Origin of the sequence: Aquimarina atlantica, from assembly GCF_000626715.1 — a bacterium.
GTDB lineage: Bacteria > Bacteroidota > Bacteroidia > Flavobacteriales > Flavobacteriaceae > Aquimarina > Aquimarina atlantica.
The window spans coordinates 461,372-576,714 of record NZ_AQRA01000001.1 but is presented as its reverse complement, the minus strand read 5'-3'; the positions used below and the strand labels follow the sequence as shown (position 1 = coordinate 576,714).

At 32.1% G+C, this 115,343-nt stretch carries 97 protein-coding genes (2 of these 97 running past the window's edge); 35 read left to right on the top strand and 62 right to left on the bottom strand.

Translation table 11 applies throughout. The features are described from left to right. The 7 genes from ATO12_RS02535 to ATO12_RS02505 form a co-directional block, all read left to right on the top strand. On the top strand, positions 1-177 hold the 3' end of the coding sequence (locus ATO12_RS02535; RefSeq protein ID WP_165583314.1) for a serine hydrolase domain-containing protein. Its footprint begins 1,656 nt before the window's first position; only the last 177 of its 1,833 coding nucleotides appear in the window; its start codon lies beyond the left edge, outside the window; its stop codon occupies positions 175-177. Between the two features lie 64 nt (positions 178-241). Beyond that, a complete protein-coding gene (locus tag ATO12_RS02530) occupies positions 242-1,435 on the top strand; it encodes a serine hydrolase domain-containing protein (RefSeq protein ID WP_034238335.1) in 1,194 nt (397 codons plus the stop codon). A 26-nt stretch (positions 1,436-1,461) separates the two neighbouring features. Beyond that, complete coding sequence (locus ATO12_RS02525; RefSeq protein WP_034238333.1) at positions 1,462-2,376, top strand: hypothetical protein; 915 nt, start codon at positions 1,462-1,464, stop codon at positions 2,374-2,376. 291 nt (positions 2,377-2,667) lie between these two features. Beyond that, on the top strand, positions 2,668-3,669 hold the full coding sequence (locus tag ATO12_RS02520; RefSeq protein ID WP_034238331.1) for a helix-turn-helix domain-containing protein: 1,002 nt from the start codon (positions 2,668-2,670) through the stop codon (positions 3,667-3,669). A gap of 86 nt (positions 3,670-3,755) precedes the next feature. Beyond that, a complete protein-coding gene (locus tag ATO12_RS02515; RefSeq protein WP_051575551.1) occupies positions 3,756-4,280 on the top strand; it encodes a hypothetical protein in 525 nt (174 codons plus the stop codon). A 7-nt stretch (positions 4,281-4,287) separates the two neighbouring features. Then, positions 4,288-4,887 carry a DinB family protein gene (locus ATO12_RS02510; RefSeq protein ID WP_034238329.1) on the top strand — a complete coding sequence of 200 codons (600 nt, stop codon included), beginning with the start codon at positions 4,288-4,290 and terminating at the stop codon, positions 4,885-4,887. A gap of 10 nt (positions 4,888-4,897) precedes the next feature. Further along, entirely contained in the window at positions 4,898-5,326 is a 429-nt protein-coding gene (locus ATO12_RS02505; protein ID WP_034238327.1) for a hypothetical protein, read from the top strand. Positions 5,327-5,468: 142 nt separating this feature from the next. Here the strand turns inward: ATO12_RS02505 and ATO12_RS02500 are convergent, their stop codons facing one another. The 3 genes from ATO12_RS02500 to ATO12_RS02490 form a co-directional block, all read right to left on the bottom strand. Then, positions 5,469-6,788 carry a serine hydrolase domain-containing protein gene (locus tag ATO12_RS02500; RefSeq protein WP_034238325.1) on the bottom strand — a complete coding sequence of 440 codons (1,320 nt, stop codon included), beginning with the start codon at positions 6,786-6,788 and terminating at the stop codon, positions 5,469-5,471. Positions 6,789-7,110: 322 nt separating this feature from the next. Continuing rightward, the gene (locus ATO12_RS02495) at positions 7,111-7,791 is read right to left on the bottom strand and encodes a M23 family metallopeptidase (RefSeq protein ID WP_081801944.1); all 681 of its coding nucleotides are present in this window, start codon (positions 7,789-7,791) and stop codon (positions 7,111-7,113) included. A 5-nt stretch (positions 7,792-7,796) separates the two neighbouring features. Next, on the bottom strand, positions 7,797-8,510 hold the full coding sequence (locus tag ATO12_RS02490) for a hypothetical protein (RefSeq protein WP_034238321.1): 714 nt from the start codon (positions 8,508-8,510) through the stop codon (positions 7,797-7,799). 138 nt (positions 8,511-8,648) lie between these two features. Here ATO12_RS02490 and ATO12_RS02485 point away from each other — a divergent pair, with 138 nt between their 5' ends. The 12 genes from ATO12_RS02485 (at position 8,649) to ATO12_RS02425 (ending at position 24,260) form a co-directional block, all read left to right on the top strand. Further along, entirely contained in the window at positions 8,649-9,671 is a 1,023-nt protein-coding gene (locus ATO12_RS02485; RefSeq protein WP_034238320.1) for a sensor histidine kinase, read from the top strand. A 9-nt stretch (positions 9,672-9,680) separates the two neighbouring features. Continuing rightward, on the top strand, positions 9,681-10,364 hold the full coding sequence (locus tag ATO12_RS02480; protein WP_034238318.1) for a LytR/AlgR family response regulator transcription factor: 684 nt from the start codon (positions 9,681-9,683) through the stop codon (positions 10,362-10,364). A gap of 257 nt (positions 10,365-10,621) precedes the next feature. Then, the gene (locus ATO12_RS02475) at positions 10,622-11,716 is read left to right on the top strand and encodes a sensor histidine kinase (RefSeq protein ID WP_034238316.1); all 1,095 of its coding nucleotides are present in this window, start codon (positions 10,622-10,624) and stop codon (positions 11,714-11,716) included. Further along, positions 11,697-12,452 carry a LytR/AlgR family response regulator transcription factor gene (locus ATO12_RS02470; RefSeq protein WP_034238315.1) on the top strand — a complete coding sequence of 252 codons (756 nt, stop codon included), beginning with the start codon at positions 11,697-11,699 and terminating at the stop codon, positions 12,450-12,452. Before ATO12_RS02475 ends, ATO12_RS02470 begins: the two co-directional genes overlap by 20 nt. A 106-nt stretch (positions 12,453-12,558) precedes the next feature. Beyond that, positions 12,559-13,845, top strand: a complete 1,287-nt coding sequence (locus tag ATO12_RS02465) for a M20 metallopeptidase family protein (protein WP_034238313.1) — start codon at positions 12,559-12,561, stop codon at positions 13,843-13,845. A 72-nt stretch (positions 13,846-13,917) separates the two neighbouring features. Continuing rightward, a complete protein-coding gene (locus ATO12_RS02460; RefSeq protein WP_034238312.1) occupies positions 13,918-15,570 on the top strand; it encodes a S41 family peptidase in 1,653 nt (550 codons plus the stop codon). Positions 15,571-15,956: 386 nt separating this feature from the next. Continuing rightward, positions 15,957-17,132 carry a BspA family leucine-rich repeat surface protein gene (locus ATO12_RS24555; protein ID WP_051575549.1) on the top strand — a complete coding sequence of 392 codons (1,176 nt, stop codon included), beginning with the start codon at positions 15,957-15,959 and terminating at the stop codon, positions 17,130-17,132. Positions 17,133-17,915: 783 nt separating this feature from the next. Beyond that, positions 17,916-18,542: a helix-turn-helix domain-containing protein gene (locus tag ATO12_RS02445; RefSeq protein ID WP_034238309.1), complete on the top strand. Its 627-nt coding sequence runs from the start codon at positions 17,916-17,918 to the stop codon at positions 18,540-18,542. 104 nt (positions 18,543-18,646) lie between these two features. Further along, entirely contained in the window at positions 18,647-20,116 is a 1,470-nt protein-coding gene (locus ATO12_RS02440) for a serine hydrolase domain-containing protein (protein ID WP_051575548.1), read from the top strand. A 9-nt stretch (positions 20,117-20,125) separates the two neighbouring features. After that, positions 20,126-21,232, top strand: a complete 1,107-nt coding sequence (locus ATO12_RS02435) for a serine hydrolase domain-containing protein (protein WP_034238307.1) — start codon at positions 20,126-20,128, stop codon at positions 21,230-21,232. 1,059 nt (positions 21,233-22,291) lie between these two features. Next, positions 22,292-23,635, top strand: coding sequence for an AAA family ATPase (locus ATO12_RS02430; RefSeq protein WP_034238306.1), 1,344 nt, complete (start codon positions 22,292-22,294; stop codon positions 23,633-23,635). Continuing rightward, on the top strand, positions 23,622-24,260 hold the full coding sequence (locus tag ATO12_RS02425) for an RloB family protein (protein ID WP_034238305.1): 639 nt from the start codon (positions 23,622-23,624) through the stop codon (positions 24,258-24,260). Before ATO12_RS02430 ends, ATO12_RS02425 begins: the two co-directional genes overlap by 14 nt. Before the next feature lie 733 nt (positions 24,261-24,993). Here ATO12_RS02425 and ATO12_RS02420 read toward each other — a convergent pair. After that, complete coding sequence (locus tag ATO12_RS02420; RefSeq protein ID WP_034238303.1) at positions 24,994-25,569, bottom strand: DUF4251 domain-containing protein; 576 nt, start codon at positions 25,567-25,569, stop codon at positions 24,994-24,996. Between the two features lie 235 nt (positions 25,570-25,804). Here ATO12_RS02420 and ATO12_RS02415 point away from each other — a divergent pair, with 235 nt between their 5' ends. Continuing rightward, positions 25,805-27,013, top strand: a complete 1,209-nt coding sequence (locus tag ATO12_RS02415; protein WP_034238301.1) for a multidrug effflux MFS transporter — start codon at positions 25,805-25,807, stop codon at positions 27,011-27,013. Positions 27,014-27,028: 15 nt separating this feature from the next. Here the strand turns inward: ATO12_RS02415 and ATO12_RS25850 are convergent, their stop codons facing one another. The 3 genes from ATO12_RS25850 to ATO12_RS25630 form a co-directional block, all read right to left on the bottom strand. After that, positions 27,029-27,187: a hypothetical protein gene (locus ATO12_RS25850; protein ID WP_165583313.1), complete on the bottom strand. Its 159-nt coding sequence runs from the start codon at positions 27,185-27,187 to the stop codon at positions 27,029-27,031. 136 nt (positions 27,188-27,323) lie between these two features. Next, positions 27,324-27,587 carry a carboxypeptidase regulatory-like domain-containing protein gene (locus ATO12_RS02410; RefSeq protein WP_034238299.1) on the bottom strand — a complete coding sequence of 88 codons (264 nt, stop codon included), beginning with the start codon at positions 27,585-27,587 and terminating at the stop codon, positions 27,324-27,326. Between the two features lie 72 nt (positions 27,588-27,659). Continuing rightward, positions 27,660-28,751 carry a trypsin-like serine peptidase gene (locus tag ATO12_RS25630; RefSeq protein ID WP_117589993.1) on the bottom strand — a complete coding sequence of 364 codons (1,092 nt, stop codon included), beginning with the start codon at positions 28,749-28,751 and terminating at the stop codon, positions 27,660-27,662. A 253-nt stretch (positions 28,752-29,004) separates the two neighbouring features. Between ATO12_RS25630 and ATO12_RS24550 the strand changes: the two genes are divergently transcribed. Continuing rightward, positions 29,005-29,592 (top strand): YceI family protein, encoded by a 588-nt coding sequence (locus ATO12_RS24550; protein WP_051575547.1) that lies wholly within the window; start codon positions 29,005-29,007, stop codon positions 29,590-29,592. A gap of 46 nt (positions 29,593-29,638) precedes the next feature. Here ATO12_RS24550 and ATO12_RS02395 read toward each other — a convergent pair whose 3' ends face one another. The 25 genes from ATO12_RS02395 to ATO12_RS02275 form a co-directional block, all read right to left on the bottom strand. Further along, positions 29,639-30,181 carry a 4'-phosphopantetheinyl transferase family protein gene (locus tag ATO12_RS02395; protein WP_034238297.1) on the bottom strand — a complete coding sequence of 181 codons (543 nt, stop codon included), beginning with the start codon at positions 30,179-30,181 and terminating at the stop codon, positions 29,639-29,641. Beyond that, complete coding sequence (locus tag ATO12_RS02390; protein ID WP_034238296.1) at positions 30,178-30,432, bottom strand: acyl carrier protein; 255 nt, start codon at positions 30,430-30,432, stop codon at positions 30,178-30,180. Before ATO12_RS02390 ends, ATO12_RS02395 begins: the two co-directional genes overlap by 4 nt. Before the next feature lie 42 nt (positions 30,433-30,474). Beyond that, a complete protein-coding gene (locus ATO12_RS02385; RefSeq protein WP_034238294.1) occupies positions 30,475-31,749 on the bottom strand; it encodes a beta-ketoacyl-[acyl-carrier-protein] synthase family protein in 1,275 nt (424 codons plus the stop codon). Continuing rightward, on the bottom strand, positions 31,742-32,644 hold the full coding sequence (locus ATO12_RS02380; RefSeq protein ID WP_034238293.1) for an alpha/beta hydrolase: 903 nt from the start codon (positions 32,642-32,644) through the stop codon (positions 31,742-31,744). Before ATO12_RS02380 ends, ATO12_RS02385 begins: the two co-directional genes overlap by 8 nt. A gap of 4 nt (positions 32,645-32,648) precedes the next feature. Then, the gene (locus tag ATO12_RS02375; protein WP_034238292.1) at positions 32,649-33,086 is read right to left on the bottom strand and encodes a 3-hydroxyacyl-ACP dehydratase FabZ family protein; all 438 of its coding nucleotides are present in this window, start codon (positions 33,084-33,086) and stop codon (positions 32,649-32,651) included. Between the two features lie 12 nt (positions 33,087-33,098). Further along, a complete protein-coding gene (locus ATO12_RS02370) occupies positions 33,099-33,581 on the bottom strand; it encodes a hypothetical protein (protein ID WP_034238290.1) in 483 nt (160 codons plus the stop codon). A 10-nt stretch (positions 33,582-33,591) separates the two neighbouring features. Then, entirely contained in the window at positions 33,592-34,383 is a 792-nt protein-coding gene (locus tag ATO12_RS02365; protein ID WP_034238288.1) for an SDR family oxidoreductase, read from the bottom strand. 66 nt (positions 34,384-34,449) lie between these two features. Further along, positions 34,450-35,502 (bottom strand): type III polyketide synthase, encoded by a 1,053-nt coding sequence (locus tag ATO12_RS02360; protein ID WP_034238286.1) that lies wholly within the window; start codon positions 35,500-35,502, stop codon positions 34,450-34,452. A 20-nt stretch (positions 35,503-35,522) separates the two neighbouring features. Then, complete coding sequence (locus ATO12_RS02355) at positions 35,523-36,242, bottom strand: methyltransferase domain-containing protein (RefSeq protein WP_034238284.1); 720 nt, start codon at positions 36,240-36,242, stop codon at positions 35,523-35,525. Further along, positions 36,236-37,366 (bottom strand): NAD(P)/FAD-dependent oxidoreductase, encoded by a 1,131-nt coding sequence (locus ATO12_RS02350; RefSeq protein WP_117590001.1) that lies wholly within the window; start codon positions 37,364-37,366, stop codon positions 36,236-36,238. The genes ATO12_RS02355 and ATO12_RS02350 overlap by 7 nt, the downstream gene beginning before the upstream one ends. A gap of 80 nt (positions 37,367-37,446) precedes the next feature. Beyond that, positions 37,447-38,139: an OmpA family protein gene (locus ATO12_RS02345; protein WP_034238281.1), complete on the bottom strand. Its 693-nt coding sequence runs from the start codon at positions 38,137-38,139 to the stop codon at positions 37,447-37,449. Between the two features lie 17 nt (positions 38,140-38,156). Continuing rightward, positions 38,157-38,636 carry a lipocalin family protein gene (locus ATO12_RS02340; protein WP_025663919.1) on the bottom strand — a complete coding sequence of 160 codons (480 nt, stop codon included), beginning with the start codon at positions 38,634-38,636 and terminating at the stop codon, positions 38,157-38,159. 200 nt (positions 38,637-38,836) lie between these two features. After that, entirely contained in the window at positions 38,837-40,156 is a 1,320-nt protein-coding gene (locus tag ATO12_RS02335; protein WP_034238279.1) for an MFS transporter, read from the bottom strand. Between the two features lie 149 nt (positions 40,157-40,305). Continuing rightward, complete coding sequence (locus ATO12_RS02330; protein WP_034238277.1) at positions 40,306-41,127, bottom strand: M48 family metallopeptidase; 822 nt, start codon at positions 41,125-41,127, stop codon at positions 40,306-40,308. 127 nt (positions 41,128-41,254) lie between these two features. Next, positions 41,255-43,660 carry a glycoside hydrolase family 31 protein gene (locus ATO12_RS02325; RefSeq protein WP_034238275.1) on the bottom strand — a complete coding sequence of 802 codons (2,406 nt, stop codon included), beginning with the start codon at positions 43,658-43,660 and terminating at the stop codon, positions 41,255-41,257. A gap of 50 nt (positions 43,661-43,710) precedes the next feature. Then, positions 43,711-45,621, bottom strand: a complete 1,911-nt coding sequence (gene glgB / locus ATO12_RS02320; RefSeq protein ID WP_034238274.1) for a 1,4-alpha-glucan branching protein GlgB — start codon at positions 45,619-45,621, stop codon at positions 43,711-43,713. Positions 45,622-45,629: 8 nt separating this feature from the next. Then, positions 45,630-46,901, bottom strand: a complete 1,272-nt coding sequence (locus tag ATO12_RS02315; RefSeq protein WP_034238272.1) for a glucose-1-phosphate adenylyltransferase — start codon at positions 46,899-46,901, stop codon at positions 45,630-45,632. 1 nt (position 46,902) lies between these two features. Next, complete coding sequence (locus ATO12_RS02310; RefSeq protein ID WP_034238271.1) at positions 46,903-48,312, bottom strand: glycogen synthase; 1,410 nt, start codon at positions 48,310-48,312, stop codon at positions 46,903-46,905. 275 nt (positions 48,313-48,587) lie between these two features. After that, a complete protein-coding gene (locus tag ATO12_RS02305) occupies positions 48,588-49,388 on the bottom strand; it encodes a DNA alkylation repair protein (RefSeq protein WP_034238270.1) in 801 nt (266 codons plus the stop codon). Positions 49,389-49,508: 120 nt separating this feature from the next. Then, positions 49,509-49,877: a hypothetical protein gene (locus ATO12_RS24545; protein ID WP_131248752.1), complete on the bottom strand. Its 369-nt coding sequence runs from the start codon at positions 49,875-49,877 to the stop codon at positions 49,509-49,511. A gap of 71 nt (positions 49,878-49,948) precedes the next feature. Then, complete coding sequence (locus tag ATO12_RS02295) at positions 49,949-50,665, bottom strand: helix-turn-helix transcriptional regulator (protein ID WP_051575545.1); 717 nt, start codon at positions 50,663-50,665, stop codon at positions 49,949-49,951. Beyond that, entirely contained in the window at positions 50,665-51,981 is a 1,317-nt protein-coding gene (locus ATO12_RS02290) for a cation:proton antiporter domain-containing protein (RefSeq protein WP_034238269.1), read from the bottom strand. The genes ATO12_RS02295 and ATO12_RS02290 overlap by 1 nt, the downstream gene beginning before the upstream one ends. A 197-nt stretch (positions 51,982-52,178) precedes the next feature. Beyond that, positions 52,179-53,072: a phospholipase A gene (locus ATO12_RS02285; protein WP_165583312.1), complete on the bottom strand. Its 894-nt coding sequence runs from the start codon at positions 53,070-53,072 to the stop codon at positions 52,179-52,181. A gap of 292 nt (positions 53,073-53,364) precedes the next feature. Then, a complete protein-coding gene (locus tag ATO12_RS02280) occupies positions 53,365-55,527 on the bottom strand; it encodes a DUF5916 domain-containing protein (protein WP_034238268.1) in 2,163 nt (720 codons plus the stop codon). A 16-nt stretch (positions 55,528-55,543) separates the two neighbouring features. Continuing rightward, positions 55,544-56,050, bottom strand: a complete 507-nt coding sequence (locus ATO12_RS02275; RefSeq protein ID WP_051575543.1) for a nuclear transport factor 2 family protein — start codon at positions 56,048-56,050, stop codon at positions 55,544-55,546. Between the two features lie 202 nt (positions 56,051-56,252). Here ATO12_RS02275 and ATO12_RS02270 point away from each other — a divergent pair, with 202 nt between their 5' ends. Both ATO12_RS02270 and ATO12_RS02265 read left to right on the top strand, forming a co-directional pair. Then, entirely contained in the window at positions 56,253-57,317 is a 1,065-nt protein-coding gene (locus tag ATO12_RS02270; RefSeq protein ID WP_034238265.1) for a sensor histidine kinase, read from the top strand. Next, positions 57,317-58,012, top strand: coding sequence for a LytR/AlgR family response regulator transcription factor (locus ATO12_RS02265; RefSeq protein ID WP_034238264.1), 696 nt, complete (start codon positions 57,317-57,319; stop codon positions 58,010-58,012). The genes ATO12_RS02270 and ATO12_RS02265 overlap by 1 nt, the downstream gene beginning before the upstream one ends. Before the next feature lie 94 nt (positions 58,013-58,106). Here the strand turns inward: ATO12_RS02265 and ATO12_RS02260 are convergent, their stop codons facing one another. The 9 genes from ATO12_RS02260 to ATO12_RS24540 form a co-directional block, all read right to left on the bottom strand. Next, positions 58,107-60,239: a S9 family peptidase gene (locus tag ATO12_RS02260; protein ID WP_051575615.1), complete on the bottom strand. Its 2,133-nt coding sequence runs from the start codon at positions 60,237-60,239 to the stop codon at positions 58,107-58,109. A gap of 246 nt (positions 60,240-60,485) precedes the next feature. Beyond that, complete coding sequence (locus ATO12_RS02255) at positions 60,486-60,848, bottom strand: hypothetical protein (protein ID WP_034238261.1); 363 nt, start codon at positions 60,846-60,848, stop codon at positions 60,486-60,488. Positions 60,849-60,916: 68 nt separating this feature from the next. Then, positions 60,917-62,053 carry a hypothetical protein gene (locus ATO12_RS02250; RefSeq protein WP_131248751.1) on the bottom strand — a complete coding sequence of 379 codons (1,137 nt, stop codon included), beginning with the start codon at positions 62,051-62,053 and terminating at the stop codon, positions 60,917-60,919. A 4-nt stretch (positions 62,054-62,057) separates the two neighbouring features. Continuing rightward, positions 62,058-62,408 (bottom strand): hypothetical protein, encoded by a 351-nt coding sequence (locus ATO12_RS02245; RefSeq protein WP_034238256.1) that lies wholly within the window; start codon positions 62,406-62,408, stop codon positions 62,058-62,060. 135 nt (positions 62,409-62,543) lie between these two features. Beyond that, a complete protein-coding gene (locus ATO12_RS02240) occupies positions 62,544-63,083 on the bottom strand; it encodes a hypothetical protein (RefSeq protein ID WP_034238255.1) in 540 nt (179 codons plus the stop codon). After that, entirely contained in the window at positions 63,083-64,639 is a 1,557-nt protein-coding gene (locus ATO12_RS02235; RefSeq protein ID WP_165583311.1) for a patatin-like phospholipase family protein, read from the bottom strand. The genes ATO12_RS02240 and ATO12_RS02235 overlap by 1 nt, the downstream gene beginning before the upstream one ends. A 347-nt stretch (positions 64,640-64,986) precedes the next feature. Beyond that, the gene (locus tag ATO12_RS02230) at positions 64,987-68,619 is read right to left on the bottom strand and encodes an ABC transporter permease/M1 family aminopeptidase (protein WP_034238251.1); all 3,633 of its coding nucleotides are present in this window, start codon (positions 68,617-68,619) and stop codon (positions 64,987-64,989) included. A gap of 50 nt (positions 68,620-68,669) precedes the next feature. Beyond that, positions 68,670-69,563, bottom strand: a complete 894-nt coding sequence (locus ATO12_RS02225; RefSeq protein WP_034238249.1) for an ABC transporter ATP-binding protein — start codon at positions 69,561-69,563, stop codon at positions 68,670-68,672. A gap of 61 nt (positions 69,564-69,624) precedes the next feature. Beyond that, the gene (locus tag ATO12_RS24540; RefSeq protein ID WP_051575542.1) at positions 69,625-71,529 is read right to left on the bottom strand and encodes an ankyrin repeat domain-containing protein; all 1,905 of its coding nucleotides are present in this window, start codon (positions 71,527-71,529) and stop codon (positions 69,625-69,627) included. A gap of 251 nt (positions 71,530-71,780) precedes the next feature. Between ATO12_RS24540 and ATO12_RS02215 the strand changes: the two genes are divergently transcribed. Both ATO12_RS02215 and ATO12_RS02210 read left to right on the top strand, forming a co-directional pair. Beyond that, positions 71,781-72,944: a sensor histidine kinase gene (locus ATO12_RS02215; protein ID WP_240486089.1), complete on the top strand. Its 1,164-nt coding sequence runs from the start codon at positions 71,781-71,783 to the stop codon at positions 72,942-72,944. Next, entirely contained in the window at positions 72,941-73,642 is a 702-nt protein-coding gene (locus ATO12_RS02210; RefSeq protein ID WP_034238247.1) for a LytR/AlgR family response regulator transcription factor, read from the top strand. Before ATO12_RS02215 ends, ATO12_RS02210 begins: the two co-directional genes overlap by 4 nt. 17 nt (positions 73,643-73,659) lie before the next feature. Here the strand turns inward: ATO12_RS02210 and ATO12_RS02205 are convergent, their stop codons facing one another. Next, positions 73,660-74,040, bottom strand: a complete 381-nt coding sequence (locus tag ATO12_RS02205) for a hypothetical protein (RefSeq protein ID WP_131248750.1) — start codon at positions 74,038-74,040, stop codon at positions 73,660-73,662. 472 nt (positions 74,041-74,512) lie between these two features. After that, complete coding sequence (locus ATO12_RS02200; RefSeq protein WP_034238244.1) at positions 74,513-76,912, bottom strand: outer membrane beta-barrel family protein; 2,400 nt, start codon at positions 76,910-76,912, stop codon at positions 74,513-74,515. A gap of 236 nt (positions 76,913-77,148) precedes the next feature. On the opposite strand from ATO12_RS02200, the gene ATO12_RS02195 reads away from it, so the two are divergent. Both ATO12_RS02195 and ATO12_RS02190 read left to right on the top strand, forming a co-directional pair. Next, complete coding sequence (locus tag ATO12_RS02195; RefSeq protein ID WP_051575541.1) at positions 77,149-78,828, top strand: histidine kinase; 1,680 nt, start codon at positions 77,149-77,151, stop codon at positions 78,826-78,828. A 4-nt stretch (positions 78,829-78,832) separates the two neighbouring features. Continuing rightward, positions 78,833-79,531 (top strand): LytR/AlgR family response regulator transcription factor, encoded by a 699-nt coding sequence (locus ATO12_RS02190; RefSeq protein ID WP_034238239.1) that lies wholly within the window; start codon positions 78,833-78,835, stop codon positions 79,529-79,531. 5 nt (positions 79,532-79,536) lie between these two features. On the opposite strand, the gene ATO12_RS02185 is transcribed toward ATO12_RS02190, so the two are convergent. Then, positions 79,537-80,703, bottom strand: coding sequence for an MFS transporter (locus ATO12_RS02185; RefSeq protein WP_034238235.1), 1,167 nt, complete (start codon positions 80,701-80,703; stop codon positions 79,537-79,539). After that, positions 80,696-81,283, bottom strand: a complete 588-nt coding sequence (locus ATO12_RS02180) for an HD domain-containing protein (RefSeq protein ID WP_034238232.1) — start codon at positions 81,281-81,283, stop codon at positions 80,696-80,698. Before ATO12_RS02180 ends, ATO12_RS02185 begins: the two co-directional genes overlap by 8 nt. Positions 81,284-81,358: 75 nt before the next feature. On the opposite strand from ATO12_RS02180, the gene ATO12_RS02175 reads away from it, so the two are divergent. Beyond that, positions 81,359-81,955 carry a Crp/Fnr family transcriptional regulator gene (locus ATO12_RS02175; RefSeq protein ID WP_051575540.1) on the top strand — a complete coding sequence of 199 codons (597 nt, stop codon included), beginning with the start codon at positions 81,359-81,361 and terminating at the stop codon, positions 81,953-81,955. A 6-nt stretch (positions 81,956-81,961) separates the two neighbouring features. Next, on the top strand, positions 81,962-82,816 hold the full coding sequence (gene rlmF / locus ATO12_RS02170) for a 23S rRNA (adenine(1618)-N(6))-methyltransferase RlmF (RefSeq protein WP_034238231.1): 855 nt from the start codon (positions 81,962-81,964) through the stop codon (positions 82,814-82,816). A gap of 3 nt (positions 82,817-82,819) precedes the next feature. On the opposite strand, the gene ATO12_RS02165 is transcribed toward rlmF, so the two are convergent. The 4 genes from ATO12_RS02165 to ATO12_RS02150 form a co-directional block, all read right to left on the bottom strand. Then, positions 82,820-84,373 carry a DEAD/DEAH box helicase gene (locus ATO12_RS02165; RefSeq protein ID WP_034238229.1) on the bottom strand — a complete coding sequence of 518 codons (1,554 nt, stop codon included), beginning with the start codon at positions 84,371-84,373 and terminating at the stop codon, positions 82,820-82,822. 168 nt (positions 84,374-84,541) lie between these two features. Continuing rightward, the gene (locus tag ATO12_RS02160) at positions 84,542-84,733 is read right to left on the bottom strand and encodes a cold-shock protein (protein WP_025663869.1); all 192 of its coding nucleotides are present in this window, start codon (positions 84,731-84,733) and stop codon (positions 84,542-84,544) included. Between the two features lie 111 nt (positions 84,734-84,844). After that, positions 84,845-88,438: a M1 family aminopeptidase gene (locus tag ATO12_RS02155; RefSeq protein WP_034238228.1), complete on the bottom strand. Its 3,594-nt coding sequence runs from the start codon at positions 88,436-88,438 to the stop codon at positions 84,845-84,847. Between the two features lie 30 nt (positions 88,439-88,468). Continuing rightward, complete coding sequence (locus ATO12_RS02150) at positions 88,469-89,350, bottom strand: ABC transporter ATP-binding protein (RefSeq protein ID WP_034238226.1); 882 nt, start codon at positions 89,348-89,350, stop codon at positions 88,469-88,471. A 225-nt stretch (positions 89,351-89,575) separates the two neighbouring features. Here ATO12_RS02150 and ATO12_RS24535 point away from each other — a divergent pair, with 225 nt between their 5' ends. Together ATO12_RS24535 and ATO12_RS02140 are read left to right on the top strand one after the other, a co-directional pair. Continuing rightward, positions 89,576-90,616, top strand: coding sequence for a sensor histidine kinase (locus ATO12_RS24535; protein WP_051575539.1), 1,041 nt, complete (start codon positions 89,576-89,578; stop codon positions 90,614-90,616). After that, positions 90,613-91,341 carry a LytR/AlgR family response regulator transcription factor gene (locus ATO12_RS02140; RefSeq protein WP_034238224.1) on the top strand — a complete coding sequence of 243 codons (729 nt, stop codon included), beginning with the start codon at positions 90,613-90,615 and terminating at the stop codon, positions 91,339-91,341. The genes ATO12_RS24535 and ATO12_RS02140 overlap by 4 nt, the downstream gene beginning before the upstream one ends. Positions 91,342-91,378: 37 nt before the next feature. Here ATO12_RS02140 and ATO12_RS02135 read toward each other — a convergent pair whose 3' ends face one another. The 12 genes from ATO12_RS02135 to ATO12_RS02080 form a co-directional block, all read right to left on the bottom strand. Then, positions 91,379-93,097: an efflux RND transporter periplasmic adaptor subunit gene (locus ATO12_RS02135; protein WP_034238223.1), complete on the bottom strand. Its 1,719-nt coding sequence runs from the start codon at positions 93,095-93,097 to the stop codon at positions 91,379-91,381. Further along, complete coding sequence (locus ATO12_RS02130; protein WP_034238221.1) at positions 93,090-93,803, bottom strand: PepSY domain-containing protein; 714 nt, start codon at positions 93,801-93,803, stop codon at positions 93,090-93,092. The genes ATO12_RS02135 and ATO12_RS02130 overlap by 8 nt, the downstream gene beginning before the upstream one ends. Before the next feature lie 2 nt (positions 93,804-93,805). Then, entirely contained in the window at positions 93,806-96,307 is a 2,502-nt protein-coding gene (locus ATO12_RS02125) for a heavy metal translocating P-type ATPase (protein WP_034238218.1), read from the bottom strand. A gap of 77 nt (positions 96,308-96,384) precedes the next feature. After that, a complete protein-coding gene (locus tag ATO12_RS02120) occupies positions 96,385-96,945 on the bottom strand; it encodes a helix-turn-helix domain-containing protein (protein WP_034238215.1) in 561 nt (186 codons plus the stop codon). A gap of 46 nt (positions 96,946-96,991) precedes the next feature. Next, on the bottom strand, positions 96,992-97,555 hold the full coding sequence (locus tag ATO12_RS02115; protein WP_051575538.1) for a DUF3347 domain-containing protein: 564 nt from the start codon (positions 97,553-97,555) through the stop codon (positions 96,992-96,994). Between the two features lie 27 nt (positions 97,556-97,582). Then, entirely contained in the window at positions 97,583-98,800 is a 1,218-nt protein-coding gene (locus tag ATO12_RS02110; RefSeq protein WP_034238212.1) for a TolC family protein, read from the bottom strand. Beyond that, positions 98,797-102,531, bottom strand: coding sequence for an efflux RND transporter permease subunit (locus tag ATO12_RS02105; RefSeq protein WP_034238208.1), 3,735 nt, complete (start codon positions 102,529-102,531; stop codon positions 98,797-98,799). Before ATO12_RS02105 ends, ATO12_RS02110 begins: the two co-directional genes overlap by 4 nt. A 107-nt stretch (positions 102,532-102,638) precedes the next feature. Continuing rightward, positions 102,639-103,055, bottom strand: coding sequence for an HYC_CC_PP family protein (locus ATO12_RS02100; RefSeq protein ID WP_034238206.1), 417 nt, complete (start codon positions 103,053-103,055; stop codon positions 102,639-102,641). Positions 103,056-103,480: 425 nt separating this feature from the next. Next, positions 103,481-104,314: a DUF4249 family protein gene (locus ATO12_RS02095; protein WP_034238202.1), complete on the bottom strand. Its 834-nt coding sequence runs from the start codon at positions 104,312-104,314 to the stop codon at positions 103,481-103,483. A gap of 4 nt (positions 104,315-104,318) precedes the next feature. Next, positions 104,319-106,964 (bottom strand): TonB-dependent receptor, encoded by a 2,646-nt coding sequence (locus tag ATO12_RS02090; protein ID WP_165583310.1) that lies wholly within the window; start codon positions 106,962-106,964, stop codon positions 104,319-104,321. Between the two features lie 158 nt (positions 106,965-107,122). Then, entirely contained in the window at positions 107,123-108,100 is a 978-nt protein-coding gene (locus ATO12_RS02085) for a FecR family protein (protein WP_034238201.1), read from the bottom strand. A 53-nt stretch (positions 108,101-108,153) separates the two neighbouring features. Beyond that, entirely contained in the window at positions 108,154-108,654 is a 501-nt protein-coding gene (locus ATO12_RS02080) for an RNA polymerase sigma factor (protein ID WP_034238200.1), read from the bottom strand. Positions 108,655-108,956: 302 nt separating this feature from the next. Between ATO12_RS02080 and ATO12_RS02075 the strand changes: the two genes are divergently transcribed. Genes ATO12_RS02075 through ATO12_RS02060 form a run of 4 tightly spaced genes read left to right on the top strand, consistent with a single transcriptional unit; the run spans position 108,957 to position 115,087 of the window. Further along, positions 108,957-109,826: an ABC transporter ATP-binding protein gene (locus tag ATO12_RS02075; RefSeq protein WP_034238198.1), complete on the top strand. Its 870-nt coding sequence runs from the start codon at positions 108,957-108,959 to the stop codon at positions 109,824-109,826. 12 nt (positions 109,827-109,838) lie between these two features. Then, positions 109,839-113,402, top strand: a complete 3,564-nt coding sequence (locus ATO12_RS02070) for an ABC transporter permease/M1 family aminopeptidase (RefSeq protein WP_051575536.1) — start codon at positions 109,839-109,841, stop codon at positions 113,400-113,402. A gap of 12 nt (positions 113,403-113,414) precedes the next feature. Then, entirely contained in the window at positions 113,415-114,401 is a 987-nt protein-coding gene (locus ATO12_RS02065; RefSeq protein WP_051575535.1) for a sensor histidine kinase, read from the top strand. Continuing rightward, a complete protein-coding gene (locus ATO12_RS02060) occupies positions 114,398-115,087 on the top strand; it encodes a LytR/AlgR family response regulator transcription factor (protein ID WP_034238195.1) in 690 nt (229 codons plus the stop codon). Before ATO12_RS02065 ends, ATO12_RS02060 begins: the two co-directional genes overlap by 4 nt. 74 nt (positions 115,088-115,161) lie before the next feature. On the opposite strand, the gene ATO12_RS02055 is transcribed toward ATO12_RS02060, so the two are convergent. Further along, positions 115,162-115,343: the 3' portion of a hypothetical protein gene (locus ATO12_RS02055; RefSeq protein ID WP_034238192.1), read on the bottom strand. 925 nt of this gene lie beyond the right edge of the window; only the last 182 of its 1,107 coding nucleotides appear in the window; its start codon lies beyond the right edge, outside the window — the gene reads right to left on this strand; its stop codon occupies positions 115,162-115,164.

The following is a 115,343-nucleotide window of genomic DNA, read 5'->3' as shown; positions in this document are numbered from 1 at the left end:
AAAGTGAATATGATACTCTATCCAGATAGTTATAAAGTATACGATAGTTATGCCGAAGCCTGCGCAAAAATTGGAGAAATTGATATGGCAATTTTAAATTATACTAAATCACTTGAATTAAATCCTCAAAATAACCGTACCAGACAGAAGCTTATGGAATTACAAAAAAGTGAATAAGAGGAATTTTCATTAAGCTTAATAGTGGTAACTGCTATCAAACATTTATAAATAATAAAAAATTATGAAAAACAAAACAGGATTACTACTTCTAATTTTTCTTGTACTAACACATAGTAGCTTTGCTCAACAAATTGACAGTCAAGCGCCAGAGGCTACAGCTACCGAAGCCGAGCTCTCATTTAGAGATATTCCTTATCTTGAAAAAGCCTTTATCGATGTAGCGCCAACCGATAGAAAAGACGGCATCCTTGTGGGGAAATTAGGCGTCGATGGTGGCAATAAAGCAATGATTCTTGCCCTGACGCAAGAGATCGCAGACAATAAATATGGTAATTTCGATAGCTTTCTTATTGCTCATAAAGGTAAGCTCTTATTTGAATCCTATTATAGGAGAGGACGTATCGATCTACCCCACCCACAAGCATCTGCGACTAAAGCCTACACCAGTTTGGCGCTCGGGCGTGCTATCCAGTTGGGGTATCTGTCTATGGCTGATTTAGACAAACCGTTGGTTGACTTTCTAAAAAACCTGGATCCAACAAAATTTGTTGATGGTGTAGAAAAAATCACGTTACACAAGGCGTTGACTATGCGTTCTGGTATTCGCATCAGTAAAGAAAATAGAGAGGAATTCGAGAAAACCCCTGCTCTGTTAAAAGGTCAAAAGCAAGTTCAAGTTTACCTCGAGCATAGTATACCTATTACTTCAGATTCTCAGAGGTTTAAATATCAATTTGATCCAATATTGGTGATGCAAGTCATTGACGCCGTAGTGCCAGGCACTGCTAAAGATTTTATCAAAAATGAACTTCTTGATAAAATGGGTATCACGAATTATGGCTGGGAGACTGATGTTAGCGGTCTGCCAAGTTCGGGAAGTCGCTCGAGCATGACATCACGTAATATGGTCAAATGGGGCACTCTGGTCATCAATAAAGGTAAATGGAATGGTGAACAGTTGATTCCAGAAGCCTTTATCACTAAAGCAACCAGCAGGCTCCTCTATACTGGCGATGATGAAGTTCACTACGGTGGCAAAGATGTCTCTAATCAAGGATACGGATATTTCTGGTGGAGTGCAGATTTGAAAGTTGGTAATAAAAATTATTTCGGTGTATCTGCTCAGGGAGGTTATGGTCAGATTATCACTCTGATAGAGGAACTTAACCTAATGGTTGTAACTACTGGTCATGATAACAATATTCCTTACTTACAAATAATCGCAGAGCGAATCTTACCTGCTTTTATTAAGTAATAACAAGCATGGTAAAAATCTAAACAATGAAAAATTACAACTTTATACTATTAATACTTGTATTGGCAATATTCTTAAATGCTTGCAATACTAAAAATCAGAAAGCAAAAGACTTTGATTTTCCAGCCTTGGAAAATCGCTATTTTGGACAAAAGCCACCAGGCGTAATTCCTGAACTTTTTGCTCCTGATATTCTTTCTCCAGAAGGGAGTTTTGAAGGTGGTAAGTTTTCACAAGATATGAAGGAATTCTATTTCACTAGGAAAAATGGAAAGTATAAAAACCGTGCATTTTTTGTTATTCGGTATGAAAATAATAGTTGGGGTCAGGAATCTGAGACCGATATAAAATGGCCAAGATTCTCTGAGGATGGCAATACGATGTACGTTGGTAAAGAGTATAGAAAACGGACAGACACTGGTTGGTCAGAGCCCAAAAGTATAGGCGAATTTTTAAAAGACCAAGCACATGGTTGGTCTATTTCATCCAATGGAACTTATTATTATGCTGTTTATAAAAAAGAAGACATGAACATAAACGGCTCTCTTTATTATTGTCCATTTGTAAACGACAAGTATGAAAATCCAGTAAGAATGAATGCTGATATTAATACAGGGGAATACATAGCTCATCCCTTTATTGCGCCAGATGAATCTTATTTAATTTGGGATGTTAGACGAGAAGGAGGATATGGGCAAGCAGATCTCTATATCAGTTTTAAACAAAAAGATAAAGAGAACTCTTGGTCACCTTCAATGAATATGGGACAAGCGATTAATAGTGAAATGCAAGAAAGCTCACCCATGGTGACTCAAGATGGGAAATACTTATTTTTTACTAGAGGAGAATGGATAGAAAAGGAAGATGGAAAAACTTATTATGTGGGTAAAAGACATTGGGTAGATGCTCAGGTTATTGAGAATCTTAGACCCAAAGAGTAATGTATAAAACGGAATGAGGTTACAAGCTATCAAATGGTTTGTTACTGAAAGTTAGGTTAAAATAGGAGTTATGATGATGATTACAGCGGGGGAATTAGTATAGTTGCGAAATGAATTACCGATAATATCAAATAATGTGCTAATATTAGAAATACTAAATCTTTTATTACTATTAGGTAACAGATAAAAGTTATTTTTACTAAAACAAACATGTTCTTAAAAGGATTTTAGCAAAGAAATATTGATTTTTATCAATTCAATAAGGTAATTATATAAAGTATACATTATACAATGCTGACAACTGGCCTCATTTTAATTCTTGCCTCCCTTGGTTTAGCACAAGGCTTATTCTTAAGTTTTTATGTTTTCAGTCTTAAAAACGGAAATAGAGAAAAGCACTTTTTTCTTGGTCTTTTTATATTTGGGTTGACTATTAGAATTGGTAAATCGGTACTGAATTATTATGTGCCATTAGAAAATTGGCAAAATAATATTGGTATTTCGGGGATTTTAATAGCCTCTCCTGCTTTATGGTTGTACGGAATTTCACTTTTTGAAAAGAATAAAACAATTACACCAAAAACGTATTTACACTTCCTACCATTTATTCTATTTCTAGTATTAATTCCGTTTGTGCCTAGAGATGGAAATTTTGAATCATTTTGGAACTATGGTATCGTAGTATTTCATTTGTTTTTTTACCTAATCGTATCTTGGAACTATCTGTATAAAAATAAATTAAAAGTTAGTAAAAATCTATTTAGTTGGTATCGAAAAATTTTAATCGGAACAACACTTATTTGGGTTCATTACATTGGAAATCTATTAGATTTTACCTACTACTATATTAGAGGTCCTATCTTTTATTCTTTATTAATTTATGCATTTAGCTACCTTTTTTTACACCAGCATCGTTTGCAAATGCAAAAATATAGTAGTTCTCAATTAGATAAAAAAGATTCAAAAACATTATATCGACAAATTAAAGCGCTTTTTGAAAGTGAAAAGGTGTATCTAGATGACAAGGTTAACCTCAATATGATTGCAGAAAAACTGAATGTTAAATCACGAGAAATTTCACAAGCCATAAATGAAAATACCGAGCAAAATTTTTATGATTTTGTCAACCAGTATCGCATAGAAAAAGCCGAAACTCTTTTAAAGGATTCTTCATACAAGAATGAGAAAATTGCTACTATCGCCTATGAATCTGGTTTTGGTAATGTAACCTCATTTAATTTAGCATTTAAGAAAAAAACAGGAGTAACGCCTTCAGTATACAAGAAACATTAATGTATATTTTCGTTAAAGCCTGCATGTTTTTTAAAGTATTTTAATTCGATTTTACTGAATATTGTGACATCAAACAGTATTCAGTTATGAACAGAAAAAAATTTATTTATGGCTCGCTTATAGGTTTAAGTGCAGGTATCGCGTTGCCAACCTATTTTATTTCAACTTCAAAAAACGAACAATTTGATTCCGCAAGCGGCAAGCCCGATCAGTTAGATATAAAACTCATAAAAGATTTTATAATTGCGGGTCATTCAAAATTAGAATTGGTTAAAGAGATGCTTAATGAGCATCCAAATCTAATCTACACTTCATATGATTGGGGAAATGGGGACTATGAACAAGCTATAGAAGGTGCTGCTCATTTAGGGAACAAAGAGATTGTAACCTATTTTATTTCGAAGGGAGCAAGACCAAATCTTTTTACCCTTGCTATGTTGGGGCAAACCAATTTGGTGAAAGCAACTATAGAAACGTATCCAGAATTACTTTTTGCAAAAGGAGCACACGGTCTTTCGTTATTACATCATGCACAAGTTGGAGAGTCTAAAGAACTCGAAGACTATTTAATACAAAAAGGCTTAACTAAACGAGTAATAAAAATTAGATAAAAGAATTATGAAAAAAAAATTATATCTCTTAATTGCATTAGTATTCATTCAATGCTCAAATGATACAAGTACATTGTCTGAAAAAGAGCGAAATTTTGCTATTACCCAATTAAATACTTCAAAAGAGACGCTATTAAGTACGATAGATGGTTTAAGTGATGCACAACTTCATTTTAAAGAGGATGATACATCCTGGTCTATTGCAGAATGTACAGAACACATTACCATTTTTGTAGATAAGGTCTTTGAAATATTAGAAGAATCACTAGAGTTACCTGCTAACCCTGAAAGACGTAAAGATGTAAAGTTTTCGGATAAAGAATTAATCGCACATGTACAAGACAGGACCAACAAAACCAAAACAGACGAGGACAATGAACCCAACAACATTTATGGAGATCATGATGCAACCATTAAAGCGTACAAACAAAAATTAGATGAGCATATTAACTACTTAAGAACCACTAATGATGATTTAAGAAATCATTACGTGAATTTTGGATCTGTAGATACTTATCAAATCTTCTTATATATGGCTGCGCATACCAACCGCCATATAGCACAAATAATAGAAATAAAAAGCAGTGTAAATTTTCCTAAAGATTAAATAAATTCATATGAAAAAAGTAACATTTTTAGTGGTTTTAGTTTTTTTACTAATAGCCTGTAAGAACAAATCAGAAATCAATGAAGATAGTGCGCAAAACTATTCTAACCTAACGCCATTAGAAGTGGTTAATAAAAGAATGAACTATTTTAATGAACATAATTATGATGAGTTTATAAAACTCTATAATACCAAAGTTGAAGTCTATACTTACCCAGATAAATTAATGGGTACTGGATCAGATAGACTGGCTTCTATTTTTAAAAAAGATTTCGAAAACAAATCAGTATCGGTACAAATTGTAAATCAAATGAATAACGGTCCCTATGTTATCAATCATGAAATAGTTACTAATGAGGGTAAAGAAACCAAATATATCTCTATTTATAAAGTAGAAAAAGGGCTTATAAATAGTGTGAGTTTTGTACGAGAATTCTAGATACAATAAAAATATATAGAATGCAGAGCACACTGGTTATTATTAGATTGTTGACAACGCATTAATGATGTTGTCAACAATCTAATAATATAAAACACTTGATATGAGTTGATTATAGTGTATTAAAACATCATATTTAAGACTATGGAGTAGTAATTTTACTTATAGTTGTTGTAAATCCATTTTGACTAAATGTTAGACTATTAGTATTGCCTTTAATTTTGGTTAAAGTGGCTCCGACAGCCATGTCATAAAGTGTGGTTTTATTTTTTTGAGTCAATTCACTTTTTACTCCTTGAGCTTCAACAATTAAATATAATTTGCCTTTTTCTTGTTTAATTTCTAAGGTTAAGTTCGCTTCTTTTAATAAATATTTACCTGTTATCTCCTTAAAATCAGCAATGTTTATAGATTTAAAGTCTTCAATTTTTTCATCATTTAGGTATGCAAACAAGTCATTTTTTATAGACTTTCCTATTGGTATTCTACGAGAGTTTGTAAATAATAAAAATAGATTTTTAGTTTTAGGGTTGTATGCATTTGCAAAAGAGTAACCTATATTATTTCCTCCATGATTAAAATACTTAATATTTTTATAATTAGACTTAAATATACCTAATCCATATACTTCATTTCCAGATTCTATCATTTGTTTAACAGTTTCTTTTTTAAGGAGTATTTCGGTTTCAAAAAGTGATCTGTAAAAAATTTCCATATCAGATAAAGTAGAGGCAATACTACCTGCAGCATAAGCAATATTTGCAAAGTATCTGTAGTCTAAATATTTAGTTACATCTTTATTTTGGTGGTAAGGCGTTGCCAAATTTGGTAAGTTTTTATGAACATAAGGATATGTGTTTTTCATTTTTAAAGGCTCGATAATTCGCTCTCTAACCAAATCAAAATAGCTTTGATCTGTTACCTTTTCAAGTATTCTTCCTAATAAAAAATAGTTTGTGTTACAGTAATCGAATTTTCCAATCATTTTGGGATTGTTCTTTTCTACCTGATCTAAAAGGTTATCATTGTACAATGAATCTTTCTTTGCATAAAATATTTTTTCAATATTTTTGCCAATGATTTCATCTAAACCGCTTTCGTGTGTTAATAATTGACTAATTGTTAAAGAGGCGTCTACATTTTGTATTGGCATTACGTATTTTCCAATAGTATCTGTTAGTTTTAAGTTTCCTTTTTCGACTTCTTGTAATATAAGAATTGCTGTAAATGTTTTGGTTGCACTACCGATATTAAAAACATTATTCTCGTTTAAGCTAAAATTACCCAGGCTTAGGGTTTTTATCTGATTGTTTTTTTTAATGAGTATAGCTACCCCTTTATTTTGCTCTTTTACTAAAGAATTAAACTTTTCTTTAATACTATTTAGTTTACTTTCTTGCGAAAATGATATGCTTTGTACCAATATTAATACTGCAATTATAATGTGTTGTAAAGTTTTCATAATGTTCTGTTTTAAATGATACTTCAAAACTCTTATAATGGTACACTATTAGAAAAAAAGAATGATAAACAGCCTGTAAAAAATGATAACTATTAAAAAGTACTGTTATCAGTAAAAAAAGCATGTTTACACTTAACCTGTGGGTTTTTATCATTGAAGTGATTTAAACTTTTTTCAATTCGCTATAAAAATGCTCTTTTTCACTAAAATCAAAAAAGATTAAACCACTTCATTAAAAAACATTCACAACTGAATAATAGTTTACGGTAAGGACAGAGGAGTAGAGGCAAAAAGTGTATAGAATGAGATTTCTAATTATACTTTAATTTTTTCTAACTTTTTGTCCTCTTACAGGTTCACCTTGTTCTACGAATACATCATCTTCATAGTAATTTATAAATTGAGGAGGAAGCCCAATACCATCTGGGCTATCAGATGTTGTTAAGTGATAATGCAAATGTGGTTCAGTAGAATTTCCACTATTTCCTGCTTTTCCGACTTCTTGTCCTTTAACCACAGTATCACCAACAGCAACTATAATTGATCCTTTTTTTAAGTGTGCCATTACAGAAACTTCACCGTTTAAGTGATCAATTATGATATAATTACCCCCAGCTTTATTAAGAACTCCAGGGGTATTATCTTCAATATTATTTTCTATAGCTATTACCTTTCCGTCACCAGGTGCATTTAAGCGTTTACCAAAACAATAATAATCTTTGTTTTGAGTACCATCTCCTGTAAAAGAAGCTCCATTCACTATTTGAAGAATGTCTAAAGCATACCTCTCAAACCGATTATTAAAATGTTGATTCTGTTGGATTGATTTTCCTCCCCAAACTACATACCATTCGTTTTCAAATGGCAGTTCTAATTCTGTTTTGGTCTGGTAATTTAAAAAGATATCTTCTTCGATTTGTCCTTCATCTCCTATTAAGCTATCAGCGCAAGAGTTCATTAATAAAACAATTAAGAATGAGAAAGTGTAAATTATAGGTTTCATAAGCTTTAAAATTTATAAATAATACCAAGGTTTAGTTGATGTTGTAATTCTCTGTAAGCAATAGGTATTTGAAGCCTATTATAACTAAAGTCATAGCTTGCTTTTATATCAAAGTTATCCGATAGGATATACCCATACTTTAAATTCCATGAAATACTTTGATAACGATTGAAGGAATACACGCCTGCATTAACACTAGAAACCCTACCCAACACAAACGGAATAGTAATTTGTGATGATAGATATTGTTTTTCATTTAGCCGATATCCAAAACGACTAGTGATGCCTAATTCTTGATGTACATCTACATAGTCGCTACGGTTAAAAAAACGGGAAATATTTGATTGTGATTGTAAACCTATATGTATTGACAAGGAATTCTTTGTATACAATTGTTTTAAATACGAGAAATTTACACTTCCTTTTAAGAGTTCTGTATTTAAATTTGATAATCTGTCGGTTTTTAATGCTGTTTTTCCTAAGAAATCTACACCTACTTCAAATATATTTTGGTTTTTACTGCTACGCTCGTAGCTCAATTTGTAAACTATACCATTATAATCGTAACGTGCTACAGGTGCAAGCTCTAAATTTTTTAATACTCCAAAATTATAAGCCGTAGAAAATTCAAGCTTATTCTTTTTTTTATTAGATACTTTTTCTTGTGCCTTAAGTGTAATACCATATATGCACAGGATGGCGAAAATATATTTTCTCATGTTCAATATTTGAAACAAAACAACAGAAAATATAGCGCCATAAAATAAATATTTGATTAACGTTCTATATTTATTGATTAACGTTGAAGTACGCAACTAAACAAATTAATTTTGTCTTTCTTTGTTGAAAAATGTGTAATGAATACATCTAGAATAGCGCTGTATGTCGGACATCTAATGTTCTGGTTACTAAATTATTGGTTTGTTGCCCTTGGATCAGAATTTAATTGGAATGGTTTTACTTACATCTCTGGTAGTTTAGCGTACGCATATGCTTATGGGCTTTTCTTTAATGCAGTTTTGTTTTATTCACAAGCTTTTTTGTTCATAAGAATATATAAGCGTAACAAAAAAGTAAACTTTTATCTAGTCACTATTCTTGTAATTATAATAATAACGGTAATCGAAACATATTGTGATTTTATGTTATATCGTGCCTATAATGTAGATAACGAGCCGTTGTTAGGAAGTTTTTCAGCAAATTTTATTGTACATATCTTATATACAGCTGCTGGTTTTTACTATATCGTAAAATTTGAATACAGAAAATCGGAAAAAACAAAGCAAAAATTGATAGAAGAAACCTATAAAACAGAATTGAAATATCTAAAAGCACAGTTAAACCCTCATTTTTTATTTAATGGTATTAATAGTGTTTATCATTTAATTGGTAAAGATGATGTTTTAGCAAAAGAGACTTTGCTACAGTTTTCTGGTTTATTACGCTATCAATTGTATGAAAGTAACACTCATATTTTGTTGGAAAAAGAATTGGACTATGTATTAAAATATATTAAAATTGAAGAGACACGTAGAGGTCCAGATATTCGCTTAGATTATGAAATCAAATCAGAAAACTCTCAATTAAAGATTGCACCTTTATTATTAATCCCTTTTATTGAAAATGCTTTTAAACACGGTAGTAATCATATAGACAGTACTTTCAATACAATTACAATAAAAATTGAAGAAATTGAAAGAAAACTTTCCTTAAATGTTGTAAATAGTTATGATGAATCTTTGGTACATACTGCTAGAGTAGGAGGAATAGGGTTAACCAATGTGCAAAAACGATTATCATTATTATATCCAGACCAACATCAACTCAACATAAAAAAAGACAAGGCTAAACATATTGTTGACCTTTCTATTAATTTATAACGTTTAAAAATGAAACAATTCAACTGTTTAATTATTGATGATGAACCCATTGCTAGAAAAGGCATCGAAGATTATTGTAATGAGGTTTCGTCTTTAAATGTAGTTGCGTTATGTAAGAATGTATTGCAAGCAAATCATTATTTAGAAAAAAATCAAATTGATTTAATTTTTTTAGATATTAATATGCCAATAGTTTCAGGTATTGATTGGTTAAAAGGTTTAAAAAACTCTCCTTCAGTTATTATGACTACAGCATATGAAGACTATGCTCTGGAAAGCTTTTCATATAACGTCTTAGATTATTTAGTAAAGCCCATTTCATTCGAACGTTTTTTACAGGCAGTTAATAAAGTTTATAAGTATTATCCTAACAACACAGAAAATGAAGTTTTGTTTTTAAGAAGTGAAAAACAGCTTAAAAAGATACACATAAATGATATTCTATTTGTAGAAGCTATGCAAAATTACATTAAAGTAATAACAGTAGAAGAGGCTATAATTACAAATATGCCTCTAAAAAGTTTTAAAGAACAATTGCCAGAAGATAATTTTATACAAACACATAAATCATACGTAGTGTCTAAATATAAAGTAGATAAAATTATAGAGAATCAAATAATTATTAGAGAGTTTGAAATACCAATAAGTGTACGACTAAGAAAAAAAGTTCTGGATAGTTTCAACACTATGTAAAAAGGTATAACAATTCAGAGACATATTACGACATTTCAAAATATTATGATTTCATTTTTTTGCCAATCCTAAGATATTTGAATTATAAATAAAAACCCGTTTTTTTTGGTTTGTACAGGATACAAATAATTCCGTTATTCGTATAATACCTCTAATAATGGAAAACCAGAGGTATGAATCAGGTTATTACTGTAATCGCTTTTGGAGTTATATTCTATCAAGTTAAACAAGGTATACCGCTAATATGCTTATAATTCATGGCACTATTTAATAAAAAAAAACGCATACAATATCTAGGATTTAATGATATATGGTTTTCTGTAATAGGTATCCTTATTATAAGTCTTATAACAAACTATTTATTTAATAACCCATCAGAAAGAGCATCAATAGAATTAGTACTCATAGGTTGGTTTGCTTCATTAATTCCCACAATCTGTGATTGGTGTATCATAAGGTTTATTTTGATTCATTTACGGAAAAGATATCCTGATTTTAAAGATGATTTAAAACGTATTGTCTTCCTTCTTTTTGCAATTATTTGTGTGATATTGTTTGTTGATTTTACAATGGGTTTTTTGCTTGCACAATTGTTTACTTTTTTGGGATTCTATTCTACCCATATGGTAATATTAAAGGTTCTTTTACCCGTTTTTTTAATCATTATTATGACAATGGCGATATATGAGGCAATTTATTATTATGTTAGGCTTAAAAAATCAATTAGAGATGAAGAGCAGACCAAACAAATAATGATACAAGCACAGTTAGATACCTTAAGAAATCAAGCACAACCTCACTTTTTATTTAATAGTTTAAATACTTTACGTGATATTATTGATCAAGATGCTAAAGAAGATGCGAAGGGATTTGTTGATAATCTGTCTGATGTATATCGATTTATACTAGAATCAGGAAATACTAATTTAATTTCATTACAAAAAGAATTAAAATTTGCAAAAGCTTATATTCATATTCAATCAGAAAGATTTGGAGATAACCTAAAGGTGAATTGGCGTATTCTACAAAGTAAGCAAATGGCTATGATTGTCCCCATGAGTTTGCAGCTTTTACTAGAAAATGCCATAAAACATAATATCGTTTCTCGGGCGAAACCTTTGATTATTACTATAGAAACCAAAGAGGATTATTTAGTAGTAAGTAATAAAATACAATCGAAGTCTACCCAAACACCATCCACAAAAATTGGATTAAAGAATATTGAAAAACGATATCAACTTATATCAAATAGAGCACCTATTATCGATAATGATGGAGAGCATTTTACAGTTGCTCTTCCATTATTAAAAGCATCAAATCAAAATACAACTCATGAAAATACTAATCATTGAAGATGAACCCCGGGCTGCAAGTCAGTTACAAAACTTATTAACCAAAAGTACTCTTGATTTTCAATTATTAGATATTATTGATACGGTTGAAGATGCTGTAGTGTGGTTTCAAAAGAATACTATTCCTGAACTAGTATTTATGGATATTCAATTAGCAGATGGATTGAGTTTTGAGATATTTCAAAAAGTAGAAGTTACTGCGCCTATTATTTTCACTACGGCCTTTGATCAATATGCCATTCAGGCATTCAAAGTAAATAGTATTGACTATTTATTAAAACCCATTCAACAAAAAGACTTAGACGCTGCGTTACACAAATTTTCAAAATCCAAAAACCTATCTAACTCTATAGAACCGAATATCTTAAAAGAACTCCTGGGTAGTATTCAAACCCCACAAAAACGCTCAGGGATATTGGTAAAAGAGGGGAGTGGCTTTGTGCAAATAAGGGTTTCAGAGCTATTGTATATATATTCGCAGGATAGTATCACCTTTGGTATCACCCATAATAAGCGCTATATCATAGATGAAACGATGGACCAATTATTTGATTCCTTAGATGATACTAAATTTTACAGAATTAATAGAGGTCAGATTATTTCCAAAATTTCAATTCAGAAAATAGAACCATATTTTAATCATAGAGTAAAGTTATCTGTTTCTAATCCAAGAGATCAGGAGTTTATTGTAAGTAGACAAAAGACCAGTGATTTTAAAGACTGGATGAACAAATAATGCTGCTGTGACGTTTCAAATATCAAATACGACACTTCAACAAAAAACACTATTTCTAACGACACAATAAGACAATCTTTGTGATATATAACAAACAAAATATATCATGAAAACACAACTTATAGTCATACTTCTTTTAGTAACTACCGCAATACTTTCTGCACAATCAGGTACAAATATTGGTAGTTATCAACAAATTGAAAAACAAGCTGATGCCATCTATAGCAGCTTAGTTAAAATTAGAAGGGATTTACATATAAACCCAGAAATATCGAAGCAGGAAAAAAGAACTTCTCAAATTGTAGCAGAATACTTAAAAAATTTAGGATTAGAAGTTAAAACTAATGTTGGAGGATATGGAGTTGTTGGAATCCTAAAAGGCGGTAAAAAAGGAAGAAAAATAGCTTGGAGAGCAGATATGGATGCTATAAAAACAGATGAAGCAGATGTTGTAGATTTTAAATCCAAAAATAAAGGAGTAAGACATATTTGTGGTCATGATGTGCATACCACAATTGGTTTGGGTATTGCTAATGTTCTATCGCAACAAAAGGAAAATTTAGAAGGTACCGTTTACTTCATTTTTCAACCTGCAGAAGAAACCTTTACAGGGGCAAAGGATATGATAAAAGATGGCCTTTTCGACATTATTAAACCAGATGAAATCTATGGATTGCACATTGGCCCTGGTCCATCAGGAGAGATTAATGTTAAGGCTAATGAGTTATTTGCTTATCAAAAATCACTTAATATAAAATTCAAGCCTGGCGCCGATGCAAAAGAGTTAGAAAACTTTATAAATACTATATTCAAAAGTTTTGCTCGTAATATAGAACAGAATGGCTCAATCTGGGACATTATAAATAAGATTTCAGATTCTAAAATAGGATTGACTAGCAAAGAAACAATTTTTAAAGATTACTTCATTTTACAGGGGGTAAGGTTTGATAAAGGTGAAGAAACTAATGTATACAATGTTAGTTTTCTTGAAACTGATGTAAAAAAAGTGAATAGTATACCTCTTGAAATAAAAAAGAAAATCCTTAACTCTAAATTTAAAGATGCTTTTATCTCCATCGAATATTCAAAAGATTATTCAGGAACTCCTGTAAATGATGCTAAACTTACAAAGATTGCATCACAAACAATTTCTGATTTTTATAATAAAGAAATGTTTAGACCACTGTACGGTCAAGCTCCTTATTTTGGCGAAGATTTCCTTTACTATCAACAAAAAGTGCCTGGAGTATTCTTTTTTATAGGAGGATCTAATATTGAAAAAGGTATAAGTTCTATGCCCCATACACCAAATTTTGCTGTAGACGAAACCACCATAAAACACGGCGTGCAATCTTTTGCTACTTTACTCTTAGAAAGAGTAAACAGTAAATAAAATAATCACTTTTAATTCATCAAATGTATAATCAAAACTCCTGAAACAAATTCAGGTTAAAAAAATAACATCATGAAAAAAATACTAATTATACTCAATCTGTTTCTATTTACGCAACTATGGTCTCAAGAGGCTTTAACCAAAGTACAATGGCAAGAAGATCTTCGTTTTATTCAAAATACTATACATAACGATTATTCACATCTTTTTGTTAAAACAACTAAGGAGATTTTTGATACCGAAGTAGAAACACTATACAATGACATTCCGAATTTACAAGAACACGAAATTATTGTTGGGATTTCTCGACTTGTGTCTTTATTCAAATATGGGCATACCTATATTAGTTTTCATCAAAAGCCTTTTGAATTTTCACAATTGCCTTTCAATTTATATGAATTTAATGATGGAATTTATATTCAGGGAGCACACAAGAACTACCCAGAAGCCGTTGGTGCAAAAGTCATAGCGGTAGAAGGGAAGCCAATTTCAGAGGTTTTAAAAGCAATTGAACCGACAGTAGAAGTAGAAAATTCACAATATTTTAAAGCCTACGGTATTAATAATATACGATATCCTGAAGTTTTACATGCTCAAAAAATTACAAAAACCCTTCAAAATAAGGTAGCACTTACATTAGAAAAAAATGGCAATATATTTACCCAATCCTTTACTGTATTGGCTAAAGGAGAACGTGTGCCTACACACCGTGGGTATGTACATCAAGATGAAAATTGGTTAGATGCAAGAGATCAATCAACAACACCTTTATATTTACAACAGCTAGATAAGGTTTACTTCTCAGAATACTTAGCCAAAGAAAAGACGATGTATGTTAGACATAGTAGAATAGCAGATGAAGCCGAAGAAAGTACAAAGGATTTTTATGCTCGTGTTTTTAATGAAATAGAAACTAACGATACCGAAAAGTTAATTATTGATCTGCGTTTAAATGGTGGAGGAAATAACTATTTGAATAAAGATGTTATAAAAGGCCTTATTAAAGCCGAAAAAATAAATAAAATAGGAAAGTTATTTGTTATTATCGGAAAACGAACCTTTTCTGCTTGCCAAAACCTGGTTAATGAAATAGACAATTATACCAATGTTATTTTTGTCGGAGAGCCCACAGCAGAAAATGTTAATTTTTGGGGAGATAACCGCCCAGTAACACTACCAAACAGTGCTATTAATATCTCTTTATCATATTTATGGTGGCAAGATAAACCGGCTTTAGAAAATGCAGATTGGATAGGTCCCAGTATTCCGGTTACTATGAGTTTTGATGAGTATGCAAGTAATCAAGACCCTGTATTAGAAGCAGCGTTAACTTTTAATGTACAGGATTTTAAGCCTAAGCCAATGGATTATGTCGTAAGCTTATATTTATCTGGGCAAACACAAAAATTGGGAGAAGAACTTCCTAAAATGATCCAGGACCCACTTTATGCGTTTTGTGATTTTGAGACAGAGCTAATTAAACTAGGAAACATTTTATTACAAAGTGGTCGTGTACCACAGATTCAGGCTTCCACTCAAGTATTTTCTATGGTTTTACAACTATTTCCAAATTCTGCAAATGCCTATAAACATCTAGGGGAATCGTACATCTCATTACAAGATCCTATTAAAGCAAAAGAAGCACTCAAAAAGGCCATTTCTATAGATTCTGATGGTGATATAAGTAAAGTTGCTAAAGAAGCACTTTTGAAAATAACAAATTAGTCAAAATCAAATAAAGGCTTGATCAGAGTGGTTGGAAATCGTGTATAAAAATTAAAATGCCAGTTATGGCATTTTAATTTTTATAAAACACAAGAGTGAATGTATCGTCAGGTCAATTGAAAACCTCAGTCCATAAATTCAAAATAGGGTTCTATTGATTTATCATTACACCCTAACGTTTAAAATTATAGATTAGTCATTTCATAACATTTAACATCATCTAACCTTAAAGGTTTTTTAATCGAGCTATTTGATTAAATGGTAGAAAAGTATATAGGGGAAATTCTTAACTAAAAAGGTGATGATCCTGTAAAGATAAAAGTTAGCTTTTTCTAGAAGGTTGATAGTGGAAATTATTTAAAAAAATAAAAAAACTTGTTATAAACATGAAAAATCTAGCAAAATTTCTTGTACTGTTTTTTGTGCTTACTGCATTCTTAAATTGTAGTAACGATGATGATCCAAAGATAGCTCAAAACAATATTCCTGTTATAAATAACCAAAGCTTTACTGTAGTTGAAAATATAGCTGATAATATACCAATAGGTTCGATTGAAGCCAGTGACCCAGATGGCGACACACTAGTGTTTAGTATTAGCGCTAATGATGATAATCTTTTTGAAATTAGTGATGAGGGAATACTAAGCCTTGATGATTTGAAAGTTTTAGATTATGAAACCTCTCAAAGCCATACCATTACTGTAGTGGTTACCGATGGTAAAACTACAGCCGAGGCTATAGTAACTATAAATCTAACCGATGTAGACGACACTTCTTTTGTAACTACTTGGCAAACCACTAGTAGTAATGAAATGGTAATCATACCTACACGGTCAACAGAGTTTACCTATGATTACACTATAGATTGGGGTGATGGCACAACTCAAACCGGCAGAACAGCTGATGCTACCCATATTTACTCTAATACAGGTATCTATACCGTGAGCATCAGTGGTACCTTTCCAGCAATAGTTCTTTCTGATAACAGTACTTCTCAAGGCCAGTTACGTACGGTAGAGCAGTGGGGTATTATAGGGTGGCAAACAATGGAGGCTGCTTTTGTAGGAGTAAACACTCTGATTATAAATGCTGTTGATGCTCCAGATCTTTCTCAAGTAACAGATATGTCTAGTATGTTTTTTGCTGTCAATACCCTTCTTAATGGAAATTTTAATACCTGGGACACCAGTAATGTAACTAATATGGATTCTATGTTTGGAAATTCTTCATTCAACCAAGACATCAGCAGTTGGGATGTAAAAAATGTAACCGATATGCGTTCTATGTTTAGAGGAACTCCGTTTAATCAAAATATTGATACTTGGGATGTAAGCAATGTGGTAAATATGTTCTCTATGTTCAGAAATTCCTCATTTAATCAAGATATTAGTAGTTGGAACGTGAATAATGCGACTAATATGGGTTCTATGTTTAGAGATACACTATTTAATCAAGATATTGGAAGTTGGAATGTAAACAACGTGATATTGTGTGATAATTTTGCTTCTAATTCACCACTTACTACTTTCAATACACCAAATTTTATGAATTGTACACCTTAGTATATCTGGAAATGATTAGTAGGTGCTCTAAAATTATTCTTTACTAGAATACAAAAAACCGTTTTACTTCAATGAATACATTTATACTATAATGTTCTGCGTTATTTAACTATGCTTTGGTAAAAAGCTTTTATAAGTACTAATCTTCTTTATTTTTTTTCTTCCTAAATGTTTCTTAAAAATATAATGGAATACTCTTTGCCCGAAGCGACGATAAGAGCGAAGTGGGAATGTGTATGGAATGTTTACTATTAAATAATCAATACTAATTTATATTACTATCTTCGTTAATTTTATGGATTTAATAGTAGATTTTTTTTTAATTGTAGGTATTATATTAAACCTTTTTGTTTTAATTGGCTTAATACGTCTTAAGCAAAAAAAATTATCTCAAAAAATATTAATATTATTTTGGGTATTTGTCTTAGTAAATATACTTCACTCATATTCTGCATTACATAATATTAGAGGGTTAAATAGAATCACATTTATTTTTGAAGATGGCTCTAGATTTATACTAGCACCTCTAATTTACCTATATTTTAAATCTCTTTTTTTTAAGCACACAGATTTTGTTAAAAAGAATTTAGCTCACTTCATTCCATTTTTAGTCTATTTTATTATCTACACAATCCCTAGGTTTGTTAATATATTTACGGAACCAGACACTTTTACACACCTTTATACAATTTACAAGTATGTTAATTTGGCTTTAGTAAAAGACCTGTTCTTTATCTTTTACTGTGTACTGTCTTTAAAATTGTTTTATCGCGTTAAAAAACAATGAAGCATCATTATTCTACCATAAAAGAAAAAGATTTCTCTTGGTTAGAACTTTTCTTATTGAGTATGACTGCTGTAATTTTTATAGATTTAATAATTACATTATCAGAAATTTTCTTCAATTATAATGTTTTTTGGGACGATTTTATCACACTCACATTTCTCATCATAGCGATGGTTATTTTGGGTTATAATGGGCTAAAACAATCCACTATTTTTTTGCCTTATTTTTTAATTGAAAAACAAGATAAAAAAACTGAATATGTACCAAATCCTAATAATGTCTCAGGAGTTTTAAAATCAAAAATTAAAGGCATTCTTAAGGAGAAAAAACTATATCTAAATCCTGAATTAACTTTAAGAATATTATCAGAAGAAATAGATTTATCAGAAAGAAAACTTTCTACATTTTTGAATACTGAAATGCAAATTACATTTTACGATTTAATTAATTCGTATCGCATTAAAGAAGCAAAATCCAGATTGATGTCCGATGAATACAATAAATATACAATGGAGGGAATAGGTGAGTCCTGTGGGTTTAAATCAAGAAGTACCTTTTTTAAGATTTTTAAAAAAGAAACGGGTCTTTCACCTTCAGCTTTCAAGAAGAATAGTATTAAGTAGTCTTTTTGTAAGCAAAGAGACTAAATATGAATTATAAATTATCTTAAAAAATAAATTTATTGATTCTTTGCATTCGATTTATTCATCAATTAAAATCAATCACATTGAAACAGACATTTTTAATTCTATTCTTCGTTTTTAATTTTCTTTCGTGTAAAGAAACAATAGAGAACGACTCAAAAAGTGCCATTTTAGACCCAGCCATTGCACATCGTGAAAACGTTGTCAATAATTTAAAACCGTTTTATTATATAAAAAATCAGATGCAACCACAACGTGTTGAAGATTTGATGGAACAATACAAAGTCCCTGGATTACGCATTGTTTTCGTAGATAAAGGAGAAATATCTTGGTCAAAAAGTTATGGTTATGCAAATCTTAAAGACTCAATAAAAGTAGATAAAAACACTGTTTTTACAGGTGCTTCATTAGGAAAACCAGTTACTGCAATGGCTGCTTTAAAGTTGGTAGAACAAGGGATTCTTAATTTAGATGAAGATGTAAATAAAAAATTAAAAGGCTGGAAAGTACCTGTAAACGAATTCACACAGAAAGAAAAAGTTACAGTTCGCAGACTTATAGGGCACACTTCTGGCTTTAATAGATATTACGGTCCAAATTATATGCCTTATGAAACGTTACCAACTATAGAACAAACTTTAAAGGGAGAACAGCCATCAAAACACCCTGCTGCTAAATTAGTAGCGGTACCAGGTTCAAAATACATTTATTCAAATCCCGGATATTTAGTTTTAGAAAAATTATTAGAAGATGCAACAAATAAAAAGTTTGAAGATGTAATTGACGAATTGGTTTTAAAACCATCAGGAATGAAAACGACTTCTTTTATACAACCAATTCCTGAACGTCTTTTGGCAACAAAAGCTACAGGATATTCAGCAAATTTACAGCCACAACCATATAATATCATTACGTTTAAGGCAGCTGGTGGAATTTGGACTACTCCAGATGATTTGGCAAGATTTACACATAAATTATTAACAGACCACAGTAAGGGTACAAACACCTTAATATCAAAAGAAATGACCAATAGAGTATTTAATAGAGATGGAAACCTTGATAAATTAGGCTTTACCTTATTGAATTGGAAACAGGATTCAGATGATATTGTATTTAAACATACAGGGCAAAATTATGGTTTTACGTCCGTTATTTTTGGTTCAGTCAAAAAAGAACAAGCAGTAGTAATCATGGCTAATAGTGTGAATACAGAAGATTTGTTTAATTATATTCAAAGAGCTGTAGCCGAAGAGTATAATTGGGATTATTTTAAGCCATCAGCCTATGAAATTTATGATACTGCTGATAAAGATTTTAGCAGTTATGCTGGTCAATATGATTGGAAAAATCACTTTGTTGTAATTACTAACGAATACAAAAAATTATTTATTCAAATTGACAATGAAAGACACCAACTTATTCCTGTAGAAGAAAATACGTTTCTAGCAACTAATATTTCACTTTTAGTGATATTTCCAAAAAAACCTGGAAGCAGTCTAGTGTTTTTAGATAAAAATGGAGATTACTCTCGGGTAAACAAAACCTACAAATAAATTTGAAAAATGAAAAAAACTTTATTTATAATAGTCCTATTTAGTATAGCATTAGTTTCTTGTAAAATTAAACCGACTACAAATTCAGAAACATTTATTAAGTCTTTTAATGGTAATCTTATCTCTAAATCTACAATGGATACTTTTATCAAAAACCAAATGGACTCGCTTCAAATACCAGGACTTTCTATCGCTTTTATTAATGATAATAAAATAGTGTATCACAATGCTTTAGGAGTGAAAAATATTGAAACACAAGAAAAAGTAAATAATGCTACAATTTTTGATGCTGCATCAATGTCTAAAACCGTATTTAGTTTTTTTGCTATGAAAATGGTAGATGATGGTTTATTTGATTTAGACACACCTTTATATAATTATATGGAATATCCAGATATTGCTTATGATGAACGTTATAAATTAATTACTGCTAGAATGGTTTTATCACATACAAGTGGATTCCCTAATTGGAGATATCTTGATGAACAAGGAAATTATAATCCTAAAGGTAAATTGACTATACAATTTGAACCAGGTACTAAATATCAATATTCAGGAGAAGGTTATGAATATTTAGCTAAAGTTATTGCTCATTTAAAAGGAATTGAAAAAAATGAATTACAAGATTTAATTAAAATAACAATTTTTACGCCTCTCAAAATGAAAAATTCTAGTTTTGTTTGGAATGACTATATTGAAAAACATCGTGCTGACGGCCATTTTAGAGGGGAATTAAATAAAGGATATGGCAGTAGTACCAAAGACCCTGATTTTAAAGCATCTGCAAGCTTACAAACAGAATCTAAAGAGTTTTCACGCTTTTTGTTAGCGCTTATGAATACTAAAATACTATCAAAGAAAAGTCACAAAGAGCTTTTAAAAATTCAATCAGCAAAACTAGCTACTAAAAAATCAAAAGAACAAAAATATGGATTAGGAATTGCCATAGAAGATTCTGATTATGGCACTAATTTTTCACACGGTGGGGATAACTTAAGTCATACAGCATTGTATATGTTTAATTTAGATAAAAAAGTGGGTTATGTGTTTTTTACCAATTCAGAGCATAGAAACAAGTTTCAAAAAAACTTACTTGATTTTCTTTTAACTTATTAAAAGTCAATATAAATATTGATATTTTGCATTTTTACCAAGATGTAGCAATGGCAAACCGGCCTCAGAAAACTTTGGTTAAAACACGAGATATAATGATTGCTCCAGTGGAGGAATTATTATAGCTGCGAGATGATGCGGCCGGATAATGATAGTAGTACTATTGATTAAACAAAACGTTATAAATCGCCAACACGCCAGCTCGCTCACAAAATCAAAAGTCTACTAGACTTTCAATTTTATGCCGTCTAAAATATAGCGATTGAGCCGTGATTGTTCCCAAAGTTTTGTGCAGCCTTGATACTTCGGCAAGCTCAGCACAAGTTTTTTTGTTCTTTTGTCATTTACCCTGAGTTTATCGAAGGGGCAAGACAAAAAGATATGCAAGCCCTTAGGATGTTAAATCTGCGTTCTGCAGATAAGCATGTGCATAGACGAGTTTACGAAATTGATCCTGTGAATCAATTTTGTAAAGCTGCGAGATGATGCGGCTGGATAACGTTTGCAGAGATGCAAATCATAAATGCTAAAAATGCTTATGCGGGAACCTTCACGAGAATCGCGTAAAAACTTTTTTCACGTATATTTTATCAAATACCCGATTTATAAGCTACCTAAACGTCTTAAAATAATTTTAATGACCCCAGTAGCTACGATCACTTGTAACGGGCGTGTCGCCAAACGGCTGTGACATATATCTGTCGATATAATATGCTGGCGCGTAATTATATCTGATATTATATCAAATACGCGGTATTCGCCGTTTTGCTTCAATAAATACATTTGTACTATAATGTACTTGCGTTATGTCACTTTGCTTTGGGAAAAGCAAAGTTTATTACTTCTACATATTCTTTAAAAGTTTTCTAACGAAAAGTTTCTTTAAAAAAGATAATGTAACACTTATTGCCCGTTCGACGTGTTCCCTGAGCTTGTCGAAGGGATAGGAGAGTAGGGGAATGTGTGTGGAATGTTAATTAAAACGAAAAAATCGTAATATAATTATTTAATTTGTTATATTTATATATATTTATCCATAGTTAAAACGAAAAAATCGTAATAATGATACTTAGATATAATATTTCTAATTTTCTTTCTTTCAACGATACCACTGAATTCAACTTATTTATAGGTGATTATAGAAGATTTGATAATCATGTTTATAAATTTAAGGATTTAGATATCCTAAAACTTACTTCAATTTATGGAGCAAATGCAACAGGTAAATCTAACTTAGTAAAAGCTTTTGATTATCTAAGAGATGCTGTTTTGGAAGATGATCTCACAAAATTAAAAGTTCCTTCATTTAAAGGAAATGAAGATAAACCTACCGAACTTGAAATTGAATTTATCACTAAGAATACGGCTTATATTTATGGTTTTGAGCTGCTTAGGGATAATATCATTAAAGAGTATTTATATTATTCGGGAATCAGTAAAAAAGACACATTGATATTTGATCGAGAAGTTGACAAAAATGGAGTAAGTAAAATTGAAGTAAATAAAAAACTTTTAAAAACTAAGAAGTTTCAAATATTAAAGGATCATTATGAAGAAAGGGTTAATAGTAATCAATTGTTTTTAAATTTAATAGGTGATATTGATCTTGGGGATTTATCAAATGAAATTGAGGCTGTTATAAAATGGATGATAAAGATGCAAGTTATTTTCCCAACATCTAAACCCCAATATTTGGTTTCAAATCTACTTAATGAACCTTCTTTTATGGACTTCACTAGAGATATGCTATGTAGTTTTGATACTGGAATAAAAAACTTACATATTAAAGAGTTTAATATAAGTGAATATTTTGGGGAAGACGATAAAGACTTGGTGAATGATTTAATTGAAGATCTTGAAAAAAATGATGGAGAGGACATACCTTTATCTGTTGATATGATTGTTACTTTAAAAGAAGGAGAGCCTGTAGTTAAAAGATTGTATGTTGAACATATTGGATTTGGAACAAATAATTTGTTTTCCTTTAATGAGGAATCAGACGGCACAAAGAGGTTAATAGAATTTATGTCAATGTTATACAATTTGATTGTTAAGGAAGGTGATTTTAGTGTTTATATAATTGATGAGATAGGAAGAAGCATTCATCCATCTTTACTTAAAGAATTTTTATCAAAATTGTCAAGAGAAGATCAAATCAAAGGGCAACTAATTTTTACAACTCATGAATCTAATCTACTAGACTTAAACATGTTAAGACCTGATGAAATTTGGTTTGCAGAGAAAAATAGAGAACGTGGTAATACTGAGTTTAAAACACTCGCAGAGTTTAAAAAAATAAGGCCCGACTTAAATATCAGGAAGGGATATTTAAACGGCCGATTTGGAGGAATTCCAATACTAGCAAATTTTGATGATCTAAACTGGACAGAATATGCCTCCAATTAAAAAAACGAATAGGTCGTATAAAAAAGGTGAACCCTTTAGAGATGCCAGAAAATTTATATTAATATGCGAAGGAGAAAGAGAAGCGGATTATTTTAATTTTTTTGATAAAAAATCTCAAAAATTAATAGTTAAAACGATCGCTCCTATAGGTGAAAATCAAGGTGAATCTGCTCCAAATAAGCTAATGGAAAGAGCGTCTGAGTATATTGAAGAAAACGGATGGGAAGAAAATTTTGAAGACCAGTTATGGTTTATTCTTGATGTAGATAGATGGGAAAGGGATAGTATAGAAGAAATTAATCAATTGACAAACACCACTTCTAATTGGTTTATGGCAATCAGTAATCAATGTTTTGAAGTCTGGTTATATTACCATAAAAGCGATGTAAAGATTACACCAAATGATTCAGGCCAAATGAAACAATTACTTAACGAACAAACAAATGGGGGATATAAGCTTGAAGTTTATGCTGTTGATATCAAGACCGCTACAGAAAACTCTAGAAACATAGATCAGCACAAAGAAAATTATTTTCCAGATGTTGGCGTTACCAAGTTATACCTTTTAGGAGAAGAGATAATTGGTTTATTACAATTTGTAGATGGCCAAATAAAATTAATTTAACAAGTAACCTTATTATAGGGAATTATTATGTAAAATAGAACCTATGAGTTTTAAAACTGGCCTCAGAAAACTTTGGAGAAAACAATAGGTAAAGGAGCGTCTATATTTTAGAGATTAAGTACTTAGTTTTAATTAAAGTTGCAGATATTCATTGTAGTTTCAATCAATCTTAGGAGTTGGAAAGTTTTCTAAAATATAGCGACTGCACCGTAATTGTTTCCAAAGTTTTATGCAGCCTTGATACTTCGGCAAGCTCAGCACAGGTTTTTTTGTTCTTTTGTCATTTACCCTGAGTTTATCGAAGGGTCAAGAAATTATCTCGTTAGAGTAATTTTATGCTTATGCGGCAACGTCACGAGAATCGCGTAAAAACTTTTATCACGTATATTTTATCAAATACGCGATTTATAATACATCTAAAAGTTTTGCTTTTTTTGGCGTGGGCTATGCGGTTGGCAATTTTAATGACCCAAGTAGCTGATTACTATGAAATAGAATCACTGTGGGATATTTTACATAATACTACATTATAGTTACAATAGAATTAAATACCCGCAAATTGGCTTTTACATAATTGCTGACGATATAGAACACCAGATGGTGTCACTATATCTGCAACTATGTAAAATACTACGTATATGCCAATTTGCTTCAATAAATACATTTGTACTATAATTTATATTATGTAAAATAGAATATTTGTATGCTTCTCTACTATTAATTTTGATTCGGGCTAATTATTGGATACTGCAGTATGATTTTTCTCTTCTAACTTAGATACCATACCTCTATACCGTATCGCCGTTCGGTGATTACTTTGTATCATAATATCACTTCTCAAATTTGGATATAGTGTTACAGCGATTCTAAGCCACTCTGTAGCATTCCTAACTTCAAAATTTATCAAATACCGTTGTTTTTTTTCATTATACGTAACCTTAGTGTGCTCTGGTACACCATCAAATTCAATATTATTATTCCGGTTACTAAACCCTGCAGATATTTGGCGTTCTCCATAATATGGTAAATACACAGAGATACTATCTCCCAGGATTCTAAAATGATTAAAATTTCCGATTAGACTTATATTATTACCTGTACTCCCTATGGGTAATAACCCGCTATTAACCAATGCATTTAAGCCAGTACTCGACGATATTGGAGATGCCCAATCCGATATAATCTCGAGTTTTTTTTGCGCTATTAATTCATCTAAGACTTTACTTTGTTCTGTAGATACCGCCAGATTTTGTGAACTTCCACAACTTATTAGTAAACAGCTTGTAAGTAGTAAAAAAAGAGTTTTCATTTTATGAGAATATGCTAATTATTGCATCAAATAATATACCATTTTTTTAAATATCAACACCATCTTTTAACATAAGTTTCAGTGAATCAGGATGTAAAGCATAATAAACCTTTATTTCTAAGACTAAAAAAAGTAATAAAAACCGAATTGTAACCCACTTTTTCACAGCATTTTTTATGTATTATATAACACTTTTCATAATTCCTTATACTAGCAAATACTCTAATTTTGCCCAATGTTAAAAAAGAAGCTTGCCCAGTTCGAATTTGTAACCCTTATGGCATCTCTAATGTCTATCGTAGCTTTGGCTATAGATGCGCTTTTACCAGCGCTAGATATTATTGGAATTACTATTGGTACCCGGCAAGTTGCAGATAATCAATTATTAATAACCATGATTTTTCTGGGCCTTGGTATTGGTCCGTTAATTTTTGGACCCATATCAGATAGTATAGGTAGAAAACCTGTTGTGTACATGGGGCTACTACTTTTTATTATCGCAAGCTTTATCTGCGTTTTTGCTACAAGCATAGAAATGATGGTATTGGGACGAATTTTGCAAGGTATCGGGTTATCTGCCCCCAGAACCATTGCTATTGCTATGATTAGAGATATTTATAGCGGAGATTATATGGCACGTATCATGTCTTTTATTACTGTAGTATTTCTTTTGGTGCCTATTATTGCTCCTGCGTTGGGTAAATTTGTATTAGATCATTACGATTGGCAAGCCATATTTTATGTGCAAGTACTATTTAGTATACTAATCTCCTTTTGGTTTTGGAAACGACAAGCCGAAACCCTCGAAATCTCAAACCGTATAAAATTTACATCTTCCATTTTTGTAGATGGCCTAAAGGAATTAATGCAATACAAAACAACTATTGGTTATACGCTTATTTCGGGATTTATTGTAGGATCTTTTATGGTATACCTAAGTACTTCTCAGCAAATTTTTGAACAGCAATATCAGTTAAAAGAAGAGTTTCCGTATATATTTGGTCTTTTAGCTATCTCTATAGGTTCTGCTATTTTCTTAAACGGAACACTGGTTTTAAAATATGGTATGGAGAAACTGGTTACCACTTCTCTATTGGCGTTTTTTGCGATTTCGCTTTTATATATTGTATTATTTTACAATTCCTCAAATCCAAGCATAGGTATATTATTGCTTTTCTTCGGAATGCAATTTTTTGCTATTGGGTTCTTATTTGGAAATTTAAGGGCGTTGGCCATGCAACCTATTGGTCATATTGCGGGGATAGGTGCTGCAATCACAGGTTTTGTTTCTACTATCATGGCGGTTCCTATTAGCACTTATATAGGAAGATTTGTTTTGGGTACTACCCTACCTCTATTTATAGGGTTTTTGGTCTGTGCACTACTTTCAATTATAATTCTCGTATATCTAAAAGTATCTGTAAAACAACAACGTGCTGCTTAATTAACAAAGCGATCACTATGCTTTTTTACGATCTTCTGGTATCGATAAATCACCATTTCCTGCAATGGCAAACTGGTCTCTCTTTGATCCGTATCCAAAATTAGAAGATCTACGATATTTATTCTGGAAATCTGCGAATCGTCTTTTTCTAGTGTTTTTTTTTGTATTACTCATAGTGGAAAGTTTTAATGAATCACGCGACTAACAATTAATTCTCTTTCTAAGTTATCATTTTTTTTAATTTTAGTCTACTCATTTGTAGTACTTTATATTTATTTTAAGATACGTACGAACAATCCTTCTTTAGCGATTAGAAAAGCTCTATAAAAATCTCCTGTTCTTCATTTGTATTTAGTAATATCGAAATTTTCCTGTTTGTATACCCTCCTGCCATAATGAGTATATCGTATGCTCCTGGTTCCAGATCGTTCCATAAAAAAGACCCAAAATCATCGGTTACTTGCGCTATATCGACTAACCGCGTCATCCCTGTTATAGTTAAAGTTATCGCTGCTTCTTTTACAGGTTGTTTAGATTTTTGATCTACTATTTTTCCTCTAATTGTAGCTCCCATTACTACTTATATTTGTTTTTAAAGAATGAGCATTCTCTCTTATAAAAATGCTCATTCCTTCTGTTTTGTCTACTATTTATACTTGTTTTTCCAGTTTTTAAGGTTCTTAAACACGGGTTTTGTAATTCGAGTAGCAGAATTACCCAAAGAATAACCATTGGTATGGATTCCTACAGCATAACGTTTACCATTTTTGATTCGCCATACGGGAGAACCACTTTGCCCTCCTGCAGTATCAATATTGTATACTAATGTTCTGGATGTGACTGCTTTAATTTTTCGGGCATGCCACCATTGTGTGCCTGCAGGTTTATCCCCAGGATATCCAGAAAGGTTTACTTTTAATCCTAATAAATCAAAGAAGCCGTAATTTCCGTATCCAAAATATCCTACTTTGTTACCATACTTACAGTTTTTGGGTAGTATAATAGCTCCATAATCATGGCTTCTCTTTTTACTCTTGGTCCATCCTTTAACCGAATGGAAATGAGAAGTTTTACATGATCCGTATGGTTTTTTAGCACCATTTCTTCCTGGAATCACCTCTATACTTTTAGCCCAACCGCCATGCTTATGCATATAAACCACATGACCTGCCGTAATAACTGTTCTGGGACCGATTAGAAATCCTGTACCAATCCAATTGGTACCGTCTTTTGCTTTAATTCTTAAAGAACAGATAGCACGCCAGGGATATTTGGTTGTTCCTTTAATTTGCTTACGATCATCTTTACCGATAACAACTTCCTGCATCATTTTCTTGCCGCTTTCGCTACGCATTAGCATAGCCGCAGTAGGATCTCCAAATTCTGCGTAATATGCATCCAAAAGATGTTCTTCATCCTCTTCTTCGTTTTCTTGCTCTTCTAATACCGAATAGTCGTAGCCCGAAACTTTTTCGAGAGTTCCTTCCTCGGTTTGAGAACCTTCTGTGGTACCACTTTCATTACCTTCAAAAGGAGTTTCGAGGTCTTCAAAATCTTGGTCACTCCCACTATTTTCACTACTCACCTCTAAGTAGTCGTTGGCAGATTCTTCTGTTTCCTCTCCCAAAGTATCATCAAATTCTTCAGATTCTATTGTATCTCCACTCCCTTCAAAAGCCTCTTCAATAACCGTGGTTTCATCAGTAACCTGATCTTCATATATTCCATTTTTCTTCATGATCTGTGTTTTTATAAAATTTGTTATATCAAGAGTTCTTATGCATAGGTTCCCTCTACTTCTTTTTAAATTGCAATTTTATTAAGAGCAAAAGTAAATAGAATCACAATATCTCACAACGGTTAAACAACTGTAAATCAATAGGTTGATTACCTATTGGTTTTATAGTTGAATGATGGTATATAATTGGGGTAAATAAACCCTTGGAATGATTCTTGATTATTTCTAACTTAGTAACATTATAATTATCCCTATGAGAACTTTTCTCTACATATTGATTGGTATTTTGTATGCTCAAGGATTTGGGCAGGATATTATTCCTAATGCCACACAATTACCAACCAGTCCTACTTCTGATTATGCTTTAATCAATGACTATCAAGGCATCGTTTTTGACAAAGAAAAATCAAGAGTTTCTTTTGATTTTATAAAAGATAAAACTTCTGGTACTATTGCAGGTTTAGATTTTAAGATTAATTTCAATCCCAAAGATCCCGAGAACGCAAGTTTTAAGGGCAGTGCCCTTATTAATACACTGGATACCGATAATTTTTTGCGTGATGGACACTTAATGTGGGAAAAATTTTTCTATAGAAAGAAGTACCCAAAAATAAATTTTGAGAGTACTCATGTGGTCGCTTTTGGCACCAATACATATAAAGTTATTGGTAATCTTACTATTAAAGGAATACAAAAAGAAGTGATTATTACATTCTCTCTCGATGATAAAAAATTATTAGGCAAAACTACGATTTACTCTAGTGATTTTGATGTTAATATTCACGACAAACGAGAACAAAATAAATTAGATATCCGTTTTTATTTCCCAATACTTAGATAGTTTTTTTAGTATTTCATTGAAATCTAACTCGATTAATGACAAATTGTTAAATTGAAACGACAAATGCCGAATATGTTCCGTGATGTGTTAGAGACAGTGGTAATTGTATTACTTTTTGATCAATATGTACTAGTGGAATCCCATTACTGTTTTTAGTAAAATGAATCAGAGACGAATCTATATTTAGTTTTTCAGAAATTGTTTCTTTCAACTTAGAACATGCATTCATTGTTTTATCATATACTGAAGAGTGATAATCTTCATTAGATGTCATTGCAATGCTATATACATATTCATTTTGTATCTCTGTAAATGTTTTATAGCTGTAATCATCAACATAAACCTCTCCTTTTGGCGTACATTGAAAATTTTTGGGGTTATACCTTCGAGAAAGGTTAAATCGTCTTTGGTGAGCTTTATATGCCGCCTCTTTCATACTCCAAAACTGCCAGAGTTGTACTTCTGCTTTTCCTGAAGTAAAAATATACTGTTGTTCCTGTTTGGTACATATTTTTTGAAGCCACCCTCTTCTCTGCCAGTTACTCTGGGTTTTGGCTAATTGAAGGTCTACAATATCATTACCGATCATTTGGACGCTAATTTATCTTCTATTACGGCAATTGAAGCCTTTACAGTTAACATTTTCTCCATAGATTCATTATCAATTTCAATATCGAATTCATCCTCTACATCAAGTACTACATCTACCAGGTTGGCTGAATTAATTTCGAGATCCTTTATAAAATCAGTATCTTCTGTAAGAGTTGTGAGCCCTTCTTCATTTTGTACATACGGAGTTATGATGGTTTTTAGTTTAGAAAGTAATTCTTCTTTTGTCATAATTTAATGAGAGTTGATTCAATATTTATTTTGATACTATTTTTACATGTATTTTTTAAAGATAACGCAAGCATTTACATCTCCAAACCCAAAACTAGCTTTTGCGATAATATTAGGAGTATAATCTAATGATTTGGTAGGAATTCGATCTCTGGATACCCATTTTTCTATTTCGGGATGTAAATCTTCACAATTTATATTTCCAAAGATGAAATTCTCTTTCAATTGCAACACCGTTGCTACGCTTTCAATACTACCAGAAGCTGCCAGGCAATGCCCTACCATACTTTTAAGCGAATTGATATACGGAAAATCCTGTCCTTTTCGCTCTAAGGCCATGCACCAATTTTGTATTTCGGCGCTATCCATCGTTGTAGCAGTTAGATGACCATTGATTGCATCAATTTCTCCCGGATCTATTTCTGCATCGGTTACTGCTTTACGAATACAATACTGCACTGCATCGCTATTAGGAGCTGTCATACTTCCACCTTTACGTTGCCCACCGCTATTTACATGTCCGCCCAAAATTTCTGCATAGATTGTAGCTCCTCTTTTTTGAGCACTATCCAGGCTTTCGATAACCAAAGCTCCTGCTCCACTCCCTGGCACAAAACCACTTGCTGTGGCGCTCATAGGACGCGATGCCTCGGTTGGATTATCATTATACTTGTATGGGAGAATACGCATAGCATCAAAGCCTCCCCATACATAAGGACCACTATCACTTGTACTGCCTGCCAGAATGATTTCTGCTTTACCACTACTTATTCGGTCATAGGCCATCAAAATAGCTTCGGTCCCTGTACTACAAGCTGAAGAATTAGTGGTTACTACATTTCCGCACCCTAACATGCCGCCTAAAAAAGCACTAATACCACTGGCCATAGTTTGCGTAACAGTGGTACTACCCAACCGTTTTACCTTACCCTCGTCTACTTTATAAATGGCTTCTCTAAATTTATCGACACCCAATATTCCGGTTCCGAAAATCACCCCGATATCCCAAAGCGGTGTATCAGAATCATTGATAGGTAACTTGGAATCTTTCCAAGCATCCATACCAGCAATAACTCCATATTCCATACCAGAAGCATTTAAACCACGTAGTTGAATTGAGTTAAAGTAATTATTTAAATAAGATTCTTTATACATAGGAAAACCAGCTATTTGACATGAGAAATTAAGGGTTTTTAAATTTTCAATATGCTGTATACCACTTACTCCATTATATACGTGTTTTTTAAATTCTGAAACGTTCATTCCATTTGGAGCAACTACACCTATACCTGTTATAACGACACGTCTTTTATTCATCATCTATAGCCAAATTAATAATCGATATAATTTTCTTTATAGCGGTTTTAGCTTCAGATAGTATGGGTAGTATTGGCCAGATATGTGGCATTCCTTTTCCTGTGATAACCTCTATTACCCCATTACTCTCCTTTACTTTATCTATTAACAATTCTTGATCAGGGGTACATATATCATTTGTAGCTGTAAATAAGTACATTGGCGGAAAATTATTAAAATCACCATACACTGGAGAAATCAGTTGATCTTTTAACGATAATTGACCTGCACACATTTTTTTTGCAGATTTTACCCCTTTTATACTAAGAATAGGGTCTGTTAAATCAATTTTTTCAATTTTTGGATTTGTTAGACTGGCATCCACCATTGGTGTAATCGCTATTACTCTATTTGGCAATTTATGTCCTTCTTTTAGCAACCGTTGCGTAAGGGTCATAATCAAATTTCCACCCACAGAATCACCGATTAAAATGATTTTAGATGGATTATATGTTTTAATCGCTTCAAGATATACTTGATATACGCTTTCTGTTATCGTTTTAATAGTATTTTCCGGCGCTTTTGGGTAATCTACCATCCAGGCATAAGAACGTGCTTGTTTTGCGATCTTAGCGATTGCTATCCAGTTTTCTCGAGTTGGGCCATAAACAAATGCACCTCCATGACAATACAGTAATAAAAAATCTGTATTGGTATTTTTAGGAATAATACTGGTTACTATGCTATTACATATCTTTTTAGTTTTAAAGGCATTACCCAATAAAAGCTTTGTATTAGGAGTATGTATATCTTGTTTCCTTTTTTTATGATAATCAATAGGATCTTGAGACCAGGATTTCTTTTCCCCTTTCAGTTTAAGCACTAGTTTTACTAACAAATATCCTATACTACTCATCTCTTTATCTTTTAAAAGCTACTCCTGCTACAATACCCTTAGCAACCAACACGTCTTCAGTATTATACATAGCAACTTTACATTTTAATTTATTAAATCTAAAATATTCTTTAGTAGCAATTACAGTCACTTTCTCCTCTGGATAAACGGGGTGGTAAAAATTAATATCACTACTGGTCATTGCTACTCCAAAACTTGTTTTATCCCATTCTCCTTTTAAAAGATAAATCCCAAAGCATGCCATTCCGATTTGTGCCATACATTCGGTAAGAATCACCCCTGGAGTAACAGGATTGTCTTTAAAATGGCCTTCATAAAAATATTCATCCTTTAGAAAGGTATAAGTGCCTTTAATGTGATCATCATCAACCTCCAGGATTTTATCTACAAACAAAAAAGGTTTGCTATATGGCAGTTCTTGTATAATATCTTCTATACCCAAAATTAAACAAATTTAAAACGCACATCCATCAGGAAGTGGTTGTGTTCTTTCTAAATGGTTAGCAAATTCACTTTCTAAAGTACTTCTTGTAAATCCTTCATTTACATTACCTTTAAACACTTTATCACCATATTTGCTTGTATTCATATGCGCACGTACATACACGATTTGATCTTTTTTAATAGGAACAGATCCTCCTGATCTCACAAAAGGCTGTTCATTTACATGACTATGCGCCAAAATCCTTCTGTAGAGCAGTTCTCCATCTTCAGAAATAACCTCCCACCAATCTGCATATTGATCACATCCCCGATCCGGACTCTTAATACCTACACTAAAATAATACTTACCCTCTTCTCCTGTTACTTCGACACTAATAACCTCTGCCTTATTATCATCTACACCAGTGACCATATTTCCTATACTATTGTTATCTTCTTTACAAGACAGGATGTAAAGGATAAAGGGTACACATAGAATTGCTATATTTTTCATTTTACTTGTTTTAGTTTAAATGTTCGCCTCCGTTCACAGGTATCACACAACCATTAATCCAGGAGGCTTCTTCTTTACATAGCAAATACACTACATTTGCTACATCTTCTGGTGTTGTAATTCGATTAAATGGGTTACGTTGCTGGCTGTGTGCTATAATTTGTTCGTGGCCAGGTATCATTCGTAATGATTGCGTATCTACTGCTCCTGGTTGCAGACAATTGGCTTTAATACCGTACGGTGCAAACTCTAGTGCTATACTTCTGGTGATGGCTTCGAGAGCTACTTTGGCAGTAGAAACAGCTGCATAATTTTTCCAGGCTTTGGTATTTCCTTCGCTGGTAAAAGAAATAACTCTGGCATCCTCTGCAAACAATGACGCTTTAAATATCGAAGCAACCCAATCATAAAGGCTGATCGCCATGGCATCTATGGTTAAATGAAAATCATCATTCTTTAATATGTTTTCTGCATCAATCATAGGTTTTAAGTTGCCCTTTGCAATGCTATGCACTATTGCTTTTATGCGTTCTTCACCTATAACATTGGTTATTTCTGCTATGACTTTCATTCGTTTTTCAGGCTTCAAAAGATCTATGTTAAACGAGAGAAAACCGATTCCTGTTTCTTTTATTTTCATAAAATCTGCTTCAATCTGGTTCATTTCACTTTTGCGATTGCGATGTACAATGATAATATTCATACCATGCAAAGCTAATTTTTTAGCAGAAGCTAAGCCCAAACCACTACTACCACCCAGTATGAGTGCCCATTCATTTTTATTTGCAAAATCTTTATTCACACATCTAAATTTTTAGTGTTTGTTTTTTTAAGTTTCGCTTTTTCGGAAATGAAAAAATAGTAATTTTTACCATTCTAGCAATATTCGTTGCGCAGAAAATCCGGGACCAAAACTAAGCATGAGCCCTATTTCCCCTGGTATTGGGTTTTGTGCTAGGAATCGTTCTAATACATACAATACCGTAGCACTACTCATATTGCCATATTTCATCAAAACAGCCTTTGTATCTTCTATATTTTTTCCTAAATGTCCAAAAAGCTCTTCTACGGTCTGTACTATCTTTTTTCCTCCTGGATGAAAGATAAGATGATCCACCTCTTCAATGGTTTTATTGTATTTTGCCAAAAAAGGATGGATTATATCAGGAAAATGGGCTGCAATAGTTTCTGGTACTTTAGGATCCAATATCATCTGCAAGCCTCCATTTGTTAGCTTAAAACCCATCATTGTTGTTGCATCATAAAAATGATACATCTCGTCTCCTATAATTTTTGGACCTATAGCATCTTGTTCTGATGATAATAGTGTACATGCGGCACCATCACCAAAAATAGCAGCACTTACCATGTTGGTCATGCTATAATCATCTAACTGAAATGTTGCTGTAGGTGATTCTATAGCAATAACCGCAGCTCTCTTTCCTGGGTTGGCTTGCAGAAAGTTTCTTGCATAAATAATTCCCGAAACACCTGCTGCACACCCCATCTCTGTAACTGGCAATCTTACAATATCTTGTTTGAGATTAAGATCATTAATAATAAATGCATCAATAGAAGGAATCATAATACCTGTACAACTTACAGTAATAATATAATCAAGGGATTTAGGATCCCAATCGACTTTTTCTAATGCTTTTTTTAAAACAGACGTCCCTAGTTTCTTTACTTCTCGTACGTAAATATCATTTTTCTCTTCAAAAGAAGTAGCAGAAAACACTTCTTCAATACTCATAATACCATAGCGACGATCTACTGCAGCATTTTCAAAAATTTTAATTACTTTACGTCTGAAACGTTCATTCTGACCTGATAACCACTGAGAAACAAAGGGTAATATCTCTTTTGTCTCCCGCATATACTGTGGGAGTTGCTTGGTTACAGCAGTTATTTTTACATTCAATTTTTCTTACTTTTTTAATTTTACTTATTTGAGGTTTTTATAATCCACCGGTATCTGAAAGCCCATTTCCAATCTACTTTATACTCTTGTAATTGAAGTGCTTTAGCAAAATATAACAACTCTTGTTTTTTGAATCCTCTTTTTATAGAGACTAATCCATCATTTTTTGCTACATGCCCTTTAATAAAAAAGAAGCTAAATACTTTAAAGAGGTAATATGCCAATGTACTACGATGAAGATCATTAATCACTACAGCGGTTTTGGCCAAGTTAACAGCTTTTTTTATAACTTTTTTGATCTCATTATCTTTAAGATGATGTAGGGTTAATGTACAAATAATGATATCACAAGAAAACTCTGAAGCTTCTATTTCTAAAATATCTTTGTTAAAAAATGATATTTCAGGATATAAAGTACTTGATTCAATAGCGCAATCTAAACATTTGTTATTCAAATCAATACCAATAAGATTTATATTCTTTTTTTCTTTCCTAAATGAATCAGCAATCGCCCTTAACATCTCACCATCACCACAACCTAAATCTAGAATAGTAATTTCCTGTGAGAAGCTTCGATTTTTAACCAATGTATGTACAGCTTTAATTGTAATTGCATTACCTCCCAACCATTTATTTGCTCTAGAAATATCTGATAATGCTATTTTCAAAGCTTTTTCTTCAACTTCTGGATTATCCATGAGTTCTACCTCGTTACTCCTGTATTGTAAATTTGCTAACATATCAAAGGCTCTCCATGGGTTTGTTTTATAATTCTAGGTACAATAGCCGGTATGGTATTAGCTATTGCGTATGAAAGCTGTTGTAAACTATCATTTAACAAGATTTTTTGCAATGTTCTACCAGTATACAATCTTTTAGAAAATGCTTTGTTCCATTGTTTGGTGTATTCTGTTTCTATTACTTTTCTGGGAGTTATTAACCCCTGATTATAATTATGTATCAGTAATTGACTTAGTATTTGAGCACTTTGTATTGCCATTGCCATGCCATTACCACAAAGAGGATGAATTAAACCAGCAGCATCTCCCGTCATAAAGACGTGATCTTCAACAGGATTTTTCTTATCAAAATTTATCTGGCTTATCGTAATAGGGATATCAAATAATGGTTGAGCATTCTTAAAAAATGCACTTAAATGTGGGTTTTTACATAGAACCTCCTTTTGAAAGATATCTAAATCTTTATATTTTTTAAAACTGTCATAAGTCGCCAAATAACACGCGTTTACGATGTTGTTTTCTACCATAGAAAGGCCACAGTACCCACCTTCAAAATTATGTAAAGAGACTGTATCTGAATCAAAATTAGCCTTGTAATGGGCCTTAACAGCCAACCATGGAGATTTTCTATAGCTAAAATCCCGTTTTAAAGTTTTATCAAGTTGAGTCCGTTTCCCATATGCACCAACAACATAATCACTGGTTAGTAGACGATTAGCTACTGTTTTAATTTGAAAACTATTATTGTGATAGTGTATATCGGTTACCTGGTCCTGTATTAATTGCACTCCTACTGCAGCTGCTTTTTCCCATAGATAATGATCGAGAGCATATCTACTAACACCAAAACCACCCAAAGGTAATGTACTATGTATGCATTTTCCTTTTTGTGTACTTATAATAAATTTTGAAATTCTGGTAGGTTGTAAAACATTGATATCTAAATCTAAAAAACCAAAATATGGGAGTACTTCATTAGATATATATTCGCCGCATACTTTATGTTTTGGGTATGTATTCATTTCGATAAGTGTAACAGGAATACCTGCTTTAGCCAAATGAATAGCATTAGTTAGCCCTGCGAGTCCCCCGCCAATGATTAGTATGTGTGAATACTTGTCCAAGTATTGAAGATACATTAAAAATTAAGCATAAAAAAATCCCGACTGTATAGTCGGGATTTTAAATGTTTTATTACAAAAGTTTATTGCTTAACTTGGTTTTGTGCATCTTGCTTCATCTTTTCATTAGCAACAATACCAAGCTCAACTCTTCTATTTTTAGCTCTTCCTTCAGGAGTTGCATTATCATATTTTGGAAGTGTTTCTCCGTGAGCATAAGTCGTTAAACGACTCTTGCTTATTCCTTGCGATATTAAATAGTTTGTAACAGCATTTGCTCTTTTTTGAGATAATGACATGTTATAACTATCATCACCTGTACTATCTGTATGCCCTTCTACAATAATATTAGTATCTGGGTATTCTTTAAAAATACCAGCTAATTTGTTAAGATTAGCTTTAGATTTCGAATTAAGAGTAGATTTATTCGTTGCAAAATATACTCCACTATTCTCATCAAATACTACATCAATACCTTCTCCTACTCTTGTTACCTCGGCTCCTGGTATTTCTGATTCAATTTTCTGAGCTTGTTTATCCATTTGCTTACCGATAACACCACCGGCAACACCACCAACGACACCACCGATTACGGCGCCAAGTGCAGAGTTCTTGTTTTTTACATTATTTCCTATAATTCCTCCAATCACAGCTCCGGCAGCAGTACCTATTACTGCTCCTCGTTGTGTATTATTTGAGTTCTTAACAGCTTCACAACTTGTTAAAATTGCAACAGCCATTACAGCAACCACTATTTTTTTAAGATTTGTCTTCATCATTTATCGATTTGAGTTTATTGTAATTTATTAAAATTCATGGTGATTACAAAAGGTTTCCCTTCTAGGCTTACAGTCATTTTCCATGTCATAGTAGTATCATCCAGGTGATCCAAAAGCATTCTGTAACCAGCATTATTATTTGTGCTTTTTTTCTTTTCGTTTATGGGTTTGAACATAAAGTAATATGCTCCATTACCCTCAGGCTTAGGAATTGTAAATCTAAAGTTTCTCGCTCCTGTAGAAACACAACTACTTTGATTTACTTCATACTTTCCGGTATTATTATTTGGGATAAATTTCCAGATACTTCCCGTAAAACATTCAGCAGAAGCATCATTGTACAGGTTTACTTCAAATATCCCCTGACGGTCATAAGAGATTTTATCAAGAGACCATTCCCCTTTTAGGGTCTTTTTTGCTGCAATAACGGTTTGTTGAGTAGTATTACAGGAAGCCAGTAGTACAACTACCAACGCTAACATAAGTTTTTTCATTGTCGTGAGTTTTATTATATAAAAGTAGCTAATAACGATAACGTTTCCAATATTATTATATTTCAAAATGATATTTAATTATCACAGGCAAAATAATCTTAAAAACTAGATGAAATACACAAAAAAAGGATAAAAGCTTTTTCTCAGCTTTTACCCTTTTTCTTACTATTATAAAAACCTTACAAGGTTTACCTAGACAATCATTTAGTTTTTGGAACTCTGAATAATAGGACGAGACCAACTACAAAGAAAAGAATTAAGAAAAGAATCGAATATCGTACACTCCCGGTTACCTGAGCGATAATCCCGTATGAAAACATCCCAATTACAATACCTATTTTTTCTGAAACATCATAAAAACTAAAATATGAAGCCGTATCAATAGCATCTTCTGGCAATAACTTTGAATATGTAGATCTTGACAATGCTTGAATACCTCCCATAACAAGACCTACAATTGCTGCAGTAGCATAAAATTGATATGGTGTGGTAATTGTATACGCATAGACACAAATACCAATCCAGATAAAGTTAATTACAATCAATGTTTGTATATTTCCGAATTTTGAAGATGCTTTAGAAGTAAGATATGCTCCCAGTACGGCAACAAGTTGAATTAGCAGGATACTTATAATTAAACCGGTAGTCGCGTTTTGTTCTCCCCAGTCTAATTCTTCAATTCCGAAATAAGTAGCAATAAGCATAATTGTTTGTACTGCCATACTATACACAAAAAATGCACTTAGATATCTACGAAGTCGTATATTGTTCTGAAGCGCTTTCCATATCATTTTTAGCTCTTTAAAACCATTAAAAACAACAGCTTTGGTTAATACATCTTTCTTATTTCCTTTCGGAAGGTAATAATATGTGTATTGGCTAAACCCAATCCACCAAACTCCTACCATAACAAAAGATAATCTGGTTGGCACACCTTCACTTTCAAAACCAAACCATTCATATTTTAAGATCATAACAAGATTTATGATCAATAAAATTACACTTCCAATGTATCCAAGAGAGTATCCCTTGGCACTAATAGCATCTTGCTGCTCTGGAAAAGCAATATCTGGTAAATATGAGTTATAAAATACCAAACTAGCCCAAAAACCAATTAAGGCTAAGAAGTAGCACAGTAACCCAAACCAAAGATGTTCGAGGTTAAACCAATAAAGACCAATACACGATAATGCACCCAGGTAACAGAAGAATTTAAGGAAATTTTTCTTATTCCCCACATAATCTGCTATTCCCGAAAGCAATGGGCTAATTATAGATACGGTTAGAAATGCCAAAGCGGTGACATAACTTATTAAGGAATCATTATTAAAATCGTATCCTAAGAAGCGTACTGTATCATTAATAATTTCTCCCTGATCATTTCTAACTATAGTGAGTGCTCCCCAAAAAATGGGAAAAACCGCAGAAGAAATCGTTAAGTTATATACTGAATTTGCCCAATCATAGAAAGCCCAGGCATTTAATAATTTTTTATGCCCTTTTGGTAGTAGTTTACTCATTTACTTATAAAGTTAAAATATATCCGTTAGATTAAAATCGCTATTTAAAGTGTTCTTATATAACAATTTATATAAAAAAAGCTGTTCTGAATTTGCTCAGAACAGCTTCTAAAGTAAGTATAATCTTTTTAAGATTATAAACTTTATAATTATTTAAAAGTGGTTACCCCAAATTTTTTGGCTTCAGCTCTTGCTGCAGGGGCCCATGCTGTTAGATTAGCAATACGCGTATCGCTTGATGGATGGGTACTCATAAACTCTGGTGGGGCTTGTCCTCCACTATTTGCTTTCATACGTTTCCACAATTCTGCAGCTTCATCAGGATTATAACCCGCAATTGCCATTAATTGTAACCCTATACGGTCGGCTTCTGTCTCGTGACTTCTGCTAAAAGGTAACATTACTCCAAATTGACTTCCTAAACCAAATGCTGTACCAACGATCTGTTGTGTTTTTTGGTCTTTCCCACTTACCGCAATGGCGGTTGCTGCTCCTGCTACTTGTTGAATTTGGCCTGCACTCATTCGTTGCTGGCCATGATTAGCTAATGCATGAGCAACTTCATGCCCCATTACAGCAGCTATACCCGTTTCGTTTTTTGCAATAGGTAAAATCCCTGTATAAAAAACAATTTTACCTCCCGGCATACACCAGGCATTAACATTTTTATCTTCTACAAGATTATATTCCCATTTATAATCTTTGAGATATCCTTGATAACCATTAGCATTTAACCAACGTTCTGATGCTTTTGCTATTTTTTGGCCAACTCGAGTGATCATTTGTGCGTCAGATGTTCCTTTTATAACCTTATTCTCTCCTAAGAATTGATTATACTGCTGAAAAGCCATTGGTAATATCTGAGAATTAGGGACTAATGCCAATGTTTGTTTACCCGTAAATGGATTTGTCGCACAGGACATAAATAATAAAACAGTTCCTAATAGGACTATAGATTTTCGCGTGTTCATATATTAATATTATCTTGAATTTTCAATTTTGTTAAAAATACGAAAATAACGGGCTACCTTCAAAAAACAATAGCTAATATTTCTTTCAAAAAATCTACATAATGCCTTATTGTTCGATAAAAGGCAATTATTTTGCTATAATATGAAGTTCTGTAAAACTTTTAGGAACAGTTAGTATATTATTTTTGGCATCAAAACCTACGCTTTCAAATGAAACTACAACATTGTCAATTTCAATTTCATTTATTTTAAACGGAAGTCCTATCAGTTCTATTTGCATTGTTTCATATTCGGTAATATAGCTACCATCTTTATGTTGCTGAATAATAACTTCATTTTCTTTCCCTGTAAAGGAAAAACTTCTAAGACTATATCTCCCTTTGACATAATCATACCCATCCTGGGCATCCTCATAAACTTTGGATACCTCTTTATTTCCTAACTTATAATAAGCTTCTAGTTTTAATTCTTCTATCCTCTTTTCTCCTACATACTGCTGTATTGGATATTTGGGTATAATTGCTCCTTCTTTAATAAATAATGGAATAATATCCAGGTCGGCATCTACCCATTGCTCTTTTCCTCCTTTTACATATGCTCTGGTCCAGTAGTTATACCAATATCCTTTTGGGATATACATTCTTCTACCTTTGGCATTAGGTTCTTGTATTGGGCATACCAGGATTTGGTTTCCAAATATAAACTCGTCGGTTCTATAATGAGTTTGTAAATCTTCCTGATCATACAATACCAAAGATTTTAGCATGGGGATTCCTGCTTCTGCATATTCCCAAAACATGGTATACAAATATGGTAATAATTGGTAGCGCAATTCTACATATTTTCTGGTAACATCTACTACTTCTTCTCCAAAGGTCCATGGTTCCTGATTACCATGATCTCCAGAAGAATGTGTACGACAGAACGGATGAAATACTCCTAGTTGAATCCATCGGGCGTACAACTCTCCCGTTGGGTGCTCTGCGAATCCCCCGATATCACTACCTGTAAATGACATACCACTCATACTCATACGTTGTGCCTGGATATTGGCAATCCATAGATGCTCCCAGGTAGCCACATTATCTCCTGTCCATGAAGAAGTGTAGCGTTGTGCTCCAGAATACGCAGATCGCGTAATGATAAAAGGACGCTTAGGGTATGCAAATCGTTTTACCCCTTCATAAGTAGCTCTGGCCATTTGTGTGCCATATATATTATGTGCTTTTCTATGGCTACAATAATTACCATCATAACTATGGCGTACATCGTCTGGAAATGTTTTTCCAGGGACCTCCATCACTGCAGGTTCATTCATATCATTCCAAACTCCTTTTACTCCTATTTCATCAATTATTTCTTTAAATAACCCTGCCCACCATTCTCTTACTTTGGGATTCGTAAAATCTGGAAAAAAACATTCTCCTGGCCATACTTTTCCTCGCATATAAGGACCATCAGCTCTTTTACAGAAGTAATCATTTTCCATCGCTTCTTGATATACAGAATATTCATCATCAATCTTAATTCCGGGATCGATGATAACCACCGTTTTAAAACCATCTTCAGCAAGCTCTGTTACCATACGTTTAGGATCTGGAAAATATTCTTTATTCCAGGTAAAACACCTAAAACCATCCATATAATCAATATCAAGGTATATGGCATCACAAGGGATTCGAAGCTCTCTGAACTTGTGTGTTACTTCTTTTACTTTTTTCTCTGGATAATAACTCCATTTACATTGATGATACCCCAAAGCCCACAGCGGTGGTAATTCGGGCTTACCAGTTAAATCTGTATATCGTGTAACCACATCTTGCATATTAGGACCATAAAAGAAATAGTAGTTCATCTCTCCTCCCTGAGCCCAAAAGCTGGTTACATTACGTCGCTCATGACAAAAGTCGAAAAAAGTTTTGAACGTATTGTCAAAAAATATCCCATAGGCTCTTTCTTCATACATCCCAATATAAAAAGGAACGCTCTTATATAGTGGATCCTGATCTTTACCAAATGCATATTGATCGGTTGCCCAGTTTTCTACACGCTTCCCTTTTAGGTTAAGATGCATTGGTTTATCTCCCAGGCCATAGTAACACTCGCCTTGAGGTGCAGATTTACTCATTTTTACAATATTCCCTCCATACTCATAACTTTGCTCCCAATGAAATCCCCAATCGTCTTGACAGATAATGTTACCTGTAGTATCGCGAATAGTTACATGAATATTTGCTTTAGCAATACAAATACTAATTTTTGAAGTTGTAATAGTATATTCTGTATCAGTCTCATCGACTTTTAACATACTATATCCTCTCGCTCCGGTTTCACTTATTGCATAAGAGAAATCTTTTTCAAAATTATTATCGGTTGCATATCGAAAACGAATTACACTTCCTCTTAGAATAGTAACTTGTAGAATTACTCCGTTTTCTGTTGTAAAATTTAGAGTATCTACATGCTGTGAAAAGGAGACGATCTTACCAGGAAATAAATTCCCTTTTTGTTCTAGTTCTGTATTGATAATCATATTGTTTTCTTTTAGTTAGATTTGGGAAATTCTTACTATTTTTTATATACTTAATTGTTAATCTTAAATACCACAGCTGCTAATGGAGGAATGGTAATCTCTGCCGAATATTTTCGATAATGCCATTTTTTTACTTCTATCATTATTTCTTTTTGATTAGAAGTACCACTACCTCCATATATTGTAGCATCACTATTGAATAATGGTATTAATTCTCCTTTACCTGGTAATCCTATACGATAATTTGTTCTAGGCACCGGGGTAAAATTACAGACGATGATTAAATCATCTTTTTCTTTTATTCCTTTTCGGATATATGCAATTACTGAATTCTCATGATCGTCATAACTTATCCATTCAAAACCAGAAGTACTAAATTGTTGTTGGTATAATGCAGGATGTTTCTTATATAGTACATTTAAATCTTTTATTATTTTCTGAATTCCAGAATGGTATGTATACTGAAGTATATACCAATCTAAGCTATTTTGAAAGTTCCATTCTTCTCGCTGCCCTAGCTCTGCTCCCATAAATAGCAGGTTTGCTCCTGGATGTGTGAACATATAGGTATATAACAATCTAAGGTTAGCAAATTGCTGCCATTCATCTCCAGGCATTCTTCCGATGATACTGCTTTTACCATGAACTACTTCATCATGCGATAATGGAAGCATAAAATTTTCGGTAAAGGCATAGGTCATACTAAAGGTAAGATCATTTTGGTGGTGTTTTCTGTAAATTGGTTCTTTTGCAAAATACTGTAGTGTATCATGCATCCAACCCATCATCCACTTCATCCCAAACCCTAATCCTCCCAGATAAGTAGGCTTAGAAACCATAGGAAAGGACGTAGATTCCTCTGCTATTGTTTGTGTATCAGGAAAACTACGATATACTTCTTCATTTAACTCTTTCATAAAAGTAATAGCTTCTAGATTTTCTCTTCCACCGTATATATTGGGTTCCCATTCTCCATTTTCACGAGAATAATCCAGAAATAACATAGAGGCCACAGCATCTACCCGCAATCCATCTGCATGATACTGATCCAACCAAAAAATAGCATTACTGATCAGAAAGCTTTTTACCTCATTTCTTCCGTAGTTAAATATTAAACTTTTCCAATCGGGATGGTACCCTTTTTTCTTATCAGGGTGTTCATAGAGGCATGTTCCATCAAAACAACCAAGACCATGACTGTCTTCGGGAAAATGTGATGGTACCCAGTCTAAGATAATTCCAATATCATTTTGATGAAGTTTATCTATTAATACTTTAAATTCTTCTGGGTAACCAAAACGAGATGTAGGCGCAAAATATCCTGTAATCTGGTATCCCCATGAGGGATCATATGGGTACTCCATCACTGGCATCAATTCTACATGGGTAAACTGCATCTCTTTAACGTAAGAAACCAATTCATCAGACAGTTCTATATATGATAAAGATCGATTTTCTTCTATCTTTTTTTTCCAGGAACCTAAATGTACTTCATAAATAGAATAAGGAGCATCAAGAGCATTATGCTTTTTGCGTTTCTTCATCCATGTTACATCTTCCCAATTGTAGCTATCCTCCCAGACAACAGAAGCCGTTTTCGGAGGATGCTCACATCGCCTGGCATAAGGATCAGCCTTTTCTGTCTTAATATCATTATGATTGGAATGAATTTTATATTTATACACACTTCCTTTTCCTATGTTTGGAATAAAACCTTCCCATATTCCGGACTCATCCCATCGTACATATAATTGATGTTTTCCTTCTACCCAATGATTAAAATCTCCGATTACGGAAACAGATTTTGCTGAAGGTGCCCAAACCGAAAAATAAGTGCCTTCTACTCCATCAACTGTAGTGATGTGGGAACCAAATTTTTCGTATAAACGATAGTGTTTACCTGTTTTGAAAAGATTAATATCAAATTCTGAAAAGAAACTAAAAGGAAGTACACTATCCATATACACTATTATAATTTAAACCCATCGGGAATTACAGTTCCTTTTTTAATTACCACAACACCTTCTCGTATTACATACGAATCTTGTTCGGTATCTTCGAGATGCATACCTCCGTTAATAACAACATCGTTTCCTATTCTGGCATCTTTATCGATAATGGTATTGGTAATAGAACATCGATCTCCTACACCAATAGGTGGAACTCCATTTTTTCGATCATTTTCTAATTCAGCTATATTCTGATAGGTATTACTTCCTATCATATAGGTGTTTTTAATCATGGTATCGTTTCCTATTCTGGAACGAATACCAATTACAGAACGTTCTATTTCTTTAGCATTGATAATACAACCTTCTGCAATCATAGATCTATTTAATTGGGTACCTGAAATTTTTGAAGGAGGAAGTATGCGCGGTCTGGTTAACACCGAATGTTCTTTATTGAATAAATCGAATTGAGGAATATCATCGGTTAAGTTAATATTTGCTTCGAAAAAAGCGGGTACATTTCCGATATCTGTCCAATATCCTTCATATTGATATGCCAGTACTTTATTTTTTGAAATTGCCTGGGGAATGATTTCTTTTCCAAAATCAATAGTATCAGGGTTTGATAAAATATCGATCAGGAGTTGTTTGTTAAAAATATAAATCCCCATAGACGCCAGATAGTGTCTATTTTCATTTTTCATTTCATCACTCACTTCAGATTCCCATCCAGAAAGTTCTTTTAGATCTGGTTTTTCTACAAAAGAAGAGATAAAACTATCCTCATCGGTTTTTAAGATACCAAACTGGGTAGCTTCCTTAGATTTAACAGGTATAGTTGCAATTGATATGTCGGCTCCTTTATCTACATGAGCATCTAGCATCTCATTAAAATCCATTTGATATAACTGATCACCAGATAATATCAACGCATATTCAAACTCATGATTTAATAATTGATACATCGATTGGCGTACTGCATCTGCAGTACCTTGATACCATGTTTTATTATCTGGGGTTTGCTCTGCTGCAAGAATATCAACAAAAGCATCGCTAAAATTGCTGAAAATGTAAGTGTTCTTAATATGCCTATTTAAGGATGCAGAGTTAAACTGGGTAAGCACAAACATTCTTTTTATATCACAATGTATACAATTAGAAATTGGAATATCTACTAGTCTGTACTTTCCGGCTATAGATACTGCAGGTTTAGATCGTTGATCTGTAAGAGGGGATAATCGGGTTCCCTGGCCTCCTCCTAAAATAATGGCTAGAACTTTTTTGTTGATCATTTTATGGTCTTAGTGATTCGTATATGTCGATATATTGATGAGCAGATCGATCCCATGAGTGATCGATTTTCATAATTTGTTTTTGTATTTCTTTATATTTTTTTTGATCGTTATACAGGGTTATTGCGCGTTCTATTGCATGGCAAACATCTTGTACAGAAGCATTATTATGACATATCCCAAAACCTTCTTCTCCTATATCTATAACTGTATCCTTAAGCCCTCCTATTCTTCTAATTATTGGAATAGCACCATATCGTAATGCATACATCTGGTTGAGGCCACAAGGTTCTACACGAGATGGCATTAATAAAAAATCTACTCCTGCATAAATGATGTGGGATAATTTTTCGTCATATCCAATGTATACATTATATCTACCAGCATATTTTTCTTGTAATACCTGCAATTGTTCTTCGGTTTCAGAATTTCCCGAGCCCAAAACGATAATATTTATATCGGTAGTATGTAATGATTCTTTAATGATGTCTGGCAATAAATCTGCTCCTTTTTCTCCTACCAATCGTCCTATAAAACCAAAAAGAGGTTTGTCTATATCTAAACTAAAATGGTTACAAATCCATTTTTTATTTTCCTGCCTACCAGAAACTACGTTAGTCTTTTGATAATTGCTGATTATCATTGAATCTGTCTCAGGATCCCAGGTATGGGTATCAATTCCATTAAGGATTCCGATACATTTTTTTCTTTCATGTCTTAAAAGCCCTTCCAGGCCATTTGCATTTTCTTGCAGTTCTTCCATGTAACTAGGAGAAACCGTAGTTACCCTCCAGGCACATTTTATTCCTGAAGCCAAAGGATTAATGCAGTTATCCCAATCTAGAAGTCCTATTTTTTCTCTATCAAAAACAGGTAAATAATGTAATTTATCATAAGATAACTGTCCCTGATATTGTGCATTATGAATGGTTAAAACGGTAGGTATTTCCCGAAGATTTATATACAGATTTGTATGAGTCATCAAAAACGGAATTAATGCAGTATGGTGGTCATGGCAGTGAACTATATCAGGCACCTTTTCTAGAGCTGTTATCCAGTCCAGAACCGCTAATTGAAAAGTAATGCATCGTTCTGCATCATCTTCATAATTATATACATTTGGTCTGTCTAATATATCCTTGATATATACTAAATAGGCATTGAACCCAATATCTGGAGATTGTATTTTCTCAATACGATATGGGTAAGTAATTTCTCCTAACTGTATTGTACTCTTGTATATAGTTTTTCGTTTCGAATTTTTGACAAACTGATTATCATAAAACGGAGTTATAACACTAGTTGTTAGCTCCATTTTATTTTGATATTTTGGCAAAGCACCTACAACATCTGCGAGTCCACCAACTTTGGCAATGGGATAACATTCAAAACTTATATGAAAAATATTCATGAATAAAACGAACCTATTTTTTTAATCTGTTTTTATTGATTTAAAAATCATTTAAAACTATGAAAAACCCAATAGATACCGATTGAGATAATCTCAAAAACAAGCAGTGTTAATGATTATTTAATAAAAAAATAACCAAAAAATTTCATTATCAATATTCGATGAAGAATTCGCAATAGAATGGGTTAGATTATATCATTTTCTAATAATTAGTATCTTAAAATAAGATCCTGTAAAAAAGTAACAAATCGACTATTTTATAGTAACAAAGAACTTTACTTATTAATAGTACGTAATGCTTTTTTTAGAATATAGCGCGTTTCTTTGGTAGTAGATTCCTTTTCCCATCTCGAACATACATTTTTTATCCATTCTGGTCTGGATTTACTCGCATCATTGAGCCAATTACCCACAGAATCTCTAACATATTTAGAAGGATCAGATTTAAGAGGATCTAATAAGGAGATTCCTTTTTCCGGATGTTCTTTGAGTTCGTCTATTTTTTTGGTCCAAACACCTATGGGGCGCGTAGCTTCTACCGCATATCGTCTAATATTCTCATCATTGCTAGAAGTCCATTCGGATAAAATATCAATAGCTATATCAAGATGTTCTATAATCCCTTCTTTACAGGAAAATATGGCTACTTCTCTAACCCCAAAGTGTACATCTGCTGCATAGGGAGCAATAGCTTCGAGTTTTTTATCAATTTTACTTTCTCTAAGACCTACCCAATAGCTAGCCCAACATCTGGGAACATCAGAAATATGATTAGAAAGGTAATCGATAATACTTTGATCATTGCTTAGTTCTAGAAACGTCGTTCCTATAACTTTGGTATTAGCATTAGCAGAAGGTTTTTTTTGAGCAGATACTGCTTCATAGAAACTATCATACCAATCTGGTTTTTTTATATCATCAAGGATTTTTTTTAAGAGTGCCAATTGGTCTACTGTAAGCCACTCCATAAGATTTGCCGTTGGGATCAATCCTTTATTTAGATAAGATATAACCTCATCATCAAGGTCTTTAAAACTCCTGGCTCCTTTTCTATTAAGAATATGTTCTGGGATCATAACAATAATATGTGAGTAATATACTTTTTCAAATGTAAAAAAATAGTAGTAATAAGATAGAAACAGTAAATTTTTCACTCCCCTTCGATCGAAGAGGGTGTTTTATAATTAAAAAAAGAATTATTCTTCAAAGTGATTAAATGTATCAAAGTGATGCATCTGAACGGATTCTTGTTTAATGATACTAAAAGCAGAAGTTGCTATATCATTTTTCATAATTCCTGTAGCGGCATCTTTGGCAGATTTCATATCACTCCAATATACAATATCGATATATTTACCATCTCCATTTTTTGCTGTGGTTCTTTCAATAAATCCATAATATAATTTTAATACATCATTTAAAGAAGCTAATGCTTTTTCAGCTTCTTTTTGTGAGTATCCGGGATTAACTTCAAATAATACGACTTCTACTACTTTACTTCTGGCTTTCATTAATACAGGGTTTTGATTTGGTTTTGTTGCACAATTAAACAATAGGCTTATCATAATGATTAGGATTAATTGTTTATGATTTATGATTTTCATCAAAACTAAATCACACCTGTGACAACCCTATGTCAGTAGTATTTTTCTTTTGGAAAAGTTGAAAAATTACACTCCTCTGCTCTTTTTTTGTAATAATCCTCTAGGCTAAAATGTTTTGGAGAAAAAAGCTCTTGAGTTTCAATAAGATTAAGAATACGATCTGTTCTAAACTCGCGATAATCTTTTCTTAATCTACAATGCGCAATCATAATCCAGGTATTGTTAGTAAAATACACACCAAGTGGTTCGATTAATCTTTTACTATATTCTCCAGATGCTTTGGTGTATTGGATTTCGAGCACTCTAAAGTCTGTAATCGCTTGTTGAATAACGGATAAAGAGGTACTTGTGCGAGCTACAATCGTATTATACGTAAAAACACGTTCTTCGAGAATTTTAAGTTTTTCTTTTTGCGTCGATTTAAGCACTGCAATTACCTTATCTATAGCTTCTTGATATTCATTAATCAAGGATTGATCATTGTTGGTTTTTATGATTTTGGAAGCAGTAAGTAGTGCATTTGCCTCCTTTTCTGTAAACATAACAGGTGGTAAAGAATATCCATCTACCAGGTAATATCCTGTGCCTGCTTCGGCACCAATTGGTACTCCTGCATCGGTGAGTGCTTGCATATCTCTATATATGGTGCGTAAACTCACCTCAAATTTATTTGCTAATTCTGCTGCCTGAACAACTTTTTTAGATTGTAATTTTACTAATATGGCAGTTAATCGATGTAAACGTTTCATTATTCGGTTTCATGTTCATCAGATGACGGTAAAGCATCATCAATTTCACTTAAATCTGTTGTATTATTAATAAAATATTCGGTTTCTTCTATGCTTTCATTAGCCTCTGCTGTTTCTAATTCTTGAGTAGGATTCATTTTTTTATCTCTTATCATCCCACCGGTCATAATTAGACTGGTACCTATAATTACAAATAATAATATTCCCGGTTCAAATCCTTCAATTGCAGCTTCAGCAGGAATAGCATAAAATAAGAGTACTGTAATTAACCCCCTTGGAGCTATAAATAATTGTGGTGAAATATCTTTTCCCATAAAAAGGCGTAGCAACCCATATCGTATAGCATAAATAGAGATTAATATCAAAAGACTTATCAGCGTAACTTTTAAACTTAATAAAGAAGAAAGTACAATAGTTATCCCAAAAATCACAAAGAATAATGTACGTACTACAAAGGCTGTTTCGGCAGTAATTACATGTAATTCATGATAAATAGACTTTGCTTTTTCGAGATGAAGATATCCTCTAAGTTTTCCTTGAAAAAATAATTTCATATTGGCAATAACCAATCCAAAGATCAAAATAATTATTAATGATGATAAGTGCATTTTTTTCCCTAAGGCATATAATAGCAATAGTACTGCGATAAGTAAAAATAGCTTTACCTGGCTTTTGATCTTCTGAAATATCAGAATAATCGCATAACTAGCTATTAGTGAAATTACAATAGTAAGAATTAGGTTAAGAAAAAAACCACCTACTCCCGAATCTTCTGCAGGGTTTAATCTTCCGGTAAGGAAATAAAACAACATAATCCCCAGAATATCAGAAAATGTACTTTCATAGATATGAAATTCTTTTTTTGCAATGGGTAATGACGATACGCTGGGTATAATAATTGCACTTGATAATATCGATAATGGTGTGGCATACAACCAGGCAGATTGCATTGTCATTCCTTTTACTAATGCTTTTAAAATTACAGCAGCTATAAATGTAGAAGCGACCAATCCTATTAATGCAATAGCCAAAGATTTGAGAATTGGCATAAGTTTATCACTTTTTAATTCTAATTCTAAGGCGGCCTCGAGAACAATCATAATCAATCCTACAATACCTAATACTTCAAGCATTGGAAAAAAATCAATGGTATCTCCACCAAAAGCTTTAAGAATATATTGTATGATAATCCCCAGAATAATTAATAATAGTACTGCAGGAACATTAGTTTTTTTGGCAACTCCATTAAAAATAAAGGATAAGATGATAATAAGCGAAATTCCTATAATAACATTGTAAGAAGAGAAAATTTCCATAGGGAGGTCTTGGTTGATTATATTAGATGATCTATAAACGTATGAAAAGATAGTAAATTATTTTAAAGTAAAAGAGCTCCTGTCAACTACTTTATAGTTTCATATAAGTATACTTCAGAGATAGAGGTTTTTATGAAAATATAATCAGACAGTTTATATTTTTATCAATTGTAATAATTAAACAATTACTTGCACTGCTACCTCCATTGCAAAAGAGATAATCCAATTCCAACAGTAGTTTGTTTATGGTTATAATCAATAAGGCTTTCTCCATACCCATGAAATACCTGGGCATGGATTTGTAGTAAGTCTAACACTTTAACCGCATAATCTAACCTAATACTACCTCGATTTCTACTCCCTCCTCGTAGGGAATGTCTTGCTGTTATACTAATATCGTGTCTTCCTTTCGAGAACGCAGATAAAAGTTCAACACGCCCTACATAATTCTCTATTCCCGGGTTGTTATCTTCTATTGGAGTTTCTTGTACACGCCACCAGGGCTTCAAGACAATGCTTAAAGAAGGAGTCTCCCACCCAAGCTGCAAAATAACCCTGTTCCAACTTCGGGATAAAGGATTTGATTTTCCATTACTTTGATGATTAATACCAATGCCAGCAAATACACCATTTAATCCCCATATTTTATAAGTCGTAGGAAAGGTTAACATGAACTCTGGCTCGTAATTAGTTTCTCTAAAAGGTCTAGAAATATGTGCGCTATATAACTGCCATCGTGAGGATTGCGTATAAGAAACCCACAAATCGCCACCAATCTTTTTACCAAATATATTTCGTATTGCCTTGGTCTTAAAACTAAGCTGAAATTTTAATTCGGTATTTGTAAAATCAGAAGGTTCATCTACAGAATTTATCGGATTATCGCTTAAGGGTTGATTATTTATATCTGAAGTATAATTAGCCAGCAAGAAATAAACAGGTTTATATGGCACTATCTTAAAAAGTTTTATAGTATCATTATTGATTTGCCAACGTTGAGACAAGTTCCCTTCCGGATCATCGTTTTTGGTCTGTCCTAAGCTAAGAGAATAGGTAAAAACCAGTAAGATTAGAGAAATAAATACTTTCACCAGTGTAATTTTCTTATTCTTAATACTCAATTATATTGAAAATGATTCCTAAATATTCTAAATGAGGTGTATTGTAATTTTAAAAATGTAGGATGGGGCAAATATACGTACTTTTGGCAAGTAACTATTTATGAATTGCAGTAATTATATAACTCTAAAAAAGGTTACAAATTAGATGTTAACGTGTAACCTTTTATATACATTTTGCTATTCTTTTTTCTTTAATTGCTGCTATTATTTCAAATTTTGTGTGTTGGTTTTGTAATTACATTGTTATATAAAAAATCAATGATTAAAAATCAAAACGATAATTCATTTTAAAAGCGACTCCCCAGTTTGTGCGGGCAATATCTTTATTATAATTGTCAGAAACAACCATATATATATATGATAAAGGCTTGTATTCCCATTGTAACCTGCTATTGATGTTAAAATTATCTCGTTGTGTATTGTATTGTACATAGGTTGTCCAGTTTAATCGATTAGAAAAGAAAACTTGCCCCGTAAAACGAGCTAAATGAAAAGTTTCTTTTCCTAATAGATTTAAATCAATTTTATTAATATCATATCTTAGTTCTAGGTTTGCAAAAGGTAATAATTGATAATTTAGATACGTTCCTCCAGCTACTCTTTTTCCGCTATAATAATTGCCTGCACTCATATTAAAACGATATCTAAATTTTTGATTATTAGCCGAGTTGTACCCTATTCTTAAAATCCCAAAGCGATACTTATCCGGGATTAACGAATTACCATTTCCTAATGGATCAAAACCATACTTTAAATCAACATACTCATATCGAAATACATAATATAAAGCCGATAGATTTTTAAAAAATATAGCAGAGTTTAAAAAATGTGATGACTGGTTCAATTTACCATGTTCGTCTAAATAGGTGTCATTACTATAATTTAAATAACGAACAGAGTTTATTGTTTTTGATTTTTCATAAAATTTCTGATATTCTATTCCTGCTGTAGTTTGGGTATATCCTTCTCTTACCACAACATCATTAATAGCATCATAATTATACAATCTTGGTGTAAAACCAACATCGGTGATATAGTTTTTACCTACGTTTTTGATTGAAGCATTCCATTCTAATCCTCTTTTATTAAACCAAATCCCTGCATTATAAAAGTTATTGTCTTTAGAAATTCCATCAGTAAAACTTTTTCCAAAATTTGCCAGACCAAGCCATTTATTATTATCAGATTTATAATTTACATTGACACCTGTTACTCGGTTATAGTCATTTGTGAATTCAAATTTATCGGTTTGTTGTCGATTGATAAAAAAACCGGTTGCTGTAAAGTTTTTAGATAACTGTTGTTCGGTAACAAGGGCTCCAAAATTTTCTGAAGCGATTTCATTTTCTTTATCGGTTTGTACGTTTAGAATCCCGATTCTGGTTTTTGGAGATACATTTCCTGATAATTTTAACCCAAATTGAATATCTGAATTTGCTCCGATACGTCTTGAGTAAAAAGGATTTACGCCATCAGCACCCAGATTTGAAAACAGGTCAGAGTTTTCGAGAAAAAAGTTACGTCTTTCTGGGAAAAAAACTGAGAATCGGGTTAGGTTTGTTACTTGTTGATCAATGTCTATTTGCGAAAAATCAGGATTTATCGTTGCATCTAACCGAAGAGAAGAGGTAACATTGTATTGTACATCCAGGCTTGGTTTAACTGTCGTTTCTGTATCATCCTCTACAACATCGTTTTGATAGTTTGCAGTAATAGATGGTGTTACAGTAAAACGAGAATTTGATGTATTGGGTAAAGCTTCAACGGTCATTTTTTCGGTAAACCGCAAATCAAAAAGGCGATAATTACGTTTTACATTTTTTAAAATAGTCCAGGAATTATTTTTAATATCTCTAACATAAAACTGAACTCCGAAAACAGCATTATTCGCATCAAAATTTAATGCTTTTAAGGGAATAGCTATTTCATATTGTTTTTGCTTACCATTCATAAAGGCTTTAGCTTTCCATATGGTATTCCAACTTGTGCTAAAATCGTATCCTTCATTAATACGTTCTACAATGCCATCTATTTGTGTACTGTAGCTATTTACCGAAAAATAATACGCATTTTGTTGTTGATTTTGTGTATCTAAAACCATGGCAAATCCATCGCTTAATCCAATAGGAACATCTCGTTTTAAAGAACTAACCTGTGTTCTTGATGTGGTATCATTATAAATTAAACTTACATATAAATATTCTCCATTATGAAATAGTTGTACCGAGGTTTGATTTTCTGCTAGGCCTTCATCTATTGGCATATAATTGTAGAAACCCGAATGCTCAGGAAGCTCTTTCCAAATAGGTTCATCTAACTGGCCATCTACAGTGATTATAGCTTTTTTAAATTGAATGGTTTTTGTTTGTGCTAGAGTATGTAAAGCAGATAGAAAACAAAGTGCTATCAAAAATATGTTCTTCATATATAAAATTTAGAAACTATAGCTTTGTAGCTGTTTTAGTAATTATTTTCCAATCACCTTTTAGCTTTTTCAATAAAAAAAGATCCATAAGCTTTGTTTTTCTCTGTGGAATAAAAATTTCGACTTTCGCTGTAGCGATATCACCATATACCTCGATAGATAGAATGTTTCCTGTTCGTCCGTTATAGACTCCTTTTTTCTTATTTTTAAAAAAATTGAGATAATCTGTAGGAGTTAATCTTTTGAATGTCCCTTTTACTGTAAGGTATAGAGATGCATCATCTGCAAAGGCACTTTCTAGTTTTTCTAATTCATTATAGGAACTTCCTTGAATATAATTATTAAGCGTTTTTTCAATCATTTCCTTTTCTGAAAAGGATTGGTTTGTTTTGGCTACTCTGTTTAAACTTGTATAAAAAAGCGTATCGTTATTTGTAATAATATTATCATGATTGGTTATCTCGTTTTGAGATAAAACAAATAACAAACAAAATGGGAGCGTGATAAAAAATGTACGTTTCATGGTTTTGTATCTTTTAAGTTTAGCCAAAACTATGGTTGAAATTCTTACGTTTTTTTAAAAGTAGACCGAGGAAGAAATTTAGTCTATTAAGGTCTTTTTAGGTTTTTGTGGTTAATTTTGGCCTATTTATAGCCCTAAATACTAGCTTGGTAGATAAATAATCTTTATGCAAGTTGTATAAACTATATTTGCTATTTGGTATATGAAGTCTTTAAAAACATACTTTGATAAATCTGCAGTACGACACGTATTGTTCTGGATAGGTATATTCTTGTATTTCACATTATCTGCTAATATTGATAATTATAATGGTAGCTATCTACAATTATTTGAATCTTATATCATCTTCATTACCATACAAATACTAATAGCATACACTTGTCTATACTATTTGGTACCAAATTTTTTGAATAAAGGAAAAACAGGTTGGTTTGTTCTATGGTTGATTATTCTATTATTTGTTATGTACGCCATGTATATATATTATAGAATATATTATTATGATGTAAGGTATTTTGACTACTACAGCCCAATAGCTCAACATTATGCGAAACAATCTTTTTGGGAAAGACTCTTAAGTTTTTCGGTTTTTTTGGGTAAGAGTATTAAATTTTTAACTCCTACTGCCCTACTTTTGATGTTTAGGTTTTATAAAAACCAACAGAATTATTTAAAAATGAATGAGCAGAAAAAAATAGCTGAATTAACTGCTTTGAAAAATCAATTAAATCCGCACTTCTTATTTAATACACTAAATAATTTGTATGCTATGGCTATAAAAAAATCAGATCAGGCACCAGAAGTGATTGAAAAACTATCTGATATTTTGGATTATATGTTATATCGCTGCAATAGCAAATTTGTATCTATTCAAAAAGAAATTGAATTGATTGAAAATTATATTGCTTTAGAAAAAATACGGTACGGAAACAGAGTTCGTATTTCTTTTAAAGATAATAGTGCAAAGGATTCAAAAATAGCTCCTTTGTTGCTGTTAACTTTTATAGAAAATGCTTTTAAACATGGTGTAACTCAAGAACTAAAGGAAGCTTTTATTTCAATTACAATTAGTTCGGATAACCATCATATTATTTTTAATATTGAAAATTCTAAATCAACAATATCTGCTGAAAATAAAAATCAACAATGTATTGGATTAAGTAATGTTCAAAAACAATTAGATTTACTTTATGGAGATAATTATTCTTTGGATATTAAAGAAGAAAATGATAAATATTGTGTTCATTTAATTTTGGAAGCTAAATAATGTATAGATGTTTAATAGTAGATGATGAAGAATTAGCCAGAGAGCTAATAGAAACGCATTTAAAACAGTTAGATGGTTTTGAATTAGTGGCATCTTGCAATAGTGCAATAGAAGCCAGTAAAATATTACAACAACAATCAATTGATTTACTTTTTCTCGACATAGAAATGCCTGTATTAAAAGGCACAGATTTTTTTAAAAACCTTATTGTTAAGCCTCATGTAATATTTACAACAGCCTATAGAGATTATGCTCTTGATGGGTTTGAACTGAATGCTGTAGATTACCTTTTAAAGCCTATAACTTTTAGTAGATTTTTTATGGCAATCGAAAAATTTATTTCACTACAAAATACACGATCAGCTGCTACCGAAATCGAAAAGATTACCCCAAAAAAGGATGATTTTATTTTTATACGCGAGGATCGAAAACAAGTAAAAGTCCTCTATGATGATATTCTATATATAGAAAGTGTAAAAGACTATATTAAGATTCATTTATCTACTAAAACCCGACTTATAAAATATAGCTTAACGGCTTTTGAAGATAGGTTGGATGAACGATTTATAAGAACACATCGTTCTTACATCGTAAATCGTGATAAAATTACAGCATATACAAAACAGGATATTGAGATTGATACTATTGAAATTCCTATCGGAGAAAATTACAAAACGAATATATCTGATTTGTAGTTCTTTGTTATTCTAAAAGTGCTAAAATTGGAACATAAACAAAAAGCCAGTAAGAATATTCTCTTACTGGCTTTTTGTTTTTATTTACTACAATTTATTCCTTCATTCCTTCAAGATCCATCATAAAGGCATAAGAAAGAGCAGTACGTTTGTAACGTTGAAAACGCCCAGAAGCCCCTCCATGGCCTGTTTCCATATCACAATCCATGATGAGAAGGTTATCATCGGTTTTCAATTCTCGTAGTTTGGCAATCCATTTTGCAGGTTCCCAATATTGTACCTGGCTATCCCAATATCCTGTTGTGATCAACATATTTGGATATGCTTTCGCTTCAACATTATCATAAGGAGAGTACGATTTCATATACTCATAATATTCTTTATTCTTAGGATTTCCCCACTCATCAAATTCAAAAGTGGTTAGTGGTATAGTCTCGTCCATCATAGTCGAAACCACATCAACAAAGGGTACAGCTGCTACAACACCATTCCATAGTTCGGGTTTCATATTTAACACTGCTCCCATCAATAAACCACCGGCACTACCACCCATTGCATACATATGTTCTGCACTTGTAAAACCTTCTTTTACCAAAAACTCTCCGCAATCAATAAAATCGGTAAATGTATTTTTCTTTTTAAGAAGTTTTCCATCTTCATACCAGTGTCTACCCATTTCCTGTCCTCCTCTAATATGTGCCATGGCATATACAAAACCTCTATCTAATAGACTAAGCATACTGGATCTGAAAAACGGCTCAGTACTACTACCATAAGAACCATAAGAGTACAGTAACAAAGGAGTGTTAGCATTTCTTTCTACTCCCTTTTTATATACTAAAGAAATAGGAACTTTTACACCATCTCTTGCTGTTGCATAAAGACGTTCTGATACATAATTATCTTTAGAAAAATTAGGATCTACTACTTCTTCCTCTTTTAATACTTTTTGTTCTTTGGTATCCATATTGTACTCAATAGTACTATTAGGAGTTGTTAAAGAGGTATATCCATATCGTAAAATATTAGTACCAAAATCTAGATTAGTAGTAGGATACGACACATATGCCGGATCACTAAACTCGATATAATGATCATTATCACCATTCCATTTCATAATACGAATGGTCCTTAACCCATTAACACGTTCTTGTAAAACCAAATGTTCTTTAAAGGGTACAAAATCCTGAAGTAAAATATCTTCACGGTGTGGGATAACATCTGTCCAGTTTTCCTTGGTAGTAGCTGTAACAGGTGTTTTTACTAAACGAAAATTCTTAGCATCAAGATTTGTTCTGATGTAAAAATGATCACCATAATGATCAATATCATATTCTAAATCCCTTTCTCTTGGCTGAATAATCTTCCACTCACCATTAGGAGTATTGGCATCTAGATATCGATACTCTGTAGATAGTGTCTGACTACTACCAATCATAAGATATTTATCTGACCTGGATTTGAATATAAAACAGCTAAAGGTTTCATCTTTTTCATGAAAAACTAACTCATCTTCAGATTGATCTGTTCCTAATACGTGTTTATATATTTTATCTTGTCTAAGTGTTATAGGATCTTTAGAGGCATAAAAAACAGTTTTATTGTCATTTGCCCATACAGCTCCTCCTCCTGTATTTTTTAACTCATCAGAAAGCATTTCTCCTGATTCTAAGTTTTTAAAATAAACTACATAACGACGTCGGGAAACAGTATCTACACTATAGGCCAAAAGTTTATTATCTGCACTTACAGATCGCCTTCCTATTGCATAGTAAGCATGGTCTTTTGCCAGTTCTGGCCCATTAAGCATGATTTCTTCTTCACTATCGTCTTCAAGCTTCTTACGGCAATATAAAGCATAATCCATACCTTTTTCATATCGAGTATAATATGAATAACCATTATCATTATAAGGAACAGAAGAATCGTCTTTTTTAATACGTCCTACAATTTCATCATACAATTTTTTCTGTAAACCTTCTGTATGTTTCATTGCTTCATCCTTGTACTGGTTTTCTGCTGTAAGATAATCCAGTACATCTTGAGTTTGTGCATCAGGTGTTTCGGCATTTTTTTGCTTATCACTTAGACGCATCCAGAAGTAATTATCAATACGTGTATCTCCATGCGCTTTTAACTCTTCGGCTACCTTTTTGGCTACAGGAGCTTCTATAGATTTATAGGGTTCTAGTTCTAAATCAGGTTTTTTTTCTGTCTTACATGCCATAAAAAACATTGTAAAAATTAGAAGTGAATAAATGAATTTAGTTTTCATAAAGTAATTAAAATTAGTTTTTAATAAGCCTCTTTTTAAATCATTGCCACAATTTAGATTATAAAATGTGAAAAATGTATAAAAAAAATATAATTATTAGTTTCCCAGCTTATTTATTGTTGTATGACAACACATTTTTTATTACCGTTTTACCTGTATGAATGAGTAGCATTAAAATTATGTGTAGAGAATTTATGATTATGCATTATAATTTTGAATAGCGGCTAATAAAGCTTCTAAGGTTATATTTTCTTCTATTGCAGAGCTTGGTGAAATTGTACGATTACGATTTAATTGCCCTTCAGATGCTATTAACTTATTACTTTTAATAATAGTGGTTGTAATTGAAGAAACCTCATGTAGTTCGATATCTGATATACTTTTCGAGATTTTTTGCGATGCTAAAGCATTTTGTTTAAGTTCGTTATAGAGAATAACAACTTCTGAAGCTGTTAATTCATTTTCTTCAGTGTGAAACTTTACGGATATATAATCATGACGACTTTGGATGCTTGCAATTGCAGAGTCAATTGTTTGAATTAACTGATGTACAGTATTCATAAGGTTATATTCTGTTTTTTTCTATTAAAACATTAATTATTCGTGGTTAGTAATAGCTATATTTCAAACTACTCTTTCATTGCAACTTTGCCTCCAAAATTCACTCCCCAATTTATTCCAAATACGGTAACTAAATTATCATCTACAGGAAAATCTTTTCCAAAGCCACCAATTAGCGTGATATCTTTAGAAAGTGTATATTTTAAAGTTCCTACAGAACGTTCACTGTTTATACTTCCATTACGAGAAATATATTCATATGCAAGCGAAAAACGATCTATTTCAAGCTCTACTTTTGCTCCCAGATCTCGATAAAACGTTTTAAAAAATTGATCGTTAGCACCAATATTAAATTCATCTTCAATATATCTGGCAGTTACCAGTACATTTAAATAGTTATTTCGTTCACTATCTGATCCTTCATTCAGAATCAAACTTCCTTGCCCAGTAATCCAACTCCCTAGGCGATTAGCTGTACCAGAATCTATTTTATCTCCCTTAAATAATGCACTATATCCAATAGCACCATCTACACTAACATAGGGTTTGACTGTTTTTTTAAACTCTTTTAATTGTGGATGTATTCTCTCTTTTTCTTTTTTATAATGCTCGATAATGGCTTTTTCTGCTATTGCTCGTTTTACAGGATCATCCCCGCTAGCATCTGCTAATACATCGACAGGAGGGTTATCAAGGTTTTTAAGGATATTGCCAACTTTTTTTGCTTCTCTATATACTTTGTCTTTATCATAAAAACGTAACAAAGTGGTACGTAATCCTACTGAATAAGTTTTTCTTTTACCAACAATACCTTCAAATTCTTTATCGACATAAGCAAAAGATAAAGTTGTGGTATTTAATCCTCTAAATGGTTTTTGCTTTACCTCTCCAGTAGTTTGATCCTCTTCTATACCAATATATTTGTAGTAGGTTCTGTTCTTACTTTTTCGATTGATAAAAAAGTAAGGAGCAACTTCTATAGAAAAGCTTTCTCCAAAATTGTTGAATACATGTAACGCTAATGCTTTAAGGTTGGTAGGCGCATAAATTTCTGTTGGAGACTCTCCTACTAATAAAAATGCAGGAGAACTGGGATTACTCATTGTAAAATCACTCAGATTTTGATCAGTTTTACCTTCTTGTGTCCAACCAGAAAATGACAGGCATACACACACGATTATATATAAGATAGGTTTGTAATTCATCATTCTAATTTTTTACTAATTCAACAACAGTAAAAACAATGAAAAACTCATCATCAATTTTTAGTTTTTTACCTTCATAACTTTGTTCATTTTCATCATCTTTTAGTGTAATCTTAAAAACGGCATTTTCTAAGATTGGATCAATGTTTTCATCGGTTACAAAGCAATTTGTTACTACGTTAAGTTTTTTATTTACGATATCAGTACTATTGCCCAAATTAGTAGAGAAGTTATATGTGCTACTCTTTTTAAGGATCTTACTATCTAATTTAACATTGGTCCCTACCAAGGCTTCGGTACTAATTTTTACATTAAGTTTAACCTCAGAATTAGCACTCATTTTAAATGTTTTCATGCTTATATATTTATGTTTAGTAGTTGGTTTATTAATTTAATAGACGGTTTTCAGTGTATTGGATCAAAAATACCAATAAAAAGGTATTTTTGATATGAGATTCGATGTTAATATTTGTAGATAAAAGACATTTGATCACTTTACTTTTTTAGGGAAAAAAAGAATCTCGATCCACCTTTCTATAGTTAATACAAAATAATAAAGTGAAATCGTTACTGTCATTAATATAAAGAAGATCACAAAAACCCATTTCAGCCTAACAAACCAATAAAAAACATAAAATATATTGGATGCATTTTTACCACTGTCATTACCTATCAAATCAACTAAAAACAAACCAGATATATTTTCTATATAATCAAATAGCCCGGGAATAAAACAAACTATAAATAACCAGGGCTTAAGTGTTAAACTTAAAGTATGCTCAAAAACTCGTAGTGAATAATAAAAAAGGAATGAATATGCTATAATAAAAACAAAATCATAATATGTGTTAGTCTTGAAATACAGTGGACTTTTTACTAATTCATTAAATTCTAATAAATTATCAGAAAATTGAATATTGATAAGATTATCTACCTGTATTGATGGAATGTATGCAAATAGGGCACCTAATACCAAAACTATTACTACGCTAATTTTCCAGAGGTTACTATAAAATTTTAGTTTTTTCATTAATTCAGGTTTTTAATTTTTTCTTCACGTATGTTTTTATAGGTTTTCCAGTCAAATTGTTCAATTTGCCTAATCGCTGCATCAACACCTTTATTAAAAAGCTTTGCTTTATCTGTATCATCCATCCAAAAGTCTAACCAGTTGTGATCTTTTGTATCTACTGTCACCACCCTTTTCTCGATTTCTTTATTATTGAAAAGAAAATCATTATCATAAAAATTTCTGAATGTACTTATGAAAGATGTGATATATCCTATTAGAGAAATATTTTCTAGTGGTTTTATGGTTTTTACCGAATCTTTATTTTCGTTTTGATTACTCATCACTCTCTCACTAAGAAGAACACCAAAAGTTGGAAATCTTGGAACAACATTGTCCTTTCTATGAAATTCGCGAATAGGAAAATTCGAAAGCATTCCCCCGTCTACAAACCTTGCATTAAGTTTTACCGAATTTTCGGGATCCTTGTCATTTTTGTAGTGCTCTTCACCCGGAGTAAAATTTTTATAAATAAAAGGAATTGACATTGTTGCTCTTAAAAACGCTGCAGGCTTTATATTGCCGGGAGTAGTCCAATAGTCATCGGCTCTCTCAGGAAATTTTACAATACGATTATGAGTTAAATTTGAAGTAATTAGTACTAACCGTGGTTTGTCTCCTTTTTTGGCTTGAACCAGTTGTACCAAATCCATCCTTTTTGTTAAGTCATTTTTAGTCTCTATTTGTATAGATGATAGCAGATTCTCTGCCCAGCTATAAAATCTTTCCCCAGTATTAATGCCAAAATCTTTATCTAATATTTTCACAAAAAGAATATAAATAAACAGCAGAAGTGCAGCTACATTTAGCGTTCCTATAATAAAATCAAAGAACCGAAGTTCTGTTCCCGAGATTCCGTTTGCGATATTAAAAACTACTCCAAAAAGACCGTATATGCCCACAAGAAACCCTATAGAAAAAACACTTAAAAAAAGTTTTAAAATAATAGATTTGTAGTTTCGAAGTAATTTTTGCTGTAACCACCCAATTATTCCATTTTTTTCCATGAACTTACTAAAATTCGTATTTGCAATGATATGTGTGAGTATTTCGGATTTAGTTGCTTGATGGGAAGTATTATTATATTCAAATTTAGAATCTTCGGCATATATAGCATTAGGGATAGCTGCCAGAAACAAAGCATTGATTGCTCCAGCACTTGCTCCTCCATGGCTATAAAAACGAATACCTACCTTTTCCATTATGTAAGTATATCCTAATAGTGCAATTCCGTACATTCCACCACCTTGCTGAACCAAATCTATAACAGGTCTTTCTATAGGTATTCCTTTATAATATTCGAGAACTGTGGCGTCAGATATAAACTCTTTTTTTACAAGTAGACCATCTGCGGTAAATTTATCCTTTAATTTACTTTGCGAGTTATTAATTGCATTTTCTAAAATTTTATTCGCAGTGGTAAAAAAATGTGTTGTTCTTTTTATATTTTCTTCGTCATGTAGAGAAATGTGAGATGTAGTAGAAAAGCCTCCCATGATTTGTTCTTGTATATTCATTTTGGAAATTACTTTTTTATTATCGTTAATTATACTTGAAGTTTTCATATCTGTTTAATACAGAACAAGTTCGTGGTTAATTATCTATACCGGTAAAACTGCTGTTATTATTAAAATCAGGGTGATACTACTAGACGATTGAAGTATCTAAATTTAATAAAAATCTACATCTAAAAAAAGAGGTAAATCCCCCTATTTTAGATATATAAAGATATTTGTATATAATTATGGATAAATACCCAGTAGAAGGTATTTATTCGGTTATTAATAAAGTCACCCCCATAACTATTCGTTATGGGGGTGAGAACAACATCATAAGTTTTAAATTATTTTAACAAACAGTTTTATTATTGTTTAATTAAAACCGTTTGTATATTATTTTCAATTTTTCTGTCGATTAGTTTATTCAATGGATCGATACCTGCTTTTATTGGTTTTTGATTCACAAGGATCTCTAATTGCGTTATCTGATCTGTAATTTTATGTTTCTCTAAATAGATCAGCTCTTCTTTTCCATTAGTCCCATCTCCATAGATACCAATATCAATCCAGTCTTGCGTTGGTATTGATTTTTCTGTTCCCATATCATCAATACGGTATTTTGTAACATCTATTGTCAAATTCACGTTATACTTATTTTTAGAAAGCTCTTCATATACTCCTTTGGTTGTCTTATTTTCATATAATGTTACTGTCTCAAATAAATCAACAATAATATACTGTAGATTATCTGGTGTAACTTCTCTAAAATAACCAAGTAAATCTCTAGTAGTTGGATATCTTTCTGTTTTTGTTTTTAATAAACCATCGTAGCTATTCCAATCTCTAATAAAATTTCGTAAAGCGAGATTTACGTTATCTTCTCCTATATAATCCTGTAATGCATATAGATTAACCAATCCTTTACCATAATGAATGTACTCTTGCCCAGATTCTACTAATGACAAAGGCGTTTCACTTATTTGTTCTCCTGCCCTTCCCAATAAATAACGGTTCATTTGTGTTTTAATAAACTGCCTTACCTTTTCTTCGGGATAAGCTTCTTTAAGCACCATAATAGCAGAATACTGAGCCAAAGCTTCTGATATCATTGATTTTCCTTGCACAGCAGCAGGATTTACCTGGTGTCCCCACCATTGATGCGCCAGTTCGTGAGCTGTTACATAAAATGCCATATCTACATCATCTTTGTCATCAATCTTCAACAAGAATCCGATACCTTCAGAAAAAGGTACTGTATTCGGGAAAGATTGGGCAAAAGACCCATACCGGGGAAATTCTAATATTCGCATTTGCTTGTATTGATAGGGTCCGAAATGCTCACTAAAATAATCAAAAGACATTTTCATTCCTTTCATCATTCTTTTCAAATTGTACTCATGTCCTTTGTGATAATAAATTTCAAGATTAACAACATTACCCAAACTATCATGACCAGGAATCCACCTATCTTTTAATACTTCATATCTGGCAGAGACAATAGAATAAAAATTAGACATGGGTTTATCCATTTTATAATGAAAATAACTACGATTGTTTTCTTTCCATTTTTTCTGTAAATACCCGGGAGCAATAGCAATTTGATCGTTATCAGTACCTATAACCATTTCAAAATTAATTTCTTCTCCGTCTCCTTTAGACAAGCCTTCTTTAATTGCATGTGGATCATCTATTTTAGCCCTTCTATCCCTGGGTTTCAAACCATTTTTATTGCGTTCCTCATCATCACGTAATTCATGACTCCTATTATATCCCAATGTTGGAAAATGAAAATTATCGAAGAATGTTCCATTATAAATTACTTTTGTTCCTGATTTCTCAACAAAACCATTTGTCTTAAATGTTTGTTTAAATTCCATTTTAAGAGAATCCCCAGGTTTCAAAGGCTCGTTTAATGTATAGATATAATAACTATACTCTTCATAATCATTATTTACTGTAGCTCCTTTTTCAAATTTTATATATTCGATTGCTACCTGGTAATTTGGTAGTTTTTGAATATGAACCTCATTAATAGTTGTATCATGAGTATTGGTCAATATATAATATCCTTCTGCCGTATAGTCTCTATCAGATGGAAAAAGTTCAACTTTTAGGTTTACATCTACAATTTTTGGTTGCGGCAAGTATTCAAAATGTTTAAGTTTTTTCTCATAATTTACTCTATACATATTCTCTTCCTTCGGAAATGAATATTCGTTAAGAATATTAGTATTGTAAAAAATATAACTTCCTAATAAAGTAAAGGTTAAAATAGTAACAGTACCCAGCTTTATCAGAGGTTTGGTCAATCGTTGTTTACTTAATTTCCAACGTTTTTTCATTTGTGTTTCTGTTCCCCGTACCGAGAAAATGACGGTAACAATAAACAAAACGATACAAAACAAAACCCAATATATTTTGAAACTTATATAAGGCCATAGAAAATGCCCATAACCGTTCATATCAGAATATGTTCCTAAGTCACCTGCACCAAAAGTGTATAGCCCATGATCTAATTCTAATACTTCTAACAAAATGAAGGCTAAAAAGAAGAAGATAACCACCATAATATGTCCTAAGAATTTATGGTTTGTTAGCACCTGAAAGAAAAAGGAGACGAATGTTAAAAGGATAAGAAAAGGAAAGATTTTAATAAAAAAACCTATAAAATACACATCCAATTCATAGTGATAATAACCACTCAGTGTTTGAAAAATCACTCCAGCTAATATTAGAGTCACCATTAATACTATATATATTAGCATAAGCCCAATAAACTTACCGGCCAAATTGATAAAATTAGTTATAGGTATGGCATCATGAATACCACTTAATTTTGTATCTCTCTCTTTCCAGACAAGTTCTCCAGAATAAAATAGAAGAATCATTAAGAAGAAATATATCGACAGTTCCTGAAGTTCTTCTACTACAATATATGTGGCAGGATAACTATTAACACCATAAACAGTTCCCAAATTAATAGAATTGATGAATATTATGCTCATTCCACATAAAACAATGGCCCAGAAAGAAGTTTCTTTAAGAATTGATTTGAAATTAAATAAAACGTGCTGCCAAAATTGAAATATACTGGCTTTGGTGCCAAAGTATAAGTCAGCCTTTGGAACTACACTATTTATATGGTTTATAGCAGATTTATTTTTTTCTTCAGAAACAGCAATTAATTTCTTTTTCGAAGCTTTACCTCTAATCAAATTGAAATTAAACTTATGATACCCTATCACCAAAGTAATTATTCCTATAGCTACCCATAACAACCTGTTGTATAGCAATACTCCTTCTAAAGGAAGCATTAATGTACTTTGCTCTGCTTTGGTCCAGAATTGGGTTACTATACTAATAGTTTGAAAAGAAAATGGGTCCAGAAAAGCAGCAAGAAAACGATGATCCGGGTTTTGTAATAATGTAAGTGTTACGATATACGCCATTAACAAAAATACTCCCTGAGTGTATACCACCATTAATTTTCGGCTTAAAGCACCTCCCACATAGAAAACTGCCCCACAAAAGAATATATTGGGTATAACCAGATATAGGAAAGGTTGTAGATAATGCCAAAAATTGAAAGGCAACATAATGTCTGCATCACGCCATGGCATAAATTGGCCTAACATAAGCCCAAATAGCAATCCACTGAAAATGAATAATAATATGATGAATGACCCAATAAAACGCCCAATGAGATAATCTCGTTTTTTGATGGGATTTATGAACATTAGAGATTCCATATTATGATCAAAATCTCGTAAAGCAGCTACACCCATAATCATAGAAGTGATCATTGTAAAAAAAGCTGAAACAATGGCCATTATTCTTGCTATATCCAGAGGAGAGTTTGTACCCAATGAGCTAGAATTCTTATCCATAAGAACATCTGCCGCTACAATAGAAAATAGAAACACAATAGCAAAGTATATATAAGTATCAGGGCGTTTGGCTCTGTACTTAATTTCGAATTTTAGTATTTCGTACCACATAATGTTGTTGAAATTAGATTGAAATGAAAAATATTAGATCTGTCTTATAATTATGGTAATGCATTTTGATATTGATCTCTACCAAAAATCTGTGAGAAATACACATCTTCTAAATCTGCCTGAATAGGTATAAATCCATCTCCTGGATCATTTTCACTAAGAACATGAATAACTGGTTTACCTAACAAAAATTTTTCTGCAATTACCACATGATTTTGTTTATAACTCTCTAATTCATTTTTCTCGATTATTTTTTTGTATACCTTGCCTTTTAATTGCTCAATAGTATGAACCGGATTTCCTTTCAGAAGTACTTCTCCCCTATTTACAATAGCCATATCGGTACACAATTCCTTAACATCATCAACAATATGAGTAGAAAGGATGACGACTGTATTTTCGCCTAGCTCACTTAATAAACTATAAAATCGGTTTCTTTCTGCAGGATCAAGACCAGCGGTAGGTTCATCTACGATAATAAGTTTTGGATTAGAAAGTAATGCTTGTGCAATCCCAAAGCGTTGTTTCATTCCTCCAGAGAAACCGCCCATATTCTTCTTTCTATGCTCGTACAAATTCGTTTTATACAACAGTGCTTTAACCACTTCTTTTCTCTCGTTTGTATTTACCAGCCCTTTAAGTACCGCTAAATGATTCAACAGTACTTCTGCAGATACTTTAGGATATACTCCAAACTCCTGTGGTAAGTACCCTAATACCTTTCTTAATTCGTTTTTTTGAGTTAATACGTCTAACCCCCCAAAAGTGATTGTACCTTCATCTGCTTCCTGAAGTGTAGCGATAGTTCGCATTAATGTAGATTTTCCGGCTCCATTGGGGCCTAATAATCCAAACATTCCGGTTCCTATTTCGAGGCTTAAGTTATTAATGGCTTTTACTCCGTTTTTATACGTTTTTGTTAAGTTTTTTATGACTAATTCCATAATTGTTCGTTTTTTGATAATAGTTGAAATGAGATCTATAATACTCTGTTATGTTTTGCTATTAATTTTCTTTTGATACTATCGGAAGCTTTTCACCAGAAAGAGTACCACGAGTGAATTCTCCAGATTGCCACAATAGAATTTCTCCCATCTTTCCGCTTTTCATATTTGCATCAATCACAATTACTTTTCCCTGGTATCGCGTTTCAATATGTCTATGTGTAGTATGGCCAACAATAATATGTGTGGCTTCAAAATGTTTTAATAATTGATCAATTTGTTTTGTGGTGGCCAGTTCTCCCTGAAAATATCCTCTATAATAAATGGGGCCATTATTTCTATGTAGAAAAGTACCAAGATCATTACGTGCTTCAGGTAATTCGCTAACAACCAGCTGTTGTTTAAATTCTTTATTAATTTGATCTATTGATAACCCTTTTGATACGAGGTCGGGATGAAGTCCCCCATGAGTAAATAGAAGATGGTTTATTTTGACCAAAACTGATCGTGTTCTTAACCAGTCTCCCAGAACACTACCTTTAGTAAAAAGAGATTCTAAAGGTTTGCCTAGTATAGTTGCGATGTCTTTGTATTTTGGATGTACAGAGCGTAGATTTCCATTAAGCACCATTACATCATGATTTCCTAATAACACATGTAATTTTCCACCACTTTTTTCTGCTTGTTTTTCTAAATCATACAAAAACCATAATACTTCGGTTACGTGAGCTCCCCGATCAAAAATATCTCCAGTAACCACAACATGACCATTACCAAAGCTCCATTTCTTATTATTGTCGATAATGCCATTATGCTGTAATAATTGTATAAATACGTCGTATTGCCCATGAATATCACTAATAGCAGCGATTTTAAATTCTCCATTATACTCCAGTTTTTCCGCTTCGGCAGGATTACTATCCCATAAGGTTGCTTTCATCCCTTTATATTCAATTACCTGAGGAGTTTTATTACTGATTTTTTGAATGTGTTTTTTTCCTTCATTTATCCAAACAGCAATACGCTCTGTTTCAGATTCGGTTACATAAGGACCATCAGAAGGCTCTTTATATGGTACTTTTAATACTTCTAAAATGTCTTTGATATTATCTTCTTTTGCTAAATCGATAGCTGTGTATTTGTTATCAATTTTAATGTTGGGATCTGCTCCATGATTTATTAGCATTTTAACTGCTTCTTTATCTCTGCTTTTAATAGCAATTGCCAATGCAGTTTGTTTTCTACTGCTCACATAATTGATTTCTGCTTTATGATCAATGAGTTCTTTAATAATTGTATAGTTTCTGTACGCTACCGCATACATTAATGGTGTAATACCATCAGAAACTAAATTCGGGTCTGCCCCACGACTCAATAAATATTTAGCGATCTTATGAGTTCTATCGTTTTTTATAGCATACAAAAGCAGCGTATATCCTTTATCATAACTTTTATTGATATCATTACCTTTATCTAAAAAAACAGTAACAGCTTTTACATTACCGAGTTTAATATTTTGATGAATGTCATTTGAGTTTTTAGCCGTTTCTGTTGTATTGAATCTCTTCTTAATTTGTTCTTCGGTCAGTTCCCGAGCCATATTTAGTGTAAGTTGTTTTCCGCTTTTAGAACTCCAGATACCTGTAATTTCTTTTTCAGAAATTTGACCAGAATAACTACCTTCAGAATGTATTTCAAAATCGAGTGTTGTATCGGTAATAACAAGATGTTGCATTGGTAATGTTGCGACTCCTTTAGAAGCTGGCCCCATAAAACCAATTAATTTACCCTCATCCGATTTCTCGAAACGCCAGATAATACCAATTGATTTATTTTCATTAATAACGATATTACCATCCCAATTCCCAAGAATACTGTCACTGGAGATGCGCTGTTGAGCAGTAGTGACAGTACAGCATATTAGCAGTATAAAAGAATAAATAAAATTAAATACATGTGTTTTCATAATGTATGGATGAAATTTATAATGGTTAGTATGTATTGGACTGTTCATTTTGATTGAATAATTTGATCAAACATAACAGCTAAACCAGGTGATATTATGATAAATGTGATAAGTTTGGTTTGATTAGGGATACAAAGGCTTTTGATAGGTACTAAGTGACTTCATCACTCTTTTCTCGAAGTTGAAACCTATATAAGGTATGTTTATCAACTTCTTTGGTTGTACCATTTTATTATCCTAGTTTTGGGTATATGATGTTATTTTTTAGAAAATATAAGCGAGGGATATTCTCTCTTGGAATATCCATATTTTTATGGCTTGGTGGGATAATCTGTATGGCTTATGGTATCGAACTTACAGGTACCTTATTCGTGCTTTTAGCAGTTAGTAGTATTGGATATTTACTACTCTCTTGGTTATTGAATAGAAAAAAACAAAGAAATTCTTCTCTATTATGGACAAATAATGAAATTAGAGTTGTCACAGTCTTAACAGGATTAGTATGTTTTATCGGAATATTCGAGTCTCATCCAAATCAACCGGTATTTACTACAGTTTTTACTTTACTATTTATTTATGTTTTAATCTTTGGTATAGTACTTATCAGAAATTACTACCTCCAGAAAAAAGGAGCCCCCACTATTTCTAAATCGGTGATAAAAAAAATAGCCTTTTGGTGTTTTGTAATCGGCGGAGGAAGGATTTTGATTTTACTCGAAGAATATGAGAACAATGATGTATTGGTTATTATAGTCTTCATCTATTTTCCATTGATCATATTTTTAATAGTTCGATGGGTTTTCAAACAAATAAAATCGATTTTAACGTTAAAAAATGAAAAAGCAAAAACCGAGCTATTGCATTTAAAAAGTCAGGTCAACCCTCATTTCTTTTTTAATATGCTTAATAATTTATATGGTTGGGTAGATAAAGATTCAAAAAAAGCAAAAGAGTTGATTCTTAAGCTTTCTGATATGATGCGATATAGTATTTATGATGGTCAAAAGGATGTGGTTACGTTGGAAGAAGAAGTAGCATACTTAAAAAATTATATAGAACTGCATAAGATGCGTTATCATAAAGCAATAAAAGTTAATTTTAATCTCCAGATTGAAAAAGAAGGATATAAGGTGATGCCTTTACTTTTTATTATACTTTTAGAAAATGCTTTCAAACATGGTGTAGAAAATTTAAGAGAGAATGCTTATGTTGATGTTCATATGATTGCTAAAGAAAATAAAATACATTTTGAAGTTGAGAATAATTTTGATCCTTCAGAAAATACTAAACAACCCGGGATTGGTTTAAATAACCTGAAACGAAGGCTCGAACTGGTGTATCCAAAAAAGCATTCTTTATCTTACACTATAACAGAAGAGGTATATAAAGCACAACTAATACTAAATCAATTATGATCAAATACTTAATTGTTGATGATGAACATATAGCCCATGATATTATTAAAGGGTACTGCGATTTACTACCCAATATGAAATTGATGAAGAATTGTTATGATGCATTAGAAGCATTCGAATATCTAAATAAAAATCAGGTAGATTTAATTTTTCTAGATCTCAATATGCCAAAATTAAAAGGTTTTGAATTCTTAAAAACATTACCTTCGCCACCCAAGGTTATTGTAACTACAGCCTATAAAGAATATGCTATAGAAGGCTATGAACTCAACATCTCTGATTATCTGCTAAAACCTTTTGGTTTTGAGCGATTTCTAAAAGCTGTAAACAAGGCAGTAAGCTCCACTGCCAGAGTACAACTTCCAACCGAAGTAGTCGGAAGTAACACAACAGCAGAAACAATTTTTCTTCATAGTAACAAAAAATATACACAAGTAGTCATTGATACGATACAATATATTGAAGCCGCGGGAAACTATACAAAAGTAATCACCACAACTGAAACTATTACCGTTAGAGAGAAAATCTCTGATTTGCTAGAATCATTGCCCAAAGATTATTTTTTACAGGTTCATAAATCATTTGCTGTAGCAGTAAAACATATCAAAAGTATTGAAGGAAATAGGATATCTATAGGTAAAAATGTTATCCCTATCGGAAAGATGTATAAAACGAATATTGTTCAATTATTGAAATGATATGCTTTATATCATAATTAAGATTTTGATAGATTAGAATTGCTTATTCCGTGCAAAATTCTACAAACCATATAGAGGCAAATCCCTAATACAGGAGTAATTAGTGTATTAGAAATCCCTTGAAAGATTAATCCCGGGGCGATTCCTCCGGTTTTTCCTATAAAATAAAAGCTATGCATCAATCCTAATAATAAAGACAAAACACTTAGTATCAGTACCCAAAAAGCAGCACTACTAATTTTTTGATTATGATGTTTGACCAACACCTGATTTCCCTTTTCTTTTTTAGTTTGTAGTTTTTTAAAAAAATGATACCCAGCTATACCGGTACATATGCAAAAAGCAATAATGAATTTTAAATCTCCACTGGTAATAAATTCTAAAAAAGGCATTCTCATAATTGTAAAATTTGTATTAATATCTCTTCCAAATTTAGTGTCCGAAGCGATTGCCTTCAATGCTTTGTGATAAACAACAAGATTAGATGGTGTTTTAACTGGTTAATCTATTTTTTAGTCATTTTGTACATGGTTAATGAAATGAAAGCATACTTCTATAAGAAAAATCGGATTACGGACTCTTGTTTACCATAAAAAATACTTTTAAAACGAAGGAGTACTCTAGTAACACAAAAAATATCGTTGGATTTTCCGGGAACAAATATAGTTGTACTGGAGTTGCCCCGGGTTTTCCGGCACAACATCCAGTTGTACTGAAAACGTCCCGGAAAACCCGGGGCGTTTTCCAGTTTAGTATAATGATTCTAAATAACAATTATAAAACACTTATTATTAGCACTATATGTGTTTTATTTAATTCTCATTGCTTAATTTTTATAACATTAAGTAATACAAGTTATTATGTACCCAACTAATTTCTATTACTTCGCTGTACTTGTCTGGTTTTGTGTCCCGATTTACCATTAAACTTGTATACAAAACTCAATGACCATCTTGCACCATTACGACTGCTCATCTGGTTTACAAAAAAATCGGTTCCGGTTATCTCCTGTCTGGTTTTACGGCTGTCAAAAACATTACTAACATTAAAAATTAAGTTTCCTCGATTGTTAAATAACTTCTTACTTGCCCCAAGATTTACATAAGAAATCGATTTTCTTTTAGATTGCGCATTACCTCTTTCTCCCTGGTGATTAAATCTACTTTGAATAGAGATCCCATGTTTAAGCTTTATTCTGGTATTTATAGAAGTTTGCCATGTCTCGTCAGAGAAGTCCAGTTGTTGTGTGCCAGTTATACCTTCCTGATCAAAGCGATAGGCATTAAAATCTCCATTAAAACTAAGCCATTTTAGTGGGTTGTATGAAGCAGAAAGTTCAAAACCATAGCGTTTCTCTAAATCTAAATTGATAATTGTACTTACAAAAACACCATCACTATTCTGAGTGGTATACCATTGTGTATCATCAGTAGTATAAGAATAGTAAATACTTGGATTTAAAGTGAATTTTGTTCCTTTTTGTAAAAGTGATAACTCTACTGCATCTGTAAAAGCAGATTTTAGTGTTGGATTACCAAAAAATCGAACATTAAAATCTTCAAGTTCAGAGAATGGATTTAACTGCCATAGTGATGGTCTGTTTATTCTTTTACTATAGTTTAACTGAAAATTTGTGTTTTCACCAATAGCATACCCAAGATTTAATGTAGGAAACAAATTAGTAAAAGTGTTAGTGTTATTAAAGCTACCTTCCTCATCTTTAATCCTAATATTAGTATCTTCGATTCGTAGACCTAACAAATAGCTAAACTTACCAATCTTACTTCCGTATTGAACGTACCCTCCGATAATTTGCTCATCATATGCTATTTCATTATCCAAATTGTCTAATAATTGATAGTTACCATTTACAAGTTCTTCTGCAATAAATCCATCGGTTACATGCCTGTTTTCAAATTTGGCTCCGATTTCCAATTTTGTATTTTCTCCAAAAGGAGTTACAAAATCAGATTGTAAAACAATATCATTATTGTTGTTTGTAGATTTTGTTCTCAAATTTGATATTGGAGTCATTATAGGAGTTTCTTTTTGAGTACGAACATTCCATTTTTTGGTACTATCCCAAAAATCATACTGTAGGTCAAAGGTTAATTTCCTTCCTTCCTTTGCAAAGGTTTTGGTATAGTTCATTTCAAGTTGGTTATAGGATCTTTTTTCTTTAGAGTTTCCTAGCGTAGTTAATATACTATCGATTGCTGCTGTAGTAGAGGTATATCCATAAGTAAGTTTCGTTTCATCTGTATCTTCTGTTTGATTTCTATAAAAAGCAGCTGTGATCGAATTATTTTTATTTAGATAGTAATCTGCACCAACATAAATTAATTTTCCATCATCATGTCTATCCTGATCTTCACGCTGATCTAAATTTACAATAGTATTATTTCTGGTCGATGTTTGTTGTTTAGTATATTCTCCTTCATAATCTGTATATCGAATTCCGGCATTAGCAAAAAAATTAAACTTTTCTGCTTTATAACTAAAACTACCATATAATCTATAGTCGTCTGGGGTTCCCACGACACCTCTTAATTGCCCTGTTAGTCCTCCTTTGGTATTTTTCTTAAGAATAATATTAATGATCCCTGCCGACCCAGATGCATCATACCTTGCAGAAGGAGTAGTGATTACCTCTACCCGATCTACATTATCAGAAGGGATTTGTTCTAATGCCTGTGCAGATGTTAAACCAGAACGTCTGCCATTAATTAAAATAGTAACATTGGCATTACCCCTTAGTTGTACCGTTCCTGAAGGATCTACTGCTACCGATGGTACATTACCTAATACATCGGTAACCGAACCACTTTGTGATAATATATCTTTGCCTACTTTAAATACCTTTTTATCTAAACGTAAAGAAACTTGTGATGTCTCGGTAGTAATCTTTACTTCATCCAGGGATACGGTTTCTTCTAGTAATAGAATTGGTTCTAAATTTATTTTTTGACGAGTTTCTGTAATTTCTAATGGTTGTGAATGCGCTTTAAACCCGGTATATGTTACCTCTAAGCTATAATTTCCTACAGGAATATCCATAATGGTATAGACTCCTTCTTCGTTGGTGATTACTCCTTCAACTAATTGCTGTGACGCATCTTTTATAAGTACTGATGCAAATGGTAACGCTTCATTTGTAACATTCTCAATTACTTTTCCGGTAACTTCTGCTTTTCCTGTTTTTGATTGTTGTGCCATAGTATAGGTTATTGAAAACCATACTAATAGTAAGGCTGTTAAATTTTGTTTCATCTGTTTGTTTACTTTTTTTAGTTATCAGATGGAATTTGCCAATGTGCATTTAGATTTTCATTTATCTAATAAACCATGGCATATCACATACTGTCGATTTTTAATTGATAGGAGTAAAACTCGGTTTTAGTTAGTATCTTTTCAAGGTATTTTTTATCAACTGCTCTATATATGACTGAACAGCTCTAAGAAGTCCGGTTTTTAAGTTAATTTTACTTGATACTATTTTACAATACATGAATTATAAATTATTACACTATTTCCTTTTAGTATTTACAATTCTATTAGTAAGTTCTTGCTCTAGAGATCGTGTTTCTGAGACCAAAGATTCACGATATAAAATTGGAGATCATCCAGAATGGGCTGACAAAAACTGGAATGACCAACAATGGGAAAACAAAGTAGATGTAACGGGAGGAGAAATTTTTTGGTCCAGAACCAAAATTGAAATTACAAAGTCCCCTGAATCATTTCAGCGTTATGGAGTATTTATAAATACTTTTGGAGAATACGATGTCTTTTGGGATGGAATACAAATTGGTGAAAATGGAAGCCCTGGGCAAGAAACTACTCATGATCCGTCTGGTGAATTGTGGGCAACTTTTAGTATTCCAGATACCTTAGCAACAACAGGATCTCACGTACTGGCATTACGAACTAGCCTACATTATTATCCTAATCATTCTAGAAAACTACATGTTTATATTAATGATTATGATTATTTGGTTCGATCCGAACTTATTAACACTGCATTTATGCACATTTTTGCAGGTGCATTCTTAATAGCTTCTTTATATTTCCTTTTTCTTTTTCTAAGTGAGAAAAAAAAGTACCCTATCTTAATTTTTAGTATTAATTGTTTTCTGTTTTTTGCTTTAATTATGGTGGAGTACGTTAAATTTTATGTGCCCATTCATTATAGTCAACACCATATTCGATTAGAAATTATAGGTGGATTAACATTTTGTATCGCTATTTTAGTGCCTTTATATTTTTCATTACAATTTCCTTTTCCAAAACAAAAAATTATTCTGTTATTCTATTTTGCGATATTGCTATTTGTCTTTCTAGTCAATCATTATAGTTATGATTTAACCGCATATAACATGAGTATGACTATGTGGTTTTTTTCTTTTGGGATTATTCTTTTTGGGGTTTACAAAAAGATGAAAGGTGCTATTATAGTGCTATTGGCATTGATCCTATCTGCCCTTATAAATGCCATTACCTATTACGATATTAGTCTTTTTGCAGGTTTTGGAATTATCCTTCTAAGTATGTTTTATATCCTCTCTGTAAGAATAAAAGAACAACGACTGGCGTATGAGGAATCTTTGGTACAATCTACTCGCCTTCGACTAGAATTACTAAAAAAGAATATTCAACCACATTTTTTAATGAATACATTAACTTCATTGATAGATTGGGTCGAGGAATCACCACAAAAAGGAGTTGCATTTATAGAAGCACTGGCACAGGAATTTAAACTTTTTAACCAAATAGAGAGTCAAACCCTAATTCCTATTGGTCAGGAAATAGAATTATGTCGTACACATCTTAATATTATGGAGTATCGAAAGGAAATAAAATATCATTGGGAAGAAGAAAATATAGATCCTGATCAAAAAATTCCTCCGGCAATACTACATACCTTATTAGAAAATGGAATAACTCATGGCCTTCCTAATGATAATAATAGTATAACATTCAAATTAATTTTTGAAACTGGTGATATTTATAAAACCTATACATTTTTGACTATTGCCAAAGTGAGAAATGCAGAAAAAAAGATAATAGAAGGTACCGGAATTAAGTATATAAAAGCAAGACTAACAGAAAGCTATGCTTCAAAATGGAGTTTTTCTTCTGAAGCTATACCTAATGGTTGGAAAAACAGTATAAAAATAGATAACTAGCCCTATGAATATCTTAATAGTCGAAGATGAAGCCAGAATAGCCAAGAGAATTGAAAGAATGACCAGGGGCTTTTTTACAGACACGCTTGGCTCGCTGCATCGTGTAGAAGCACTACCGGAAGCACTGGAGTTTATTAAAAATAACTCGCTGGATGTGGTACTTCTGGATTTAAATCTTAACGGAGAAAGTGGTTTTGATATCCTTGGTACGGCAGTATCAGAATCATTTCATACCATTATCATTTCTGCAAATAGTGACCAAGCAATATCAGCTTTTGAGTATGGAGTGTTAGACTTTGTTCCTAAGCCTTTTAGCATGGACAGGTTAGAGCAAGCCTTTAATAGGATTTTATCAAAAGAAAGAACAGAAACCCATAAGATTAAACTATTGGCAGTTAAGAAAAAAGGGCGAATACAATTAATCCCTATCGAAGATGTATTGTTTATAAAAGGTGCAGGTGCTTATACAGAACTATTCCTTACTAACGGAAAAAAAGAATTGCATGATAAATCTCTCGAAAAGTTGCAGCAATTACTACCAGATACTTTTGAACGTATTCATAAATCATATTTGGTAAAAATATCGGAAATAAAAGAAATCATTGTAAAATCAGGTAGTAAGTATATTGCAGAATTAAAAAACGGAGAACTTATTCCTATCGGAAGAACAAAATATAAAGATATAAAAGCAAAATGGCTTTAGTACTTTTATGACTTTTCTTTAAGTTTATATAGCATATAGATAAATGCTATAAAAACCATAAATGCACACGCATACATAATGAGTGGGATTTTAGAAATCACATCTTGATAATACCATCCAGAAAAGAAAGCTCCCAAACCAATACCTGCTTCTAGTGCAATATACATTGTTGCCATTGCTTTTCCTCTATAGTTTGGATCACTCATATCTACAGTCCAGGCGTTTAATGTTGGGGATAATACCCCCATTGCTAATCCATAGAAAACCGCCGCAATAAGTAATCCATTAGTCGTATCTAAAAAACCTATGAGAATTAATGCCAAAAACAAAATGATAAGGCTCATCATAATAATCATTTTTCTTCCATAATTGTCTGATACTTTTCTTGTAACAAATCGAATACACAGAGAGGAAATAGTGAAAACAATAAAAAATGTTCCTTTATTCTTGATTCCTAAATAATCACTCCAATCAGGAATTAAGGTCAAAATAACTCCAAAAGCGATATAACATAAAAAAGTTATAATTGCAGATGGCAAAACTTCTATAGCAATAATATCATTTCTAGAAATCTTGAGAGTTGATTTACTAAAACGCTGCCTGTTTTTTAATGTTTCTTTTGCATTAACTAGTAACGCAACAGCTATAAAAGCAATTAATGAAGAACTATAAAAGAGTACATCAAAAGAATAGTACATTTTAATAAAACTACCCAGAGCTGGCCCTAAAGCCAAACCGGTACCAAAACATAAACCTTGTATCCCAAATGCTTCTCCCCAACGTTCTTTGGGGACAATATCTGCTATATACGCAGAAATTGCTGTTGGACTAAAACCAGTAGAAAAACCGTGTAATAATCTTAAAAAAAGAAAACCAGAAATGGTAGTTAATACCGGGTACAAAAAACCACATATTATACATACAATTATACCAATAGGCATTACCGGTTTGCGCCCTATTGTATCTGTAATTTTACCGCTAAAAGGCCTTGACAATCCTGCTGTGAGTGTAAATAAAGAAATGATCAACCCCTTATACTCTGCCCCACCAAGATTACTTAAATATGCAGGTAATTCTGGGATTAACATGTTATAGCTTGCCGAAAAAAATAAAGAGCTTACACAAATCAATGCAAAATTAACCGTGTAGATAGAATATTTCTGATTAATCATCTAATACTACTTTATAATGCTTATTAATTAGTGTTTCAGAATATCTCCACAAACGAGTAGATCCTTTATTTATGGCTTTTGTTTTTTCATGTACTTTTTGGTATTCTACATCGAAATCATACCATGTACCACCATTATTAGAGTCATTTTGTAGAGTAGGTTCAAATCTATCTAATGCCTTGGCAAATTTAGCTTCATTAGTTTTTCCTTCTTCAAACTCCAGCCAAATTTCAATAAGTTCTTTTGATTGTTCTTCCGGTAGTATTCCGAATATTCGTTTAGCCGATTTTAGTTCTTCTTCGGTATTCGTATGATTTTTTGTCGTATCATAAATAAATACATCTCCTGTATCTATTTCAACAATATCATGAATCAATACCATTTTCAAAATTTTGAGAATATCAATAGATGTATTAGAATGCTCTGCTAAAACAAGTGCCATCATTGCCAAATGCCAACTGTGTTCTGCATCATTTTCGCGTCTATCACTATTAAATAATTTGGTTTGGCGTTGTATGTATTTAATTTTATCAATTTCTTTAATAAATTCTATTTGTTTTAATAATCTTTCCATTTGCATTATTTTATCCCTTTTTTATTGTATAATTTTACTGGGTTCAAAGAAATAATTTGTAGTGATAAATAAAAAGGACAAATGTCCGAGGACAAAAAAATGATAAGAACAGATCAGGAATTATTGGATTATATTGATATTCTTTGTCGTTTGGATATTAATTATTTTTTTGAAGAGAGATTTTTGCCAAAACAAAAAATAATAGAGCAAGAAAAAAGATACACTTCGGTTTTTATTATTAAAGAAGGTATTGCAAAATGTTATTTGTCTGATGAGAATGGAAAAGATTTCATTCAGGAATTCCTGGGTAAAGGAATGAAGTTTGGAGAATTAGAAGTTTTTAGTGGTAATCTAAGTTTTTGTAGTATTGAAGCCATTACGAGACTAGAGGTTTATAAAATCTCTTATACCCATTTTAATTATTTATTAGAGCATGACAAACGATTTAACCGATTAGTTATGAAAGCAATGGCAATTAAAATAGGATATAAAGCCCCAAGGCATTCTTACCAGCAATCCTATACCATAGAAGATAATATTTTAAAGCTTAAAAAGGCTTTTCCTGAGCTTACCGAAGTAATTTCTAAAAAAGATATCGCTAATTACATGGGGATTACTTTAAGAAGTTTAAACCGGGTATTGATGAAATTAAACGAGAAAAATAATAAAATAAATTAAGTAAGCGTGCATCCCAACAATATTCATAACAAACCCTATGATTTTGAGGCGCTTGTTATTACCCACGAAGCATTAGAAAATTTTGTATTTATCAATACGTTTGGCAATAGCACCATAGATTTCTCTAACCAAAAAGCAGTTTTAGAACTAAACAGAGCTCTTTTAAAACATTATTATGGATTAAAAGATTGGAATATCCCAATGGGTTACCTCTGCCCTCCTATTCCTGGGAGAGTGGATTATATACATCATTTAGCCGATGTTTTGGCGAAAGAAGGAGCTACTACTAAAATAAAAGGTTTAGATATTGGTATGGGAGCTAATTGTATTTATCCCATTTTGGGAGCACAGGTATATAATTGGCATATGGTAGGAGTTGATATTGATAAAACAGCTGTGACTTCTGCAAAGAATATTCTTAAAATCAATGAACATCTAAGTAATACCATTGAAATAAGGCACCAAACTAACAATGCTAACATATTTGAAGGGGTTATAAAAAACGAGGAGTATTTTGATTTTACCATGTGTAATCCCCCATTTCATACTTCACAAAAAGAAGCTTCTAAAGGAACACTTAGAAAGTTAAAGAATTTGGGTGTTGCAGAACATCTTGAACTTAATTTTGGAGGCCAAGCCAACGAGCTATGGTGCAATGGTGGTGAAGCTTTATTTTTAAAACGAATGGTCAAACAAAGCGTTGCTTTTGCCAAACAAGTCGGTTTTTTTACAAGTCTGGTTTCTAAAAAAGAACACTTGCCCAAATTAGAGAAACAATTAGATAAATTAAAAGCAATGCATACTACCATTGCAATGGAGCAGGGTAATAAAAAAAGTCGTTTTATTGTTTGGAAATTTTAAATGCTAATCTTCTGGCGGTCTGCCATGAATTTCTTCAAATAAAGTATCAAAATTATCTCGCAAATATGTATTTAGTTTCTTTCGGTAATCATCTTTTAACCATGTTAAAAAATTATGCGTACTCTTACTAATACATTTGGCATACGCCTGAATTCTATAATTAATATCTTCACCAAGCATTTTAGCTAATCCTAATGCATCATAAATATCTTCACTATTTTCGATACATATCTTGGCATGTTGAGCTATCGATTGCTCTAGTACAACTTTAGATGATTGGCCATTTTTTACAGATTGTATATATGTATCTTTGATATCAAAATATACTTCTTCAGAATTAGCAAACTCTGCTCTTAATTCCTCTGGCATTTCATGTTTGAACTTACTTTCAATCTCCTCATCATTAAGGAGTTTATCCATATAGTAATTTGGAGAATTAAATATTTTTTGCCAATCCAAATCTGCACCCCAGGGTCCAAAACGATATAGGTTATTCCCCAGGTCAATTACAGAAAACTTAGATTTATTTTTAAGGATACGAGAACCACGACCAATCATTTGATAATATAAAGTCAAAGATTTAGTAGCTCTATTCAATATAATAGTATCTACAGTAGGTTCGTCAAATCCGGTAGTTAGGATACTTACCGATGTTAAAATCGCATTAGGCGTTTCTTTAAACCATTTTAAGATTTGATTTCTCTGTTTTTTTGTAGCAGTATTATCTAAGTGTGCAATAGGGAATCCCGCCGCCCTAAATGTATCAAAAACATGTAATGAAGTATTGATTCCATTATTAAAAATTAGTGTTTTCTTACCTAGAGAGTGTTTTTTATATGCATCCAGTAATTTACCAAGCATATCCTGGTTTGTATACAAATCTTCTGATGATTTTACCGTATAATCTCCATTCGATCCAACTTCTAAAGAGGTTAAACCCATATTATAAGCGAAAACTTCTGCTCGGGCAAGAAATTCATTTTCGATTAAAGATTCTATTGTTTCGCCGACAATCAGTTCGTTATAATTATCCTTCATCGGCAATTTCATGTTAGAACTCAACGGTGTAGCCGTAACTCCCAAAATAAAAGATTTTTCGAAAAACTTAAATAATTTAGTGAAAGAGTTATAATGCGCTTCATCAATAATGACTAAACCTATGTCTGAGATATCAAGTTTATCTTCATTTAGTCTATTATTTAAAGTTTCTACCATAGCTACAAAACAACTATACTCCTCTTGATCATCCAGGTTAGCCTTGCTATCAACTACTTTGTTTACTACCCCAAACCCGGTAAGCATTTTAGATGTTTGTTTACACAACTCTATACGATGTGTCATCACCAATACTTTTTTGTTATGGTGTTTAAGGTATTGTCTTACTATTTCAGAAAAAATCACTGTCTTACCACCACCAGTTGGTAGTTGATATAACAAGTGATAATCTTCGGGAGCATCTTCAAAGCTTTTAAAAATTTTATTGATAGCTCCTTTTTGGTAACTGTATAATTCTTTTCCGGTTTTTCTTTCTTCTGACTCTGTAGTCATCTCAGACATAACTTTCTATTTTTTTAGGCCTGTAAAATTAATGTCTTTCGGGAGTTTTGAAAGGATTTTATCTTAAAAATAATAAACTTTATAAGAAATGTTCTTTCAGCGTATGATAAAGAAAGAGACCTATCATAATTGACAGGCCTCTTTATTACAAAATTTAAGCGTATATGTTTAAATAACTTTTACGTTTACTGCATTCAATCCTTTTTTACCTTCTTTAAGGTCATATTCAACTTCATCACCTTCACGAATTTCATCTACTAATCCTGAAATGTGAACAAAATGCTCTTTGTTTGAACCTTCTTCTTTAATAAAACCGAAACCTTTAGCATCGTTGAAGAATTTTACTGTTCCTTTACTCATTGTAATATAATTTATTTTAATAATTATAGTATGCATCCCAAATATGGTGCCATGATTTTGTGTATCATACTATTATATATGTATCTTCATATTAAGCATGAAATCACGCTCTCAAAATTCTTTTCTGTTATCATCTATTACCCGTTCTATTAATAACCGTTTTGGATCGATTACAGCTTTTGCAGGGATGGTATCAACCTCAAAAGAGAAGTTCATTTTCTCATCAGTAATCAGCACCCTTTTTGAATACATCAAGTGCTTTTCTTCTATATCTCTGTATACTCCTATATCTACCCAATCACGTTGCTTTACCTTATTTTCTATTCCTAAACTATCGACTTTTATTTTATATGCTTCAATACCCATAGAGACTTCATATTTTCCGTTATCTTTTCTTTTATAGTCAGCACTATTTAAACGATAATCATATAATGTGATTTCTTTTATCCAGTCCGTTATTAAGTAATTTAATGAATCGGGTACTTGCGGTTTCAGATGTCTTAGAAAATCATGAGTTGTTGGATAGGGTGGTTCCTTATATTTATATTCGTCCAAAAAGTTTTTTAAAGCAGTATTTATTTTCTGTTCTCCTATATAATCTTGTAAAGCATACAGGATAACACTTCCCTTACCATAATGAATATATCCTTGATTTTCTACTTTATACAAAGGCAATTCTTTTTCGGCTTCAGCACTTCTACCTTTTAAATATTTTTCAAAATCATAGTTTAGATATTGTTTCATTTTACTATCATCTTTTATCCTGTTTTTCATTACCATTAATGCGGCATACTCTGAAAAACTTTCAGATAACATAGTAGCTCCCTGCATATTTGCACCCACTACCTGATGTGCCCAATATTGGTGTGCCATTTCGTGGGCTATGATAGCTTCAATAACATTGTTATCATTTTGGTTTGACAGATCTGTTGTAAATCCACCTCCTTCAGTATAAGGCATTGTACCAGGAAATGCCTGTGCAAAGTTGTAATACCTTGGTATCTCTATAATTCTGGCCTGGTTATGAACATAAGGTCCAAAGTTTTTGGTATAATACTTTAATGATTCCTCTATAGCATCTAGCATCATATCAATATTATAATCATGATCTTTATGATAATATACTTCGATATCAATACCATTCCACTTTTTGCGAGATACTTCATACTCTGCAGACATAAAATTGACAAAGTTTAAAGAGCTGTGGTCATTTTTATACTTAAAATATGAGCGTCCGTTAGCTTTCCATTCTTTTATTAATGTTCCCGGAGCAATAGCTATTTGGTCGTTTGATGTCGAAATAATCGTTTCAACATTTACCCAATCAGATTCTCCTTCTGTAAAATAATTTTGCTTAATGTTATTATCATCATTAGCATCCAATCGTGCCATTTTTTTTCTTATAGGAAGATTATATTTCTTTCTGTCATTTTGATCCATGAGCTCATTATTTTCATCATATCCAATTGTAGGTAATATATAAGCACATTCGATAAAAGTTCCGTTTTTTGCCACACGTAAATTAGAAACTTTGTTTTCGAACCCCTTACTTTTATACACAGCATCAATAACAATATTCATTTTAGAACCGGGTTGTAACGGAGTATCCAGTTTATATATTAGATATCCTAATTCTTTATCTTCAAAAACTAATTTTGAATCCGGAATCTTTAAAGTAATATCCCATTTTTCTGTTGCATAGTAACGTGAAATAGAATAATGCAAGACATCTATTGCCTCATTTGTCTTGTTTAACAAGGCTATATGAGTTTTAGCAAGTAAATTACGTTCCTCGGGATATATATCTACCTCGTAGGTAACATCACCAAATTGGGGTTGCGGGATATTTTCAAATTTTTTGTACATCTTCTCATAAGAGACCTGCATAAATTCTATTTCGTTGGCAGACTTATAAGAGTTTACTACTTGTGTATTGTAGTAAACAAAACATGAAGTAAAGAGAAATAAATGAAAAATTGTAATTAAAGTCAATGCATGTTTCTTTGTAAAATGTTTTTTGGCAGACTTAATTCTATCTTTAATTCCCTTTATAGAACCACGTATCCATAACAAACTTCCAATGGTAACAAGTAATAATCCAAACAATATCCAATAAAGACTAAACCAGTTTTTTGAAAGTAGTGCTGCACTAAAACCATTCATATCAGAATATTGATAATCAGGCGTAAAACCAAGGTTTAACATATAAGATTCTATTTCCAAAGTATCTACAATAACAAACTCAAACAAGAAAAGAAGTATTACTGAAAAGAAATAACCTATGTATTTATTATTTATAATGATTTGTATAAAAACCAAAATACAAGACCATATCATGTACATTGATAACCCAGAGTAAATAAAATCTAATAGATAGATATCAATATCCGGGCTAGTATACCCGCTTAATAATTGATAACCAATAGAAATCAAAATAAGAAATACATCAAATACAACATTAATTACTATTAATGAAGTAATTTTGGCAAGAAGCAAAACGATTGAACTGTGCGGTGATCCATCAATAACTCCACTAATATTACTTGATCGTTCTCTCCATACCAATTCTCCACTAAAAAAAACTAGCATTATCATACCAAAAACTGTACTTACTGGTCGACTAAAATCTAAGGTTTTGTAAGTGACAGGGTATGACTTAACACCATAAAAATCAAACCCGTTTAGTAATTTATTGACCAGGAGTAACGCTCCAGCGATAAGCATTATTTTAAAAGTGTTACTTTTTAAAATGGTATAAAAGTTTATTTTAAAAAAACTAATAAACTGCTTTTTTGAAGTCGTAAAATTAAAGCTACTTTGTACTTTTGGAAGGCTATAAATTTTTGTAGCTGTATCTTTTTTGCTTACTTTCTTTTCTTTTTTTGTTTTTTTATTCTTCTGAACAAATGAAAAAGACACATATGAACTAATGGTAATAACAAGCCCTATAATTACCCAAAGGATTCTATTTATAAATAACCACCCACTTGCAGATATAACATTTGTGTTTTTTTCAATACTCGTAAAATATTTAGAATCTATTTGATATGCTCTAATCCCCAAAATATCTGTGAGTGCAGCTAAGTATTCTGTACTAATATCGGTTAAGAATGTCCCTGCCACTAAATACCCGATAATAATGATAATTGTAGCGATAAAAGATATAATTGTACTTTTCCATTTTAGAGCTACAGCATAAATAATAGCTCCCGAAACAAACATATTGGGTAATACATATAAAAAATAATTATTTATAAAAAAACTTAATTGAAGGTCTCCTACTCTATCGGCATTTATCATCCCTGATTCGGGACCTATATCAGACCCAATTAAAAACCCCAAAAACACACCTAATAGCGGGATTGTAGACAAAAAAAGTGCTCCAAAAAAGCGACCAAAAAAATAACTAGCTTTATCAATGGGTGTGCTAAAAAGAATTTCATCAAAATGATTTTGGTAATCTCTCAAGGCCGCATTGTTAAAATATGCCGTAGCGATTAACAATCCAAAAATTGACATATTCGCGACATACATGGTGATTACATGAGGAGCATTTTTTAGTACGTTTCCTATAGCTCCTCCAAATACAATATTATCATTGATAACTCCAATAGTTGCAATTATTGTAAATATGAAAAAGAATATATATATCATGGGTCTTTTTACTCCCGTAGTAATCTCTTTAAAAAGGAATGATTTAAACATAATGTTACGTTTTAAGTTGGTTAATACAATTTAAATTACTTCTCTGGTAGTATTAATTTTAGAAAAAAACACATCTTCTAAGGTTGGGGAAACCAAAGTAAATCCTACTCCTGGTTTTATATCACTTAAAACATGAATTAAAGGTTTACCACCTACCATTTTATTAGAGATAATCATATATTGATTACTGTAATCCTCGAGTTCATTTCGTTCAATTAACTTCTGCCATACTTTATCATTTAATTCATCGATTACATCTTGTGGTCTACCTTTACAGATTAGTTTTCCTTGATTCATGATTGCCATGTTTTGGCATAATTCTCTTACATCTTCTACAATATGTGTAGAAAGAATAATAATAACATCTTCTGCGACATCAGCGAGAAGGTTATGAAATCTGTTTCTTTCTCCAGGATCTAATCCTGCAGTAGGTTCATCAACAATAATTAGTTTTGGGTTACCAATTAAGGCCTGAGCAATACCAATTCTTTGCTTCATCCCACCAGAAAAACCTTTTACGCTTTTGTTTCTTTTTTCATATAGATTTACTTTTTGTAATAAAAAATTCACTAGTTCTATTCTTTCTTTATTATTGGTTATTCCCTTTAATACTGCTAAATGATCTAGTAATTGCTTTGCCGTAATTTTTGGGTATACTCCAAATTCTTGTGGTAAATACCCTAATACTTTTCGCAATTCAATTGGGTTTTCGAGAATATTGATATCATCTAAATGCATAGTACCGCTATCCGCTTCTTGCAAAGTGGCCAATGTTCTCATAAGCGATGATTTCCCAGCTCCATTAGGGCCCAACAAACCAAACATTCCGTTAGAAATTTCGAGAGAAAGATTATCTAATGCTTTTACTCCATTTGAATATGTTTTGCTTAAATTCTTGATTACTAATTCCATAAGCTATTGTTTTATAAAGTTGGAAACAAAAAGAAAGTAAGAGCAAGAAGAAATCAATTTTTTTTAACCAACTCCTTTATATAAATGGTTAAAAAGTGTATTATTATTAATGAATGCTGTTCGTTGATAAAAAACGCACTTTTGTTGATGATAACTAGCCGTTCGTTAATTAAAATGGTCGAACTCTAAGAGTTTTAATATTTTTATTTTCAAGAATAGATTATTATGAAAATTCAAACACTTGATACCAGAAAAAAAAACATTCTTATACATGTTTCAATATTATCCAGTATCATTTTAATTGTTACACTAAGTTTTGTTATTTCTGAAGAAAATGCATTTACTCTATCTTTCTTCACCAATTATTTTCTTCAAGCCACTACAAGTATTCTTTTGTTAATAGCTCCTCCTGTTTATGTTAATATATATTGGATTATACCCAGGTATTTAGTAAAAAAACGATATTTCATTTATGTTGTATTACTTCTTATTGTAATCATTGGTTGGGGGTATATAATAGGATATGGAGAGCCCTTAATGGATCACTATTGGTTTAACCAACCATATCAGGAAATGGCACCAGAAAATGGAATTACTGGTATGATAGTTATCATATTGGTTTCTACATTATTAAACCTTTCCTATAGATGGTTTATTCAACTTTCTAAAATAAATCAGATCGAAAATGATCGTCTTCATTTAGAATTGTCTTTACTAAAAAATCAAATCAATCCGCATTTCTTCTTTAATACATTAAATAATTTATATGCACTCTCTCTCGAGAAATCTGATAAAACACCATCATTAATTTTAAAATTATCAGAAATAATGCGCTATACTATTTATGATTGCAAAGAACCCAAAGTTTCTATTGGGGGTGAAATAACATATTTAGAAAATTTTATTGAACTGCAAAAAATGCGACATCATAATCGAGGAATTATTACTTTCGAAAAGAATATAGATAATGAAGCAAAACAAATAGCGCCCATGATCTTAATTGTGTTTTTAGAAAACGCATTTAAACATGGTTTTGATCACATGGAAAAAAATGCATTTATAAATTTTAAGCTAGAAACAACAGAAGAATTAGTACATCTGTATGTTGAAAATAATTTTAGTGATACAGAAAATGGAAATGAAGGTGGAATTGGTCTTGAAAATGTAAAAAGAAGATTATCTTTAATTTATCCAAATGCTCATGAATTAAAAATTAACAAAAAAAATACCGTTTTTACTGTTGATTTAAAATTAAATTTAGAATGAACTGCATAACAATAGATGACGAGCCTTTGGCACATAAAGTGATAAAAAACTATTGCACCAACCTTTCTTTCTTAAATGTAGTAAAGGAGTGCTATTCTGCATTTGAGGCTATGAATTATTTAAATGAAAATCAGGTAGATTTAATTTTTTTAGATATCAATATGCCAAAACTTAAAGGGTTGGATTTTTTACGTACCCTAAGTAACCCTCCTTTAATTATTGTCACTACGGCGTATCAGGAATATGCTATTGAAGGTTATGAATTAAATATTCTGGATTACCTCTTAAAACCATTTAGTTTTGAACGGTTTTTAAAAGCTATAAATAAAGCTCAACATCAAAAGAAAATGATCGAGAGCACGCAAAAAGGACCTGAAAATCAATCTTCACTAAATGCTAACGTTTCAGTAAATCAAAATGATAGCATATTTATAAAAGGAGACAAAAAAATCCATCAAATTCAATTAGATAGTATTTTATATCTAGAAAGTTTAGGAAGTTATGTTAAAATACATACTGATAATAAGACCATTACATCACTAGACAGATTAACTAATTTTGAAAACACTTTACCAAAAAATCAATTTTTAAGAATACATCGTTCCTATATAATTGCTCTAAAAAAAATAGAAACGATTGAAGGTAACCGCTTAAAAATAAAAGGAGTTGATATTCCTATCGGTAATGTTTATAAACATAATTTAACCAATGCTATTAAAAATTAGTGCTATGCTTAAAAGATGATGTTTCTTCTTCTTACTTCTATTTAATTGTATCAATAACACTGCCACAGGTTAGCATTGCATCACCAAAATAAGGATTACGAATTTCTTTTTCCTTACTTATCCAAATAGCTCCTTTATTGGTATTAGCCATTGGGCATTTTTGTACATATATTTCGGTATTTAATTCAGTAAAGTTAGATATTAATGCTACTACATTCTCATTTAATGATACAAAATGGATTCTTTGTTTTTCTAATTCTTTAGCATTAGCAAGGTGATCTAATATGCTAATACTCTTAGTAAGATGAGTTTTTTCTATGGTACTCAGGTTTGAAGTTTTGATTGCTTTTAAAATTTTATTTGTCGCTTTTGCAGCAATAGAAACCTGAGAAGCATTAGAGTCTACAAATGCATCTTTCATTTGTAAGTATGGTATAAAGGCTGGCAAAAAATCTTTCTGAAATGACTTTGATACTTCCATTTGCATTCCTACATGTCCTTCATGACCAGTCATAGTCTTCCCTCCTTCTTTGTTCATCATTGATTTTTTACCCTGTAATTGTGCAGCTGCATCAACGGTAAACGCTCCATTAGTTACGATTTCATCACCATCATTAAGTCCATTTAAGATGGTATATGTATTTCCTGTAGCACTTCCTAATACTACTTCTCTCATTTCAAAAATGGGTTCGGTTGCACTTGCTTTTATATATACCACAGAACGCTTACCTGTCCATAACACAGCACTTGCCGGAATTACAAGTTGCTCTTTCATTTTAGTTTTACTTGCCACACTACCAGTTACAAACATTCCCGGTTTAAAAAGGTGGTCACGATTATTAAGATTAGTTCTTATTGTAACGGTTCTTGTTTTAGCATTTAAAATTGGATCTATAAAAGAAATTGTGCCTTCAAATTTTTTATCAGGATAGGCTGTGGTAGTAATATTGATTTGTTGTCCTTTTTTAAATTGCGCAATTTGGTTTTCATATACATCAAATTCTGCCCAAACCGTACTAAGGTTACTTACTTTTAAAATAGGTTGTCCTTGTTTTATATAGTCACCTTCTGCACTCATTACTTCTGAAACGGTACCCGAAACAGTTGCATAAATAGCAAAATTTTCCTGAACCTTACCAGAAGATTCTATAGCGTTGATTTGGTTGTCTGAAAGTTTCCATAGCTTCAATTTATTACGAACGGCTTTATACAGTATTGGTTGAGATTCTTTAAGTGATACTGCTGTAATAAGTTCTTGTTGTGCTGCGACAAGATCAGGCGCATAAATAGTTGCTAATTTTTGCCCTTTTCTAACTTCTTGTCCTTTATAATTAACATTTAATCGTTCGATTCTGCCATCAAAATAACTAGCCTGTATTGCATTTGCTTCCTCATTTTCCATTATTTTTCCAGATAATGTAATTCCTTTTTCATCACCTGTTACTAGATCGCTGATGCTAGTAGTTTGGATATTTGCTAATGCCATAGCATTTTCTGTCATTTTAAATTGATCGGCAGATAGCCCATCTGTACTAGTTTCTGCAGGGATTAGATCCATACCGCATATTGGACAATCACCGGGTTCTTCCTGCATAATTTGCGGATGCATCGAGCAAGTCCACATTTGATCTGCTGTAGCTTCTTCCTGATGATTATTGTGACTGGGTTGACTAGAATTGTTACTCCCAAATATAAAGTAACCTCCTAATAGTCCAACAAGAACTGCGATACCTATATATATAATGTTCTTATTCATGACGCTTATTTTTTTTTATTTTTCTAACGGTTGGTGAGGATACAAACCATAATGTAAATCCACTTAGTACCGTTATTAATCCTAATAGAGAGAAGACTCTAAGAATAATTGTATTAAAATTATCTCTTCCTTCATAATCCATGGTATGAGTCATCCAAAGAAAATCAAACCAACGCCACGATCGATGTCTTACTCTTTGAAAACTTCCATCTTTTATCGAAATGTATGCTTTTACGTTTTGAGAGTGTTCATAAGAAACAACATAGGCTGGTAGTGGTCTTTCACGATATTCATGATGATTGCCTACTTTTTCTATTTTTTCTATACCAATTACTTTTAATTCTGACGACATATTTTTTTCAGCAATTTTTAAAGCTTCAGAAGAAGTAATTTCAGGTTTTGGCACTCCTGTATTTGCGTTAAAAAGTTGCTTATCATTTATCCAATAATAGGGTTGCCCGGCAACCTCTCTAAGTTCTAGTGATTGTATCGGGTCATTTGTTTCTATTTGAGAAGGTCTTATTAAATCTTTAAAGGATATAACATCAATATTTTCATTTTTAAATTGATCACCATGAATATCATCAATATTTGTCCAACTAAAGTATAAACCACTAACCGTCCATAGCAAAAACTGAATTCCTAAAAAAAGGCCTAAATACCGATGTGCTTTTCTAATTTTTATTGCTGTTTGTCTTTTTACCATATCTATTTAATATGTATTGTTTTTAATCGTAAAGCATTGGTTATTACTGATACAGAGCTAAAACTCATTGCCAAAGCTGCAATCATAGGAGACAACAAAATCCCGAAAAAAGGAAAAAGTACTCCGGCGGCAATAGGTACCCCTAATACGTTATAAATAAGTGCGAAGAAAAGATTCTGTTTGATATTCTTCATTACTTTATCACTTAATTTTTTTGCTTTCACAATACCTTGCAAATCTCCTTTTACCAATGTAATAGTTGCACTCTCTATTGCGACATCGGTACCTGTACCCATTGCAATACCAACATCACTTTTTGCTAGAGCCGGGGCATCATTTATACCATCCCCTGCCATTGCAACCACTCTCCCGCTATTTTGTAATTTTTCGACCTCACTGAGTTTATCTTGAGGTAACATCTCTGCTTTAAAATTAGCGAGATTGAGTTCATTAGCTACGGCATAGGCAGTATTATAATTATCCCCAGTAAGCATAATAACTTCTATTCCTCTATCCTGTAGTTGCTTAATGGTTTTACTACTAGTTTCTTTAATTTTATCTCCTATAACTATACAACCTGCTATATCCCGATCAATAGATAAATAAGACACTGTTTTTCCTTTTCTTTGATAAGATTCAGCTTGTTTTTTAAGTTTATCTGAAATAGGTATATTAGCGTATTCCAACATTTTTTCATTACCCAATTTCACTTTTAGGTTTCTAATGTTTCCTTCTACTCCTTTTCCGGTTACTGCCTTAAATTCGGTTACATCTAATAATTCGATATGCTGTTCTTTTCCATACTTTACTGTTGCTCGAGCCAATGGATGTTCGCTCAAATTATTAAGAGAGATGATATATTGAAGAATTTCTTCTTTACCAAATCGATCTCCAAAAGGCACTACGTCTTCAACAGTAGGTTTTCCTTCGGTTATGGTTCCTGTCTTATCTACAATAAGTGTATCAACTTTGTTCATAGCTTCGAGTGCTTCTGCCTTTTTAATAAGCACACCATTTTGGGCTCCTTTTCCAATTCCGACCATTACAGACATAGGTGTAGCAAGCCCTAAAGCACAAGGGCAGGCAATTATAAGTACAGCAATTGCATTTACAAATGCATACACATAAGCGGGATCGGGACCATAAAACGCCCAAACAGCAAATGTAAGTAGCGCTATAATGACTACTATAGGGACAAAATATCCCGAAACCGTATCTGCTAACTTTTGGATAGGTGCACGACTACGACTTGCATCATTCACCATATGTATAATCTTTGATAGCAACGTATCGGCTCCCACTTTTTCTGCTTTCAATAAAAAGGAGTGATTTCCGTTAATTGTCCCACTACTTACATGGTCTCCTTCGGTTTTATCTACCGGTATTGGTTCTCCCGTAATCATTGACTCATCTACAGATGTTTGTCCCTTAAAAATTGATCCATCTACAGGGATTTTTTCTCCGGGTTTTACACGTAGGATATCCTTCACTTCTATCTGGTCTATAGAAATTTCTTCTTCTATGCCTTTTACAACACGTATTGCTTTATTAGGTACAAGTTTTAGTAGTTCCTTTATTGCAGAATTTGTTTTGCTATGCGCCCGTGATTCTAATACTTGTCCCATAAGTACAAGTGTTAAGATAACAGTGGTTGCTTCAAAATAAACATGTACTGTTCCTGACTCTGTTTTAAACTGATCTGGAAAAAAATCAGGAAAAAGTATTGCTAAAACACTAAATAACCATGCAACACCAGCACCAACACCAATAAGAGTAAACATATTAAGGTTCCAAATTTTTATAGAACGAAAGGCACGTTCAAAAAACATCCAGGTAGCATAAAACACCACAGGAACAGAAAGTACAAACTGAATCCAGTTCCAGTATTTTAACTCTAAAATATCATTAAGTGGGTTACCCGAAAACATATCAGACATCGCTATTATAAAAATAGGAACCGTGAATAGTACAGCAACCCAAAATTTCTTTAGTAATTTTTTATAATTTTTCTCTTCTTCAGAAATATCTGGTTGTATTAATATTAGATCCATACCACAGATGGAACAGGATCCCGGAGCATCTTTAATTACCTCTGGATGCATCGGGCAGCTATATTGTTCTGTAGTAACTGTATATAAATTTACTTCTTCTACCAGATCCATCCCACATACGGGGCAATCTTGTAATGTAGTATATGTTTTATCTCCTTCGCAATGCATAGGACAATAAAAAACGCCAGTACCTTTTCCTATAGGTTTAACCTGTTTTGGTTTATCATTGTGATCTTGCATCCCAGGAAGATGGATACCATAACGTCCTCCTTCTTGTGCTAATCTTTCTTGAAAAACAGCTAAAGAAATGTGTTTTTCTGTCTCAATAATTGCTTCTGCTTTTTCAAGATCAACAGACACACTGATCACACCATCCATAGTATCAAGTATGTGCTCTACATGGCCTCTACAGCCGTTGCAGGTCATCCCGGATATGTTATATATGTGTTTCATCTGCTATATTTATTGTTGTTTGATCTTCAAAATTATTGAGTTCACATCTCTTTTAATTTGATAATTATGGTTTCTTTTTATATAATTTTGTCTAGAGGTTGACGGTCCCACGATTGTAGGTTTTTAAAATTACTCATAGATATCCCAGTAATCGTTTTAAATTGTTTTGCCAAATGACTTCCGCTTTTATAATTTAGTGCATATGCTATTTCAGAAAAACTCAAATTTCCCATTTGGATGTATTCTTTCGCTTTTTCAATTTTAAGACGAATAAAATATTTTTCTATAGTCAATCCCTCATTACTACTAAACAATTTACTTACCACAGAATAGTCCTTATGTATATGTTTTGAAATAAGACCAGATAGATTTTCATTTAACATATTTTCTTTTGACAATTCATTTATCAAACAAGATTTCACTTGTTCGACAATAAAAGCTATTTCATCGTCTATAATCTCGAAACCATTGCGGGTAACAATCTCATTTACTTTTTCAAATCCAGCACTATCAATATTGCTAAAAACGATCTCTCCCAATTCTATTGTTTCAAAAAGAATTTTGGCATTTTCAAACTCTTGTTTTAATACGGTTTTACACCGGTTACATACCATATTTTTAATTAAAATTTTCTTCATCTACTATTATTATTGTTCTAGAGATCAGATAGAATAGCCAGTATATTTATTTTATAGTTTTGGCAACACTACCACATTTTAACATGCGATCTCCAAAATATGGATTTCTAATTTCTTTTTCTTTAGACAACCAATATCCGCCAGTATTATCAAATGCCATTGGACAATATTGCTTATAAACTTCTCCCGATGATAATGCACCGTCAAGTAAGGTTTCCATTTGAGTAGTAACTTCTGTAAACGCCTTTCTTTGCGCCTCGATATCATCGGTATTGAGTATGGACTCAACAGCCAATTTAAATACTGCATTCTCTGTTACTTTGGCAAGCATTTGTGCTCCTGCCTTTGCTTCTTTAACATCCGTATTTACCAAGGCTGTTTTAATATGAATATAATGCTGAAAAACTTCTGCTGTCTTAGCATCTTTAAACTTAATTTCTGTTGTTTGCTCTACATCATGACCGCTATGATTCTCCTTATGCCCCATCTCAGAATGATGATCTTGTTTCTCTTCTGTTTTAGATGTATTATTCTCTTTGCAAGATAGTATTGTTAATGCTAGTATTGCTACTATAATTACGTTTACATTATAAATTTTTAAGTTTCTCATTTTTTTACTTTTTTATATTGTTGTTTTTTAATTTGTTAAATAATTGATAATCGCAGCTTGCCTATAGTACAGTTCTACACTCTCTATTTGATTTAGCTGAAATTTAAGTTGTAATTCCTGGATGTCTAATACATCATTAAAATCTATAGTTCCTGTTTCATAGTTTTTTATTAATATTTCTTCTGCATTTTTGGCTTGTTTTAAATTTTCTTTCTGGGTATTATATTTGATTCTTGCAGTATTTCTATTCGAAATAGCCTTTCCTAGAATCGTTTCCATGCGATTTAACTGTTCTTCCTTTTGTGCTGTGATTTCTTGTTGATGTAATTTGTTTTGACGAGTCCGGGAATCATAACGCTTATTAAATATTGGTATAGAAAAAGACACCATAGGCATTATAATATCTTTACCATTATCATTTATAGTAACATCATTTCTTTCTGAAACTGGTATATAGTCTAGTCCAAAGCCTATTTGTGGAGCCTTTTCTTTTCGATTAAGTACTTCTAATTGTTTTATGCTTTCGTATATCTTATCGTATTTAAGTAATTCTGGGTTAAATTGTAAGTTTCCATTGTCACTAATAGGATCTTCTAGTGGTATGTTCATCTCATCAGGGAGTATTATATCTATACCAGAATCTCGATTGAGTAAAGCATTAAAAACTATTTGTTCTGCCAGAAAATTTTCTTTAAGTACTGCTTTATGCTGTTCTAATTCATTTTGACGAATTTGCAATTTTAATACATCTACTGCAGAGGCTTTACCTACTTCAACAGATGTTAGTGCAAGTTTCTCATACGTTTGCAGTAGTAGAATATTATCGTAGAGGATTTTTTGCTTGTTTTGTATGGCAAACAATTTATAATACGATTGAGAAATCGAAAGTGCTAGTTTTCTTTTAGTAATTACAATATCTACATATTCTGCCTCTGCTATAGCAGTAGAATAATTCTCTCTTGCTGTGATGGTTCCGAACCATGGTAATTTTTGTTGAATCGAAAATTTTGCACGTTGTGGTCCTGTACGTGTTTCGGGTTCGCTTACAAAGTATCCTATACCAAATTGTGTATTAGGTAGTGTATTTACTTCTTTTATTTTTTCTTTTGCAACAGCATATCTTAATTCAAAAGACTGAATATTAAGATTATTACCCCATCCTTCTTGAATATAAGATTCAAGTTGTTGTGTATATGCTAATACTGAAACAAAAAGGAATCCTATTATAATTTTTAACTGTTTCATTTATTCATTCGTTTAAGTTGAACTTCTTCTTTCCAGCCAAATAATACAGGGACAACAAATAATGTTATGAGTGCAATCCCCATTCCTCCAAAGGAAGGAATTGCCATAGGTATCATGATATCACTCCCGCGACCAGTAGATGTTAAAATTGGTAATAGCGCAAGAATTGTAGTTGCAGTAGTCATAAGGCAGGGACGAATTCTCTGCTCTCCTGCTTCTATAACCGATGTTCTAATGTCATCAAGAGATTTTGGTTTATTTTTATCAAATGTCTGTTTAAGGTAAGTTGCCATTACTACTCCATCATCTGTAGCAATACCAAAAAGAGCTATGAAACCAACCCATACAGCAACACTTAGATTGATAGTGTGAACCTGGAACAGATCTCGCAAGTTTTCACCAAAGAAACTAATATTTAGAAACCATTCCTGACCATATAACCAGATCATTAAAAATCCTCCGGCAAAAGCTACTGCAATTCCTGTAAACACTATTAACGAGGTAGCTATTGAGCGAAATTGAAAATATAGAATCAAAAAGATAATAATCAAAGCTAATGGTACTACAATTGATAGTGTCTTTTCTGCCCTCAATTGATTTTCGTATGTTCCTGTAAATTGATAGGTAATTCCTTTTGGAACAATCAGTTCATTATTATTAATCTTAGTTTTTATCAGGTTTTGTGCATTTTTAACCACATTTACTTCTGCAAAACCATCTTTTTTATCAAATAAAACATAGCCAACCAGAAATGTATCTTCACTTTTTATTACTTGTGGTCCCTGTTCATAACGAATATCAACCAATTCACTTAGCGGAATCGAACTACCATTTTTTAAGGGAACATAGATAGTTGCAAGATCTGTTGGGTTAGCTCGAAGTTCTCTTGGATAGCGTACTCGTACTCCATAACGTTCTCTGCCTTCAACTGTTTGTGTGAGTGAAATCCCTCCTACTGCAACTTCTAGAATTTGCTGAACCTGTTCAACAGATACTCCATATCGAACTAGTTGTTCTCGATCAATATCCAAAATTAGATATGGTTTCCCGACAATACGGTCTGCAAAAACGGCTTCATCTTTTACACCATCTACCTCTTTCAATATCTCTTCTAACTGTATTCCAAAAGCTTCAATTTGTTTTAAGTTTTGCCCTTTTACCTTAATCCCCATTGGTGCACGCATTCCTGTTTGGAGCATTATTAATCGGGTTTCTATCGGTTGTAATTTTGGAGCAGAAGTTACTCCGGGTAGTTTTGTGACGTTTATGATTTCAATCCAAATATCATCTGGACTCTTAATTTCTGGTCTCCAATTACGGTAGAATTCACCATTATTATCAGGAATAAGATTTTCTCGATTAATAGAGAAATATTTCTTTTTTGATACTGTATTGGTTTTATCAGGATTAACATTGTAGTTTTCATTGTTAATTAAACTACCATCTTTACCTATAAATAAACCATTATCATTAACCTTATACCGTTGTCTCTTACCGTTTTCATTAAGCATATACTCGGGCTTATATAAAATAATATTCTCATACATTGATAATGGAGCAGGATCAAGAGAAGATTCTGTTCTTCCGGCTTTACCAACAACAGTTTTAATTTCAGGAATACTTGCTACTGCCATATCCAATTGTTGCAATATCCTCTTATTTTCAGCCACTCCGGCATGTGATAATGTAGTTGGCATCAATAGGAAAGATCCTTCATTTAGTGAAGGCATAAATTCTTTTCCAACATTTTTCATGATTAAAAAACCAAAAACAACGATAATAGCGGGTAGCGATAAGAATAATAATTTATTGCTCAATGCCCATTGCAATATTCTGGTATAATATGTTCTAAACAGTGTAAAAGTACCTAACAGTCCAAAGCAAATGACACCAACAAAAATGAGGTTTGCAAACATACTTTTACCAACTCCCAGAGGTCTCCAATATTCTGATAGTAAAAACACAATAGTTATTATCGCTATACCAATATTTGTTAGATTAATATGATTTTGTGAAACTAACCTCCTTAAGCCAAGAATAGCCGTTATTGCAAAAGCTATTAAAATTATACCTAACCATATACCATTAAAAACTACAATACCTCCTAATACGATTAAAACACCATTGATTATATAGCTCATTGAGGTTTTTATATTTTTCTTTTTGAATAGAAAAGCGGCAAATGGAGGGATGAAGAACAAAGCTACTATGATCGATGCTATAAGTGCCATTGTTTTGGTAAATGCTAATGGTCTAAATAGTTTTCCTTCTGCGCCAATCATCGTAAATACAGGAATAAAACTAATTATAGTAGTTAGTACTGCTGTTAATATTGCTCCAGAAATTTCTGCAGTAGCATTATACACTACTGTATTCACTGGCAAGCGATATTCATTTTCATCTAAATGCCTTATGATATTTTCTGAAAGTATCACTCCCATATCTACCATAGTACCAATGGCAATAGCAATACCAGATAAAGCAACGATATTGGCATCAACGCCAAACAATTTCATTGCTATAAAAACCATTAAAATGGCTATTGGCAGGAGCCCCGAAATAAGGATCGAAGCTCTAAGGTTAAACACCATTACAATAACAACAAGAAAGGTTATCAAAATTTCTAAGGTGAGAGCTTCGTTAAGTGTACCTATTGTTTCATGAATAAGTTCGGTTCGATCATAAAAAGGAACTATAGTTAATTGCGAGGTACGACCATCTTTTAATTGTTTGGAAGGTAATCCTGTACTCAGTTCTTTAATTTTATCTTTTACATTATCGATAACTTCTAATGGATTTGCTCCATAACGTGCAACAACAACACCTCCTACCACTTCTGCACCTTCTTTATCCAGAATACCTCTTCTGGCTTCTGGCCCCATACTAACACTGGCAATATCTTTAATACGAATTGAGGTAAACTCTTCTGAAGTTACTACGGCGTTTTCTATATCAGCTATAGATTTTATATATCCCAAACCGCGAATAAGATATTCTGCCTGATTTATTTCTAAGGTCTGTGCACCAATGTCCCGATTTGATTGTTTAACTGCATTAACAATTTGTTGTAAACTAATGTTATATTGGCGCATTAACTCTGGGTGTACATCTACCTGATATTCTTGTACATATCCACCGATAGAAGCTACCTCTGATACTCCCCCTGCAGATGATAATGCATACTTTACATAATAGTCCTGGATACTTCTTAGTTCTTGTAAATCCCAGCCACCAGTTACGTTTCCGTTTTCGTCACGTCCTTCTAAAGTATACCAAAAAATCTGCCCCAGTCCGGTGGCATCTGGCCCCAGACTTGGACTTACTCCATTTGGCAATAGCCCCGATGGTAAAGAATTTAGTTTTTCCAGAATACGACTCCTACTCCAATAAAATTCTACATCTTCTTCAAAAATGATGTAAATACTAGAAAATCCAAACATCGAAGAGCTGCGAATAGTCTTTACTCCAGGAACTCCTAAAAGTGAAGTAGTTAAGGGATATGTAATCTGGTTCTCGATATCTTGCGGTGACCGTCCTTGCCATTTTGTAAACACAATTTGTTGGTTTTCGCCAATATCGGGTATGGCATCGACTGCTACAGGGTCGCTAGGTAATATTCCGGTTTGCCATCCAAATGGTGCATTTACTATACCCCACCCTACAAAAAGAGCTACCATAAGGATTGCAACCAATTTATTCTCGATAAGAAATTTGATGCTTTTGTTTAGCATATACTTTGATTATTTGATAATTAGAAGAAGACGTTATCTGTGAAGTACAAACAACAGTTCTAGCCCAAATGGATTATCACCGGGCAAATTTTTAACACTCTAATGTATCAAATAAGAAAGGTCTCGTTAAGTACATGAATATCCTTAATCAGGAAAGGAGGAGGATATTCTTTAAAAGGAACAACATTATTCTCAAGTCCTTCAAAAAGGTTGATATACGAATAATAAAACATTACAACAAAAGCCTGTTGCTCTAAAGTGATTTTATCAAATGAATTTTGAAGTTCATCCTGTCCGTCAAAAGTGAGTTGCTTATCTGTACAACAACTTTTTTTAGCCATTATCGAACATTCAACAGCATTAGAAGCTTGTTGCTCCATTCCACAAGTTTTTGCTTGTTTATACAAAGCAACATCTACTAAAGTGTTTCCACAATAATGCATATCTACTGTAAACGATATGGTAGATACAAGTACTACCATCGCCATTAGAGCAGCTATTATTTTATGTGTCAACTTTTTCATTTGTATAGCAAATTTACAAAAAATTGATCTAATGAATTTTGTTTAACAGAAGTTTAATCTTTTAGTTTAAAAAAATAAGGTTTTAAATAGTTAATATATCAAAAGATTTTTGCGTAATAAATTAAGTCGATTATTTCGTCTTTCAAAGATTGAGAGAAAGAGTTGAGAAAAGATAACAATAGAATACTAATGATAATAATTAATCGAGCCATTACGTTTACTTTTTTGTTATGGCTCAAAACTACAACCCAATACCAGCACTAGTAATTATTATCTATGAATGGCTTTAGTTTGTCTATGAATGTCATTTAAAGAATATTTGTTTTCTAATTATAAAAACGGGAGGGTTGTACGTTCCTCCCGTATTATTAAATTTTGGTGTTAGAATCATTTTAAAACTAACTATGTTTCATTATATAAATGAACTAGAAAGATACCTCTTGATAGCTAAAACTAAACACTCCAAAAAAACCTAATGCTTTTCTATCTGTTGTGGTATTTCTAATATTCCCTACCAAATTGATAGGTGGTTTTGAAAATATTAAAAAAGGTTCTGTGGTTTCTGGACTACCAAAATCTACTTGATTATCATATTGTTCATGAGCAGCTACGTAATACTCATAGGTGTGAAAATTTAAATTTGAAAGACTAACTCCTAAAATATCTCCCCCACTAGTTAGAGTTTCTATAAATGCATTTTCATTTCCATTAAAAAGAACATCATTAGATAGTTCGAATACTTCGGAAATAAGGTTTCCATTGTTATAAAAGGTAAAGTGAACCTGATAAAAATTAGTTTCATTTCCCGGATCACTAAAAATTACTCTTGGATAGCCATTTACCTTACTTATCGTTTTGATTTGCACAGGCTCTTTTAGTGGCTCATGAACAGATTCATACGTAGTCCCATCAGCAAGTGTAACTACAATCCAATATTTGTTTCCGATAAGACCAATCACTGCATCAGTACTTAAATATACTCCTTCAGAAACTTGAAAATCATCTGTAACAAGTCTAACTGTGCCATCGGGATCTTCTGTGTATAGCAATATAGAAGCATCATTAATAGGGTCCAGTGTAGTAGTATTAACTGGTACTGTTTTTTGAATTGTAATTTTTATATTATTTGTGTTATTAATAAGGTATCCATAGATAAAAACTTGTGGTTCAAACTCTACATCTAGCGGTGTTTCTTTAAGGCAACTTAGTACAGGTATAAAACAAAAGATGATTACAATAATTCTATATAATGATTTCATAGTCTTAAAATTTAAAATTGTACGTGATAAAAGGTACAGGTGCACCAATTAGATAAAAATCATAGGATCTTAATCGATTATTTTTAAATATCGAGAAAGAAGAAAAAGCATTTTTACGGGCATATAGATTGTAGAGTCCAAAAGACCAGCTACCTTTCCACTTCTTGTTAGGCCTTTTGGGGGTGTAGGTAAATGAAATATCCATTCTATGTGTACTGCGTAATCTATATGCGTTTCTATCTGAATAGGTTAAATACGGATTGTTATCAAAAATAAATCGCCCTGTAGGTTTTGTCACAGGTCTTCCCGATTGGTAGGTAAAAAATAATCCTACATTCCACTTTGGCCCTAATGCATAATCGGTAGTTATATTAAAAACATGTGGTCGATCATAATTTGATGGGTAGTATCTACTGTCATTAATATTATCTGAAGGAAAAATACTGGTTGTTTTTCTTCTAGTAACAGAATAGGTATAATTAATACTTCCTCTTAATTTTCCTGTATTTTTATAAGCTCCAAATTCTGTTCCGTAAGAATATCCTTCTGCAGGTAACAACTGTGTTTCTATATTTTCATTTAATAATAAATTTGCTCCATTTTTATACTCTACTATATTTTTGAAGGTTTTATAATATGCTTCGGCAGTAAAATTATAGCGTTTGTTGGGTGTATCATACGCATACCCGGCAGAAATCTGATGTACTTCTAAAGGTTTTATATGTGTTCCCGATAGTTTCCATACATCGAAAGGAAAAGCTGCAGTTGTGTTTGATATGTAATGAATGTATTGAAACATTCTATTGTACCCTAACTTTAATGCTTTATTATTTTTTAAATTATATTTTAATGAAACCCGAGGTTCAAAACCAGTATAACTCTTAATAAGTTTTCCTTTTTTATACTCACGAGTATCTATAATGGTAGTTACATTTTGCGGAACCCCGGGACTGTACACTGCAACTTTATTATAGCCAAAATTACCAAACCAGGAATATCGCAATCCGGTACTAAATGAAAATCTGTTCCATTTTTTTTCATATTCTATATATGGTGCAACTTCTACTCCTTTTTCTGTTTCAAAATTTATAGTATTGATACCAATATCATCACTGGTAGCCTTTGCCGGAGTGAAGCGATATAGTGTACCATTTATTCCAAATCTCATTTTTGTACTAGGATTGAGGTAATATGTAAAATCTGGTTTTACGATAAAGTTTTCTATAGAAGATTTCCATTTTATACTACTGTTGGTATCTAGAGGGCCTCCGTCTGTGCTCTTTAAATTATAATTGTATTGGCTATATATTCCAGAAACGTTCATAAATAACTTGTTAGAGAATATGTGATTCCAACGTAATGTAGCTGTAGCATTTTTCCAGCTAAAATTTGTTTTGTCGTCTGGCTCTTTACCTTCTGGAATAACTTCTCCTTCAAAAAGTAGTTTCATAACATCGGCTCCAAAATAGCCCGAAAGAAACAAGGTATTATTTTTATTAATCTTCCAGGAGAGCTTAGAACTTACATCATAAAAGAAAACTTTTTGATCTTTTACTTCTCCTCCTATAATCGGAAAAAATACATCAAAGTAAGATCTGCGACCAGAAATCAAAAAGCTTAATTTTTCCTTTTTTATTGGCCCTTCTAGCGTAAGCCTCGAAAACAATAGTCCTAATCCTCCTTCTCCTTTAAAAGTTTTAGTATTTCCATCTCTTTGTCTAATCTCTAAAACAGAAGATGCTCTACCTCCAAATCGTGCAGGAATCCCTCCTTTATATAATTTCATTTCTTTAATCGCATCTGTATTAAATCCTGAAAACAAACCAAATACATGAGTCGGGTTATAAATTGGGGCTTCATCTAATAGCACTAGATTTTGATCTATATTACCACCTCTAACATTAATTCCCGAAGCACCTTCTCCAATCGTATTTACACCAGGAAGTGTTAATAATGCTCTCATGATATCAGGTTCTCCCAAAAAAGCTGGTAATCGTTTAATTTCTGAACCTTTTAGCGTAGAAATCCCAGATGCAATTGTATTTACCTGGCTTTTATTTTCGGTATTAGCAGTTATTGTTACTTCATCTAATTCATTAGAAGCAGGTTCTAATTGAATATCAAGTTTTGTATTCTTGGTTAGTTCAATTTGTATCTCTTTTACAGTATATCCCAAATATGAAACTTGAAAATTATAATTACCTTCGGGAAAGGTAATAGAATAGAAACCATATTCATTGGTAGTGACTCCTTTATTTCCATCTTTTATATAAATACTCGCTCCAGGTAAGGTTTCGCCTGTTGCGGCATCTTTAACAGTTCCACTTAGAGTATACTTATTCTTTTGTTGAGGACGATTAGAAAGTATAATAAAACTATTCTTTACCAAATATTTGATCGTGGTAGTTTGTAATAACTCACTAAGTGTTTTAATCACATCTTTATCAATCACCTCAATATCAAGTTTTTGCGATACGTTAATTTCATCATTATTATAAATAAAACTATATGAAGTTTGTTTCTCTATTTGTTTTAATATGGTTTCTAATTGAGTATTCTCAAGATTTAATGTAACCTTATCCTGAGAAAAACCATTAATAGCCATAAGTTGTAAACAACCCAGTAGATAAAGAGAAAATGATAATTTCATTAATAGAATACTTTTTTTGTCAGGGTTTTTCACCTGCAAAGACAGAACGAACTGTTTTATTTTCATAAATTTGAATGTTGTTAATTATTACTGATTTTCGCGATTAGAATAGTATTGACACATCGGTGGGAAAATGGCAGTTTTCCCACTTTTTTATTTTATTTAATTATCCACTCATTTGCTTTTGTATTATATTCATATTTAAAATCTTTTGAAGCTTTTAATACTTCAAGAATGTCATTAATTGATAAATCCTGATCAAAGGATCCTGTAAATTTTGAATTGGATATTTGTTTGTTTTCAAAACGTATATTAACATTATGTTGAATTTTTAAATCATTGGCTATTTCTAAAAATGGTTTATTATTGAATTGTATTTTACCATCTCTCCAGGCAATACTACTCACAGCATTATTGGATTTTGAAGTAACTACACGCCCATCATTCTTAAAAATCTTCACTTTATCATTTGGAAGCATTATGATGTTATTTTTGAAATACTCTTTAGAGCTTACTTCGACTTTACCGGTTAATAATACTGTTTCTGTAAATGTATTTTCTGCATATGATTTTACATTAAAACTTGTCCCTAAAGCTTTTACTATAACATGATCTGGCGTCTCTACAGTAAAAGGGTGTTCTTTATCTTTTGCTACTTCAAAAAAAGCCTCACCATCTATAAATAGTGTTCTTGGAGATTTAGGATTATAAGACAGCTTACTTGAAGAATTTAACCAAACAACAGAGCCATCGGGAAGATGTATTTGCTCATGATCACTATACGTAGTCTCAATGCTTATAATATTATTGGGGAGTAGAATTTGATAAGTATATACAGCCGTTGATACTAAAATTGCTACCATAGCTGCATATTTTATTATCTTTTTCCAGCTATCGTTTCTTCTTTTTTCATTTTCTATTGCATTAAAAAACTTTTGCTTGGCAGTATTTATTTCTAAATCACTATGCTTTGGGGTATTGCCGGTAACATTGTAAATATTCTGTATTTTATTAAATAGATCTTCATTAAAATCATCAGAATTCATCCACTCTTCTACTCTTTTATTTGTAGCTTTATCTGAGCTTTTTGAGATATATCCCCAAATATCTGCTTCTGTTATTTGACCCTGTTTCATAATTAGGTATTTTACTATAAGACGTTAGTCACATAGTTACACCCTATCAAAAATTATAAATAATCTTGTAACCCTTGCCGAAATGCGGTTAACGCTTTGGAAATATGAAGCTCTACTGTTTTTACAGAAATATTTTTTTGTGTAGCAATTTCCTGATAAGTAAACCCTTGGTCCCGTGATAATCTAAATATTTCTATCGTCTTTTGTGGAAGAGAAGCATAAATACTATCTATTTTTTGTAACAACTCCCATTCATTATCTATGTTTTCTTGGATATCACGGTTTAGTGAATATAAATTGGTATGTTTTTCCCGGGTCTTATGCTTTCTGGTATGGTCAATTATCTTATTCTTTAAAGTGACAATAAGAAATGATTCTATCGAACGATCATTTGATTGAATTTGCTCTATTTTTTCCCAAAGTTTAATAAATGTTTCTTGTACTAATTCTTGAGAAAGATCTCTTTCTTTAACCACCTTAAAAGAATAATTGAAGAGTTTTTTGTAATGTTTATCAAATAAAATTGAAAACCTCTTTTTCTTTGATGATCTCATTAATTTATCTTTCTCCTAGTATTTAGATCGTTAATAATATACATCTTCAGTATCAAAAAACTACACTTTGATAGATAGTGGCTAATATATAAATAATACCTAATTACTTACCTATATCATTTTTAATTGAAGGCACTATATTATTAAACAGCTTTATTTCGAAACAATACGATATTATTCAATAATAAAATTTATGTCATATCGTACTGTTTTTTCATCAACACTTAAAGGACGTTCATCAAAATAAATAGTAAGATTTAGATGCTATAAGTAGGTTCGTACTGTCAGTTAAAACGAATCCTATGAATACTTTAAAAATTGAAAATCTATCTAAAACTTATTCCAACGGAGTAAAAGCATTACAGGATATTAACTTAACAATTACCAATGGTATGTTTGGGTTATTAGGTCCTAATGGTGCAGGAAAATCTTCACTAATACGTACTTTAGCAACACTACAAGAGCCTACTCAGGGAAACGTATTGTTTAATGATACACTTAGTAGTAAGGAACCACAAATTATTCGAAATCAATTGGGATATCTACCGCAGGAATTTGGGGTATATCCCAAAATATCAGCAATTCGACTATTAGATCATATAGCCATACTAAAAGGCGTACTGAATAGCAAAGAACGTAAAGAACAAATAGAGGGATTATTACATCAAACGAATCTATATACAGTACGAAAAAAATCTGTAAAGACCTTTTCTGGTGGTATGCGTCAACGATTTGGGATCGCACAAGCACTCCTAGGCGATCCCAAACTTATTATTGTAGACGAACCTACAGCTGGTTTGGATCCAGAGGAACGTAATCGTTTTCACAATTTACTAAGTGAAATAGGAGAACATAGAATCATCATTCTTTCTACTCATATTGTCGAAGACATTAAAAATCTATGTGCTCATATGGCAATTATGGGAGAAGGAAAAATACTAAAACAAGGTATTCCTTCAGAACTTATTACTCACTTAGAGGGTAAAATATGGCATAAGGTTGTTGCCAAAGAAAATGTTATGGCATTTAAGAATGCTTTTAATGTTTTATCCACCCGGTTATTTGGGGGTAAAATAGAACTTCGCGTATTATCAGATCATCAGCCAGAACATGGGTTTAAAGCTTCTAAACCAGATTTAGAAGATGTCTACTTTTCTACAATTAATAAATAAATAATCATGACAATGAAATTACTTCAGTTCGAGTGGCGATATCATACTCGCCAGACTTCCTTTATACTATTTTTAGTATTGTTTATAGGATATGGTATTCTTGCCATTACACAAGCTTTTCAATATCTAGAATTCAGTAATATGTATAACGATGCTTATAACTTAAGTTTTTTATCAGGTATTATAAGTATAGGCGTTGTATTTGCGAGTATATTTTTTTGTGTTAATGGGCTACTAAGGGATACCGCTTTTCATACCAAAGAAATAATTTTTAGTACCGGAATACAAAAACATAGCTTTTTAATCAATCGCTTTCTAGGTCTCTTTTTGATATCTCTTTTTATCGGTAGTGTTGCTTTATTAGGAGTTTTTATTGGAGCAAACATTGCCAATCTAAATCCAGAAACATTGCATCATTTTAACATAAATCATTATCTATGGCCTTGGTTAACAATTGTAGTTCCTAATGTTTTTGTCTGCACTGCTATTCTATTTTCGACAACACTCCTATCGCAAAAAGCTATAGTGACATACATCACCGGACTCTTACTTATTGCTATTCATTGGATTTCGGGATTCTATATTAATTCTCCTCTTGTTGGTGGTTCTATACTTTCTGATCCAGAGGTTTTGGCAATTGCGTCTTTAGTAGATCCAATAGGGCTAAGTGCCTTTTTTGAACAAACTCAATTCTTAACCCCTATAGAAAAAAACGAAACTCTGATTTCACTATCCAGGCATTTTGCATGGAACAGAGTTATTTGGATATTTTTTGGCCTTGCATCTATAGTAATATCATATCGATTATTCCGTTTCAGGAAACTTAATCAAAAAGTAAAAAAACAAGCTATACTTATAGCAGATAAACCTAGTAATTCTATTTATAAACCAGTAACTATTGCTTTTGATACATTAACCACAAGAATAGCACGTATTAAGTCGATTGTAGTATTAGATACAAAAATGATAATTACAGGAATTCCTTTTCTGGTCATCGTACTACTATGGATTGTTATGATTATACTAGCGTTTAATAATAGTGTACGCAGCTTTGGGATTTATGGCAATCGTTATCCTACTACAGACCTGTTTATAGGTTTAATTCATGAAATTTTACCTATAATGGGATTATTACTCATTGTCTTTTATACCGGCGAAATGGTATGGAAATCAAGATTTAACGAGTTTCATGAAATTATTGAGGCAACACCTACAAAAAATAGCACTTTTTTTATTTCTAAATATATCACCATAACAATAATACCCATACTGCTTATTCTAATATCAATCTTTGTTGCAATAACGTTTCAGTTTTCAAATGGTTATTATGATTTAGAATTAACTCATTATTTTTCGATGTTTTATTTCGGAGGACTTCAGGTTTTACTATATACGATTTTCGCATTATTGATTCAAAATATAGTATCTAACAAATATCTAGGAATGGTAATTTCCGGAGGTATTCTGCTGTTATTTGGTCCTTTAAGTAATAGTGTAGGATTAGAACACCCTTTAATTCTTTTCAATAATCTTCCAAACATGGCTAGAGCGTATTCAGATTTTAATCAATATGGGCAATATGTTGTGAAGTTTAACTGGTTATCCTTGTATTGGATCACTTTTGCAGGAATAGTAGCGTTATTCAGTTTTAAATTATGGAAAAGAGGAACTATTTCTACTATTAAAACGTACACAAGAATAATATGGAATAAAAAAGAAAAAGTAGTATTAATAAGCTTTGTGTTTCTATTTATAACTATCGGCACATACATCTATTATAATATCAATATCATCAATAAATATGAAGTGGCAGATGAAATATATGATTTTAATGAGAAATATGAACGTACATATAAAAAATATGATCATCTAGTGGTACCAAAGTTGGTTTCTGTACAAACAGCGGTAGATATTTTTCCTAATGAGCAAAAATATGAAGTAAAAGCTTCCTGTTTGATAACGAATACAACCTCTCAACCTATAAAAGAAATCTTTATTACTGCACCAATACCATTAAAAAAGCTATCTATAGAAAATAGCACACAAGTTTTTCACGATTCGATTATAGGAACTTACTTATTCAAACTTCATACCCCATTACAACAAGGTTCTATCCTAAAAATGAAATATAACTTAACCAAAAATTCTTCTGGATTTGATATCGATCATAGTATTACAAGTAATGGATCTTATATTAAAAGTCATCAGTTTAGTCCTCATTTGGGCTATGTAAATGAATATGAGATTAGTCATGCTTATGAACGGGAAAAGCGAGGATTGCCTATAAAAGAAAAGCCAGTAGTGAATGACAACTATTTGCAAATTGGAGGGAAATTTAATTTTGAAAAAATAGATTTCGAGACCGTAGTCTCTACATCAAACGATCAATCTGTGCTATGCTCCGGAGATTTAATAAAACAATGGAAATCGGATAATAGAAATTACTATCATTATAAATCTAAAGGCAAAATCAACAGTATGGTGGCATACCATTCTGCACGTTACAAAATTGAAAAAACAAATCACAAAGGCATTCAAATTGAATTATACTATCTCCCTGAACATCATAGAAATATAGCAGAAATGATAAAAGTGGCTAAAGCTACTATTGATTACGCAACTGATAATTTTGGAGAATACTCTCATAAATATCTTCGTATCGGCGAAATGCCAATATTTGGCGGCGGTGGGGCCAACGGCCAGGCAATGCCAGGAGTGATCAGTATTAACGAAAAAGTTTTTAAAAGAGATATTTCAAACCCACAGGACTTTAATGTAATTGCCAGAGTGATTATTCATGAAATAGCTCATCAATGGTGGGGAGGCCTACTTACACCAAAACGAATTGATGGATTCATGGTTTTATCAGAATCTTTAGCCAAATATTCTGAAACTGTGATTATGAAAAAATTATACGGTAAAGCTATGGTTAGACAACTATCAGAACATACGATAAAAAGATATTTTAGTGGTCGTTCTCATGCAACAGAAACAGAACCACCATTATACATAAGTCAGTTACAACAATACCTGGGATATAGCAAAGGGTCAATTGTTATGTCTGCGATAAAAGATCTTATAGGAGAATCCAATCTAAACATTGCGCTACAAAATATGATACACAAATACAGTCATAAACCCACTGCAACAACACTTGATTTTCTTCAAGAGTTATATTCGGTTACTCCTAAAGAGTATCATACTTTAATAGATGATTGGATGAAACGTGTAATCACGTATGATTTAGGAATTAAGAATACTTCTTATAAAAAACTTAATAATGGTACTTACGAAATTGCGATAGATATAAAAGCGCAACGCTTTGAAACGGATACTACGGGAAAAGAAATCACAATTAATATTAACGAACCTATTAAAATTGGAATATTTAAAAAACACCCTGAAGCCATCAATGATGATAAAGATATTCTCTATTTAGAATCTCACCAAATCAATAAAAAAAACATGGTTTTTAAAATTATTACCAAAGAAATACCAACCTATATAAGTATTGATCCATATTATACCAGGTTAGATAGAAACATGACAGATAATATAACTTCTGTGAATCTTTAATATATTTGAATGATGACGTTAAAAAAGAGGTTTTATATTACCACTATTCTAGCTATAATTCTGGCTACATTAAGCCTGATTTATAAAAACAGTAATAGTGAACTACATATTTTTTTTAATTTCCTTACTGGTTTAGTTATTTCTTATATGTTATTATTTTATCTATTTAAAACAGGTAAACTAAAGACAAATTGGGCCAATTCTATTATAAAAACGATTGTGTATAGTTCTGCAATAGGAATATTGATTTTCGGGATGAATATGGCCAACAGAATTGATGATGATAAAGAGAGTTTTTGGGTAGTTAATCATAACATTTGGCTTACCGATTTATTTGGAATATTATTAACACTATTAATTTTTTATATCATTTTTTCGTGGGTGTTTGAACAATGGAAAAAAGTACAAACCCTTAAAAATGATAAAGCCCAGGCAGAGTTAAAACTTTTAAAAACTCAAATAAACCCTCATTTTTTCTTTAATACACTTAATAATCTATACTCTTTGATTAAAAAAGATCCTGATACAGCACAAGAATATGTGCTTAAACTATCAGATATGATGCGATTTACCATTTATGATGGAAAAGAAGAAACTGTTCCTCTCGAAGAAGAAATTAGATATTTAACCAATTTTATTGAATTGCAAACCGCTAGGTATCATAAAGTAATCGATATCGATTTTAAACATTATATCATTAATAAAGATTACCCAATCCCTCCGTTATTGTTTATTGTGTTATTAGAGAATTCGTTTAAACATGGAGTAGAAAAACTTGTATATCAATCTTTTATACATATACAACTGCGAGAAAATGATAACCAAATACTATTTACCATAAAAAACAATTATGATCCTGATACACATAAAAAGCCTGGAGGTATTGGTTTAGAAAATTTAAAAAATCGTCTTAATTTACTTTACCCAAATAAACACAAATTGACGATTAGCAATCAAAATCAAATATATTTTGTAGAATTAGAATTATACAAATCATGATTACCTATATAATAATAGACGACGAAATCGCTTCGCACGATATTATTGAAGATTACAGTAGTAATCTACCTTATTTATCGCTTCAAAAACATTGTTATAATGCGTTTGAAGCGATAGAATATCTAAATCACCATCAGGTAGATTTAGTATTTCTAGATATTAATATGCCCAAGCTTACAGGTTTTGATTTTTTAAAGACATTATCCAATCCTCCTAAAATTATTGTGACTACTGCTTATAAAGAGTTTGCATTAGAAGGTTATGAACTTAATATCGATGATTACTTATTAAAACCATTCAGTTTTCAGCGCTTTTTGACAGCAATACAAAAAGTGCAGGGAATATTGTCTTTACATTCACAAAATGCAAAAAATATAGATGATTCTAGTATGTTTTTAAAGGACAACAAAAAGCATTACCAGGTAAAGCTAAAAGATCTTTTGTTCTTAGAAGCTTATGGAAATTATGTAAAGGTGTATTTAGAAGATCAAATGATCATTACTCATCAAACACTATCTTCTTTTGAAGAGATGTTGTCTAAAAAAGATTTTATAAAGGTTCATAAATCATTTATTATTGCAAAGAGTAAAATAGAACTCATTGAAGGTAACCGAATAATAATTAAGGATCATAAAATCCCTATAGGGAAAATATATAAGCCAAATATCAATAACTTACTCAGCTAAATTTTTATCATTATCCGGTTACATCATCTCTATCAAAGATTCACAATTATAATTTTCATTACTAGATTGTTACTTTATTGTATTTCAATCCCATTTTGATCAGGAAATTTTCCTGTTACCAACCAACCACCAAAATCTTCAGAAACAGCCAATAGAAGCGTGTTTTCTCCTTTTTTCAAATCTAGATATATAGCATCAAACAATCCTACAGTACCTAAATATCGGTAATCTCTAGAACGCCATCTATTCGTTCCTT

What these genes read in the sequence shown, in the direction of transcription:
- ATO12_RS02530 (WP_034238335.1), top strand. Translation starts at nt 242, where the DNA reads ATGAAAAACAAAACAGGATTACTACTTCTAATTTTTCTTGTACTAACA.
- ATO12_RS02525 (WP_034238333.1), top strand. Translation starts at nt 1,462, where the DNA reads ATGAAAAATTACAACTTTATACTATTAATACTTGTATTGGCAATATTC.
- ATO12_RS02520 (WP_034238331.1), top strand. Translation starts at nt 2,668, where the DNA reads ATGCTGACAACTGGCCTCATTTTAATTCTTGCCTCCCTTGGTTTAGCA.
- ATO12_RS02515 (WP_051575551.1), top strand. Translation starts at nt 3,756, where the DNA reads ATGAACAGAAAAAAATTTATTTATGGCTCGCTTATAGGTTTAAGTGCA.
- ATO12_RS02510 (WP_034238329.1), top strand. Translation starts at nt 4,288, where the DNA reads ATGAAAAAAAAATTATATCTCTTAATTGCATTAGTATTCATTCAATGC.
- ATO12_RS02505 (WP_034238327.1), top strand. Translation starts at nt 4,898, where the DNA reads ATGAAAAAAGTAACATTTTTAGTGGTTTTAGTTTTTTTACTAATAGCC.
- ATO12_RS02500 (WP_034238325.1), bottom strand. Translation starts at nt 6,788, where the DNA reads ATGAAAACTTTACAACACATTATAATTGCAGTATTAATATTGGTACAA.
- ATO12_RS02495 (WP_081801944.1), bottom strand. Translation starts at nt 7,791, where the DNA reads ATGAAACCTATAATTTACACTTTCTCATTCTTAATTGTTTTATTAATG.
- ATO12_RS02490 (WP_034238321.1), bottom strand. Translation starts at nt 8,510, where the DNA reads ATGAGAAAATATATTTTCGCCATCCTGTGCATATATGGTATTACACTT.
- ATO12_RS02485 (WP_034238320.1), top strand. Translation starts at nt 8,649, where the DNA reads ATGAATACATCTAGAATAGCGCTGTATGTCGGACATCTAATGTTCTGG.
- ATO12_RS02480 (WP_034238318.1), top strand. Translation starts at nt 9,681, where the DNA reads ATGAAACAATTCAACTGTTTAATTATTGATGATGAACCCATTGCTAGA.
- ATO12_RS02475 (WP_034238316.1), top strand. Translation starts at nt 10,622, where the DNA reads ATGGCACTATTTAATAAAAAAAAACGCATACAATATCTAGGATTTAAT.
- ATO12_RS02470 (WP_034238315.1), top strand. Translation starts at nt 11,697, where the DNA reads ATGAAAATACTAATCATTGAAGATGAACCCCGGGCTGCAAGTCAGTTA.
- ATO12_RS02465 (WP_034238313.1), top strand. Translation starts at nt 12,559, where the DNA reads ATGAAAACACAACTTATAGTCATACTTCTTTTAGTAACTACCGCAATA.
- ATO12_RS02460 (WP_034238312.1), top strand. Translation starts at nt 13,918, where the DNA reads ATGAAAAAAATACTAATTATACTCAATCTGTTTCTATTTACGCAACTA.
- ATO12_RS24555 (WP_051575549.1), top strand. Translation starts at nt 15,957, where the DNA reads ATGAAAAATCTAGCAAAATTTCTTGTACTGTTTTTTGTGCTTACTGCA.
- ATO12_RS02445 (WP_034238309.1), top strand. Translation starts at nt 17,916, where the DNA reads ATGAAGCATCATTATTCTACCATAAAAGAAAAAGATTTCTCTTGGTTA.
- ATO12_RS02435 (WP_034238307.1), top strand. Translation starts at nt 20,126, where the DNA reads ATGAAAAAAACTTTATTTATAATAGTCCTATTTAGTATAGCATTAGTT.
- ATO12_RS02430 (WP_034238306.1), top strand. Translation starts at nt 22,292, where the DNA reads ATGATACTTAGATATAATATTTCTAATTTTCTTTCTTTCAACGATACC.
- ATO12_RS02425 (WP_034238305.1), top strand. Translation starts at nt 23,622, where the DNA reads ATGCCTCCAATTAAAAAAACGAATAGGTCGTATAAAAAAGGTGAACCC.
- ATO12_RS02420 (WP_034238303.1), bottom strand. Translation starts at nt 25,569, where the DNA reads ATGAAAACTCTTTTTTTACTACTTACAAGCTGTTTACTAATAAGTTGT.
- ATO12_RS02415 (WP_034238301.1), top strand. Translation starts at nt 25,805, where the DNA reads ATGTTAAAAAAGAAGCTTGCCCAGTTCGAATTTGTAACCCTTATGGCA.
- ATO12_RS25850 (WP_165583313.1), bottom strand. Translation starts at nt 27,187, where the DNA reads ATGAGTAATACAAAAAAAAACACTAGAAAAAGACGATTCGCAGATTTC.
- ATO12_RS02410 (WP_034238299.1), bottom strand. Translation starts at nt 27,587, where the DNA reads ATGGGAGCTACAATTAGAGGAAAAATAGTAGATCAAAAATCTAAACAA.
- ATO12_RS25630 (WP_117589993.1), bottom strand. Translation starts at nt 28,751, where the DNA reads ATGAAGAAAAATGGAATATATGAAGATCAGGTTACTGATGAAACCACG.
- ATO12_RS24550 (WP_051575547.1), top strand. Translation starts at nt 29,005, where the DNA reads ATGAGAACTTTTCTCTACATATTGATTGGTATTTTGTATGCTCAAGGA.
- ATO12_RS02395 (WP_034238297.1), bottom strand. Translation starts at nt 30,181, where the DNA reads ATGATCGGTAATGATATTGTAGACCTTCAATTAGCCAAAACCCAGAGT.
- ATO12_RS02390 (WP_034238296.1), bottom strand. Translation starts at nt 30,432, where the DNA reads ATGACAAAAGAAGAATTACTTTCTAAACTAAAAACCATCATAACTCCG.
- ATO12_RS02385 (WP_034238294.1), bottom strand. Translation starts at nt 31,749, where the DNA reads ATGAATAAAAGACGTGTCGTTATAACAGGTATAGGTGTAGTTGCTCCA.
- ATO12_RS02380 (WP_034238293.1), bottom strand. Translation starts at nt 32,644, where the DNA reads ATGAGTAGTATAGGATATTTGTTAGTAAAACTAGTGCTTAAACTGAAA.
- ATO12_RS02370 (WP_034238290.1), bottom strand. Translation starts at nt 33,581, where the DNA reads ATGAAAAATATAGCAATTCTATGTGTACCCTTTATCCTTTACATCCTG.
- ATO12_RS02355 (WP_034238284.1), bottom strand. Translation starts at nt 36,242, where the DNA reads ATGTTAGCAAATTTACAATACAGGAGTAACGAGGTAGAACTCATGGAT.
- ATO12_RS02345 (WP_034238281.1), bottom strand. Translation starts at nt 38,139, where the DNA reads ATGAAGACAAATCTTAAAAAAATAGTGGTTGCTGTAATGGCTGTTGCA.
- ATO12_RS02340 (WP_025663919.1), bottom strand. Translation starts at nt 38,636, where the DNA reads ATGAAAAAACTTATGTTAGCGTTGGTAGTTGTACTACTGGCTTCCTGT.
- ATO12_RS02335 (WP_034238279.1), bottom strand. Translation starts at nt 40,156, where the DNA reads ATGAGTAAACTACTACCAAAAGGGCATAAAAAATTATTAAATGCCTGG.
- ATO12_RS02330 (WP_034238277.1), bottom strand. Translation starts at nt 41,127, where the DNA reads ATGAACACGCGAAAATCTATAGTCCTATTAGGAACTGTTTTATTATTT.
- ATO12_RS02325 (WP_034238275.1), bottom strand. Translation starts at nt 43,660, where the DNA reads ATGATTATCAATACAGAACTAGAACAAAAAGGGAATTTATTTCCTGGT.
- glgB (WP_034238274.1), bottom strand. Translation starts at nt 45,621, where the DNA reads ATGGATAGTGTACTTCCTTTTAGTTTCTTTTCAGAATTTGATATTAAT.
- ATO12_RS02315 (WP_034238272.1), bottom strand. Translation starts at nt 46,901, where the DNA reads ATGATCAACAAAAAAGTTCTAGCCATTATTTTAGGAGGAGGCCAGGGA.
- ATO12_RS02310 (WP_034238271.1), bottom strand. Translation starts at nt 48,312, where the DNA reads ATGAATATTTTTCATATAAGTTTTGAATGTTATCCCATTGCCAAAGTT.
- ATO12_RS02305 (WP_034238270.1), bottom strand. Translation starts at nt 49,388, where the DNA reads ATGATCCCAGAACATATTCTTAATAGAAAAGGAGCCAGGAGTTTTAAA.
- ATO12_RS24545 (WP_131248752.1), bottom strand. Translation starts at nt 49,877, where the DNA reads ATGATAAGCCTATTGTTTAATTGTGCAACAAAACCAAATCAAAACCCT.
- ATO12_RS02295 (WP_051575545.1), bottom strand. Translation starts at nt 50,665, where the DNA reads ATGAAACGTTTACATCGATTAACTGCCATATTAGTAAAATTACAATCT.
- ATO12_RS02290 (WP_034238269.1), bottom strand. Translation starts at nt 51,981, where the DNA reads ATGGAAATTTTCTCTTCTTACAATGTTATTATAGGAATTTCGCTTATT.
- ATO12_RS02280 (WP_034238268.1), bottom strand. Translation starts at nt 55,527, where the DNA reads ATGAAGAACATATTTTTGATAGCACTTTGTTTTCTATCTGCTTTACAT.
- ATO12_RS02275 (WP_051575543.1), bottom strand. Translation starts at nt 56,050, where the DNA reads ATGAAACGTACATTTTTTATCACGCTCCCATTTTGTTTGTTATTTGTT.
- ATO12_RS02270 (WP_034238265.1), top strand. Translation starts at nt 56,253, where the DNA reads ATGAAGTCTTTAAAAACATACTTTGATAAATCTGCAGTACGACACGTA.
- ATO12_RS02265 (WP_034238264.1), top strand. Translation starts at nt 57,317, where the DNA reads ATGTATAGATGTTTAATAGTAGATGATGAAGAATTAGCCAGAGAGCTA.
- ATO12_RS02260 (WP_051575615.1), bottom strand. Translation starts at nt 60,239, where the DNA reads ATGGCATGTAAGACAGAAAAAAAACCTGATTTAGAACTAGAACCCTAT.
- ATO12_RS02255 (WP_034238261.1), bottom strand. Translation starts at nt 60,848, where the DNA reads ATGAATACTGTACATCAGTTAATTCAAACAATTGACTCTGCAATTGCA.
- ATO12_RS02250 (WP_131248751.1), bottom strand. Translation starts at nt 62,053, where the DNA reads ATGAATTACAAACCTATCTTATATATAATCGTGTGTGTATGCCTGTCA.
- ATO12_RS02245 (WP_034238256.1), bottom strand. Translation starts at nt 62,408, where the DNA reads ATGAAAACATTTAAAATGAGTGCTAATTCTGAGGTTAAACTTAATGTA.
- ATO12_RS02240 (WP_034238255.1), bottom strand. Translation starts at nt 63,083, where the DNA reads ATGAAAAAACTAAAATTTTATAGTAACCTCTGGAAAATTAGCGTAGTA.
- ATO12_RS02235 (WP_165583311.1), bottom strand. Translation starts at nt 64,639, where the DNA reads ATGAATATACAAGAACAAATCATGGGAGGCTTTTCTACTACATCTCAC.
- ATO12_RS02230 (WP_034238251.1), bottom strand. Translation starts at nt 68,619, where the DNA reads ATGTGGTACGAAATACTAAAATTCGAAATTAAGTACAGAGCCAAACGC.
- ATO12_RS02225 (WP_034238249.1), bottom strand. Translation starts at nt 69,563, where the DNA reads ATGGAATTAGTCATAAAAAACTTAACAAAAACGTATAAAAACGGAGTA.
- ATO12_RS24540 (WP_051575542.1), bottom strand. Translation starts at nt 71,529, where the DNA reads ATGAAAACACATGTATTTAATTTTATTTATTCTTTTATACTGCTAATA.
- ATO12_RS02215 (WP_240486089.1), top strand. Translation starts at nt 71,781, where the DNA reads ATGATGTTATTTTTTAGAAAATATAAGCGAGGGATATTCTCTCTTGGA.
- ATO12_RS02210 (WP_034238247.1), top strand. Translation starts at nt 72,941, where the DNA reads ATGATCAAATACTTAATTGTTGATGATGAACATATAGCCCATGATATT.
- ATO12_RS02205 (WP_131248750.1), bottom strand. Translation starts at nt 74,040, where the DNA reads ATGAGAATGCCTTTTTTAGAATTTATTACCAGTGGAGATTTAAAATTC.
- ATO12_RS02200 (WP_034238244.1), bottom strand. Translation starts at nt 76,912, where the DNA reads ATGAAACAAAATTTAACAGCCTTACTATTAGTATGGTTTTCAATAACC.
- ATO12_RS02195 (WP_051575541.1), top strand. Translation starts at nt 77,149, where the DNA reads ATGAATTATAAATTATTACACTATTTCCTTTTAGTATTTACAATTCTA.
- ATO12_RS02190 (WP_034238239.1), top strand. Translation starts at nt 78,833, where the DNA reads ATGAATATCTTAATAGTCGAAGATGAAGCCAGAATAGCCAAGAGAATT.
- ATO12_RS02185 (WP_034238235.1), bottom strand. Translation starts at nt 80,703, where the DNA reads ATGATTAATCAGAAATATTCTATCTACACGGTTAATTTTGCATTGATT.
- ATO12_RS02180 (WP_034238232.1), bottom strand. Translation starts at nt 81,283, where the DNA reads ATGCAAATGGAAAGATTATTAAAACAAATAGAATTTATTAAAGAAATT.
- ATO12_RS02175 (WP_051575540.1), top strand. Translation starts at nt 81,359, where the DNA reads ATGTCCGAGGACAAAAAAATGATAAGAACAGATCAGGAATTATTGGAT.
- ATO12_RS02165 (WP_034238229.1), bottom strand. Translation starts at nt 84,373, where the DNA reads ATGTCTGAGATGACTACAGAGTCAGAAGAAAGAAAAACCGGAAAAGAA.
- ATO12_RS02160 (WP_025663869.1), bottom strand. Translation starts at nt 84,733, where the DNA reads ATGAGTAAAGGAACAGTAAAATTCTTCAACGATGCTAAAGGTTTCGGT.
- ATO12_RS02155 (WP_034238228.1), bottom strand. Translation starts at nt 88,438, where the DNA reads ATGTTTAAATCATTCCTTTTTAAAGAGATTACTACGGGAGTAAAAAGA.
- ATO12_RS02150 (WP_034238226.1), bottom strand. Translation starts at nt 89,350, where the DNA reads ATGGAATTAGTAATCAAGAATTTAAGCAAAACATATTCAAATGGAGTA.
- ATO12_RS24535 (WP_051575539.1), top strand. Translation starts at nt 89,576, where the DNA reads ATGAAAATTCAAACACTTGATACCAGAAAAAAAAACATTCTTATACAT.
- ATO12_RS02140 (WP_034238224.1), top strand. Translation starts at nt 90,613, where the DNA reads ATGAACTGCATAACAATAGATGACGAGCCTTTGGCACATAAAGTGATA.
- ATO12_RS02135 (WP_034238223.1), bottom strand. Translation starts at nt 93,097, where the DNA reads ATGAATAAGAACATTATATATATAGGTATCGCAGTTCTTGTTGGACTA.
- ATO12_RS02130 (WP_034238221.1), bottom strand. Translation starts at nt 93,803, where the DNA reads ATGGTAAAAAGACAAACAGCAATAAAAATTAGAAAAGCACATCGGTAT.
- ATO12_RS02125 (WP_034238218.1), bottom strand. Translation starts at nt 96,307, where the DNA reads ATGAAACACATATATAACATATCCGGGATGACCTGCAACGGCTGTAGA.
- ATO12_RS02120 (WP_034238215.1), bottom strand. Translation starts at nt 96,945, where the DNA reads ATGAAGAAAATTTTAATTAAAAATATGGTATGTAACCGGTGTAAAACC.
- ATO12_RS02115 (WP_051575538.1), bottom strand. Translation starts at nt 97,555, where the DNA reads ATGAGAAACTTAAAAATTTATAATGTAAACGTAATTATAGTAGCAATA.
- ATO12_RS02110 (WP_034238212.1), bottom strand. Translation starts at nt 98,800, where the DNA reads ATGAAACAGTTAAAAATTATAATAGGATTCCTTTTTGTTTCAGTATTA.
- ATO12_RS02105 (WP_034238208.1), bottom strand. Translation starts at nt 102,531, where the DNA reads ATGCTAAACAAAAGCATCAAATTTCTTATCGAGAATAAATTGGTTGCA.
- ATO12_RS02100 (WP_034238206.1), bottom strand. Translation starts at nt 103,055, where the DNA reads ATGAAAAAGTTGACACATAAAATAATAGCTGCTCTAATGGCGATGGTA.
- ATO12_RS02095 (WP_034238202.1), bottom strand. Translation starts at nt 104,314, where the DNA reads ATGAAATCATTATATAGAATTATTGTAATCATCTTTTGTTTTATACCT.
- ATO12_RS02090 (WP_165583310.1), bottom strand. Translation starts at nt 106,964, where the DNA reads ATGAAATTATCATTTTCTCTTTATCTACTGGGTTGTTTACAACTTATG.
- ATO12_RS02085 (WP_034238201.1), bottom strand. Translation starts at nt 108,100, where the DNA reads ATGAAACAGGGTCAAATAACAGAAGCAGATATTTGGGGATATATCTCA.
- ATO12_RS02080 (WP_034238200.1), bottom strand. Translation starts at nt 108,654, where the DNA reads ATGAGATCATCAAAGAAAAAGAGGTTTTCAATTTTATTTGATAAACAT.
- ATO12_RS02075 (WP_034238198.1), top strand. Translation starts at nt 108,957, where the DNA reads ATGAATACTTTAAAAATTGAAAATCTATCTAAAACTTATTCCAACGGA.
- ATO12_RS02070 (WP_051575536.1), top strand. Translation starts at nt 109,839, where the DNA reads ATGAAATTACTTCAGTTCGAGTGGCGATATCATACTCGCCAGACTTCC.
- ATO12_RS02065 (WP_051575535.1), top strand. Translation starts at nt 113,415, where the DNA reads ATGACGTTAAAAAAGAGGTTTTATATTACCACTATTCTAGCTATAATT.
- ATO12_RS02060 (WP_034238195.1), top strand. Translation starts at nt 114,398, where the DNA reads ATGATTACCTATATAATAATAGACGACGAAATCGCTTCGCACGATATT.